Origin of the sequence: Phreatobacter oligotrophus (genome assembly GCF_003046185.1) — a bacterium.
Lineage (GTDB): Bacteria > Pseudomonadota > Alphaproteobacteria > Rhizobiales > Phreatobacteraceae > Phreatobacter > Phreatobacter oligotrophus.
Genome location: NZ_PZZL01000003.1, coordinates 1 through 112,430 on the forward strand (window position 1 = coordinate 1; position 112,430 = coordinate 112,430).

The window sequence follows — 112,430 nt, forward strand, 5'->3', positions numbered from 1 at the left end:
GCTCAAAAAGAACGGCGAAGCTCATGGGCCAAAGGGGTCAAAATTGAACGCCGATCCCCTCTCTCAGGGGGTCAATATTGCGTGCCGATTCACACACGGTCACGTTCTGCGCTATCTGCGGCGCGCGGACGCAGCATCTTACGTGCAGACGAGCTTCGGCTTTCCCTGTTCGCCGCAGTGGCTCGCCAAGCTCGCTGTCGTTGGCGGCGGCCCCCTGTTCCACAAGGCCGGCCGCACGCCGCTTTATGCACCGGCCGATCTTGATGCCTGGGCGCAGGCACGGATCGGGCGCCCTCGCCGCTCGACCTCTGATGCCGGCCGGGAGGGTTGAGCGATGGGCACCATGCGCATTCCCAATCCCAATCTCGCCCGCAACTACACGACCTACTCGATCGTCGAGCTCTCGGCGGCGCTTGGTGTGCACTACCACACCGTCCGCAAATGGGTGCGGATGGGACTGACACCGATCGACGACCGATTCAAAATGTACTTCCGCGGTGAGGACGTCCGCGCCTTTCTCATCGCTCAGCGCAAACGCACAAAGCGCCCCTGTCTGCCAGGGACGATCTACTGCATCCCGTGTCAGGCGCCGAAGGCCCCGGCCGGCGGCATGGTGGAGTACAGGCCCATCACGCCCCGAAGAGGGCAGCTGGTCGGTATCTGCCCCAGCTGCGAACGCATGGTGTACCGCATAACAGGCGCGGCACAGGTAGAGGCCCTGACCGCAACCTTTGCCGCAACACGCATCGAAGAGTGAGTTGGGATCATGTCGTACCAATCCACGCATCGTAGCCTGTCAAAGAAAAGGGGCGCGGGCCAGGTCGCCCCGTACAACGCCAAGAACGAGCGACTGAAGCGCCAGCATGCGACATTCCTGAAGGAGGCCGAGGGCTTCGGAGACGAGGCGGTGAGGCACGCCATGGCCACCATCGACGACTTCGAAGCGTTCCGTAACCGGAACTGCTTTGGCGAATTCAGGAGCGCCGACGCGATCGCCTACAAGGCGCATCTGGCGCAGCGGATTAGCCGAAAGACCGGTGAACCTCTGAGTAAGGTGAGCCAGCAACGGGCTGTGCATGGCCTTCAGCGGTTTTTCCGGTGGCTGGCGGAACAACCGGGCTACCGGACCCGCATACGCGCGTCTGACGCCGACTACTTCCGTCTCAGCCGAAGGGACCAGAGCATCGCGAAAGTGGTCAACCGGCGAACCCCACCGAGCATTCAGGACGTTGAACGGCTGCTCGCAGCGATGCCCTCAGAGAGCCTGGTCGACAAGCGCAACAGGGCGATTGTGGCGGTCCTGATCCTGACCGGTGCAAGAGTCGGCGCAGTCGCCTCCCTCCGCATCAAGCACCTTGATCTGACCCGTCGGCTGCTCGTCCAGGATCCGAGAGAGGTCAAGACCAAGTTCGCAAAGACTATCGAGACCTATCTGATCCCCATCGATGGTGACGCGTTCCCGGCACTGGAAGAGTGGGTCCGCGTGCTCACGGTCGACATGGGATGGGGCCCCGACGACCCGCTGTTCCCCAAAACCGCGACGGCTATGGGGCCCGATCTCGTGTTTGTTCAAGCTGGTGTCGACCGGGACCCTTGGCGAAGCGGCATCCCTATTCGCCGGATCCTTGAGGAGGCCTGCAAGGCGGCTGGATTGCCGTACTTCAATCCTCACGCATTCCGTCATGCTGTTGCGCGACTAGGGCTCGAGCGAGCGCGGACACCTGAACAGATGAAGGCCTGGAGCCAGAACATGGGCCACACAGGTCTGCTCACGACCCTGCATCATTATGGATCAGTGGATCCCGAACGGCAGCGTCAGATTGTTGAGGGAATGAAGGCTGCCGCCAGCAACGACCTTCGTGATGAGTTGGAAAAGCTACTGCGGAGCCATAGCCGATAGCTCTGCGGTCTCCGATCAGCTTTTTGAAGACGCTCTACGAAGACCCGGCGTCGCATGTGCGGCAATCTGATCACGTGCGACGCCGTTGCGCGCAAAACCATTAGGACGGAATGCAGAATGGCTGAGCCCAGGACTCCGGTAACCCGCCTGGCTGTAAACGACGCTACAACTCGTGAAGCTTGACCCCAGGCACCTGCGCGTAGGCGATGTCGCAAAGGTGCCGATGGTGGGTCAAATAGATCACCTGCCCCCGCCGGGACGCCTCTCCCAAGAGGCGCATTACCGCCTCCGAGCGTGGCTCGTCGAACGTTTCCATGATGTCATCGGCAATGAAGGGGACAGGGGGCCGTACCGCGGCTGCCTCGTGGTAGGCGGCCAGCCTCAGCGCCAAATAGAGCTGGAACCGGGTGCCCTTCGACATTTCCGCCGCGCGTAGTGAGGCGCCTCTTCTGTGTGTCCCAATCAGAACCTCCCGGTCCTTTTCTGGCCGGGTCGACAGGGAAGGATATGCCCCACGAGTGATGGCCGCGAACGCTTCTGCGGCCCGAGACATCATTCCGCTGCGATGGGCATCCCGGTAGGACCTGATGGCGTGCGAGGCGACCAGGGACCCGGCCCTGAGCCGGGCATAGCGGAGTACCGCTTCTTCAAGCTCCAGGAGGACGGTACGCCTCTTCAGATCGAGTTTGGCGACGGCATCGTCGCCGCCAACGCCCTCGATTTCACGATCGGCCTGGCGAAGGCTGGAAAAGGCTTCCTCTACGCGCTCGTCCAGAAGCTTGAGCTTGGAGTCGAGCTCATCGAGATCCGACTGGATGGTGACGGGTTGTTCGCCAATGACCAGCTGGCGAGCCTCGTCGATGGTCGTAACCTGCACGTCGCTCTGACAGGCCTCGGTCACCTGCTTTAAGTCGTCCTCCAGCCGGTCGCGCACAGCGCTGCGACCCACGAGCTCCGCGGCCTCAAGCAGGGAAGACGCACCGAGGCCAACTAGCACCGCGTCCACGTCCCTCCGCAGCGCATCGCGCTTGCCCTCGGCCGTCACGAGATCGCGCTGAAGCGTCTTTAGCGCTTGCCGGTGTGCGTTGCTGGTAGCTTGGCCTTTAAGGGCCTCCTCGAGCGACTGGACAAGGTGCTTCGCAGCGGCAACGGGGTCTAGGCGCGGATCCTCTCGCTCAAGGGCCAGCAGGATTGCCCCGAGTGACGTAACCACCTCGCTCCTGTCTTGCTCCATGGCTTCAATCCGGTGGACGAGCCCATTGACCTGCTCCAAGAGGCGATCGATGGCCTCGACGTGGTCCAACATCTCCACGACTTCGTCCGGAGGGGTCTGTGAGGGTGCGATCCAGGTCTGTCCGATCGCATCGGACCACAGGGTTTGCCACGCCAAGAACTTAGCCTCGGCTACGCTCAAAGCCTCCTCACGCTTGGCCCGGGCAAGTGCCAGCGAACCAGCTCTCTCGGCAGCCTCTTCGGCATTGCGGGCGGCCTCTGCCGATCGCTGCAGAGCATGCTCCGCAAGAGCCGCCAGGGCGTCGAGGTCATGGTCGACAACGGCAATGCTCGCTCGCTCGAGTCGCGTCTGCAGCATACCGCGAAGGGCTTCAATCTCATCCGCTAGCTGCCTCCGCTCTGCCGTAAGGCTGGCGATGGTCTCGTCGAGCTCGAGAACAGCCTTCCGGAGCTCCACCCATGCCCGCAAGCGAGCGACGGCGTCGGCCGCTGACAGATCCCCCTCACCAATCATGAGGTTCGGCGGCGCCTTACTTCGGACCTCGTTGGCGACGTTCTTTTCCTCGCGATTGAGACGGTCCAGAGCCGCCTCTTCGCTGAGAGAGAGTGCCTCGGCAGCTGCAAGGTCTTCTCGATGCCGGCGCAGCAGGGCTATATCGGTTGCCCGCGACAGGCGGAGTTCCGCCATGGCGTCGTCCTCTCGCAGCCGAGCGACAAAAGCATCGGCGCTGGCGCGATCGAGGCGTTCGAGATGGATTGCGAGGGCGTGGTCCCGCTCATTCCGCAAAGACGCTGCCTTGTCGTCATCTGCAGCCCCTAGGCGCTCCTTGACCGCCTCGATCCTCGCCTGTTTGTCGGCGCGCTCGCGGGCGCGATCGAGTTCAATGGCAGCCAGCGACGCACGCCGAGCCCCGAAATCCTTTAGAGCTGCCGACCATCGTTCGAACTCGGTCTGCGTCGGGACCTGAAACCGCCGCAAGGCGTCAATGTCCGACCCCAGCGGACCCAAGGACAGGGCTTGGCGCTTCAACTTCGACTCTTCGCGGGTCAGGCTTTCAGAAAGGACCTTGATCCGGGTTGCTGCCTCATTCGTTTTGACGGTGGCCAGCGTTTGTTTCAGTCCAACGACCGCACCATCGTCCAGCTGGACGACGTCGCCGACCTTGCCCTGCGTTTCTCGATCGAACTCTCTTTCGGCTTCGGCAGCAGCAGCCAACTCCCGACTGGCTGTTGCGATGTCGGCCTGAACCAGCCCGTGTTGGCTGGAGAGATCTTTCAGGCGCTTCAGCACGGGACGAGGGATGATCACTGACCTGGGCGGAACCGTTTCTCCCTGACCGAGCTGCCGCATATGCGATGCGATGTCGCCCTTCAGCTCCGTCAAGGTGTCGCGGCGCTTCGGAAGGTCGCTACTTGCCGACTCATACCGACCGATCGCCGTGGCGAGGTTCCGAATGGCACCGGCCTGTCCGATAATCTGCTCGTCCACCGTCAAATCGGTGAGCTGCGCTTCGGCTGCCTCCACCTGGGTCGAAAGGGTCACGATGCGCGACCACAGAGCCGCCTCATCGGTCTTGAGTGTGTCGATCCTTTTGGCCAGATCCGGGGGAATTCGGACCAGTCCGCTGAAGTCCGCGAGCTGTTTTTCGATCTGATCGGCCCGTTGAACGAGTGGGATTGCACGCAGCTTCCGCCGAAGCTCGGACTCGCGCGCTCTAAGGGATGAGCGTTCCCGTGAGAGTTCGGAATAGGCGCGATGGGCCTCCTCGCGGCGGGTCTTCAACGCGGCAAAGGTGGACGCGCGCGTGTCGAGCTGGTCGCGCTCAGCCTTTAGCTCCGCAAGCTGCCGCTTCAGCTCAGCGATCGTCGTGCTGCTCGCCCGCTTCTTGAACAAGCCATCGGCTGCGGCATCGACTGCAGCCAGACCACGTGTCAGGTCGGCAAGGCCGGAGCTTGCTGCGAACAGTAACTGACCCACGTCGCCTTTGCTCTCGAGGATCGCCTCACCGCCTGCCTGAAGCGTGTCATCGTCCAAGCAGAACATCATCCGGTACTGCTCGCGGGAAAGGCCAGCGAGAGACGCGCCGAAGATCGCTTCGCTCACGACCTCGCCACTTGCTCGCCGAAGGGAACTGGCCCGCTGCTTCGCCCGCCTCAGTTCAGCCCTTCCCTCCGCAAGGTCAAAGATGCCTCCAACCTCCATCGTCTGATAGGAGTGAAGGAAGCCATAGCTGGACCGCTCCTCGATGCCGAACAGCAGATCGAGATAGGCAGCAAGAGAGGTCGATTTGCCGGCCTCGTTCAGCCCGTAAATGACGTGAAAATCGGGCTCGCCGGCAGCCGTTTCTCCGAAGTCGATCGAGCGATCAGTGAAATGCCCATAGCGCGTGAGATCAAGCCGGCGAAGGCGCATCAAGCCGCCTCCCCGCGACTACCGGCGAGCTTTGCCAGAACCTCACTCGACCCTTCCACGAGAAGCTTATCGATAAACCGAGACCGCTCATCGTCGCTATGGCCTGCCAGGTCACGAAGCTCTGGAGGTAGGTCAGTTACAAGGGCCGCAACCAGTTCTTCCACTTCCTGACGGATCTCCAGGTCCCCGCGCGCTCGGCCCATAAGGTCCTGGAGCTCAATCAAGGGACCTGCCGCGTCAGAAACGCTCGTCTGGACTGGACCGGCCTCCACGATCAGCCGATCGATCCAGGTGCGGCCCGTCTGCTCTGCAGCTTTCTCAGCCTCCGCGAGAAGCAGGTCCCGGTCACGCAGCATTCGGAAGTGCAGAGGCGTTGCGCCATGAAGCTGGAGCCGAACGATCGCATGCTCTGCATCGACGCCGTCCCGCGCCTGCTCGAGGGCCGTGTTCACGTTGGTCACCAACTTGGTCCATTCCGTAAGCCCCTCGACATCAACCGTCACCCTCTGGAACTCGGCCGTACCCACAGCCCGCTCCTCCACGGTGATGGCGCCGTCGTCACCAACGGTCACCAACGACACGGTCTTCCGGCCAGCCTCATTGATGTCACGGCCCTGCGGAATCCCGGGCATCACCACATGGGCATTCCCGATGTACTCACTGCGCACATGGATGTGGCCAAGCGCCCAGTAGCGGAAACCCGACCTCTCGAGATCGGCGAGGCTACAGGGGGCGTAGGTGTCATGGCCGGCAGCGCCGGCGAGGCTCGTATGAAGGATGCCTATGTTTGTGAGGCCCTCCCGCGGCGCCTTGAACTTCGGCAATAGGCTGTCAGGGGCCTGGGGTTTGGCGAAACTGACGCCGTGGATCGCGACTGGACACACCGCCGAGCCAAGCTCCACATAATCTCCGCGCCCGCCGAAGACCGTGACGCAAGGCGGAAGCACCAACTCGGCAGTGATGCGAGAGGCGGCATCATGGTTGCCTCGCACCTTGAAGACCTTGACGCCAGCATCGTCCAGACGCGCCATCTGCGTCGCGAGAAAGCGAGCCGTTTTCATGGATGTCTGGTCGCCGTCGTAGAGGTCTCCGGCGATAATCAGCGCGTCGACGCGCTCCTCGAGACACAGGTCCACGATCCGCTGCAGCGCGATGCGGCTCGCACTCCCGACGAGATCAGCCAGCTCGACATTGCGGAACGCGAGCGACTTTAGGGGCGAGTCGAGATGGAGGTCGGCGGTATGGACGAAACGGAACGGCATGGGTCGAAGCTGCACCAGAACTCACTATAGGCATCGGCGCGCACTGGCGGCGACTTTGCGGCCACGGGATTTGATCGAGCCAGCGGAGATCATTGATTAACGAAGGCGTTGAAACTTCGATAGTACACAGCTAATGGCTGCACAACATCACCGCGGCGCAAACGTACAGCTGACACGCCGGGCTCCCGGCACAACGACGGCCGCCGCTTCACGGATCGCCTTCCGAAGCACACCGGTATAGGCATCGAGCCTGGAAAAGCGTCGCTCCAAATTCTTGTCCACCAGCTGGAAGCCCAAGCCTACGAGACGCAGGTAAACGTCCTCGTCGAGTGCGACGTAGGTCGGCCCCATGATCTCGAGGAGGATGCCATCAGGTTCGTGCAGCGCCTGAATGTAGAACCCGTCATACTCGTCGAAGGCGAAGATGAAGAATGCGCCGGCGCCCCACTTCATGATGAGGTCGAGCGACCTGGCGATGACCTCGTCGTCGAAATCGCACCGAAGCTCCGCCTCCTCCCCGTCTTCAAGCCGGTGGGGATGAGGGCCAGGATCGGCCGATTTTCCGGGATCATCCCGCTGCGCCTGCCCTCCGGCGCCGCTCTGTCGCCCGTATACGCGCTCGTCGCCCGGCGTCGACCCATCGGGACTGACGAACCCCTGGGCTGGATCGAGGAAAGGTCGGCGTCCGGCTCCATCCCACTGCGCCTTGTCATGGCGCCACTTCAGCACGAGGATCCATCCTCCGACCGCCCCGAAGACCGCCGCGCAAAAGAGAATGAAACACTCCCATCCCAGCCTGTTCATGAGCTGGCTGATGAAAACCTGTGTGACCGAACGCCCTTCGAAGAAGAACGAGCTGCTCTGGTACCACTCCATCATGTGGCGGCGGACCAGGGGATAAGCCACCCAGGCGGCATAAATGACGTAAATCAGGGCGACGAGAGAGACCACCGCATCCATCGTGCTGCCTCAACCGCCGTGCACGATGCCGGCCTGGAAGCGGCTGGCACGAGAGCCCCGCGTGAACAGCCGGGCGGCAAGCCCCGTGATCTCCTCGGCCTGCACCACCTGCCGGCGCCATTTCTCGGGGATTCCCGAAGCCCCATAGAGGGCTCCTGCCAGCTGGCCTGTAATGGCCGCAGTGGTATCTGCATCCTCGCGCAGGTTGGCTGCCCGCAGCACTGCATCAGCGAATGTTGTGGTCGTTCCGACACACCAGAGGGCCGCCTCGAGCGCCTTCACCACATACCCTATACCCCGGATGTCGGCGCGCCTCTTCGAACGCCATGCGCCCTTCGCGATCGCTGCGATCGCCGGGGACATGGCGACATCCCTCTGCCGAAGGACCTCGCTGCGCCTTGCGCCACGAATGGCGTCAGCCAGCAGGTCGGCGAACAGCATACAGGCGTCGACGGCCTCATCCGCGGCGTGGGTTGTCCGGCTCTGAGCCGCCGCAACGGCCGACCGCGCATCATCGTCTTCCGCAAAACGGATCGCCACGGGGGCCAGTCGCATAAGGGAGCCGTTGCCGGCGGACATCGGATCATCGGAACCGGCGAAGGCCGAACCCGTCGCGCGATAGGTGCTGAGTGCGTCGAAGGTGGTGTTTCCGATATCGAAACACCGGCCGTTGGACGAATAATGGCCGCGCTCGTGCCAGGCGACGAAACGCTCCATGAGGTCGACGGGGTCGAACTCGGAGGTGCTGGCAAGGCTGGTGGCAAAGGCAAGCGCCATGGACGTGTCATCCGTCCATTCCCCCGGCTTCAGCCCGAACGGACCGCCGCCCACCATGTCCGTCAGGAGGGGCGCGGCGTCGTCCCTGAGGGCGAACTCCAGAGTTGTGCCGATCGCATCGCCCACCGCCAGGCCAAGAAGGGCGCCGACCGCGCGGTCCTCCATACTTGAATAGTCCAACGAGGGTCGCCGCTCCGGCACCGCGCCGAACTGTTCAAGGTAGAGTTCCTGCCCCCGCGTCTCGATCGCGCCAGGGCGTACCTGCCGCACCGCCGCGATGGCATCTTGGGCCGCCATACCGAACTCGATGAGGAGGCGCGCGGCGATGGTGCCAGCCCGACCGAGCCCGCCCTTGCAGTGGACCACGACGTCGAAACCGTCGCGGAGCAGCGTCCGGACGCCTTCCCCCTCAACCGCCCACTGCGTTTCAAAGTCCTCCGTTGGCGTCGACACATCGACGATGGGCAGGTGGCGCCACATCATGTGGCGGCGCTCGACCTCCTCGCCCATGGCCACGACCTGAAGGTCCTCCAGTTCCTCCTGCTCGACGAGGGTCACCACAAGCTTGGCGCCCCAGGCCTGGATGGCGTCCAGATCGATGCCAAGGTCGCGATCCCAGGGGCCGGTCGAACTATGGGGCTGCTTCTTGCCGGGACAGAACGTGATGCCGATGCGCCCCAGCCCGGGCCCCGGAGTGATCGCCGCGATGCGGAGGGGGTGGGTATGGCTGGTGCGGGGCGCATCGTTGGTCATCGTTGGCAGAAACTCCGATTTGGTGTTAACGTGACACTATCTATATGAAGGGAGTTCGTGTTGTCAATACACAAACATGGATACACATATGATTACCCCCGCCCGGCGGTCACAACCGATATCGTCGTGCTTGCGATCACAGAGGGGAAGCTCGGCACACTCCTGATCCGGCGGGGGGAAGATCCGTACCGCGAAGCCTGGGCGTTGCCGGGAGGCTTTCTGAAGGAGGGTGAAACGATCGAGGCCTGTGCCGCGCGTGAACTGGTGGAGGAAACGGGAGTTTCCCACACGCCGCTGCATCAGTTTGGCATCTACTCAGCCGCAGGCCGTGATCCGCGTGGCTGGGTCGTGTCGGTGGGCTATCTGGCCTGCGTCCATCGGCACGCCATCCATCCGAAAGCGGGCTCCGACGCAGCCGCGATTGGTTGGCACTCGGTGGACGCAATTCCGGACCTGGCGTTCGATCACGCAACGATCCTTGCGGACTCCCTCGCCGCTTTACGGTCGCGCATCCATACCGAGCCCCTGCTTCCGCGCATGATCTCCGAGCCCTTCACGCTGGCGGCACTTCAGGATGCGATGGAGGTTGTGGTGGGTGCGCCGGTCGACAAACGAAACTTCCGGCGCGAAATGTTGGAGAGCGGCTGGATCGTGGAAACCGATCAGTTCACTGCCGGGCGCCATCGGCCGGCGCGGCTTTACGCTCGAGTCCAAGCTTAGCGGCAGGAAGTTCTTCCATCGCAAGCACCCAGCAAGACACCCGCCCGCAAGCCTCAGGCCGCCCAGCTCGCGGAAAGCGCCTCTGCCTGCCTCAGGACGGTCTGCACGGCCGCATCCTGCAGGTCAGGCGGATAGCCGTAAGTCTTCAGGATGCGCTTCACCAGAACGCGCATCTTTGCGCGAGCTCTCTCGCGGTGCGACCAGTCGACGGTGACATTGCCCTTCAGCTTCTGAAGGAGCTCGTGGGCAATTACCTTCAGCTTGTCGTCGCCCATCGCCTCAACGGCACTCTCGTTCTCAGCGAGGGCGTCGTAGAAGGCGATCTCGTCCGGTGACAATCCCTCCTCTTCGCCGCGCCTCAGGGCCGCGCGCACGTCCCTGGCGAGTTCGATCAGGCGCTGAATGACCTCGACAGTCGTTATGGCATTGGAGTGATAGCGAGCGATCGCCTCTTCGAGCCGTTCGGTGAAGCGCTTGGTCTCAACCACGTTGGTCCGGGTCCGTGACCGGATCTCTCCGTTCAGCAACTTTTCAAGGGCTTCGAGGGCGAGGTTCTTCTTATCCAGTTGCTGGATCTCTGCGAGGAACTCGTCGGAGAGGATCGAAATGTCCGGCGTCTTGATTCCTGCCGCTGCAAGGATGTCGACGATCTCCGTTGAGATGACGGCCCGGTCGAGGATTTGCTGGATGGCGAATTCACGATCGGCACCGGATCGCCCGCTTGTGTCGGCAGACTTGACCAGCGCCGCTCGCACTGCCTGGAAGAAGCCGACCTCGTCTCTCAGAGCGCGCGCCTCGTCGGTAGCGGCCGCCAGGGCGAAGGCCTTGGACAAGGCCAGCACCGCGTCCTGATAGCGCCTGTTCTCGCGCCGCTTCCCGTCTTCGCTCGTCTCTCGCGCCGCAGCTTCGTGCTGGCGGGAGAGGATCCATTCAATCGCCTCGGCCAGCACTGACAATCGCACCTGCGGGGTGCCGGCAAGCCCACGCTCATAGTCGAAGCCGTGGAACATCGCCTTGACGACTTCATAGGTTTCCAGGAGCGCCGCGATGGCCCTCCCTTCGTCGATGCCGGTCTGGTCACGATCGGCCCCGGAATACTGCTGCAGCGCCTTCTTCAGGTTGTCGCCAATGCCGATATAGTCGACGACCAAGCCGGCCGGTTTGTCGCGGAACACGCGATTAACGCGGGCAATGGCCTGCATCAAGCCGTGCCCCCTCATCGGCTTGTCGATATACATGGTGTGCATGGACGGAGCGTCGAAGCCCGTCAGCCACATGTCTCTGACGATGACCAGCTTCAGAGGATCGTTCGGATCCTTGACCCGCTTCGCAAGCAGGTCTCGGCGCCCCTTCGTCCCGATGTGTGGCTGCCAGGCCTGCGGATCCGAGGCGGACCCGGTCATGACGATCTTGACCGCGCCGGAGGCGTCATCGTCGCTGTGCCAGGCAGGCCGCAACGCGACGATCGCATCATAGAGCGCGACACAGATGCGGCGGCTCATGCAGACGACCATGGCCTTGCCATCGAGCGCCGCGATGCGTCGCTCGAAATGATCGACCAGATCGGCCGCGATCATGTCGATGCGTGTCTTTGAACCAACAAGCCGCTCGATCGCGGCCCACTTCCGCTTGATCAATTCCCGCTCCGAGACGGCTTCGTCCTCGGTCAGCTCGTCGATCTCGGCGTCGATCTGCGGCTTCTCGTCCTCGGGCAACTCGATGCGGGCGAGCCTGCTTTCGTAATAGATCGGCACGGTCGCGCCATCCTCGACGGCGCGGCTGATGTCGTAGATGTCGATATAGTCCCCAAACACGGCCGGCGTGCTGACATCGTCCGACTCGATGGGCGTCCCGGTGAAGCCGATGAACGAGGCGTTCGGCAGGGCATCGCGCAGGTGCTTGGCGAAGCCGTAGACCATGGTGCCGGTTTCGCGCTCGAGCCTTGCGCGAAAGCCATATTGGCTCCGGTGCGCTTCATCCGCGATGACGACGACATTGCGCCGCTCGGTGAGGACCGGAAAGGTCGCTTCCCCAGCCGCCGGTGCAAACTTCTGCATCGTCGTGAAGATTACGCCGGCAACTCGGCGCCTCAGCTCCTTGCGAAGATCGTCCCGGCTTTCGGCCTGGACGGGCGTCTGTCGGATCAAGTCGCGGCACATGGCGAAGGTGCCGAAGAGCTGATCGTCGAGATCATTGCGATCCGTGACCACGACGATGGTCGGGTTTTCCATCTTCGGATGACGCACGAGCTGGCCGGCATAGAATGCCATCAGGAGGCTCTTCCCCGAGCCCTGCGTATGCCAGATCACGCCGATCCGGCGGTCGCCCGCCTTGTAGCTCACAACGCCCGGCAGGCCGAAATCTCCCGGATCCTCACTCATGCCAGGGCCGTTGGCTGGCGCTGCGCCGCTGTTCACAGCCAGTGCGCGCAAGGTCGACTGCACAGCGCGACCCACCGCGTGGAACTGGTGATATCCGGCGATGATCTTGGAGAGACCCGAACCCGTCTCGCCAAACACGGTGAAATCCCGCATGAGGGCGAGCAGTCGTCGCTTCTCAAAGATGCCCTCGATCAGTACCCAGAGTTCGGGCTGGCCACGCGGTGCGATGGTAGCCCCATCGGTCGTCCGCCACGGCATGAAGCGTTCGAAATCGGCTGTGAGGGACCCGACCCGCGCGGCGAGACCGTCCGAGGTCACCAGCACCACATTCGTGCGGAAGAGCGAGGAGATCTGGCTCTTGTAAGTTTCGAGCTGACTGTGCGCGCCGGCAAGCGTCGCGGCTTCGCTTCCCGGGGCCTTCAGCTCGATGACCCCCAGCGGCAGACCATTGACGAAGATGACGATGTCGGGACGCCGGCTGACGCGGCCGTCCACCACCGGGAACTGGCCAGTCGCCAGCCAATCATTGGCGTCGGGATTGTCGAAGTCGATGAGGCGCACCTTGTCGCCGCGGATCGTGCCATCAGCGCTATGGAACTCGACATCCACGCCCTCGACCATCAGCCTGTGCAGCCGGCGGTTCTCCTCAAACAGAGACGGCATCTCGGTCGCCAGCACCTTGCGAAGTGCGTCGGCGCGTGCCTCGGCGGGGATGGCCGGGTTAAGGCGATCGACGGCCTGGGTCAGCCGCCGCGACAGGATGACGTCCGAAGAAGCTTCCCGCTCCGGCGTCGTGCCGTCCGGCCCGATCTCGGCATCCGTCGCCAGCGCATAGCCCAGCGTGTCAAGGTGATTCAGGACCAGCTGTTCGATCGCGGCTTCGGAGAGGTAGGCCATTAGGGGACCTTCTCATCGAACAGGCTTGTTGCAGAAGCTTGCGTTACACGTCGCTGCTCGCGAGCTTTGTTGATGCCAGTGGCCAAAGCTCCGAGGGCATCAATTGGACCCTCCGCCTCCTCCGTCGGCAGCTTGTGGGTTCGCCGCAAATCATCGGCAAGCTTTCGTGCTTCCAAACCCAATTCCGCGTACCGGATTTGTCTCTCCTCGAAGCCCTCATCGTAGTCCGGGGGGGCGGCGACTTCGCTGAACATGAACTGGATCGAACGTTCACATTCGGCAATCCGCACCGGAAACCGTAGGACGCGATATGTGAGGTCCACATCAAGCGCCTTCCAATCGATGTCTTGAGGGAGCGTACCTAGCAGCGGCCGGTCAACCGCTGGCACGCGTTCGTCCCATCCATTTTCTGTCAGCACCGTCTCGCCATCATCGCGCGCCACTTCAAGGCATGCCTCAGCGTAAAGCTCGAAGATCGCGACCAGTCGAAGCGCCGCGTAGCGGCCATCGCGGGATTGCTTCCTGTGATCCAGATAGACGTCCTTCAACGTGGTCAACGCCGAACCGACAATCACACCGACCAAAGCCCAGAATGGCGAGCCGGCTAGAAAGTCCCAGCTCATATGGCCTCTCCGAGGAGTTTTTCGGATTCCCTGACGCGAACCTCGCCCGACATGAGCTTTGGAAGCAGGAAGTCGCGAGTGGCGGCGAGGGTTTCATTCTCAGATATTGATGACTTTTTTCTTTCCCAAACCAGCGTTCCGATCGCCTCAAAAGCATTGTGGACTTCAGCGGTCGCTCGCACGACCGATACGAACGCTAAATCGGATTGCCGAAATCCTGCTTGCACGGCTCTGGATGATCCACCAGAAACAGCACGTCTAAAGTCGCCGCTTCCAATGTAGGTCGCCAACCATTCTCTGCAATTAAATAGCGGCTCGACGGCTACAAGGGCAACGTTTATTGCGCCGGTCAGGCCGCGACACATCCGGCCTAGGCTGTCTTTTTCGTCTCCAGTTCCTGAACCATATCGTCCAATGCATATATCATCAACGTGGACCTTTCGAAGCCGATCTGTATCCCTTATGAAAGTGATGTGGGAAGAGGTATAGAAGTCTCTAATCTGCAATAGCCGGACATAACCTTCCGATTGCTTATCAATGAACTCGCTTGCTGGCGGCTGGGTGCCGCCCTGAAAATGCATGAAGTCGGATAGTTTGGCCATCTCCCACCCCTCCGGCTTGCCTTCTTCATCGAAGCGGTCGGGAAAGAGGGACCAAATGTCCGGCGCGAGGTAGGGCGCGCGGCCCTCCATCTTCGCGCGAGTGGGGCCGAAATCGATAAACCAATCCTTAAAGATCGCCCGCGCCATCGCCTCCAGGGTCTCATTCATCCGCCGGTTCAACTCGATCTTGTCGTCGAGCGCGCCGAGGACAGAGGCGATGGCCTTTTGAGTGCTTGGATCAGGCAAGTCGATGAACAGTGACCGAGCATCTCCCTGCGAAATGAACGGTTGGGCCGATCCACGGCGAGGCCAAAAGTCCGGATTGCGGGTATACCAATAGAGAAATTCAGTATCCGCATCGGGTGATTTGCTCCAGAAGCGGATTGTGTTCTTAATGCATGACCACTTTCCACGAGCCAGCCAAGTCTGCCCGCAATTGGCGCCAATCGCGCTTAGGACAACACCAATCCGATCAAAGTCATGATACGGTAGAAAGCCGTCCGGGCCTGTGGCGCTAAAGGCAAGGAACCCAGTCGGCGTGTATGACGCTTTCGTCGTATTTGTGTCACCCCAGTTGAGATCTGCTATTTCACCTAAACGACGACGAACTCGATCAGCCATCGGAGGCCACCTTTTCAAGAAGCGCGGTGATCTTTTGTGATAGCTCTTGGCTCTGGGAGAATTGGGTCGATATCGCCGCCTTCAATGCGCCGAAGCGCTCCGCAAAAGGAGCTTCCTCATCGTCTGCGTCCGCCGCGCCTACGTACCGTCCCGGCGTCAGCACGTAGCCGTGATCCTTGATCTCTTCCAAGGTCGCGGACTTGCAGAAGCCCGGCACATCCTCATAGACGCCTGCTTCACCTTCACCGCGCCAGGCGTGATAGGCGCGGGTGATCGTCTCAATGTCGGCTTCGGAGAATTCCTTGCGCGTGCGGTCCACCATTTGACCGAGCTTGCGTGCATCGATGAACAAGACCTCGCCGCGCCGGTCCCGCAGCTTGGCACTTCGGGCGATGCCGTTGGATTTGTCGCGCGCAAGGAACCAGAGGCAGACAGGGATCTGGGTCGAGTAGAAGAGCTGGCCCGGCAGCGCCACCATGCAGTCGACGACGCCCGGCGCGCCATTCGCGCCCTCGATCAGCGCCTGCCGGATTGCGCCCTCGCCATTCTGTGTCGATGACATCGAGCCGTTGGCCAGCACCACGCCAGCGACGCCCGCCGGCGAGAGGTGGTGGACGATATGCTGCACCCAGGCGAAATTGGCATTGCCGGCTGGCGGCGTCCCGTATTTCCAGCGCACATCATCGCGCAGCCGCTCGCCGCCCCAGTCCGAGATGTTGAACGGCGGGTTGGCAAGAACGAAATCGGCCTTCAGGTCGCGCAGTTCGTCCTTGTGGAAGCTGCCTTCGTTGTTCCACCGGATGTCGGCGTCGATGCCCCGCACCGCGAGGTTCATCTTGCACAGCCGCCAGGTCGTGTAATTCGACTCCTGTCCGTAGATCGCGATGTCGCCGATCCGGCCGCCATGCTCCTCGACGAACTTCTCCGACTGCACGAACATGCCGCCGGAACCGCAGCAGGGGTCGTAGACGCGGCCCTTGAAGGGTTCGATCATGCCGACCATCAGCTGCACCACTGAGCGCGGCGTGTAAAACTCGCCGCCGCGCTTGCCCTCCGAGCCCGCGAACTGGCCGAGGAAATATTCATAGACGCGGCCGAGCACGTCGCGTGCCTCGCCCTTCTTTGCGCCGAGGCCGATGCCGGAGATGAGATCAATCAACTCGCCGAGCATCACGGCATTGAGGGCGGGACGGGCATAGTCCTTCGGCAGCACGCCCTTAAGGCTCTCATTGTCCTTCTCGATGGCGAGCATCGCTTCATCGATCAGCTTGCCGATGCCCGGCTGCTTGGCATTGGCCTGCAGGTGCGACCAGCGCGCGGGCTGCGGCACCCAGAAGACGTTCTCCGCGAGGTACTCGTCCCGGTCCTCGACGCTGTCAGGATATTCGGCGAGCAGCTCGGCTCGGCGCGCCTCGAAACTGTCGGAGATGTGCTTCAGGAAGATTAGGCCGAGCACTACGTGTTTGTAGTCGGAGGGCTCCATGTTGCCGCGCAGCTTGTCGGCAGCCTTGAAAAGTTCCGCCTCGATGCCAAGGTCGCCGCCCTTCTCGACAGCTTTGCGGGAGGGCTTGGGCGACTTAGGCGCCGGCGTGGGCACATCCTCAGTCCTGCTGTCCTCGGAGGACGGCGCTGATCTACCGGCGAGTGCGACGCTGCCGCCGCGGCCTCGTCCGGGCACGATCATGCCCTCCTCAACGAGGCCCGCCTTGACGTTATCATAAGTCTGTTCGTCCCACTGCAGCGCGTCTCTAAGGCGCATATTGCCTGCGGAGCCACCGAGTTCCGTCAGCACGTCAAGGAAGCGATCGCGTTGCCCGCCGGACATGAAACCCACCTGCACATTGTCTGAGGCCCGAATGCGTAGCAGCTCACCCGCTGCTTCGCATCCAGGGTTGCCGCGCTATTCCGCCACCGGGATAGTGAGCTCGGCCTCCATGCTGTCATCATCGCGCTCCGCATCCGTCCCTTCCTCGGCCACATCGCCGCGGTAGGAGGATTTGCCGGTCGCCTTCTCGATGAGCGCCAGCAGGCGCGCCTGGCGATCGGCCATGAACGCCTCGAACTCGTCTGATCTCAGCAGGGCCGGCGCGATGAGATGGGAGCTCAGGCTCGCATCCAGATTGTCACGATGGATAGCCGGGCGATCGGCAGAACCGTTCTCAAGCCGGTTCAGATAGATCGAAGGGGCATCGCCGCCGATCACGCGATTGGTGCGATAGGCGAGCGGTGTCTTGTTGATAATGGAATCGTAGACGTCCGCCTTGATCTTGCGCGCTTCGCACCAGGCCCGGGGGAAGATGTGGTGGATGTCCACGTTCTCGCCAAAGAAGACGGTGTGGTCGAATTTCTGACCGGAGCGGAAGTCGCGTGCCCCCTCCTGCATTAGCAGCGCGTTCACGCCCTTGTAGGCTGCCGACAGGCGCATGCGCATAGTGCGCAGCCGGTCCGCACGGAAGATCGTATCGCGAATGGTCGTGGGCTCCGCGGAGGAGCGGCCCAAGGCCCAGTCCGGCACCTCAATAAAGTCCTTGGCGATGCGGGTATCGACGGCGGACCCGTAGAGTTCGCCGAATACGCCGTTCCAGTACCACTGCGTGAGGCGTGCACGCACGGTCTCGTGCTCCCAGGCATCACCAATCTCAGCAAGTATCGCTGCGAGCGGGATCAGCTGGGACTGATAGGGCAGGTCGAACACCCGATAGATGTGCAGAGTGTGGAGGAATTTCGCGGCGGTCAGGAAGCCACGTTCGGCGTTTCCCTGGAACTTCTTGTAGGCGTCGAGCGGGAGGTTCAGAAGCGCCTGCCGATTGCCGGTCACTTGGGGCAGCTCCTTGCCCTGCCGTCCCTCGGCCTCCGCCTGGCGCCGGCGCTCGCGGGTGTGAAAAAGGGAAATGACCTGGAGAAAGTCGGTGTTGCCGACTTCGGACAGGATACCCTTCTCTGCGTCAGCAAGCTTCAGGTGCGTGGCGAACTTCGTATGGCGTCCGGGCAGGTCCTTGCCATCGCCGTACCAGTCCTTCCGAAGCTCATACCCGTCGGCCGCATACATCGCGGTGACGAGCTCGAAAGCGTCGAGGGGCTTACCGCCGGTGTTCACCTTCTCGAACACGAGACAGACCGCCTCCTTGGACGTCGATTTGTCCAGGGCGATCACAGGCACCTGATACTTGGCGAAGTTCTCGATGACCTCCGCATGAAAGCGGCTGATGATGGGCCAGGTCTCGCTGAACGTGCCCGCCTTGTTGGCGTGGCCGACGAACTCCATCTGCCAGGTGTTCCAATCGAAGACCATGGACAGCGGATACATCAGCGCATCGAACTCCTTCTCCCGACTGGAGAGATCGAGGACAATGTCCTTGCCGAAGTTGTCTCGGATGATGCGATCTTCGGGAACGCCGATGATGGCCTCCTCGCGGTCAGCATCCGGATCGAGCGCCTTCTGGATGTCGAAGTAGAACCATCGGTTCACCCGCTTCTTCTTCGGTGTGACCGTCCGCACGACCTGGTTGCGGATGGTGACCTGATAGAGGGAGGTCATGCGCTGCTGACCGTCCAGCAGAAGCTGATCTGGCACGACCGTCAGGGCCGCTATCGGCGCGCCCTCGACCGGGCGTGGCTTGAAATTGACCGTGCCGGATGTCTCAAGCGTCATAAGGGCGCCAACCGGGAAGGCGCGGGAGATAGAGGCAATGAGGCTCTTGATCCGGTCTTCGTCCCAGACCCAGCTGCGCTGAAAGTCGGGAAGCTGGATCTTACCCTCGTGGCAGGCCCGCAGAAGGTCGCTCAACGCGATCTTGTTGGTCTGAAACGCACTGCTCATCGGTCCGCAACGTCCTGTTCACGGTTCTGCTGATATCCGAACGCGCGCGCCGAACCGACGCGCGCGAAAAGAAACGAGATATTCAGAAGAACCATCGGTGATTGCAAGACGTCAAGGCATCGCCATTTTGGCGATCCGTCCTGATCATCCGCGAGGCCGCGAAATCGAATTTCGCCGCACAGGCCAGTGAGTTGTCACGGCAGGGGCACAGACCCGTCCTGATCGAAAAAAGGTGGTGGAAAATGATCGCGTTCGAACATCGCTGTTATCGCGGATTGCAACGGGTCACCTCCTGTCTGCCGTTCGTCTGCCATGAGAACCCTTTGCAGTTCGCCGGCGTCTTCAGAGGTATCGCCCATCGGCCATAGCGCTGCCTGCGCCAGATTCAGTTTTCTCTGCATCAAACTTTGAAGCAGGCAGTCGAACGATTGCTCGCGATAGCCGCTGTGGATCGCCATGGGAACGTGGACGGTCACCGGCTTGGTTTGCCCGATTCGGTGCGTGCGATCGTTGCACTGCTCCTCCACCGCGGGATTCCACCAGCGCGAGAGATGGATGACGTGTGTGGCAGCTGTCAGGGTGAGACCGGTGCCCGCAGCCTTCGGGCCGAGAACCAGGACATCGAACCCACCATCGTTCTCGAGGTGGCGCTGAAACCGGTTTACGATCGCCTGACGCTGTGAAATGGGCGTGTCGCCATTGATGAGATCGACGCGGTCAAGGCCAAACTCTGACCGCACCAACTCGATAAAGCGGTATTGCATCTGGCGATGCTCGATGAAGACGAGGGCCTTCTCTCGTCTGCGGGCAATCTCGCGCAAGATATCGAACGTCGCCCGCAGTCTCGCGGACGCCTCGATGAAGCCGTCGTCCTCACCGATGGCAGGATGAACGGACACCGTGCGAATGTGATGAAGCGCCTTGAGAGCGGCACCCAGACCACCCGTAGCCAGTTTAAGCTTGGCGTCTTCGTAGTGGGCCTCCTGCTTCGGGGGCATGAGCCGGGGGTGAAGGCGACGGCGCTTCGGCTCCAAGTCTTTTGCCACGTCCTGCTTGAGGCGCCGTAGGCCTAGTGGCGGGAACGTGCCGGCCGGCTTAAAGACTCGGCCGTGCAGTTCGGCCATAGTCTCCTTGTCGAACGCGGCATATCGCTGCCGGAATTGCGACAACGAGCCCAAAGCGTCAACGCTGAGAGCATCCATCACCGCCCAAAGATCGGTGACGCTGTTTTCGATTGGGGTTCCTGTCAGGCCGATACGGAAATCAGCGTTGACCGATCGCCCCGCGTTTGCACGGAGGCTTACCGGGTTCTTCAACGTCTGTATCTCGTCGAAGACGACCGCGGAGAAGGGAATGCGATGCAAAGAGTGCTGGTAATTACACAGGGTCGTATAGGTCGTGAGGATCCAGAACCTATGGGCTCGGCCCTCGGCCACTGCCTCTCGCAGGAATTCCAGATCGAGCTTGGCCTCCCCAGCATCGGTGTCGAGGCCTGACGCCCCGGAGAATTTCCGACCCTTGGTGCTGCTGCCATAGAGCCGGATAAGGTGTCCGAGACCGGGCTTGCGCAAATGCCGCTCCACCTCCTGTTCCCAGTTCTGTAGTAGCGAAGTTGGAGCAACCACCAACACTGGGCCACGCACGCCCTGGGTCGCCTTAGCCATATGCTCCTTGAGCCAGGCTAAAAAAGCGATCGTCTGGAGGGTCTTGCCAAGGCCCTGCTCGTCGGCATTCAGGATGCCGGGGAATCCTGAACGCCATGCTGCAACCTGCCAATTAAAGCTTTCGACCTGATGTTCTTTCAACGACGTCAGAATGGTAGATGGCAGGTCAACCGAAATAGACGCCTTGCGCGGACGAAGTTCCGCCTGCCAACGCAGCTCCTCGAAATTGTCCAGAGTCGTAAGGACGACCGGACCTTTCTCTGGCTCGGGTGAAGAAGTGGCCTCGGTGGCGGAATGCGCGCGGGCTGCGATAGCTCCGTCGATCAGATTGACCGCCTCCTGACGGGCCGGCAGTTCTAGGTCGCCCGTCTGCAATGTCGGCTGCTGGTCGTCGATCGCTACCTGAAGTCGCTCCCGCAGATCGGTGAGCTCTTGGTCCGACAGGCGCGAGACGTGCTCGGCAAGCCTCCGGGCAAAGTCCTCTGGCAGCCATGTGGTACCGCTGGAGCTGAACTCGCGGTCCGCCTTCTCGAAGACGGCGACGCCTACAACGCGCTCGGAGAATTCCCTAGTCTCCACAAACACCGGGCCGACCGCAGTCTCAATCGCCTCTTCCTGCGCCTCGGGCGACAAACCTTCTAGCTGTCCGCTTTCGTGAAGGGCCTGTTCGTAAGCCTCTGTGATCCTGGTACGTGGGTTTTTGATGAACGCCGCACGTTCTGCAGCCGGCTCCCTTTGAACGCGTGCAAATGTCTCCAGTGCCAGAGCCGCAGAACGGTCTACGACGAGATAACTTCCTGGCGCCAGACGATATGCGGGGAGGCTCCCTCTCTCTCGCACGCGCCTTTGAAACACCCGCAAGGGTTCCCCAGTGAGCTCGCTTTCAGCCTCCGAGATGCCCTCATCTCGGCCTGGATCGGAGCCGTCTCCGACACTACGCTTGGAGAACGGGAGCACCTCGAAGTCATCGGCAGAAGCGCTGGGACTGATGGAGAATCGATCAGCGAGACGGACCTCAAGGTTGGAGAGGAAATCCGTCATCGAGACTCGTGCGGTGGGCGTCGAGGCCGTCACGGTAATGCCGGGATCGAGGGCCTGCCGAAATCTTGCTAGCGCCTCCCAGTGCTCCGTATCGGAGCCCCTGCCAAACGAATCTGCCATCTCGACCGCCTCCAGGATCCAGAGGGGAAGCCTTCGATCGCCGTTGGCTGTTTTGAGAATAGCGCCTTGCCGCTGGACAGGTTGGCGCTGGCCATGCCTCTGCCACTCGTAGTGCAGACGAAAGCTAGGGCTTCCAACTAGGCCCTCGACATCGGTCTTGAGCGTTAGATCGACAAGTGGCGGGAGCCCCAGCACTTCAGCAGTTTTGGCGTTGAGAGAGGCTGCGAGGCGGTGAGACATTACGACCTCGCGCGCGCCGATTTGAAGCGATCCCGGGGTTCCGTCGCCTAGCGCCCTAAGGTCGCCAATGGCCAATAGCAGGTCGCGCTCCTGAGGCGGTAGGTGTTCGAGATCTACCCGAGGCACTTTTCCTAAGAGGCGCGGCAGGAAACCCGCACTGTCACTCCTGGGGGTAAGCGTGATGCATTCGGGCGTTACAGAATAGTCGAATTTCACCAGAACCCCGCTAGATCCGCTCTCGTACCCAACCCTGCCAGTCACCGATATGGCTTCTAGCATCTACACCAGCAGAAAGCCGGATTTGCTCACAATCATAACGGGCTTGATACAAACTAGGCGCGTGGTGGGAATTGGCACGGAAAATATGGATCTTATAGCTATGAGATCCCTCAACTACTATTCTGTTTCCTATTTTGAGCACCAGCAGCGACGTGTTCACGCGGGATCCGCCTGCCGTCTGTAGTCCATAGCGAAGCGTTGATTGCCCGCTCCTCGCCCTTGCTTGATGACGAGCATAATTCGCAGCTTCCGCGCTGAAGGCCACCCAGGCACCGTCAATGCGGCCTTCCTCATGGAGCGAAAGCCAGAACTTTCGTCGTGGCTCCCACATGTGGCTCTCCTCGACTGCCGATACGACGTCGAGGAAGAAACGAATGTTCTCCCCTGTCAGCCAGCGAAGGATTACGGCTCGATGCTGCTCGGGGACTCCTGCCCAGGCGCCGCTGGCAGACACGCGCGGGTCGCCGTAGCAACCAACGAGGTTTTCGATGATGTATCGCTGGTCTTCCGACGATGGGTCGCGGGCGAGCCAGTGGCCGAGAATGGCGCTGATAGCCTCGGCAGCGCCTGAGGCTCTCGCTTCCTGTCCCTCGGGCCTCAGCCAGCCAAACAGCCGCTCCTGCCCGGAGCGGTGGCTAAGAACCGGGCGAGTTAGTCGCACGAACTCAAGATGAGCATGGTCCATCAGACCGGGAGCATGGGGAGCGCTGAACCCCATTGCCTTCAGCTCGCCCCAGGGGTGCGCCATTTTGGTCATTCGCGCCGCGATGATCTCTGGCGCATATACCGGATCGAGCCACTCCGGCAGTTCCTCCTCCAACGTTACCCAGCGGCCGCCGAGCCGAGAGCGCGCAGCTTGAAGAGCTGACGCCAATGCTCGCGTATGGGGAGCGCCGGGCTCATAGCTCCCGACATAAACCGAAGCCATCCCTCCGAGGAAACTCCTGCGCGTCGAAACGCTCAGTTCTTCAACGTAGAATTGTCTCAACCTCGCCAAATCAGAACGGCTTCGCCGGAGAGGATCAAAAAGGGCGCGGGCGGCCTTGGTAACGAACGCTGTTGGCAGGTCCGACCAATCGTCCTCATCAAGCCGCCTAAGCATCTCTTGGACGAGCTTCTCTCGATCATTCTCGGGCGGGTCGGCGACGATGTCGGGCCATCGCGCAAGCACACGACCTATGGCGGCGCGCAGCTGCGCAGGCTCAGCCAAGGCTGGCGGATTGAACCCAGGGGGTTGCTTAAGGAGCGCCGCAAGCTTCATCGCGGCACCTCCCCAACACTTTCTCGCAGCCGCCGCCTGATGCTCTCTATCTCATCGGAGGATTGAGGTGTGTACATGATGATGCGGAGATCGATGCGACGATTGGTGGCCCTGCCTTCGGGGGTCGCATTGTCAACAATCGGACGCATCGCTCCATAACCTGCGACCGACATGACAGGCTGGCCCCGCATGTTCTGGTGCAATGTGAGGCCTGGCTCGCGCTCCTTCATGACAAAAAAGGTTTCGTTCGCCCTCTCGGTCGACAGCGTGACGTTCGCGTTCTCAGAACCGGTGACGTCGGTGTGGCCTTCGATCTGAACGGCCTCAATGATCGCACCTACGCTGTTGCATGTGGAGTTCCAGCGTGCAGAGCGGCCCAGCGTGTAGCAGGGCAGGATTTCGTTTAGGCGCGTGGCCAACCGTCGAACGATATCCGATCGACCTGCGGCAAGCTTGGAGCGGCCGCTGTCGAACAAGCCATCGCCCTTGAAGCGCAGCGCGTCCATTTGCTCGCTCACGACCACCTGTAGCTCTGGAAAATCGAGCTTCAGTTGAGCCCGCAGACCCTCCAGCACCTTCCGGCGCAAGTCAGCCACTTGCGCCATGTAGGTTTCGAGCGGGTTCTTCTCGGCTAGCCGCGCTTCCAGCTCGGCAATCTTTTGCTCCAACTGGTCTATTCTGATGCGCCGCCCCTCGGCGAGAAGCCGCAACTCCTTGAGCTCAGCATCGAGGCGGGCCTTCTCCTCGGCGATCACGTCACGTTCGCGGACGACCGTGTCGTAGAGCGCCTTCGGTACCGTCTGGCTCGTAGCCATTTTGGAGGCCGAGTAAGCCAAGAGGATCATGACGATGAAAAGGAAGCTGACCGTCAGGTCCGTCATAGAGACGAACGACGACTCCTCCTCATCTTCTTGAAGGCGGCGCCTAGAGATGCCGCGCATCACCGTCTCCGCGACTCGGGAGCAAACTGCTCGGCCTGCACGACGATAGAATGCAGGGTATCGAGCGCCGGGCTGAGCTGGGCTTGCATTTCTCTAACGTGACCGAACATTCCTTCAACAGCAGAGGCGACCTGAGTTCGATAGGCCTCAAAGGCCTTGCCGAGCTTCTCATCCATGTCGTCAAGGCGGTCGCCTTGTCCGCGCAGCCTCTCAAGCATGGCCTCGATGCCTGACAGTGAGGCTTCGATAGCCTTCGCTTCGCCACCGAGGATCTCCTGCGCACTGGCGAGAGCGGAAGCAGCGCTGGAGGCCGTAGCCGCCGCAGACTTACCGACCGTGTCAGATATGTTCGCGGTTGCATCGGCAAGATGCTTGATGGCCACCTCAATGCTGGACGTGCTGGCACGGAGCGGAGTGGCCGCCTCCACGAAGGCACTGGAGGCCCCGCGAAAATGACCGGCGGCCTGCTCAGTTGCCTCAGCTCCGGCTCGGATACCATCCGAGAAGCGCCCAAGGGAGGACATGCCGCCTGTCAGTTCGGTAACGACACTCTTGAGGCGCTCGGATATTTGGCCCAGCGGGTCCAACAGGTCTTCAGCCGCTTTTGAGGAGAACGCCTCGGTCGCCTTAGCGATGTCACCGGCTCGCTTGTCGAATGCATCGAGGATGCTTCTGCCGGCACCGTCTATTGCGCTGCTCGCTGCCTGCGAGGCCGCCTGCATTTGTTCGCGGGCCGCGCCGGAACCAGTCTTGGTCGCCTCCTCCAGTTCGGCTCGGAAGGCCTCAGCAGCCTGGCGCATCTCAAGGGCTGCGGCGCTTATTGCCCGAGCGCCTTCGCCGGTATTGTCGCGAATTCCCTGGAGCGTCTCATTCATGGCGGAGAGCAGCTGCTCTGTGCCTTGCGTGAGGGCGCTGCTGGCGGTTTTGGCGGTCGCTCCCATAGCTGTACGCAGATCTTCAACGGTCTGGGTCAGCCTACCAACTGCATTTTCCATCTCGCTTCCCATTCGACCCGAGCTTTGGTCCATGCGAGCCGAGAGTTCTGAGATCCGCTCTCCCGCGATCGTAAGCTTGTCGCTTGCTTGGGAAAGCGCACGACCCACATCTTCGGAAAAGCGCGAGGACAGGTCCCTGACCATGCCTTCCATCCCCGTAGCGCCGATCTGACCCACCTGCTGCAGCAGTGGTGACATGGCTTCGCCGATGGACCTGGAGATATGGGCGGGAAGCTCCTCGCGAAGAGGACGCCCAAGTTCTGCGACCAGTTCGAGCCCAATCGTCCGGAAGTGCTCGCGCTGCTCGCGCGTTGTCGCCAACTGCTCGACCGCCAGTTCCTCCAGACTGATGAACGTCAGGTGGCTCTCAATGGCGGTGCAAAGGTGATGGATGGCCTGATCGATGCGGCCAGTACCCACCCTCAGCACGACCGTGAACGCGATGGAACAGAGCAGGCCGGTCAAGGACATGATGAACTTGGCCGACGCGATCGTGAGCAGGCCGTTGATATCGATATTGACGTCCGCCGAGCCTACTCCCGCCGGAGTCGCCATCGAGTTTAGTGCTGAGATGAGGCCCAGAAAGGTGAGAAAGAGACCCGTGGTAACAAAAAGCCCGGGAACGATGCGCCAGAATCCGGGCGAAAAATGCAGATCATCGAGATTGAAGAATGCCGACGGGCGAACCGCATTGCGCAGGACGACCTGACCGTCTTGGGTATGCTTTACGAGCGTATCGCTATACTCCTTCCAGGCAGCGACCACGGGTCGGAGTGCGGCGTTGTCTTCACCCTTGCGGAGCGCCGCCCCGAGTTCCACTACCGCCGCCTCGGAAGGAGCCTCGCTGAAAGCCGCGCGAAACTCTTGCTTTAGCCAGATCAATGCCGAGCGCCGCCGGTACGTTGTCCACCCAAAGAGGACAATGCAGGCTAGGAGCAGAAACAGCAGGCCGAGAGAGACCACCCCGGGTGCCGACTCGTCTCTCAGCAACGATGCACAATTCAGAACAGCGTTCTTGACCCAGAGGCCGACTTCGCGAACCAGTTCCACCGCAAAAATTCTCCCATTCCCGGACCCTATCTAACATAGCAGGAATTGCGGTCTACAAGCCCAAGGTGTTATTCATAGGCGCCTTGGCGGCCGTTTCGGGGGCCGGTGGAGTGCACCCGATACGAATAGGGTACCCGGGGTGGGCCCCCCTAGTTTCGGTCAATTGCGTTAGTCGTGACCTGGGGCGAGGCCCAAAATGTCCCGCGCACGGGCGCTGCCTGCCCCGCGCTTTGCCGATCAATAGCGCACTCTTAACCCCGCGCCTTTGTTTCCGGCGCCGCTCGGCGCGAGCACCCTTAGCCTGATATGGCGTGGAGCTACGAATGGCGCCCGCGTTGAGCGAGCAACTCTGCTACAAGACGGCGGCGTGTTACCCGGGTGTTACCCGGGACTAGGACCGAAGCGCGACAACCCGCGTAAGCTATTGAAAAGACTGGCGCACCCGACACGATTCGAACGTGTGACCTTTGCCTTCGGAGGGCAACGCTCTATCCAGCTGAGCTACGGGTGCAAGCCGTGCGACGTGTGTAGCGGATCGTGCGGCGCGCCGCAATCGGGGAGGGCCGCGCCGTGCGTCGCAACGCCCCGGTCCTCGCCGCAATCCCCCACGGCCATTGCCAGCCGGCGCGCACCGCCGCTAGAACGCGAGGGATGGCCCTCACACGTGAGGGACCAGCGCCGGCAAGAGCGCAGAGGGGCAGAGATGGGACGTTTCGGAAGGCTGGCGGCTTTGGCCGCCCTGGTCGCGCTGGGCCTCGGCGGCGCGGCCGAGCCCGCTTTTGCGGCGGCGGCGCTCGACGGGCGCGGCATGAGCCTCCTGTGGTGCCTGCCCTTTGCCGGCCTCTTGCTCTGCATCGCCACCGGCCCGGTCTTCTACCCCCATGTCTGGGAGCACCATTACGGCAAGATCGCCGCCTTCTGGGCCGCGCTGGTCGTCGTACCGCTGCTCTCGCTGGTGCCGATGGACCAGGCGCTCGGCGCCCTCGTCTTCACCATGCTCGCCGAGTATCTGCCCTTCATCATCCTGATCTTCGCGCTCTACACCATTGCCGGCGGCATCCTCGTCACCGGCAACATCCACGGCGCGCCGGGCACCAACACGGCGATCCTGGCCATCGGCGCGGTGCTGGCGAGCTTCGTCGGCACGACAGGCGCCTCGATGATCATGATCCGCCCGATCATCCGCGCCAATGACGACCGGGTGCACAATGTCCATGTCGTCGTCTTCTTCATCTTCATCGTCTCGAACTGCGGCGGCGCGCTCACCCCGCTCGGTGATCCACCGCTCTTCGTCGGCTTCCTCAAAGGCGTCGACTTCTTCTGGACGACGCGGGCCCTGTTCACCGAGACGGTGATCGTCCTCGGCGCGCTGCTGGCCATTTTCTATGGGCTCGACACCTGGCTCTATCGGAAGGAGGGCCGCGTGAAGCCGGACCCGACGCCGGATTCGCGCGTCGGCGTGAAGGGCCTCGAGATGCTGGCGCTGATCGGCGTCGTCGTCGCAGCCATCCTGCTGCGCGGCTACTGGAAGCCGGGCATCGCGTTCAAGCTCGCCGGTGTCGCCTTTCCGCTGCAGGACATCGTCTCCAACGCCATCATGCTGGCCGGCGGCCTCGCCTCGCTGAAGCTCGCCAATCCCATCTTCCGCGAGCAGAACGGCTTCTCCTGGGGGCCGGTGAAGGAGGTCGCCAAGCTCTTCGCCGGCATCTTCATCTGCATCGTGCCGGTCATCGCCATCCTCGCGGCGGGACGCAACGGCGCCCTCGCGCCCCTCGTCGCCCTCGTCACCAACCCCGACGGGACGCCCGACAATGTCATGTATTTCTGGCTGACCGGCGCGCTGTCCTCCTTTCTCGACAACGCGCCCACCTATCTCGTCTTCTTCGAGCTCGCCGGCGGCGATCCGAAGACGCTGATGGGGCCGCTCGGCATCACGCTCGCCGCGGTTTCCACGGGCGCGGTCTACATGGGCGCCAACAGCTATATCGGCAACGCGCCCAACTTCATGGTCTATGCCATCGCCAAGGACATGGGCGTGAAGATGCCCTCCTTCTTCGGCTACATGGTCTGGTCGGTGGCGATCCTCATTCCCATCTTCGTGCTGGTGACGCTGCTCTTCTTCATCCGTGGCGCGCCGCTCGCGGGCTGGTAATCTGCCGCCCGCCTGCGCCCCGAGGGAGACGATTCGGACCGGCCATGCTCCGCTTTCCCCTCCGCTTCCTCGGCTTCCTGCTGATGGCTGCCGGCTTCGTGCTGGTGGTCATCGACGGCACCCGCTCCATCGCCGGCCAACGGCTCATCGTCACCTCGCTCTCCGAGGTCTGGCGCTCGATCCATGCCGAGAGCCTGGCGCGGGTCGAAACGGTGCTGCGCGCGCAAGGACCCGACTGGCTATGGGATCCCGCCGCCCTGACCGTCATCGCATGGCCGGCGGCGGCCGCGGGCCTCATCCTCGGGGCCCTGCTGATGTGGGTCGGCCGGAGCCGCAGGCCGCAGATCGGCGTCGTCGGCCGGCGCTGATCCCTCAGGCGAGCACGATCTCGAAACGGTAGCGCGGCAGGTCGGCCGGCTCCTCGCGGGCGGTGAGGGCATCGCGCGCCGCCTCGCCCGGCAGCGCGCGGAACAGCGCGTCGCGGGCATTCATCGCCTCGCCGGGAAAATACATCTGCGAGACGAGTTCGGGACGCCCCTCCGCCACGACCCGGAAATGCACATGCGGCGTCCGCATAAAGCTGCCCGAGCCATAGTAGCGCGGCCGGATGGTGCGGAAGAGATAGTCGCCTGTCGCGGTCGTGCGCACCGCGCCGAAGCCCTGGAAGTTCGGATCGGCCGAGCCGGCGCTCTCGCGGGGATGGTGATAGCGGCCCTGGTGGTCCGCCTGCCAGATCTCCACCGTCGCGCCGCCGATGGGCCCGCCGCGCGCCGACAGGACGCGGCCGACGATCTCGATGACCTCGCCCGCCGCGCGGCCGGGCCGGCCCTTCACCTCGGTGAGGTCCATGTCGGAATCGGTCGGCTTCACCGTGGGGTAATAGGGGCCCCGCATCTGGGCGGGCGTCGGCAGCACCACGGCGGCCAGCGGCCGGGCGAGCAGGATCACCGCCGGAGCGGCGATGAGGCCACGCCGGCTGAGGTCGAGCGGACGGATGGGCGAAAGGGACATGCGCGCCTCCTGTTCCTGGACCAACACCCCCTTGGCCTTCACGAGCAAGGCACGAAGCGGTGAGGGCCTCCCGGCTCACGCAGCCGTGTTGCTTTTTCGCGCAGGGCTCCCATGTTCCCGCCACGTCGCGGCTGGAGTAACATCGAGGCCCGGCCGCGCGAATGAGGGGCATCGAGGAGGTATCCATGTTCGGATTTCGCAAGAAGCTCTCCCTGCCCACCCCTGCCGAGGCCCTGCCCGGCCGCGCGCAGGCCATCCCCACCGCCGAGCGGCATTTCATCAACGGCCGCCCGCTGAAGGGGCCCTTCCCGGAGGGGCTCGAGACCATCGTCGTCGGTCTCGGCTGCTTCTGGGGCGCCGAGCGCAAGTTCTGGCAGCTGCCCGGCGTCTTCGTCACCGCCGTCGGCTATGCGGCGGGCATCACCCCCAACCCCACCTATGAGGAGGTCTGCTCCGGCATGACCGGCCACAACGAGGTGGTGCTGGTGGTCTACGACCCCGCGCAGGTCTCCACCGAGCAGGTGCTCGCCACCTTCTGGGAGAGCCATGACCCGACCCAGGGCATGCGCCAGGGCAACGATGTCGGCACGCAGTACCGCTCCGGCATCTATGTCACGACCGAGGCGCAGCGCGCCGCGGCCGAGGCCTCGAAGGCGGCCTATGGCAAGGCGCTGGCAGCCCGCGGCTATGGCGCGGTCACGACGGAGATCCTGACCGCCGGGCCGTTCTTCTACGCCGAGGACTATCACCAGCAGTACCTCGCCAAGAACCCGCACGGCTATTGCGGGCTCGGCGGCACCGGCGTCTCCTGCCCGATCGGCACCGGGGTCGCTGCGTGAAGCCGGTGGCCGAGGCGCGGGATCTTGCCCGCGCGGCGGGGGCTCATGCCCGCGCCGCCGGGCGTCTTCTCGCCACCGAGGCCGACCATGTCCGGGCGGTGCATCTCGCCCGCCGCCACATCAAGCGGGCGCGCAGCCTCCTGCGCGCCCTGAGGCCCCTCGCCAAGCCCGCCGTCGAGCGCGAGAACGGGTTCCTGCGCGCCTTCGCCCATACGCTCGCGCCGCTGCGCGACGCCCATGCACTGGAGGAGGCGGCCCGCACCGTCGGCGCCCGCGGCAATGGTCCGGCGGGCGGCGAGCGCATCGACCTCGCAGCTCTCGGCGGTGCGCTGGAGCGCCAGGCGCGCGTCATCGCCCGCCTCGCCCCCGAAGACGCCCCGAAGCACTACCTCGCGAAGGCGGTCGCCCGCGCCTATCGCAAGGCGCGCGAGGCCTACCGCGCCTATGAGGCCACGCCCCACGAGGAAGAGCCGCTGCACGAGGCGCGCAAGCGCATCAAGGACTGCCTGCATCTGGTGGAGGCCCTCGAGGAGGTCCGTCCGCGCGGCAGCGCGCCGAAACCCGGCAAGCTCGACCGCCTCGGCGAGCTCATGGGCGCGATCCGCGACCTCGACCTGCTCTCCCGCCGCATCGAGCGCAACGAGGTGGGCCGCGCCAAGCTCGCCCGCATCGCCGCCCGCCATGGGCGCCTCGCCCGCGAGGTGACCCGGGTCGGCGCCGCCGTTTTCGACGAGAAGCCGTCGCGCGTGGAGGCTGCCTGGCGCCGGGCAGGCACATGAACTCGTCCTTGATCCCCGGCTGGCGGACCATGACGCCCGGCGACCTGCCGTCGGTGCTCGCCATCGCCGATGCCGTCCATCCCGACTTTCCCGAAGACCCCGCCATCTTCGCCGAGCGCCTCGCCCTCCATCCCGAGGGCTGCCGGGTGCTGGACCACGGGGACGCCATCCTCGCCTATGTGCTGAGCCACCCCTGGGCAGCCGAGAGCTGCCCGCCGCTGAACCGGCTGATCGGCGCCCTGCCCGCTCCGGCCGCCAGCTACTACATCCACGATCTCGCGCTCCTGCCCACCGCCCGCGGCAGCGGTGCCGCCCCTGCCATCGTCGCGGCGCTGGCGGAGCATGCGGCCCGTCTCGGGCTCCCCGCCATGAGCCTCGTCGCCGTCAACGGCTCGGCCGGGTTCTGGCGGCGCCAGGGCTTCGCCGAGGCCAGGGTCCCCGCCCTTGCCGAGAAGCTCGCAAGCTATGGCGCGGACGCGCGTTTCATGGTGCGGGACCTCGTGCCCGGCCTTCGCCCATCTGCCACCGTGACATCGGCCTCATAATCTGCATCATGCCGCCACTTCCGGAGGCCGCCCGCGGCCGCCGCCCCGCGACAGGGACCTTCCGTTCCATGAGTGCCTTTTCGCTTGCCGACCTCGAGGCGATCATCGCCGACCGTGCCGCGGCGCCGGCGTCCGAGAGCTATACGGCCGCCTCCCTCGCCAAGGGACCCGTGCACTGCGCCCGCAAGTTCGGCGAGGAGGCGATCGAGGCCATCATCGCCGCCACGGAGGGCCACCATCAGGGCCTCGTCGCCGAAAGCGCCGATGTCCTCTACCACCTGCTCGTCGTCTGGCGTGCCCGCGGCATCGGCCTCGACGAGGTCATGGCCGAGCTTGCCCGCCGCACCGCCCAGTCGGGTCATGCCGAAAAGGCGTCCCGCCCCAAGGCCTCCTGAAGCCGGGAACAGTCCATGCCCGCGAGCCTCGCAGCCGCCGCCCTCGTCGAGCCGGAAAACGGCAACCCGTCGCCCTATCGGCTGTTCTCCCGCGCCGAATGGGCGGAGAAGCGCGCCGACACGCCGATGACCCTGACGCCGGAGGAGGTGGTGAAGCTGCGCTCCTTCACCGACAGGCTCTCCATCGAGGAGGTCGAGGCGATCTACCTGCCGATCTCCCGCCTCCTGTCCTTCTATGTCGCCGCCCAGCAGAAGCTGTCGCGCGCCTCGCAGTCCTTCCTCGGCGCCAAGGACGTGAAGATCCCCTTCGTCATCGGCGTCGCCGGCTCGGTGGCGGTGGGCAAGTCGACCACCTCGCGCGTGTTGCAGGCGCTGCTGTCGCGCTGGTCGAACACGCCGAAGGTCGATCTCGTCACCACCGACGGCTTCCTCTTCCCCAACGCCCATCTGGAGCGCGAGGGGCTGATGAAGAAGAAGGGTTTCCCCGAGAGCTACGACACCAAGGCTCTCCTGCGCTTCCTGGCCGCGGTCAAGGCGGGCGAGCGACATGTGCGCGCGCCTGTCTATTCCCACCTCGTCTATGACGTGGTGCCCGGCGCGTCCGTCGAGGTCGACCGCCCGGACATCCTCATCGTCGAGGGCCTGAACGTGCTGCAGACCGGCCGGCCGCCGCGCGAGGGCAAGGCCATCCCCTTCGTCTCCGACTATTTCGACTTCTCGATCTTCATCGATGCCGAGGAAGAGGTGCTGGAGCGCTGGTATCTCGACCGCTTCATGCGCCTGCGCGAGACCGCCTTCCGCGATCCGCAGAGCTATTTCCGCCGCTATGCCGAGAAGTCGGATTTCGAGGCGATGAAGACGGCGCTGGCGCTGTGGTACGGCATCAACCTCGTCAACCTGCGCGACAACATCCTGCCGACCCGCCACCGCGCCAAGCTCATCCTGAAGAAGGAGAGCGACCACCGCATCGAGAGCGTCAGCCTGCGGCGGGTGTGAGGGGCATCTCCGAGGCCGGCCCTCTCTCTGGTTTCACTCGCGAACCGTCACGCGTCATGCCCGGCCTTGTGCCGGGCATCCACGAATTCCCTTCAGATGCGGTGTTCAAGTCGTGGATGGCCGGGACAAGCCCGGCCATGACGGAAGGGGCGGTGCCAGACTGAATGCCCCACCCTCACCCTCCCCTTTGCGCTTCGCTCCAAGGGGAGGGCGACCATGGCGCCGCGGGCCATCGGCACCGGCTGGGCCAGGCCCAGCCCATAAGAACGAGCGGGACGCCTTGGTCCCCCTCCCTGCGCGGAGCGCGGGGAGGGTGCGGGTGGGGCATTTGAGCCCGCCATTCCCCCACCGGCGGAGATGACAGGCCCGCGCGCCTCCGCTAGCTCTCCTCGCCTGCTCATCTCCCAACGAGGACCGTCCATGGCCAGCTACGAGACCCTCATCGTCGAGACCCGCGGCAAGGTGGGCCTCGTCACGCTCAACCGGCCGAAGGCCCTGAACGCCCTGAACAGCCAGCTCATCGCCGAGCTCAACACCGTCCTCGACGGTTTCGAGCGCGATCCCGGCATCGGCTGCATCGTCATCACCGGCTCGGAGAAGGCCTTCGCCGCCGGCGCCGACATCATGGAGATGAAGGACAAGACCTACCCCGAGAGCTATCTCGAGGACTTCATCACCTCCTGGGACCGCGTCGCCCAGCGCCGCAAGCCGATGATCGCGGCGGTGGCCGGTTTCGCCCTCGGCGGCGGCTGCGAGCTCGCCATGATGTGCGATTTCATCCTCGCCGCCGACACCGCGAAGTTCGGCCAGCCCGAGATCAAGCTCGGCGTCATGCCGGGCGCTGGCGGCACCCAGCGCCTCACCCGCTTCGTCGGCAAGTCCAAGGCGATGGAAATGTGCCTCACCGGCCGCATGATGGATGCGGCGGAGGCCGAGCGCGTCGGCCTCGTCTCGCGCGTCATCCCGGCCGCCGAGCTGGTGGATGAGGCCGTGAAGGTCGCCTCCCAGATCGCCGACATGTCGCTGCCGACCGTCATGATGACCAAGGAATCGGTGAACCGGTCCTACGAAACCACCCTTGCGGAGGGCATCCGTTTCGAGCGCCGCGTGTTCCACGCGATGTTCGCTCTCGCGGACCAGAAGGAAGGCATGGGCGCCTTCGCCGAGAAGCGGAAGCCGGCCTTCAAGAACCGCTGAAACGCATGGCTGCCGGGCATTCCGGCCGCGCGCAGGAGCCCTGCGAGCGGACGGGATGGCGCGGCCGGCGGTTTGGTCTCACATCGAAGCTTCGCGAGGAGTTCCTCGGAGGTTTCGTCATGACCGTATCTCTGGCCGATGTCGTCACGGCCCATGCGAGCCGCTATCTCCAGCAGCTCTGCAAGCACTGGAGCCACAAGTTCTCCGTCTCCTTCGACGAGAGGCAGGGCAAGGTACCGTTCAGCGAGGATGCCGCCCTGGTGCTGAGCGCCAATGGCGACGTCCTGAGCCTGCGCCTCGAGGCGCCGGTGGACCGCATCCCCACCCTCGAGGAGGTCGTCGCCGACCACCTCAAGCGCTTCGCCTTCCGCGAGGACGATTTGCGGATCGACTGGCAGCCCATCGGCTGATCGGCGCGGCGAGAAGGCCTCTCGCCGCGGCGCAGCATTCTGTGGCAGCATGATCCCCGCCGGGCGCCTCGCCCGGATGAGGGAGGCCCGCCAATGACCTTCGTCTCCGACCTCCTGGCTTCGGTGTCGCGCCGCAGCCGCGAGCTCATCGGCCTGAAAGCGGTGGAAGCTCCGCCGCGCCATGCCGCCGACGTCACCGCCCTCGCCCGCACCCTGCTCTCCCGCCGCGGCGAAGCCTCCGGCACCGCCGTCGCCCGCGCCATCCTCGACGCCTATCGCCTTCTCGACGCCCCCGGACGCCTTGCGGTCCTGCGCGACCTCTCCGGCGGCTTCGGCGCCGATCGCGCCAGGCTCGACGCCGCCATCGCCGCCTATCAGGCCGACCCGTCGCCGGCCTGCGCGGCGACCCTCCACGCCGCCGCCGAGCCGCGCCGCCAGGAGCTCATCCGCCGCCTCAACCTCGCCCCGCGCGGCACGCTCGACCTCGTCCGCCTGCGCGACGACCTGCTGGCGCATCTGCCGGACAATCCCGATCTGAAGGTGCTGGACGACGACCTCGTCCATCTCTTCTCGTCCTGGTTCAACAGGGGGTTCCTGGTCGTGAGGCGCATCGACTGGTCGACGCCGGCCAACATCCTCGAAAAGATCATCCGCTACGAGGCGGTCCACGAGATCCGCGACTGGGACGACCTGCGCCGCCGCCTCCAGCCCGAGGACCGGCGCTGTTACGCCTTCTTCCATCCCCGTCTGGAAGATGAGCCGCTCATCTTCGTCGAGGTGGCGCTGACCGCCGAGATCCCCGGCGCCATCGGTCCGCTCATCGCCGAGGAGGGCACGCCGCTCGCGGCGGACGACGCCCGCGTCGCGGTCTTCTATTCCATCTCCAACTGCCAGACCGGCCTTGCCGGCATCTCCTTCGGCTCGCTGCTTATCAAGCAGGTGGTGGAGGAGCTGAAGCGCGAGTTACCGAAGCTCACCACCTTCGTCACGCTATCCCCCGTGCCGGGCTTTGCGAAATGGCTCGCCAAGGAGCGCAAGACCGAGACGGGCTTCCTCCTCGACGAGGAGCGCACGCTTCTCGACGCGCTCGATGCGCTGGACTGGCGGGCGGACAGCCTGCGCGCCCAGAAGATCGACAAGCTGCTCGCGCGCTGCGCCGCCCGCTATTTCCTCACCGCCAAGACCAGCGGCAACCGGCCGCTCGACCCTGTCGCGCGCTTCCATCTCGGCAATGGCGCGCGGCTGGAGCGCATCAACACCGGCGCGGACCTGTCGGAAGCGGGCCTGCGCCAGTCCCATGGCGTGATGGTCAACTACCTCTACGACCTCGGCCGCATCGAGGAGAACCACGAGGCCTATGCCGAGCGCCGCGAGATCGTCGCGGCCGGGCCGGTGAAGAAGCTGGCCGAGCAGAAGGGTTAGGCGCTGGTGCGGTACTGCCCGGCCTGCCGGGTGCCGTTGCCCCTCACCCTTCCCTCTCCCCGCAAGCGGGGAGAGGGGGACCACGACGTCGCGGTCCTTCTCAGGCGAAGTGCCAAGCGCAACGGCTCATGAATCTGACGCCACGCTGTTGCCCCCTCTCCCCGCTTGCGGAGAGAGGGAAGGGTGAGGGGCCAATCCAACCCCTCCGACCCCTCGTAACGTCCGGGTGATCGCTGCAACCGAACGGCCCCGTCCGCCGTTCCCGCATCAACCGATGCCGCAGGAGCCCTGATTGACCACGTCCCATCCCAACCGCCGCGGCCTCGTCGCCGGCGCGCTCGCCACCCTCACCCTCCCCGCCGCCCCGGCCCTCGCACAGGGCCTGCCGACCCGCGACATCGCCTTCGGCCCCCATCCCCGCCAGATGCTCGACATCTACCTGCCGTCCGGGCCGGTCGCCCGCGCGCCGGTAGCCTTCTTCATCTATGGCGGCTCCTGGTCGAGCGGCGACAAGGGCACCTATGGCTTCGTCGGCGACGCCTTCGCCTCGCGTGGCTATGTCACCGTCATTGCCGACTACCGCCTCGTGCCGGAGGTGCGCTTCCCCGCCTTCATCGAGGATGGCGCGGCGGCCCTCGCCACCGTCCGCCGCATCATCGGCCGCTATGGCGGCGATGCCGACCGCCTGCATCTCCTCGGCCATTCGGCCGGCGCCTACAACGCCATGATGCTGGCGCTGGACCCGCGCTACCTCGCTCGTGCCGGCGCGCCGCGCTCCGCCATCCGCGCCGCGGCCGGTCTCTCCGGCCCCTACGACTTCCTCCCCCTCGACGTCGCCGCGACGCGCGCCGCCTTCGGCAATGCCCGCAATCCCGCCGAGACCCAGCCGATCAGCTTCGCCCGGCGTGGCGCGCCCCGCATCTTCCTCGGCACCGGCACGGCGGACACCACCGTCCTGCCCCGCAACACCGACGCGCTGGCCGCGCGCCTGCAAGGCGCCGGAGTGCCTGTCACCGTCCGGAAGTATGACGGCGTCGGCCATGCCGGCACCGTCCTGGCGCTGGCGCCGCTCCTGCGCTTCACGCCGGTCCTCGACGACGTCACGCGGTTCTTCGGCGCCTGAGGAACGCCGGGCGGCGTAACAGGGTTACCTGTCTCACCCAACCGTGTCTTGGTGACGCCCGCGGCTCATCCCTAGGCTTTCCCCGAGATGCCGCCGTGGAACAAGGCATCACGTCCGGGGAGGACACCATGACCAAGATCCTGAAACTTGCGCTCGCGGGCGCCTGCGCCTCCGTGCTCACCGCCGGAGCGGCGATGGCGCAGCAGGGGCCGCTCGGCTTCTTCATCACCTCGGCGCCGCTCGATGGCGGCAATCTCGGCGGCCTCGCCGGCGCCGACCGCCATTGCCAGGCGCTGGCCGCCGCCGTGGGCGCCGGCAACCGGACCTGGCGGGCCTATCTGTCGACGCAAGGGGCCGGCGCGGTGAATGCCCGCGACCGCATCGGCCGCGGCCCCTGGGCCAATGCCCGCGGCGTCGTGATCGCGGCGAATGTCGCCGAGCTGCATGGCACCAACAACCTGACCAAGCAGACCGCCCTCACCGAGAGCGGCGCCATGGTCAATGGCCGCGGCGACACGCCGAACGAACACGACATCCTCACCGGCACCCAGACCGACGGCACGGCCTTCTCGGGCGATGCCGACCGCACCTGCGGCAACTGGACGAAGAACGGCGAGGGCTCGGCCATGGTCGGCCACCACGACCGCATGGGCCTCAACACCGAGCCGCCGGCGCTGTCCTGGAACGCCTCGCACCCCTCGCGCGGCTGCGACATGCCCTCGCTGCGCGCCACCGGCGGCGGCGGCCGCTTCTACTGCTTCGCCGCGGACTGAGGTCGCTATTCCCCGAACGCAAGAAGGGCGGCCCGAGGGCCGCCCTTCTGATGTCTGGAGCCTTGCGGGAAGGCCGCCGGCGGATCACTCCGCGGCGTCGCCCTCTTCGGCGGCGGCTTCCTTCTGCTTCTTCTCGAGGTCCTCGCCGGTCGCCTGGTCGACGACCTTCATGGACAGGCGGGTCTTGCCGCGATCGTCGAAGCCGAGCAGCTTCACCTTCACCTTGTCGCCCTCCTTGACCACATCGGTCACCTTGCCGACGCGCTGGTTGGCGAGCTGGGAGATGTGGACGAGGCCGTCGCGCGAACCGAAGAAGTTCACGAAGGCGCCGAAGTCCACGACCTTCACGACGGTGCCGTCGTAGATCATGCCGAGCTCCGGCTCCTGGGTGATCGACTTGATCCAGTTGACGGCGGCGCGGATGGACTCGCCGTTGGCCGAGGCCACCTTCACGGTGCCGTCGTCCTCGATGTTCACCTTGGCGCCGGTCTTCTCGACGATCTCGCGGATCACCTTGCCGCCGGTGCCGATGACTTCGCGGATCTTGTCGGTCGGGATCTTGAAGCTCTCGATGCGCGGCGCGTGCTCGCCGAGCTCGGCGCGGGCCGCGGTGAGGGCCTTGGCCATCTCGCCGAGGATGTGCTCGCGACCGCCCTTGGCCTGGCCGAGGGCGACCTTCATGATCTCCTCGGTGATGCCGGCGATCTTGATGTCCATCTGCAGCGAGGTGATGCCCTCGGCGGTGCCGGCCACCTTGAAGTCCATGTCGCCGAGATGGTCCTCGTCGCCGAGGATGTCGGACAGGACCGCATAGCGCTCACCCTCGAGGATGAGGCCCATGGCGATGCCCGCCACCGGACGCTTCAGCGGCACGCCGGCGTCCATCAGCGCCAGCGAGGCGCCGCAGACGGTGGCCATGGACGAGGAACCGTTGGACTCGGTGATCTCCGACACGACGCGGATCGTGTAGGGGAACTCGTGGTTGGCGGGCAGCATCGGGTGGATGGCGCGCCAGGCGAGCTTGCCGTGGCCGATCTCGCGGCGTCCGGGACGGCCCATGCGGCCGGCCTCGCCCACCGAGAAGGGCGGGAAGTTGTAGTGAAGGAGGAAGTTCTCCTTGTAGGTGCCGGTCAGCGAGTCGATGAACTGCTCGTCCTCAGCGGTGCCGAGCGTGGTGACGACCAGCGCCTGGGTCTCGCCGCGCGTAAACAGCGCCGAACCGTGGGTGCGCGGCAGGACGCCGGCCTCCGAGACGATCGGGCGGACCGTGACGAGGTCACGGCCGTCGATGCGGCTGCCGGTGTCGAGGATGTTCCAGCGGACGACCTTGGCCTCCAGCTCCTTGAAGACGCCGGCCACGACCTGCTTGTCGAACTTGCCCTCGCCCTCGCCGGCGAAAGCCTCGATGGCCTTCTTCTTCACCTCGCCGACGGCGGCGTAGCGGGCGGTCTTCTCGCGGATCGAATAGGCGGCGCGCAGGTCCTTCTCGACCAGGGCCAGCATCTGCGTCTCCAGCGCCGAATGGTCCGGCGGGGTGAAGTCGCGGGGCTCCTTGGCGGCCTTCTCGGCGAGCGAGATGATCGCGTTGATGACCGGCTGGAAGTACTTGTGGCCGAACATGACGGCGCCGAGCATGACCTCCTCGGACAGCTCCTGCGCCTCGGACTCCACCATCAGCACGGCGTCGGCGGTGCCGGCAACGACGAGGTCGAGCTTCGACTCTTTCATGTCGTCGACATAGGGGTTCAGGACGTACTCGCCGTCGATGTAGCCGACGCGGGCGGCGCCCACCGGGCCCATGAAGGGAACGCCGGAGAGGGTCAGGGCAGCCGAGGCGGCGACCATGGCCACCACGTCCGGATCGTTCTCGAGGTCATGCGAGAGCGTGGTGACGATGACCTGCGTCTCGTTCTTGTAGCCCTCGACGAAGAGCGGGCGGATCGGGCGGTCGATGAGGCGGGAGATCAGCGTCTCGCGCTCGGTCGGCTGGCCCTCGCGCTTGAAGTAGCCACCGGGGATGCGGCCCGCGGCGAAGAACTTCTCCTGGTAGTTCACGGTCAGGGGGAAGAAGTCGATGCCGGCCTTCGGCTCGTAGTTGGAGACGACGGTGGCGATGACGGTGGTCTCGCCATAGGTGGCGATGACGGCGCCATGGGCCTGGCGGGCAACCTTGCCCGTCTCGAGGACCAGCTTGCGGCCACCCCAGGTCAGTTCCTCGCGATGAATGTCGAACATTGTCTTTTCCTTTCTCGGACGGATCGGACGACGGACAGCCATGCGCAAGACGGCGAGAGGCTCGGTCCGGGCCTTATCGGCCCCGAGCCCCTTGCGATCCTGCCATGGCGGTCGGGTTGTCCAGTGTCGTGCCTTTGTGGCGTGGCCGGCGCGCGGACCGCGCCCGGCCTTTTGCGGATGCCGTGATCGGCACCCGGAATGCGGCTCGGCCCCGCGCGATCACTCGCCGGGGCCGGTCCGAAGGGTCAGCGGCGGATGCCGAGACGCTCGATCAGCGTCTTGTAGCGGGCCTCGTCCTTGCGCTTGACGTAGTCGAGCAGCGAGCGGCGGGCGGAAACCATCTTCAGGAGGCCGCGGCGGGAATGGTTGTCCTTGGCGTGGCTCTTGAAGTGCTCGGTCAGGTTGGTGATGCGCTCGGTGAGGATGGCCACCTGGACCTCGGGCGAACCGGTGTCGCCGGCCTTGGTGGCATATTCCTTGATGAGCTCGGCCTTGCGGGCGTCGGAGATCGACATCGGCAGATCCTTTTGAATGAGGGGACTGAAGACGGCCGGGCCGGGATGTCGTCCAGCGCGGTCGGATGACCGGGGCGAGGTGCCGCCGGATCGGCGCCCGTGAAAGGCTCCGAAGGCGCGGCTTATACACGAAAATGGCAGCAAGGGAAGCGCGGGCCCGCCGTTCCCGTTTCATTCCGGCCGAAGCAGCGGCATGATGCGCCGATGACTGCCCCGCTTCTCCGCCCCGTCCTGCCGCCCGTCGATGGCCGCCAGTCCGAGCGCGCCCTCGCCATTGCCCGCGGCACGACGCGCCTCCTCGCCGCCCTGGACTTCGCCGTGGTGCCGGAACTGCCGCTGCCCTCGGGCCGCCGCGCCGACCTTACCGCGCTCGGCCGCAACGGCCTCCTCTGGATCGTCGAGGTGAAGTCCTCAGTCGAGGATTTCCGCGCCGACCGGAAGTGGGAGGACTACCGGCTGCACGCCGACCGGGTGCTCTTTGCCGTGGCGCCGGACTTTCCGGTGGAGCTCCTGCCGGAGGATGCGGGCCTCATCCTCGCCGACGGCCACGGGGCCGAGCTTCAGCGCGAAGGCGTCGCCGGGGCGCTGGCCGCCCCGACCCGCAAGGTCATGACGCTGCGCTTCGCCCGCGCTGCCGCCGCGCGGATGACGCTGCTCTGCGATCCGCAGGCGCGTGGCCTGACGGATCTCTAGAGGGAACACAGGGCGGGACCGGGCGACGCCGCTTGCGCGCCATTCTTCGCCTGGCAACACCCTGTCCGCGTCATGCCCGGCCTTGTGCCGGGCATCCACGACTTCTCAGGAGGCGGTGGTCAAGTCGTGGATGCCCGGGATGAACCCGGGCATGACGGGTGAGGAGCCGAGCGGCCGCCGGACATCCGGCGACAGCCGTTTGGCTGAGGATCGCCGGTACCGCTGGACCTCTGCCCCTCAGCGCGGGGCGCGCTTGGCCAGGATGCGCTGCAGCGTGCGGCGGTGCATGCCGAGACGGCGCGCCGTCTCCGAGACGTTGCGGTTGCAGAGCTCGTAGATCCGCTGGATGTGCTCCCAGCGCACCCGGTCGGCCGACATCGGGTTCTCCGGCAGGTCGACCGTCTTGCCCGCCAGCGCCATCAGCGCGGCGAAGACCTCGTCGGCATCGGCAGGCTTGGCGAGGTAATCCACCGCGCCGAGCTTCACCGCCGTCACGGCCGTGGCGATGTTGCCATAGCCGGTGAGGATGACGCCGCGGGCATCGGGACGAGCGGCGTTGAGCGCCGAGATGACATCGAGGCCGTTGCCGTCGCCGAGCCGCATGTCGACGACCGCGAAGGCCGGCGCGTTGCGCGCCACGGCCGCCAGACCCTCGGCGACGCTGTCGGCCGAGGTCACCTCGAAGCCGCGGGCCTCCATGGCGCGGGTGAGGCGCTGCAGGAAGGGCTTGTCGTCATCGACGAGGAGCAGGGTGCGATCGGCGGGAAGGTTCACCGCGGGGGCTGGCGTGGTGGAATCGGTCGGCAGCATCGCAGTCAATCCTCGGTCGGTGGCGGTATCATGCACGGTATCGTGATCGGGATGTGGGGGATCCCGCAACTTTCCTCAAGACGTCGCGGGCTCGGGAAGCCGCGACGTTCCGCCGCTTGTCGGAGCGGAGAAGGCACCGATGGGCCAGATGACCTCGACCATGGCCCCGGTCTCGAAGCCCGGACGATTGCTATAGTGGATCCTTGCGCCCGTCCGCTGCAAGAGCGTCTTGGCGATGAAGACGCCGAGGCCGAGCCCCGTCTTCTCCTCCGCCCCTTCGCCCTTCTTGCCCTCGCGCCCCCGCCCCTTGCGGCGGCGGCTTGTGAGATAGGGCTCGCCGATCCGTTCGAGGATGTCGGGCGCAAGGCCCGGGCCATCGTCGATGACGGTGACCGCGACGCTCTCGGCGTCCCAGCGCGCCGCCACCACCACGGAGGAGCGGGCGAAGTCCACGGCGTTCTCGACGATGTTGCCGAGGCCGTAGAGGATCGCCGGGTTGCGGGCGAGCACCGGCTCCCCGTCGCGCTTGTCCGGCAGGTCGACGGTGATGGTCACGCCGAAATCGCGATGCGGCTGCACCACCTCTTCGAGGATCTGGGCGAGGCTCATCGTGTCGAAGGGCGCGTCCTCGCTCGACAGGCTCTTGAGCTTGGCCAGGATGTCGCGGCAGCGCTGAACCTGCTCGCGCAGCAGCGTCATGTCCTCGCCGATCGGCCCGTCCTTCGGCAGCACGCCGGCGAGCTCCTTGGTGACGAGGGCGATGGTGGCCAGCGGCGTGCCTAGCTCATGGGCGGCGGCGGCGGCGAGCCCGTCGAGCTGGTTGAGGTGCTGCTCGCGGGCGAGCACCAGCTCGGTGGCGGTCAGCGCGTCGGTGAACTGCCGCTGCTCCTCGGCCACCTGCCAGACATACATGCCGATGAACAGGAGGCAGATGAGCAGGGCGATATAGACGCCGACCAGATAGAGCGGCGGCAGGCGCAGGTCGTCCATCCACTCCCAGGGCAGCGGCTGGTGGAACAGGCCGATGAAGGTGGCGCAGGCCACCGTGAACAGGCCGAGCAGCAGCGTCGCCCGCGGCGGCTGCGACGTGGCCGAGATCAGGACGGGCCCGAGGAAGAGGAACGAGAACGGATTTTCCAGGCCGCCGGTGAGGTGCAGCAGGATCGCGAGCTGCACCACGTCCCAGGCCAGCGACAGGCCGGCGGCGAGCGAGGAGAGCCGGTGGTTCGGGGGGTAGCGCAGCCTCAGCGCGATGTTGAGCCAGGCCGAGGCCGCCACCGCGAGCAGGCAGAGGTCCAGCGGCAGTTCCGCCGAAAGCCCCCAGTAAACGCCGAGGATGGCGCCGGTCTGGCCGATCACCGCGAACCAGCGCAGGCGGATCAGCGTCTCGAGCTTGAGGCTGCGGTCGAAGGTGACGGGCGGAGCGGCACGGAGTTCAGTCGGCATGGCGCGGAGCCTAGGCCGTCCCGCGACGGAAGGCCATGGCAACCTGTCCTTGGGCGGAGCGGCGGCGTGTCGCTAGATCGTTGGCGCGACAGCGCCTTCCAGATCCCGCACCATCAGCTCCCGCATCGCCCGATGACGGGAGCGGTCCAGAAGCGAAAGCCGTTCGGCGATGTTCAGGTCGAGCGAGTCCAGCAGGGCAGGCACGAGCCGCAGCCGCCCCGGGCCTTCGAGGACGACATGGCCATCGGCCGCCGCAGCTTGCAGCAGCGTGCGGACATGGGTGCGCGACACGCCGAAGCGCCGGCCGAGATCTGTCTGATCGATCGTGAAAGCGGCACCGCCTGCCAGGGACTGCAGCCGCGCGAGCTTCATCAGCATCAGCATCCCTCCCGAGGCCGCGTAGAAGCGGAGCACGGGGCGGTTCGGGCGGATGACCTCCTCCGCCATGGCCCCGAGCGTGGCAAGCCAGGCCGCACGCGCCGCCATCAGGAACGCGAGATCGCCGACGAGTGGCAGCGCATAGGGCTCCTCGCCAAACATGGCGGCGAGCGGGGTGTAATGGGCGCGGATGAAGGCCCGGTCATGCTCGATGAGACCCGGCGTCGGCAGGACGAGCCGCCAGCGCGCGTCCCCCGGGGCCGCGCGGACATGGACATAGCCGGCCTGCACGAAACGGGCGAGAACGAGGTCAATCTGGCGCGGGCTCGCCAACGCGAACCGGGCAACCTCCGACTTCAGCCGACGGACGCTCGGCCAGGTCTCCGGCACCGCCTCGCGATAGCCGCCCCACAGCGCCATGATGACGCCGTAGACGACGATGCGGCCGCCATCGCGCATCAGTTCGAGCGGCGTCGGCCGGAGTTCGTGGAGGCTCATCAGGGTGTCGATGTAGCCGTCGCGTGCGGCGACGAAGCGCGGGTGCCTGAGGATCATGTCCGTCGTGGCGAAATCGCCCCGTCCCTCGACCATGCGCCAGGTCCCCGTCGGTATCTCAGCACCCCAAGCGATGAACGCAATTTTCTCCGTGGACCGCAAGTCGTAGCGGACCCTACGGTCGTGTCGCCCGGAGATGGTCTGCATCTTCAGGGACTTGCCGGACGCGCCGGGCGGGCCAACCTCGCCCGCTGCTCCTGAGCGGGCAGGAAGGCGCGATGCGGAGAGCGTGGCGGCCGGACAGTGACCGGCCGGCGCGCCAAGACGCGCGGCAAGGGTCTGACATGCCCCTGCCCAGCCCTATCCGGAGATGTCCATGCTGAAGCGCCTTCTTCTCGTCACGCTCGCCGTCTCAGGCCTCCTCATGTCGGGGGCGCCGTCCGAGGCGCAGACAAAGCCGCGCCTGCTTGTCCTCGTCACCTCGCCCAATCCGATGGTCCACGCCATGGCCATGCTGCTGACGCGTGAGGCCCTGACGCGCCAGACACCCGTCCGCATGGTCCTGTGCGGGGCCGGCGGCGACCTGGCGTTCTCCGGCTACGCGGGACCGGTCTTCCAGCCCGCCGGTGTCACGGCCCAGCAGATGCTGCGCGGCGTCATCCAGGCGGGTGCCCAGGTGCAGATCTGCCCGCTCTATCTCGCCAATACGCCGGGTGCCAATGCGGCCGGCCTGATCGAGGGCGTGACGCCAACGACGCCGGCCGATGTCGGCGCCTACATGGACGGGCCCGACGTACGCTACCTGAACTTCTGACGCGGCGACATCAGCTGGCTTGCGCGAGATCCGCCACCACGGCGTTGAGCACGGGGAAGCCGGCCGGGGTCACCTTGAGCCGGCCGCCGGTCAGGCGCTCGACGAAGCCCTCGCCTTCCAGGAAGGCGATCCGCTCGGGGTCCAGCGGCTGGCCGGACAGGGCCTCGTAGCGGGCAAGGTCGATGCCCTCGGCGAGGCGGAGGCCCATGACGAGGAACTCGTCGGCCGTCTCCATCTGGATGAGGTGCTCTTCCGAGACGATGCCGGAGCCCTGCTCCTCGACCCGGGCGAGCCAGGTCTCCGGATGCTTCTCGGTGGCCGTGGCGATGCGGCCATTGCCGAGGGTCAGCCGCCCATGGGCGCCGGGGCCGGCGCCGACGAAATCGCCGGAGCGCCAGTAGATGAGATTGTGCCGGCACTCCGCGCCCGGCCGGGCATGGTTGGAGATCTCGTAGGCCGGCAGGCCGGCCTCGGCGCAGATCGCCTGGGTCAGGTCGTAGAGCACCCGGCCCATCTCGTCGTCGGGCATGGCGAGCTTGCCGGCGCGGTGCAGCGCCTCGAACATCGTGCCGGGCTCGATGGTCAGCTGATAGAGCGACAGGTGCTCGGCCGCCTCGGCAATGGCGCGGCGCAGTTCCGCTTCCCAGCCCGCCTCGGTCTGGCCGGGACGGGCATAGATGAGATCGAACGAATAGCGGTCGAAATGCCGGCGGGCGACATCGACCGCGCGCAGGGCCTCATCGGCCGAATGGGTGCGGCCGAGGCTCTTCAGGTCGGCATCGTCGAGCGCCTGCACGCCAAGCGAGACGCGGTTGACGCCGGCGGCGCGGAAGCCGCGGAAGCGCTCCGCCTCGACGCTGGTCGGATTGGCCTCGAGCGTCACCTCGCAATCGCTCGTGACTGGCCAGAGCCCGGAAATGGCCTCCAGCACGGCCCCGACCGTCGACGGCTCCATCAGCGAGGGGGTGCCGCCACCGAGGAAGATCGAGGAGACGGTGCGGCCCGGCGTGCGCCGCGCCGCGGTCGCGAGCTCCCGCCGGAACGCCGCGACAAAACGGGCCTCGTCCGGCGCGACGTGCCGGACATGGCTGTTGAAGTCGCAATAGGGGCACTTGGAGGCGCAGAAGGGCCAGTGGACATAGATCCCGAAGCCGGGATCGTCCGGGCCCCCCATGCCTGGCGCGGTGGCGGTCATGGGACGGGTCTCGGCGGCGGACGAGAGGCCCGCCGGCTCGTTGCGTCAGGTAACGCTCCGCAGCGGCCGTGGCTAGGGGGAGGCGGGCATTGGGCGCGCCAAAGCGCCGCCAAGACTCTGGCGGATGGCGCTCTAGGCTCTTCCCGTCATCCCCGGCCGAGCGCAGCGAGGGGAAGGGGATCCAAGGGCCATGGGGCATCGGACCGTTGGGAAGAGACCCATGAGGTCCTCTGCCCTGCATCGTGGTGCACCGGCTCCTGGACCCCCTTCCCTCGGCCTGTCGGCCTTCGCCGGGGGTGACGGGCGGTGGTTCGCGTTCAAGCCAAGGTCGAGGCGCGAGGAAACGGCCCTCTCACTCCCCGGCCGGCTCCAGCGCCAGCCATTCCCGCGCCCGCGCCACGGGATCGGCGGCGCCGGCCACATCGGTGACCACTGCGATGGAATCCGCACCCGCCGCATAGACGTCCGGGGCGCGCTCCAGCGTGATCCCGCCGATGGCAACCAGCGGGATCGCGCCGATCCGCTGCTTCCAGACGCGGATGCGCTCCAGCCCCTGCGGCGGAAAGCGCATGGTCTTCACCGTCGTCGGATAGATGGGCCCGAGGGCGATATAGTCGGGGCGATGGGCCAGCGCGGTGTCGAGCTCGGCCTCGTCATGGGTGGAGAGGCCGAGCGTCAGCCCCGCCGCGCGGATCGCCGCGACATCCGCCGTGGCGAGATCCTCCTGGCCGAGATGCAGGTGCTTCGCCCCGCCGGCAATGGCGGCGCGCCAGTAGTCGTTGACGACGAGCCGCACGGGAAGGCCCGCGACCGCCTCCACGGCCTCGCGGACGAGAGCGGTCGCCTGCCCCTCGGGGAGACCCTTCACCCGCAGCTGGATCGTGCCGACACCGGTCCGGGCGAGGTCGACCAGCAGGACGAGGCTGTCGACCACGGGATAGAAGCGGTCGGGATAGGCGAGGGTCATGGTGGATGCTCCTGAAGGGTGGTGCGGCCTCGCGGGCCCCCGGGGGCGTCAGGACTGTGCCGGCCGGCCCTGCCAAGTCAAGGCGCGACGGTGCGTCAGCCGATCCGCCGCCGCTCGGCCTCCATCGCCTGCTCGGCCCGCTCCATCATCTCGCCGGACTTGAGACCGGGCGGCAGCGGCGGCAGGCAGGAGACGGTGATGGTGCCGGCGCGCTTGGCCGGCCTTCCGATGCCCCAGAAGCGACCGGAATTAACCACGACCGGCAGGACGGACACGTCGAGCCGGCCATAGAGCAGTTCGACGCCCCTCTTGAAGTCGATGGGCGTGTCCGGGTCCTTGCGGGTGCCCTCGGGAAACACGAGAACCGGGCGCCCCTCGGCGAGGGCCGCCTTGGCGCCCTCCACCATGCGGCGCAGCGCCTGGGTCCCGGACTCCCGGTCGATGGTGATCATCGGCGAGTGGCGGAGGTACCAGCCGAAGACCGGTATCTTCAGCAGCTCCTCCTTGGCGACGATGGCGACATCGGGGAACAGGCGGATGAACGCGATCGTCTCCCAGGTCGACTGGTGATTGCAGACGATGAGGCAGGGCCCGGCCGGGCGGTTGGCGCTGCCGATCTCCACATGGTCGAGCCCGACCACGCGGCGCAGCAGGCCCATGACGCCGGCGACCCAGAGCCGCGAGACATGGCGCAGCCGGGCACCGTCGGCCCAGAACAGGGCGGGGATGATGGCGCCGAACAGGGCGGTCCAGCCGCCCAGCAGAAGGTCGAAGGTCCGGGAACGGAGTGCTGTCATGGTCTCCGTTCGCAGCTGGTGTGAGCCGGGGCGCAAAGCCTCCGGCCTCACGGGTGAGCCATAGGCCGTGCGGTGGCCTGTGTCATGCCCCATCATCATGGAAGCCGATCGTGTCGGCCTCGTGGCGCACGGGCGTGATGCGGTTTGCCGCTTTCGCGCCCACCGCCAAATCGGCTAAGACCCCCGCCATGTCGCGCGCGAGAACGCGATCACGTCAAGCGCGATCCCGCAGGGGACGCGACCGCCGGAGCCGCCCATGTCGCATACGCCCCTTGATGCCCAGGATATCGGCCGCGTCCTCAACGAGGCGCTGCCCTACATGCAGAAATACGACGACGAGATCGTCGTGGTGAAATATGGCGGCCACGCCATGGGTGACGAGGGTGGCGCCCGCTCCTTCGCCCGCGACATCGTCATGCTCGAGCAGTCCGGCATCAATCCGGTCGTCGTCCATGGCGGTGGGCCGCAGATCGGCCAGATGCTCGCCAAGCTCGGCATCAAGAGCGAGTTTGTCGACGGCCTGCGCGTCACCGACAAGCAGACGGTCGAGATCGTCGAAATGATCCTCGCCGGCTCCATCAACAAGCAGATCGTCGGCTTCATCAATGCCGCCGGCGGCAAGGCCATCGGCCTGTGCGGCAAGGACGGGGACATGGTGAAGGCCGCCAAGGTCAGCCGCGTCACCCGCGACCCCGATTCCAACATCGAGAAGGTGGTGGACCTCGGCTTCGTCGGCGAGCCCGACAAGGTCGACACCAAGGTGCTGGACACCGTGCTCGGCAAGGAGCTGATCCCGGTCCTCGCGCCGGTGGCGACCTCGGCCGACGGCGAGACCTACAACGTCAATGCCGACACCTTCGCCGGCGCCATCGCCGGTGCGCTGGGGGCAAAGCGCCTCCTCCTGCTCACCGACGTGCCGGGCGTGCTCGACAAGAACAAGAACCTCATCAAGTCGCTCTCGGTCGAGGATTGCCGCCGGCTCATCGCCGACGGCACCGTGACCGGCGGCATGATCCCGAAGATCGAGACCTGCATCTATGCGGTCGAGCGCGGCGTCGAAGGCGTCGTCATCCTCGACGGCAAGACCCCGCATGCCGTCCTCGTGGAGCTCCTGACCGATGGCGGCGCCGGCACGCTCATCCATGCGTGAGGCGCTCGCGAGCCTCGCCGCGGCGCTGGTCGTCGCGGCGGCGCTCGCCGCCCCCGCCGCCGCGGAGACGCGCCTGTGCAACCGCACCAGCGTCGTCACCGAGGCGGCCATCGGCGTTGCGGTCGAGGCGACCGCGGCGACCCGTGGCTGGTTCCGGCTCGATCCCGGCCAGTGCCGCGCCATCCTGCAGACGGCCGAGGCTCCCGGCCGGCTCTTCCTTCACACCCGCCCGGTGGGCGAGGCGCCGGGCGCGAGCCTTGGCCAACCGAACCAGCGCCAGCTCTGCATCGGCGAGGGTGACTTCCTTGTGCCCGCGGCCCAGTCCTGCCGGCAGGCGGGCCATGTGATGGCCCCCTTCGCCGAGGTGAGGCCGACGGTGGCGGAAGGCATCGCCATTCTCTTCCTCTCGGAGGAGGCCGACTACGACCTGCCCCAGGCGCGCCGCGCCGGCATCCAGCGCCTCCTCACCCGGCTCGGCTATGATTCCGGCCCCATCGACGGTCTCGAAGGTCCGAAGACCGACGGCGCCATGCGCGCCTTCGTCACCGACCTCAACCTGCCCGCCGATGCCGCGGCGCTGCCCGACATCTTCGACCGCCTGCTCGCCGCGCTGCGCGCTGGCGAGGGACCGGGCTTCGCCTGGTGCAACGACACGGCCTACCGCATCATGGCGGCGCTCGGCACCGAGGATGGCGGCCGCATGGTCACCCGCGGCTGGTTCCGGATCGAGGCGGGCGCCTGCCTGAAGCCGCCGCTCGAGGGCGCCCCGCCGCGCGTCTTCTCCTTCGCCGAGGCGGTGGATGGCGACGGCCGCCCGGTCCTTCGCCAGGGGCGCCCGCTCACCTTCGGCGGCGAGACGGCAGGCTGCATCCGCGCCAGCGAGTTCGAGATCACCGGCACCGATTGCGCGGCCCACGGTGGTTTGCCGGCGCAATTTCTCGCCGTCCCTTTCGATGGGCGCCGTCGCGCCTCCCTGCGCTTCCGGGAACCCCGATGACAGACCCTGCCGCCACGCGTGCCGCCTTCGCCCATGTCGAGGCCTGGATCTTCGACCTCGACAACACGCTCTACCCCGCGCACCTGTCGCTGTGGGAGCAGATCGACGGGCGCATCAAGGCCTATGTGGCCAAGCTCCTGAAGGTGTCGGAGGAGGAGGCCTTCCGCGTCCAGAAGGACTACTACAAGCGCTACGGCACCTCGCTGCGCGGGCTGATGATCGAGCACGGCATGAGCCCGGACGACTTCCTGTCCTATGTCCACGACATCGACCATTCGCCGCTGCAGGCGAACCCCGAGCTCGGCGCCGCCATCGCCGCGCTGCCCGGCCGCAAGTTCGTCTTCACCTCCGGCACCCATGCGCATGTGGCGGCGGTGACGCGCCGCCTCGGCATCGACAACCATTTCGACGGCGTCTTCGACATCGTCGATGCCGGCCTGCTGCCGAAGCCGCACCGCGTGACCTACGAGAAGTTCCTCGCCGACCACGGCGTCGACCCCACCCGCGCCGCCATGTTCGAGGACCTCGCCCGCAATCTCGAGGCGCCCCATGCGCTGGGGATGCGGACCGTGCTGGTCGTGCCGGAGAAGACCCGCGAGGTCTTCCGCGAGGCCTGGGAGTTCGAGGGCCGGACCGACGACCACATCGACCACGTCACCGACGACCTCACGGCCTTCCTGGTGAACCTCAGGCTCTAGGCCGTCAGGCCCCGCCGCGGAAGCAGGCGAACTGCAGGCGGAACACCTCCGCCCCGCGCCGGGCGAGGTCGAAGCGGCGGCCGAATTTCAGCCAGTCCGCGATGACGCCGTGGAGCAGCCAGTCGAAGCAGTCGGCGGCTGTCGCGGCGGTCCACGGCGCGGCGATCTGGCCGCGCTCGGCGGCCTTCACGAAGGCGCTCGCGAGCTGCAGCCGCACGTCCTCCATCATGCTGGTCTTGCGTTCCATGACGGGGGTCATCAGCTCGGGCTGGTCGCAGAAGGTCACGAGCGAATAGATCCGCTGGCGCCGCTCGTCGGTGGCGAGCCGCTGCAGCGCCGCGACGACCATGGCCTCCAGCGCCCCAAGCGGACCGGCCGGATCGTCCTCGGACAGCAGCGCCAGCAGGTCCTCGTGGAACAGCGGCGCATCCTCGAACAGGGCGATGACGAGATCGGCCTTGTTGGTGAAGTGCCAGTAGACCGCGCCGCGGGTGACGCCGGCCTCGGCGGCAATCTCCTCGAGCGAGGTCTTGGCCAGGCCCTTCGCATGGAAGAGGCGTTCGGCGGCGGAGAGAAGCCCCCGCCGCGTTTCCTCCGCCTCGGCCTTGGTGCGCCGCAAGTCAGTGACCGGCGGCGGGAGGGGGAGCCTCGGCGGGCGTCTTGTCCGGCGCCTTGTCGCCGCCGCCCATGATCCGCGTCACGACGACGAAGAAGATCGGGACGAAGACGACGGCGAGGATCGTTGCCGAGATCATGCCGCCGAGCACGCCGGTGCCGAGCGCCTGCTGGCTCGCGGCGCTGGCGCCCGAGGCAATGGCGAGCGGCAGCACGCCGAGCGCGAAGGCGAGGGAGGTCATGAGGATCGGCCGGAAGCGCAGATGCGCCGCCTCGATCGTCGCCTCCATCAGGCCCTTGCCCTCGGCCCTCAGGTCCTTGGCGAACTCGATGATGAGGATGGCGTTCTTCGAGGACAGGCCGATGATCGCGACGAGGCCGACCATGAAGTAGACGTCGTTCGGCATGCCGCGCAGCGTCACCGCCGCCACCGAGCCGATGACGCCGAGCGGCACCACCAGCAGCACCGAGATCGGGATCGACCAGCTCTCGTAGAGCGCGGCAAGGCAGAGGAAGACGAGGATGCAGGACAGCGCGATCAGCAGCGGGGCCTGCGAGCCGGCCTGGATCTCCTGCAGCGACTGGCCCGTCCACTCATAGCCGAAGCCCGGCGGCAGGTCGGCGGCGAGCCGCTGCATCTCAGCGATGGCATCGCCGGACGAGAAGCCCGGGGCCGCCGCGCCCGACATGCGGACGGACGGATAGCCGTTATAGCCGACGATCTGCGAAGGACCGCGCTGCCACTCGGCCCGGGCGAAGGCCGAGAGCGGCACCATGCCGCCATTGGCGTTGCGGACGTTGAGGTTCAAGAGGTCGTCGATCTGCATGCGCGAGGCCGTGTCGCCCTGCACCAGCACGCGCTGGAGACGACCGGCATTGGGGAAGTCGTTGACGTAGGACGAGCCCAGCGTCGTCGAGATGGTGGCGTTGATGTCGGCGAAGGTGACGCCGAACGTGTTGGCCTTCTCGCGGTCGATGATGAGCGCGATCTGGGCTGCGTCCGGCAGGCCCTCGACGAAGACCTGCGCCAGCTTCGGACTGCGCATGGCGGCGCCGACGAGCTGGTCGCGGGCTGCGGCCAGCTGCTGCTGGGTCTGGCCGCCGCGCGCCTGCAGGCGGAAGGCGAAGCCGTTGGAATTGCCGAGGCCCTGGATGGGCGGCGGCGAGAGCGAGAAGACGATGGCATCGCGCAGCTGCGACAGCGCGATCGTGCCGCGCAGCGCGATGGCGGAAGCCGCATCGCGCGGACCACGCTCGCCCCAGTCCTTCAGCGTCACGAAGGCGAGCGCCGCGTTCTGGCCCTGGCCGAAGAAGGAGAAGCCGCGCACGGTGACGATGCGGGACACGCCCGGCTCGGCCATGAAGTGCTTCTCCGCCGCCTCGATGGCCGCCATGGTGCGGTTCACCGTGGCGTCCGACGGCGCCTGGAAGTTGACGATGATGTAGCCCTGGTCCTCGTTCGGCAGGAACGAGGTGGGCAGGCGCACATAGAGCCAGCCGAGGCCGATCAGCAGCGCCAGATAGATGATCATGTAGCGCCCGCCGCGGCGGATCAGGTGGCCGACCATGGCGGAATAGCCGTGCGAGGTCTTGTCGAAGCCGCGGTTGAACCAGCCGAAGAATCCACGCTTGGCGTGATGGTGGCCGGCCTGGACGGGCTTCAGGAAGCTCGCGGCCAGCGCCGGCGTCAGCGACAGCGCCAGGAAGGCCGAAAACAGGATCGACACGACCATGGTCAGGCTGAACTGCTTGTAGATCACGCCGACCGCGCCGGGGAAGAAGGCGAGCGGAATGAACACCGAGACCAGCACGGCGGTGATGCCGATGACCGCACCGGTGATCTGCCCCATGGCCTTGCGCGTCGCCTCCTTCGGCGACAGGCCCTCCTCCGACATGATGCGCTCGACGTTCTCCACCACGACGATGGCGTCGTCGACGAGGATGCCGATGGCGAGCACCATGGCGAACATGGTGAGCACGTTGATGGAGAAGCCGGTGGCATACATCACCGCGCAGGTGCCGAGCAGTGCCACCGGCACGACGATGGCCGGGATCAGCGTGTAGCGCAGGTTCTGCAGGAACAGGAACATCACGAGGAAGACGAGCACCATCGCCTCGCCGAGCGTGTGCAGCACCTTCTCGATCGACACCTTCACGAAGGGCGAGGTGTCGTAGGGGATCGCGAATTCGACGCCGGGCGGGAAATTGGTGGCGAGCTCGGTCATGCGCTTCTTCACCGCCTCGGCGGTGGCGAGCGCATTGCCGGTCGGCGAGAGCTGCACGGCGATGGCCGCGGCCGGCTTGCCGTTGAGGCGCGCCGAGGTCGCATAGGCCTGGGCGCCCACTTCGATGCGGGCGACATCGCGCAGCCGCACCAGCGAGCCGTCGCGGTTGGCGCGCAGCACGATGGAGCCGAACTCGTCGGGCGAGACGAGCTGGCCCTTCACCAGAACGGTGGCGGTCACCTGCTGGTTGATCGGGTTCGGCAGGGCGCCGATGGAGCCGGCGGCGACCTGCGCGTTCTGCGCGGTCACCGCATTGGTGACGTCGGCGGCGGTGAGGTTGAGGCCGACCATCTTGTCCGGGTCGAGCCAGATGCGCATGGCGCGCTCGGAGGCGAAGAGCTGGGCGCGGCCGACACCCGGCACGCGGCGGATCTCGCCCAGGATGTTGCGGCTCATGTAGTCGCCGAGGCCGATGTCATCCAGCGTGCCGTCGGTCGAGGTCAGCGTCACGACGAGCAGGAAGTTCGAGCGGGCCTGGTCGACCTGCACGCCCTGCTGGCTGACGGAGCGCGGCAGGCGCGGCTCGACGCGGCGCACGCGGTTCTGCACCTCCACCGCCGCGGCGGCGCCATTGGTGCCGGGGCGGAAGGTGACGGTGATCTGGATGGAGCCCGTCGTATCGGCGACCGACTCGAAATAGAGCAGGCCCTCGATGCCGTTCAGCTCCTCCTCGATCGGCCGCGTCACCGCCTGGTAGGCATCCTCGGGCGCAGCGCCCGGATAGGCCGTGTTGATGGTGATCTGCGGCGGAGCGACGTCCGGATACTGGGCGACCGGCAGCTGCGGGATGGCCAGCACGCCGCCGAGCATGATCAGGATGGAGACGACCCACGCGAAGATGGGCCGGTCGATGAAGAATTGCGGCATCGCGCGGTCCTCAGCGGGAGGCCGGGGCGGCAGCGGCAGCCCCCTGGCCCGGCGGGGCCCAGGGCCGCGGCGTCACCTTGGCGCCGGGGCGCAGGCGCTGGAAGCCGTCCACCACCACGCGGTCGCCATTGGCGAGGCCGTCATCGATCACCGCATCGGTGCCGACGACCCGGGACGTGCGGACGATGCGCACCTCCACCGTGTCGTCCGGCTTGACGACGAAGAGCTGGGCGCGCCCGGCCGTGTCGCGCTGGATCGCCTGCTGCGGCACCGTCACGGCATTGGGCTGGACGCCCTGCTCGATCAGCACGCGCACATACATGCCCGGCAGCAGATCGCCGTTGGGATTGGGGAACTCGCCGCGCAGCGTCACCTGGCCGGTGCCGGCATCCACCGTCGCCTCGGAGAAGAGCAGGCGGCCGGGATGGGGATAGGGGCTGCCATCGTCCATGAGCAGCCGCACCGCGGCCACGTCGGCCTTGTCCTCGGTGAGCGCCCCGGCATTCACCGCACGGCGCAGGCGGATGAGGTCGGTGGCCGACTGGGTGAAGTCGGCATAGATCGGGTCGAGCTGCTGGATGGTCGCCAGCGCGTCGGCGCCGTTCGCCGCGACGAGGGCGCCCTCGGTGATGAGGGCGCGGCCGATCCGGCCGCTGATCGGCGCGGTGATATCGGCATATCGCAGGTTCAGCTCGGCCGAGGCGAGGCCGGCCTTGGCGCTCGCCACATCGGCGTCGGCCTGGGCGAGGGTCGCCACCGCGCTGTCGAGCTGCTGGGGGCTCGCGACATTGCGCTCGCGCAGCTGCTCGACGCGGTCGCTCTGCTGCTGGGCGAGGAGGCGCGTGGCCTGGGCGCGCTGCAGCGTTGCCCGCGAGCGCTCGACCTCGACCCGGAACGGCTCGGGATCGATGCGGTAGAGCACGTCGCCTTCCTTCACCAGGCTGCCCTGCTGGAAGACGCGGGCAATGACGATGCCCGAGACGCGCGGACGCACCTGGGCGATCCGCGTCGGGGCGATGCGGCCCGGCAGCTCGCTGATGATCGGAACGGGCCGCGCCTTCACCTCGACGATGCCGACGGGCGGGGGCGGCGGGGTCTGGCCGGGGGCCTGCGCCCGGGCGGGCGTGCCGGCGAGGCCGGAAAGCAGGACGAGGGCCGCGGCGGCCGGAAAACGAAGGAGCGTCATGGGGGAAATCCCGGGGAAGGAGACGGGTCGGCGCGGGCTGCGGATCACGTCGCCTGGAAATACATACACTGATGTATGTAACTTTTGTGGAAACAGGTTGCAAGACAGAAGGGGCGCGCTCACCGGATGGTGAAGAGCCGGACTTGACCCCCTACGGGGCACGAGGGACCCTCCGGGGCCATGACCGCCAATTTCGACGATCCCGTCGTCAAGGCCAGGGTGGTGCGCGCCCTGCTGATCCTGACACCGTTCCTCGTGATCGGCTCATACCTCTTCGCGCTGCTGCAGAACGCGTCACAGCCTATCGCGTTCCTGCTCGCAGGTTTGTCAGCAGCGATGAGCCTCGGCACCGCGGCCTGCATCCACTGGCTCGGCTCGGCGTCCCGCCACGTGGCCACGGCCGTTATCGTCATCGTCGCGATCCTCTCCTTCCTCACCCGCCGCTGAACGGCCATCAGCCGCACGGCCGATTGACCATCGGATCCCCGCTGACAAAGGTGCGGGCCGACAGGAATGCGCCCGCCTGCTGTGCGGGCCGAGGAGCGACAGCCATGGATGCACGGGGTACGGCGGCAATCATCACCGGAGGCGCCTCCGGGCTCGGTGGGGCAACCGCCATGCGGCTGGCCAAGGCCGGCGCCAAGGTCACCATATTCGACCTCAATGCCGACCTCGGCCAGGCCCTGGCGAAGGAGATCGGCGGCCATTTCGTCAAGGTGAACGTCGTCGACGAGGCGGCGGTGGACGCTGCCCTCGCCGAGGCCGAGGGCCTGCATGGCAAGGCCCGCATCTGCGTCAACTGCGCCGGCATCGGCCCGCCCGCCAAGGTCATCGCCCGCGACGGCTCGCCCCTGCCGCTGGCCGACTTCAACAAGATCATCCAGGTGAACCTGCTCGGCACCTTCAACGTGCTGTCGAAGTTCGCCGCCCGCCTGCACACCGCCGAGCCGATCGGCGAGGAGCGCGGCGTCATCGTCAACACCGCCTCCGTCGCCGCCTTCGACGGCCAGATCGGCCAGCCCGCCTATGCGGCATCCAAGGGCGGCATCGTCGGCATGACCCTGCCGATCGCCCGCGAGCTCGCCCGCTTCGGCATCCGCATCGTCACCATCGCGCCGGGCCTCTTCCTCACCCCGCTCATGGGCTCGCTGCCGAAGGAGGCGCAGGACTCGCTCGGCGCCCAGGTGCCCTTCCCCTCCCGCCTCGGCCACCCCGACGAATATGCCATGATGGTCGAGGCCATCGTCGCCAACCCGATGCTCAACGGCGAGACCATCCGCCTCGACGGCGCCATCCGGATGTCGCCGAAATGAGCGGCCACGCCGAAGTCGAGCCGGCGGGCGCGACACCCCGCGCCAAGGCCATCGGCGCGAAGGTCGAGGCCTTCGTCCGCAAGGTCATCGTGCCCTACGAGACCGATGCCCGGCTGGGGCCCCATGGCCCCTCCGAGGACATGGTCGTCGAGATGCGCGAGAAGGCACGGGCCGCCGGCGTGCTCACCCCACACATCCTCGACGACGGCGACCATCTCAGCCAGGCAGAGACGGCCTATGTGCTGATCCGCTCCGGCCTGTCGCCCCTCGGCCCGACGGCGGTGAACACCGCCGCCCCCGACGAGGGCAACATGTATCTCCTCGGCAAAGTCGGCTCCGACGCGCAGAAGGAGCGCTTCCTGAAGCCCCTCGTCGAGGGGCGCGCCCGCTCGGCCTTCTTCATGACCGAACCGGCCATGGAGGGCGGCGCCGGTTCCGACCCGTCGATGATGAAGACCACCTGCAGCCTCGACGGCAACCACTGGGTCATCAACGGCCGCAAGGCCTTCATCACCGGCGCCGAGGGCGCCAAGGTCGGCATCGTCATGGCGAAGTCCGACGACGGCGCCTGCATGTTCCTCGTCGACCTGCCCGACCCGGCCATCCGCATCGAGCGGGTGCTCGACACCATCGACAGCACCATGCCCGGCGGCCACGCCATCATCGCCATCGACAACCTGCGCGTCCCCGCCGACCAGATGCTCGGCGCGAGCGGCGAGGGCTTCAAATATGCCCAGGTCCGCCTGTCGCCGGCCCGCCTGTCCCATTGCATGCGCTGGCTCGGCGCCTGCGTCCGCGCCCATGAGATCGCCACCGACTATGCCTGCCGCCGCGAGGCCTTCGGCAAGACGCTGATCGACCACGAGGGCGTCGGCTTCATGCTGGCGGAGAACCTCATCGACCTGAAGCAGGCCGAGCTAATGATCGACTGGTGCGCCGGCGTCCTCGACGGCGGCTCGCTCGGCACGGCCGAGAGCTCCATGGCCAAGGTCGCCGTCTCCGAGGCGCTGATGCGCATCGCCGACCGCTGCGTCCAGGTCATGGGCGGCATGGGCGTCTCCGGCGACACCATCGTCGAGCGGGTGTTCCGCGAGATCCGCGCCTTCCGCATCTATGACGGCCCGACCGAGGTCCACAAATGGTCGCTGGCCAAGAAGATCAAGCGGGACTGGAAGCAGGCGCGCCACTGACCGCGACCACGCAAGGAGACGGTCGCCCTGGAACGACCGCCGCAACGGAGGATGACCATGGCCGAGGCCTATATCGTTGAAGCAGTGCGCACGGCCGGCGGCCGGCGCGGCGGCAGGCTCGCCGGCTGGCATCCGGCCGATCTTGGCGGCGAGGTGCTGAACGCCCTGGTCGACCGCACCGGCGTCGATCCGACGGCCATCGAGGACGTCATCGTCGGCTGCGTCTCCCAGGGCGGCGAACAGGCCTTCCATGTCGGCCGCAACATGGTGCTGGCCTCGAAGCTCCCCGAGAGCGTTCCGGCGGTGACCATCGACCGCCAGTGCGGCTCGTCCCAGCAGGCCATGCAGTTCGCCGCGCAGGCGGTGATGTCCGGCACCCAGGACCTCGTCATCGCCGCCGGCGTCGAGAGCATGACGCGCGTGCCCATGGGCACGGTCACCGGCCTCTACGCCAAGGCCGGCATCGGCGAGGGTCCCTTCTCCAAGCGCATCCAGCAGCGCTTCGGCGTCGAGGGCTTCAGCCAGTTCACCGGCGCCGAGATGATCGCGAAGAAGTACGGCTTCACCCGCGACGAGCTCGACCGCTACGCGCTGGAGAGCCACCGCCGCGCCGTGGCCGCGACGGAGGCCGGCGCCTTCGACCGCGAGATCGTCGCCGTCGATGTCGATGGCGAGCCGCATCGCCGCGATGAGGGCATCCGCTTCGACGCCAGCCTCGAGGGCATCGGCGCGGTGAAGACCCTGGTCGAGGGCGGCGTCATCACCGCCGCCAATGCCAGCCAGATCTGCGACGGCGCCTCCGGCGTGCTCATCGCCAACGAACCCGCCATCAAGGCCCATGGCCTGAAACCGATCGCCCGCATCCACAACCTCACGGTCACCGCCGGCGACCCGGTCATCATGCTGGAGGAGCCGCTGCCCGCCACGGACCGGGCGCTGAAGCGCGCGGGGATGCGGATCGAGGACATCGACCTCTACGAGGTCAACGAGGCCTTCGCGCCCGTGCCGCTCGCCTGGCTGCGCCATACCGGCGCCGACCCGGCGAAGCTCAACGTCAATGGCGGCGCCATTGCGCTGGGCCATCCGCTCGGCGCGTCGGGCACCAAGCTCATGGCGACGCTGATCCACGCGCTGAAGGCGCGCGGCAAGCGCTATGGCCTGCAGACCATGTGCGAGGGTGGCGGCATCGCCAACGTCACCATCGTCGAGGCGCTCTGACGCCTCCCCGCGGCGGGGCGCGTCCCCGCCGCCCACGGTGAGAAGAGCAGCGTCCGGCTGCCGCCTGAGGAACAGCCCGAAGAGAGTCCCGCGTCCATGCACGCCACCCATCCGCGCGCCCATGCGGCAGCCCATCCGAACAAGATCGCCTACCGCATGGCCGGCTCCGGCGAGGCCATCACCTATGGCGAGCTGGAACGCCGCGCCAACCAGGGCGCCCACCTGCTGCGCTCGCTCGGGCTGAAGGCCGGCGACCACATCGCCTTCATCATGGAGAACTCCATCGCCTTCATGGAGCTGTGCTGGGCGGCGCAGCGCACCGGCATCTACCACACCGCCATCAGCCGCTACCTGACCCCCGACGAGATCGCCTACATCGTCCGCGATTGCGGCGCGAAGGCCCTCATCGTCACGCCGCAGACGGCCGAGCAGGCGGCGCCGCTCGCCGGGCAGCCCGGCCTCTCCCTGTTCATGGCGCGCGGGGTGCGTCCCGGCTTCCGCGACTTCGACGCCGAACGCGCCGCCATGCCGGACACGCCCATCGCCGACGAGGTGACGGGCTACGACATGCTCTACTCGTCGGGGACGACCGGGCGGCCGAAGGGCGTCAAGAAGCCCTTCATGACGGAGCCCATCGAGAAGCTTCCGCCGCTGATGAAGGTCCTGTGCCAGGACATGTGCGGGATGGGCGAGGACACCGTCTATCTCTCGCCGGCGCCGCTCTATCACGCGGCTCCCTTGCGCTTCAACATGATCGTCGCTGCCCTCGGCGGCACCTCCGTCATCATGGAGAAGTTCGACGCAGAGGAGTTCCTGCGCCTGGTCGACGCCCACCGCGTCACCCATGCCCAGCTCGTGCCGACCATGTTCGTGCGGATGCTGAAGCTGCCCGACGAGGTCCGCGCCCGATACGACGTCTCGTCGATCCGCGCCGCCGTCCATGCCGCGGCGCCCTGCCCCGCCGACGTCAAGCAGGCGATGATCGACTGGTGGAGGCCGATCCTGCTCGAATACTACGCCGGCACCGAGGGCAACGGCGTCACCGTCATCAACTCCACCGAATGGCTCAGCCATCGCGGCAGCGTAGGCAGGTCCTTCGTGGGATCGATCAAAGTCCTCGGCGAGGACGGGGCGGAGCTGCCGGCAGGCGAGATCGGCGCGGTCTATTTCGCCGGCGGCCCGGCCTTCGCCTATCACAACGATGCCGCCAAGACCGCCGGCGCCCACAATGCCCAGGGCTGGTCGACGCTCGGCGACATCGGCTACCTCGACGCCGAGGGCTATCTCTACCTCACCGATCGCAAGGCCTACATGATCATCTCCGGCGGGGTGAACATCTACCCGCAGGAGACGGAGGACGTGCTGATCCTCCATCCGGCCGTCGCCGACGTCGCCGTCTTCGGAATCCCCAATGCCGAGATGGGAGAGGAGGTGAAGGCCGTCGTCCAGCCGCGCGACATGGCCGAGGCCGGCCCTGAGCTGGCGGAGAAACTCATTGCCTTCTGCCGGTCGCGCCTGTCGGCGCTGAAATGCCCGCGCAGCATCGATTTCCTTGCCGAATTGCCACGCACCCCCACCGGCAAGCTGGTGAAGCGCCACCTGCGCGACCAGTACCTCGCCGCAAGCCGCTGATGATCGACTGACCACCCCTGGAGACTGACGATGTTGACGACCCTCGGCCGGCTTTTGGCCGGCGCCACCTTGCTGACGGCTGCAGCCCTTCCCGCCCACGCCCAGATTTCCAACGACACGGTCCGGCTCGTCGTGCTCAACGACCAGTCCTCGGCCTATAGCGACACCTCGGGCCGCGGCTCGGTGGTGGCGGCGGAACTGGCGGTCGAGGATTTCGGCCCGACGGTGGCCGGCAAGCCGATCCAGGTGCTCAGCGCCGACCACCAGAACAAGGTCGACATCGCCGCGACCCTGGTGAAGCGCATGATCGACGGCGACAATGCCGATGCCTTCTTCGACATCGCCAATTCCGGCGTGTCGCTGGCCATCCAGGACACGATCCGCCAGGCCAACCGCGTCGTCGTCCATGTCGGCTCGGGCAATGTCGATCTCGTCGGCAAGGCCTGCACCCCGAACAGCGCTCTCTGGCTCTACGACACCTATGCGCTCGCCAAGGGCCTCGCCACGGCCCTCCTCAGCGACCGCCACAAGCGCTGGTTCCTGCTGACCGCCGACTATGCCTTCGGCCATGCCATGCAGCGCGACATGACCGAGACGCTGCGCGCCCGCGGCGGCGAGGTGACCGGCGCCGTCCGCCATCCGCTCAACACCATGGACTTCTCGTCCTTCCTGCTGCAGGGCGGCGCCAACATGCAGGTGCTGGCGCTGCTGAACGCCGGCGCCGACACCACCAACGCCATCAAGCAGGCCTATGAGTTCGGCCTCATCCGCCAGGGCGTGAAGCTGGCCGTGCCGATCTTCACCCTCGTCAACGTCAAGGGCATCGGCCCGGAGATCGCCCAGGGCACGACCTTCCTCGCCGGCTATTACTGGGACCGCGATGACGCGAGCCGCGCCTTCGCCCGCCGCTTCGAGGCCAAGATGGGCCGCCCGCCGACCCATGCCCAGGCTGCCGTCTACAGCGCCGTGCTGCACTACCTGAAGGCCGTGCAGGCCAGCGGCACCGATGCCGGTGACCGCGTCATGGCCAAGATGAAGGAACTGCCGGTGCAGGACTTCATGACCACCAATGCCCAGCTGCGCGCCGATGGCCGCCTGATGCGCGACATGCTGCTGGTCGAGGTGAAGAAGCCGTCCGAGAGCCGAGGCCCCTGGGACCTGCTGCATGTCCGCGCGACCATCGCCGCCGCCGACATGATCCAGCCGCTGGCGGAGAGCCAGTGCCCGCTCGCCCGCAGCCAGTGACCGGGCGGCGCCGGCGGCAGCCCCGCCGGCGCTTGTCCTGAATCATTTTGTGGATCGCCTGCCGCTGTTACCCCACACTGGGCAACGGCGGAGAACCATGATGGCGGCGGGGTGGATGAAGACGGCCCTGCTCGTCGTCCCCGCCACCGGCCTCGCGGTGGGCCTCGCCGCGCCGCTCCTCGGCTTCCCCAATATCGCCCGGCCCGCCTTCACCGCCGCCACGCTGGTGGTGATCGCGGCGCTCCTGGCCGAGATCATCGCGAGCCTCAGGCGCGGCGAGGTCGGGCTCGACATCGTCGCCCTCCTCTCCATGAGCGCCGCGCTGGCCATTGGCGAGACGCTGGCCGCCAGCGTCGTCGCGCTCATGTATGCCGGTGGCCAGAGCCTTGAGGCCTTCGCCGAACGCCGCGCCCGCCGCGACATGGTCGCCCTCCTCGCCCGGGCTCCCCGCAGCACCCGCCGCTACGGGGCCCATGGGCTGGAGGAAATCGCCCTCGACGCCGTGGCGATCGGCGACCGCCTGCTCATCCGCCAGGGCGAGACGATCCCCGTCGACGGCACGGTGACGACCGATCTCGCCGTGATCGACGAAGCGGCGATCACCGGCGAATCCGTGCCGGCCCAGCGCCGCCACGGCGAGCAGGTCATCTCCGGCTCGATCAATGTCGGCGCGCCCTTCGACATGCGGGCGGACCGGCTCGCCAGCGACAGCACCCTGGCCGGCATCGTCCGCCTCGTCGCCGCGGCGGAGGCCTCGAAGGCGCCGATGTCGCGCCTCGCCGACCGCTACGCCATGGTCTTTCTCGCGGTGACCGTGGTGCTGGCGCTGGCCGCCTACATCCTCAGTGGCGATCCCGTGCGCGCCGTCGCCGTGCTCGTCGTGGCAACCCCCTGCCCGCTCATCCTCGCCGTGCCGGTGGCCCTCGTTGCCGGCCTGTCGCGGGCGGCAGCGCGCGGCATCCTCGTCAAGGGCGGCAAGGCGCTGGAGGCGCTGGCGCGCATCGACGTGCTCGTCCTCGACAAGACCGGCACCCTGACCCATGGCCGGCCGCGCATCACCTCGGAGCTCGTCTTCGACGGGATCACGCCGCGCGAGCTCCTCCGCCTCGCGGCCTCCGCCGACCAGGCGTCGCAGCACGTGCTGGCGCGTCGTCTCGTGTCGGAGGCCGAAGCGCGCGGCCTCGACCTCGCCGTTCCGGAAGCGGCGGAGGAGGTGCCCGGAGAGGGCGTCAGCGCGACCGTGGAGGGACGGCGGGTCAGTGTCGGCGGCATCGCATACGCCGCGGCGCGCGCCGATCTCGGCACGGGCGATGACGAGGCCGCCGACAATCTCCGCCGCCTGCGTGACGGCACGGGCGTCGTCGTCGCTGTCAGCGTCGACGGCCGTCTCGCCGGCGGCTTCCTCATGGTCGACGAACTCCGCGCCGGCTCCCACGCCCTGCTCGACGCCCTGCGCGCCGAGGGGCTGAAGCGCATCGTGCTGGCGACGGGCGACCGCGCCGGCGTCGCCGAGGCGCTGGCGGCGGACCTTCCCGTCGACGAGATCCGCTCCGAGCAGACTCCCGCCGACAAGGTGGCCGTCGTGGTCGCCGAGCGCCGCCATGGCGCGGTGATGATGGTCGGCGACGGCGTCAACGACGCCCCGGCGCTGGCGGCCGCCGATATCGGCCTTGCCATGGGGGCGACGGGCTCGGCCGCCGCTGCCGAAACGGCCGACGTCGTCCTGCTGGTGGACCAGCTCTCGCGGCTGAGGGAAGCCCTCGTCATCGCCCGCCGCGCCCGGACCATCGCGCTGCAGAGCGTGGTCGCCGGCATCGGCCTGTCCCTGGTCGCGATGGTGGCGGCGGCCTTCGGCCTGATCGCTCCGGTGCAGGGCGCGCTGCTGCAGGAGGCCATCGATGTGGCGGTGATCCTCAATGCGCTGCGGGCCCTCGGCGGCCCGGTTCCGGCGGAGATCCGCTGACGCTAGGGAACAGGTGAGGCGCTCCCCGCATTGTCAGGGGATGAGCAAGACACCACCCGATACGACACCCGCCGAACCGAAGCCGGTGAGCCCGAAGGCCCAGCCCGAGGGGCCGCATGCGCGGCCGGACCTCATCGATCCCGACAAGACACCGGGGTCGGGGATGTTCCCCCAGCCCGGCACCAAGGATTCCGAACCCCCCGCCGGCTAGCGCGGCGCGGACGCGTTGGTGCGGCGATCCTGGATGAGCGTCAGCACCACCGTGCAGAGCATGAAGCCGGCCGCCACCGCGAAGACGGCCGTCGGCAGGCCGCGGTCGAGCAGCGCCGCATAGAGCAGCGGGCCGACGAGCCCGCCGAGGTTGAACCCCGTCGAGACGATGCCGAAGACCACGCCCTCCGAGCCCTTGGGCGCGGCCGCGCGCACCAGCATGTCGCGCGACGGGGTGATGATCCCCGACAGGAAGCCGGCACAGCCGAGCATGACCGTCACCACCAGCACCGGCGGCTGGGTGAGCGCGAGCGTCGCTGCAATGATCGCGGTGCAGAGATAGGCGCCCGCCGCGACGAGCCCGTGCCGGGCCGTGCGGTCGGCGACGAAGCCACCCGCCAGAACGCCCATGGCGCTCATGAACAGGAACAGCGTTAGCGCCGTGTTGGCGCCGGCGAGGTCGATGCCGTAGCCCATGACCAGGGCCGAGGCCGAGAAGGACGAGATACCGCCGGTCGACAGGCTGAGCAGCATGAACATCGCCATGAGCGACACCACCGCGCCGGTGATGAGCCGGCGCCGGGGCGCGCCCGCCTTGGTGTCGCCGGTAGCCTTCGACGGCGCGGGCGAGACAGCCGCCTCGCGGCTGAGACCCACCGGGAGCGCGGCGAGAAGGCCGGCAAGGCCGGCGAGGGTGAAGGCCGCCGGAACGCCGAGGAGCGCCGCCGTGCCGAGCAGCAGAACCGGCGCCATGGCCGTGCCGAGATAGCCCGCGAAGGTGTGGAGGGAGAAGGCCCGGCCCATGCGCGCGCCGTCGACCCCGCGGGCGAGCAGCGCATAATCGGCCGGGTGGTAGACGCCGTTGGCGAGCCCCGCCGTCGCCATCGCCACGATGAGCATCGGATAGCTCGGCATCACCGCCAGCATGAGGAAGCTCGACCCGCCGAGAACGAGCCCGGCGGTCAGCACCCGGCGATGGCCGAAACGGTCGCAGACCAGGCCCATCGGGCCCTGCACGATCAGCGAGACCAGGTTGAACACGGTCAGCGCCGCGCCGATCTCGAGGAAGCTGCGGCCGAAATGCCCGGGCAGCAGCGGCAGCAGCGCCGGCACGACCATGATGTGGACGTGGCTGACCCAATGGGCGAGCGAGATCTGCGCCAGCAGCCGGCGCTCGGCGCTGATCGTCGATATCGTCTCGGCCGGGGGTGAAAGGGTGGTCATCGCAGCCTCGCCATGGCGCGGGAATAGCATCTTTCGCGACCCGCATCAGCGCGCGGTGGCGCAAGGCAAGGGTGCTGCGATGGCGGCGGTATCAGATGGAGGGGGTTGGTGGAGCCAGGCGGGATCGAACCGCCGACCTCTTGCATGCCATGCAAGCGCTCTCCCAGCTGAGCTATGGCCCCAATCCGGCTCTTGCGAGCCATGCGGACGGTGGGCCGTCCGCAGGGTCTCCAGCGGGTGGTCCCGCGTGAGGAGCGCGTCTTTCGCACATTTCTTTTCCGCCTTCAAGCGACCCTGTGAGTTTTTTCAACGCCGTTCGACGGAGGTGGCATGGCCCCTCCGGCAGCCCCTTCCGCCTGGCCGAAATCATCGCTTGCCCCATGATCCTCAGGTCGCCCGCAACAGCTTCTTAAGGCGCCGCGGCTAGGCTGACGTCACGTTCATCCGCTGCATTCTGGGACCTGTGATCCGCAATGCCACCGGCCTCCATCATCGCCGAACTGGAAGATGCGCTCTCAAGCGGCGCCAGCCATCGCCGGGTCGAGACGCTGCGCCGCGTGACGGACCTGTTCCTCAATGATGCCGACCGCTTCACCGAGGAGCAGGTGGCGCTGTTCGACGACGTCATCACGCGCCTGTCGGACTCCATGGAAGTGGCCGTGCGCCAGGAGCTGGCCGAGCGTCTCGCGCCGGTGATGAGCGCGCCGAAGACGGTGCTGCGCTCCCTCGCTCAGGCGGACGAGATCGATGTCGCCCGCCCGATCCTGCTGCTCTCGGCCCAGCTCGACGATACGATCCTCGCCGACATCGCCCGCACCAAGAGCCAGGAGCACATGCTGGCCATTGCCGGCCGCGCCTCGGTGGGCGAGACCGTCACCGACGTGCTGGTGGAACGGGGCGATGCCCGCGTCACCCGCTCGGTCGCCGCCAACGAGGGCGCCCGCTTCTCCCCGAAGACCTATGACGCGCTGGTGGAGAAGTCGAAGGGCGACGACGTGCTCGCCGAGGCCGTCGGCCTGCGCAAGGACATCCCGCCCTATCTGTTCCGCGTCATCCTCGCCACCGCCCGCGAGGAGGTGAGGAAGCGCCTCGTCGCCTCGTCCTCGCCGCGCGAGAAGGTGCACCTGCCCGGCGCCATCGCCGGCGTCGCCGACCGCATCGCGGTGGGCACCGCTGGCCCCGGGCGCGACTACACCGCCACCCATCGTGCCATTGTCGTCCAGCACGGCCGCGGCGCGCTCGGCGAGGCCGAACTGCGCGCCTATGCCGAAGACGGCAAGACGGACGAGACGCTCTGCGCCCTGTCGGTGCTGAGCGGCGTGCCCATCGAACTGGTGGAGCGGCTGTTCCTCGGCGACCGGCCCGACCCGATCCTGATCATCGCCCGCTGCGCCGGCCTGTCCTGGCCGACGGTGAAGGCGGTGCTGGCGGCGCGCCATGGCAGCGCCGGCTCCTCGACTGCGGGCCTCGAGGAGGCGCGCGACAGCTATCAGAAGCTGACCTCCGGCACGGCCATGCGTGTCTTGCGCTTCTGGCAGGTGCGCGAGGCCTCCGCCGCGGCCGGCTGAGCCGCGGCGTCTCGCCGACTGTCAGTGCAGGCTGACCGTCTCCAGCTCGTTTTCCCAGGCATTCGCCACCGCGTCCTCGCGGCGGTCGGTCACCATGATCGGCGTGCCGTCGGCGGAGACGAGGGCGAAGAGGTCGATCCCCGGCGGCAGGGCCGGCGCCTGCGGGAAGGCGCGGGAGAAATCGTCGGACCGCATCGATTTGACATAGGCCACCTTGGCCACGCCCAGCTGGGCGAGGATCTCGGGGGCGATGGGGGAACGGTCGTTCATGCTCTAACCTCCTTCAAAGGCAGGTTGCGGTGCAGGATCAGTCCTGCGTCGCGATGTCGATCCGCCGTATGATCCGCTCGGGCTCCGGGCGGGCCAGATCGATCGACAGGAGACCATTCTTCAGGTCGGCCCCCATGACCTCCATCCCGTCGGCGAGCACGAAGACCCGCTGGAACTGGCGGGCGGCGATGCCGCGATGGATGAAGTCGCGCCCTTCCGTGTCCTCCTGCTGGCGGCCACGGATGAGCAACTGGTTCTCTTCGACGGTGACCTCGAGCTGCTGGCGCGTGAAGCCGGCAACCGCGAGGGTGATGCGCAGGCGTTCGGCTTGCGTCGGCGTCGCGGCGATCCGCTCGATATTGTAGGGCGGATAACCCTCGGCACCCTTGGCGACCCGGTCCAGGACCCGTTCCAGCTGGTCGAAGCCCAGGAGGAACGGCGAGGAGAGAGACGGCACGCGTGACATGGACGAGGTCCTCGGAAGAGCGACATCGACCGGGCCCCGAAGGCACCCGGCACGCCGGACGGCACCGGCGCTGTCCGAATATGGCAATGCTCCCCCGCCCCTTCAAGGACCGCGGGACGGCGAGCGCCGGCCGTCCTCAGCCGATACGCTTGCCGGTGTCCTTGTCGAACAGGTGCAGGTTCTCGCGGGCAGCGAAGACCGACATGGCCGTGCCCGCATCGAGCAGGGCCTTGCCCGGCAGGCGGGCGATCATGTCCTGGCCGGTGCCGCCGATGGGCCCGTAGACGAAGGTCTCCGACCCCACGGCCTCCACCGCCGAGACGGGGAAGGTGATGCCCACGCCACCCTCGGGCAGCGGGCCGGTGGCGGGATGGAGATGCTCCGGGCGGATGCCGAGGATGGCGCCGCCCGCCGGCACAGGCAGGCCCGCACCGCCGGTGAGCCCGTCCGTGGCGATGCCGCCGGGACCGCCGGCGACGGGAATGAGGTTCATCGGCGGGGCGCCGATGAAGCTCGCCACGAAGGTGGAGGCCGGCTTCTCGTAGAGGTCGAGCGGCGCGCCCGCCTGTTCGACCTCGCCCTTGTTCATCACCACCAGCACGTCGGCGAGCGTCATCGCCTCCAGCTGGTCATGGGTGACATAGACCGAGGTGACGCCAAGCGCGCGCTGCAGCTTCTTGATCTCGACGCGCATCTGGATGCGCAGCTTGGCGTCGAGGTTGGACAGCGGCTCGTCGAAGAGGAAGACCTGCGGCTTGCGCACGATGGCGCGACCCATGGCGACGCGCTGGCGCTGGCCGCCGGAAAGCTGGCGCGGCTTGCGGTCGAGGAAGGGCGTGATCTCGAGGATGCGGGCGGCTTCCTTCACGCGCGCGTCGATCTCGTCCTTCGGCGTGCCACGGTTGCGCAGGCCATAGGCCATGTTGTCGTAGACGCTCATGTGCGGATAGAGCGCATAGTTCTGGAAGACCATGGCGATGTCGCGCTCGGCCGGCTCCAGTTCGTTGACGCGCCGCGCGCCGATGCGGCACTCGCCGGAGGTGATGGTCTCCAGCCCTGCGATCATGCGCAGCAGCGTGGACTTGCCGCAGCCCGACGGGCCGACGAGCACGCAGAAGGCGCCGTCCGGCACATGGATGTCGACGCCGCGCACGGCCTCGACATTGCCGGCATAGACCTTGCGGATCTGGTCGAGAACGACCTCGCTCATGAGTGGGTCCCTTATTTCTCAGTCTCGACCAGGCCCTTCACAAAGAGCCGTTGCATCAGGATGACAACCAGCACCGGCGGCAGCATGGCGAGCACGGCGGTGGCCATGGCGATCTGCCATTCGGTGAGGGCGTCCTGGGTGACGATCATCTTCTTGATGCCGATGACGATGGTCTGCATCCCCTCTCGCGTCGTGATCAGCAGCGGCCAGAGATACTGGTTCCAGCCATAGATGAACTGGATGACGAAGAGCGCGGCGATGGAGGTGATGGAGAGCGGCAGCAGCGTGTCGCGGAAGAACTGCATCGGCCCGGCGCCATCGATCTTCGAGGCCTCGACCAGCTCGTCCGGCACCGTCATGAAGAACTGGCGGAACAGCAGCGTCGCCGTCGCCGAGGCGATGAGCGGCACGGTGAGGCCCATATAGCTGTCGAGCAAGCCGAGATCGGCGACGATCTTGTAGGTCGGGTAGATGCGCACCTCGACGGGGAGCATCAGCGTCACGAAGATGACCCAGAAGGCCGTCATCCGGAAGGGGAAGCGGAAATAGACGATGGCGAAGGCCGAGATGATGGAGATGGCGATCTTGCCGATGGCGATCGTCAGCGCCATCACGAGGCTGTTCAGCATCATCAGGCCGACCGGCGAGCGCGAGGAGCGCGCCGTGCCCTCGAACAGGGTCTGCCGGTAGTTCTCCAGGAAGTAGGGTCCGGGCCTCAGCGGCATGGTGCCGTTGGAAATGGTCGCGGGGTCCCAGGTCGAGGCGACGAAGGCGACATAGACGGGGAAGGCCACGACGAGGATCCCGAGGGCCAGGATCACGTGGGGCAGGAACGAGAAGAAGCTCTTGCGCTCGACCATCAGTACTGGACCTTGCGCTCGATGTAGCGGAACTGGATGGCGGTCAGCCCGATCACCAGCACCATCAGGACCACCGACTGGGCGGCCGAGCCGCCGAGGTCGCCGCCGAGGCGGCCGTCGGAGAAGACCTTGTAGACCAACGTCGTGGTGCCCTGGGCGGGGCCGCCGCCGGTGACGGAATCGATGATGCCGAACGTGTCGAAGAAGACGTAGACGATGTTGACGACCAGCAGGAAGAAGGTGGTCGGCGACAGCAGCGGGAAGATCACCGTCCAGAAGCGCCGGACGGGCCGGGCGCCGTCGATGGCGGCGGCCTCGATCACGCTCTTGGGGATCGACTGCAGGCCGGCGAGGAAGAAGAGGAAGTTGTAGCTGATCTGCTTCCAGGTCGCCGCCATGACCACCAGCGCCATGGCGTGGTTGGCATTGAGCTGCGGGTTCCAGTCGAAGCCGAGCGCCCGGATGGACTGCGCCACGAGGCCGAGGGACGGCTGGAACATGAACAGCCAGAGCACGCCGGCAATGGCCGGGGCCACCGCATAGGGCCACATCAGGAAGGTCTTGTAGGCGCCGATGCCCTTGATCTGCTTGTCGGCCTGGACCGCGAGCAGCAGCGACAGCGATAGCGAGAAGACGGTGACGAGGGTCGAGAAGACCAGGGTCGTCAGCATCGACCGGTAGTAGTCGGGATTGGCGAAGAGGACGGCGTAGTTCTCGAACCAGACGAACTCGGTCGACAGGCCGAAGGCGTCCTGGATCAGGAAGGACTGCCAGACGGCCTGAGCCGCCGGCCAGTAGAAGAAGATGATGGTGATGAGGAGCTGCGGCATCAGCAGCGCGTAAGGCAGGATCTTGCCGTCGAAAACGACGCGCTTTTCCATGACGATCCCCTCAGACGGCACCGGGGCGGGCTGAGGCCCGCCCCGATCCGATAGACACAATGATGGTCAGCGCGAAACGGTGCGCTCGAACTGCCGGAGCATGGTGTTGCCGCGCGACACGGCGGCGTCGAGAGCCGCCTGGGCGCTCTTCTGGCCGGCCAGCGCCGCCTCGATCTCCTCGGCCCAGACGTCACGCATCTGCACCATGTTGCCGAGACGCAGGCCGCGGGAGTTCTCGGTCGGCGGCTTGTTGTTCAGCTGCAGGATCGGCGTCTCGAGATAGGGGTTCTCGCGGTAGAAACCGGAGGCCTTCACTTGCTCGTAGGCGGCCTGCGTGATCGGCAGGTAGCCGGAGTCGGTGTGGAGACGAGCCTGACGATCCGTCTGCGACAGGAAGGCGAGGAACTTCGCCACGCCACGATATTCGGCCGCCGGCTTGCCGCCCATGACCCACAGCGAGGCGCCGCCCAGCGTCGCATTCTGCGGCGCGCCGGCAACGTCCGGATAGTAGGGCATCGGGGCATTGGCCCAGTCGAACTTCGCGTTGGCCTTGACGTTGCCGTAGAAGCCCGAGGAGGTCAGGAAGATCGGGCATTCGCCGGAGGTGAAGCGGCCCTCGCCGGTATTGGTGCGGCCCGAATAGGAGAAGGTGTTGTCGCGCTGCAGGTCGATGAGGTTCTGCAGGTGGCGGACATGCAGCGGCGAGTTGAAGCGCAGCTCGGTGTCGAAGCCGTCGATGCCGTTGGCGCGGGTGGCGAGCGGCACGTTGTGCCAGAGCGAGAACTGCTCGACGTTCAGCCAGGTGATCCAGGCCGAGGAGAAGCCGCACTTGTCGAAGCCGGCGGCGCGCAGCTTCTTGGCCGCTTCGAACACTTCCGGCCAGGTCTTCGGCGGGGCGTCCGGATTGAGGCCGGCGCGGCGGAAGGCGTCCTTGTTGTACCACATCACCGAGGACGAGGAGTTGAACGGGAAGGACAGCATCTCGCCGCGGGAGGTCGAATAGTAGCCGGCGACGGCGGGCAGGTAGGCCTTCGGATCGAAGGGCTCGTTGGCCTCGGCCATCAGCTGGAACACCGGCTTGATGGCGCCGCGGGCGGCCATCATCGTGGCGGTGCCGACCTCGAAGACCTGGAGGATGTGCGGGGCGTTGCCGGCGCGGAACGCCGCGATACCGGCATTCATCGTGTCGGGGTAGGAGCCCTTGTAGACCGGCACGACGCGGAACTCGGTCTGGGTGGCGTTGAAGTCCTGCGCAAGCTTGTTGACGACGTCATTGTTGACGCCGGTCATGGCATGCCACCACTGGATCTCGACCTGGGCTGCCGCCGGAGTAGCGGCCATCATGGCTGCGGCCGTGGCCGCGAGCATGAAACGACGGTTGAACATGAAATAAACCTCCCAACGGACGCCTTGCGGCGGCGGTGCGGCTTGCGGCAAGGGCCGCGCCGTTCTGGGTCCGCCAGACGACGGACGGGTGACAGTTTAGTGAAGGTTCGATGACAACGTAAGGGGCGCTATGTCCAGCCTGCGCGGCCCGGATCGCCGCGATTTATCCACACGAACCATGCCGGAACGCCTCAAACCCGGTGATAGGGATGGCCGGAGAGGATCGTGACGGCGCGGTAGAGCTGCTCCATCGCCATGACGCGCACGAGCTGGTGCGGCCAGGTCATGGCGCCGAAGGAGAGCACGAGGTCAGCCTCGGCGCGCAGCGGCGCATCGAGCCCGTCAGGTCCACCGATGACGATGGTCGCGGCCTCCTCCGAGGCATCCTTCCAGCGTCCAATCTGTGCGGCGAAGTCGGCGCTGCCGAGGCTCTTGCCGCGCTCGTCGAGCAGCACGAGCCGTCCGGCCTTCGCGCGGCGGATGGCGGTGGCTTCCTCCGCCTTGCGGGCGGCCACGTCGGCCGCGCGGCTTTCGTCGAGCGTGATCGCCTCCACACCGCGGAAGCCAAGCGCCTTGCCGGCCTTGGCGGCGCGGTCCTGGTAGCGGGCGGCGAGCTCGGTTTCCGGGCCCGCCTTGGTGCGGCCGACGGCAAGAAGGATCAGGCGCATGGCATGAGCCGCATCGATGCTCCGCGGCGCCGGCGCCGATCAGCCGATGATGTCAGCCGGCGAGCCGGTCGCCCGGACGGGCGGCGGACCACATCTTCTCGAGATTGTAGAAGGCGCGGACCTCGGGCCGGAAGACATGGACGATGACGTCGCCCGCATCGACGAGGACCCAGTCGCAGGCCGGCAGGCCCTCGACACGGACCTGGCCGACGCCGGCTTCCTTCAGCGCCTTCATCAGATAGTCGGCGAGCGCGCCGACATGGCGGTGTGAACGGCCCGAGGACACCACCATCGCATCGGCGATGGAGGTCTTGCCCTTGAGGTCGATCGCCTGGATCTCCTCGGCCTTGTTCTCTTCCAAGGTGTCGAGGACGAGTTTGAGGACGTCCGCGGGCGCGGTGCTGGCCGTCGGAGTCCCGGTGGGCGGCGCGCTGGCGGCCGAACCCGGCAGGGTTGTGGTGGACAGGGTCCAATCCTCTCTGCTTCGCGCCGCAAGGGCGCAACGAACCACATCATAGCCGAAAACGTGACGTTTGAAAAACCGTTCCTCATCCGGAGCGGTTGACCCGGCGGCCGAATGCCCCGATCTGAGGGCGATGAGGTGCGCGATCCGCAGCATGAGCCCGGCCGGGGCTTCCGACCTCACCGCCTGGGTCCAAGCGGTGAGCGGACGGCTCATGCCGCTCCTGCTGCCCCTTCTCCTCGCCCTCGGCCTCGGCATCGCGACGGCTCCCGACGCCCGCCATGCAGGGCCGGACCTGGCCGGCGGCTGGGAGCGGCAGGCCGATCTCACTGCCGTCCTGCGGCCCGCCGCTGCGATGCGCGCCGCGATGCGGCCTGCGGTGGCGAAGCCCGGAGCCGGCGCCGATGCCGGCGACGATCGTATCGCGCCACCCCGTCCCGACGTTGCCGCTCTCGCCGAGAGGGGCCATCGGGCCGCGCCTCAGCCCCCGGCAGCCCCTGCCGCCGGTGAGGGCGTCCGGCGCCTTCGCCCCGAGCCGCGCGCGCCGCCGGCCTGAGCCCGCGCCAGCACACCCCATCCCTTCATCCGCCACGCATCCGGCCGCCCGCTCGGGCGGCGATGCCACGCCCTGCCGTGGCCGTGGCCCGTATCGAGCACATTCCATGTCCCTGCAGCATCAGGCCAACCCGCGCCCCGCCGCGCCCATCGTCATCGACCATGAGCCCCTCGCCGCTCCGGCCCGCGAGACCGCACGAGAACCCGCTGCGCCGCCCACCGGGCCACGGCGGCGCGAGGACGATTTCGACGTCCTCGCCCTGGCACCCTCGCGCTACGACCACATCGACAGGCTCTATCGCAACGTCGTGCTGGTCCTCTTCGCCATCGGGCTCGCCGTCGGCTTCTGGTTCAAGAGCTGATGCGGCACGGGGCGGCGGCCCGCCGCCGCCCCGGCTTGACAGGGGAGGCCTTCACCTCAATACTTAACTAATACGTTAAGTGAATACCGCCGGCGTCCGCGCCGCGCTCCCCCACTCACCCCTTTCGAAAGGCGCCCGCCATGACCGACCGCCAGGTCCCCGCCAAGGCCGTGATCCCCCATCTCAACGTCGAGGGCGCCGCAGCGGCCATTGCCTTCTATGCCGAAGCGCTCGGTGCGGAGGAGCTTTCGCGGATGCCGTCCCAGGATGGCAAGCGCCTCCTGCATGCCGACCTGCTGATCAACGGCTCGCACGTCTTCCTTCACGACGATTTCCCGGAACATAGCTTCCCCGGCACCAATTTCGGCGCTCCGCCGCGCATCGGCGGCAGCTCCGTCACGATTCACCTGCGGGTGGAGAGCTGCGACGCCTGGTACGAGCGGGCGATGAAGGCCGGCGCCACCACGGTCATGGCGCCGCACGATGCCTTCTGGGGCGACCGCTATGGTCAGGTGGTCGATCCCTTCGGCCATTCCTGGAGCTTTGCCCATCCGCTGGCGAAGGCATGACGACCAGCGCCATGAAAGGACCTCGCCGCATGCTCTATGCCCTCGTCGCCATCGCCGTGCTCATCAGCGGCGCCCTCGCCTACGCCGCCACGCGGCCCGACCATTTCCGCCTCGAGCGATCGACAATGATCGCGGCGCCGCCGGAGCGCATCCAGCCGCTCATCGCCGACTTCCGGCAATGGCCGCGCTGGTCGCCGTGGGAGGAAAAGGACCCGTCCATGACCAGGACCCTGTCCGGCGCCGAGAGCGGCGTCGGCGCGGTCTATGACTGGAGCGGCAACGGCAAGGTCGGCACGGGCCGCATGGAGATCCTGTCGGCGGAGCCGCGGGCCGTCGCCATCCAGCTCGACTTCCTCAAGCCCTTCGAGGCGCACAACCGCGCGGAGTTCACGCTCGTCCCGGGTCCTGAGGGCACCCGCGTCACCTGGGCCATGTCCGGCCCCCAGCCCTTCATGGCGAAGCTGATGAGCCTCGTCTTCGACATGGAGCGCGTGGTCGGGCCGGACTTCGAGGCGGGCCTGGCGAAACTCAAGCGCCAGGCGGAGGGCTGACTCCGCTCTCAGCCGTCCCCCGACAACCATCCCCCCAAGACCAACAGGAGGAACGACCATGTTCGGAGAACCGCAAGGCGAGCATCGCTGGCTCGACCGCTTTCTCGGCACCTGGACCTATGAGCACGAATGCCAGCCGGACCCGGACCAGCCGGTCCAGAAGCTCAAGGGCCGCCAGACCTTCACCTCGCTCGGCGGCTTCTGGATCCTCGGCGACGGCACCGGCGAGATGCCGGGAGGGGGCGAGGCGAAGATGCTGCTCACCATCGGCTATGACCCGGCACGCAAGCGCTATGTCGGCTCATGGATCGGTTCGATGATGCCGAACCTCTGGGTCTACGAGGGCGCTGTCGACGCCTCGGGCCGCATCCTCACCCTGCAGGCCGACGGCCCGTCCTTCTCGGGCGATGGCACCATCGCCACCTATCAGGACATCGTCGAGGTGATCACCGACGACCACTATCGCTTCCGCTCGCAGGTGCGGCAGCCCGACGGCTCCTGGCACGTCTTCATGGAGGCCGACTACCGCCGCGCCGCCTGACCTCAGACGCGCTTGCGCAGCAGCAGGATCACCGCGACGGGCACGACGAAGCCGATGACCGTCGCGGTGATGAGGAGATCACCCAACTCGCCGTAATGGCCGCGGTTCACCGTGAAGATGTGGTTCAGATACTTGGTCTGAAGCTGGCCTGCGACGAGCGCGAGGTTCATCAGCGAGGCCATCAGCGCGAACCACGTGGCCCGCTGCCCGTCGGGCGCATAATAGGCGATGAGCGTCAGCATCGGGATCATCGCGAGATCGGCGAAGGGCGAGGTCGTCGCCGCGTCCACCACGGCGATGGTGCGGGCCCCGAAGCCGAAGGTCGCCTCGGTCCAGTTGGCGAGGCCGTAGAACAGGCCGATATTCGGCAGCGACAGGATCGTGCCGGCCACGGCGATCCAGAACAGCACCGTCGTGACGGAATATTCGGTGAGCTGGCGGGAGAACAGCCACATGGCGCCGATGGCGATGATGGCCGAGGTCTGGCGCAGGATGCCGTAGAAGGCCTCGTCGAACTTGAGGACGTCGAGGGTCCACCAGAAATAGCCGTCGCCGACGCCGGGTGTCGCACGGAAGGCGAAGATGATGATCGAGGCGAAGATGATCGCCTGACGGGTCTTCGGCTCCACGTCGCGGGTGACCATGTGCAGCATGGTCAGCACCACCGCCATCGAGACGACGAAGACCAGCTCCTGCGCGAAGGGCACGCGCAGAAGCGCCGTGCCGACGACGAAGGTGCCGAAGGCCAGGCCTCCGCCGAGGATGCGCCAGTCGAGCGGCTGGCCCTCCCCGGTCTCGCCGCGGGCGAACATCACCCCGGTGATGGAGATGAGCGGAATGGCGAGGCCGAAGAGGAAGACATGCTCGCGGCTGAAATGATGCGCCAGCCAGCCCGAGAGCCCGGCCACGGACAGGATGCCGATGCCGAGCGCGAGACGGCCGAGCACCTGCACCATCGCGAGGTCGGTGCGGATGTCGGCATCGGGCCGCGGCTGGCCGCTCTCGTCGACACGATCGACGACCTCGGAGGACATGGCATCGGCGACGACATCCTGGATGACCGCCCCCAGCACGATCGCAACGGCGCCGAGCACATAGGCGTCATCGGCGGGCAGGAGCCTGAACCAGCCGCCGGCAGCCCCTGCCAGGATGATGAGGCCCGTTCCGGTGAATCCCGCGCCGATCAGCACATAGGCGCGTCGCCGCGAGCCGAAGATGGCGACGCCGTCGACCAGCTGGCCGAAAACCATCTTGATGGTCCAGGGCAGGCTCAGCCAGACCGCGACGCCCGCAAGCTCGGCCGGCGAGAGCGACAGGCTCTCCTTCACCCACATGTCCCGCGACACGTCGATGATGCCGAGCGCCCCATAGGCGAAATAGACCATGAGCAGCGGCACGTACGCCGCCCGCACCGCGCGGACGGGCCGCATGATCCCGTCCTGCCACAGGGCGGCAAGGCGCGACCGCAGGCCAGTCTCGGCCGGGGCTGGGCCCGGCGCGGTGGTCGATTCTGTCACGATGAGAACCCCGGGCGGTGGAGACGCCTGTCTTCCACCCGCCCGTGCATCACGTCAATGCCGCCGGCTCAGCCGGCGTGGCAGGCCGTGCCCTTCGGCGCCTTGGCGCAGGCGACGGCGCCCAGCGTCTCGGCGATGCGCTCCTCGCCGGCCTTGCGCGAGGCGACCGGCCATTCGGCGACCACCTCGTCATGGCGGCGGAACACGACCTTGAAGGGGCGCGCCTTGAATGCGGTGGGGCGAATGTCTGCCGTCAACGTCATTGCGACCTCCCTCTGCGACTGCTTTGCGATACGTCCGCAGGGAACAAAATGGTCACGGCGACAGTGTGGCGCATCCCCGAACTTTTCCGTGGCGCGATCACACAATTGCGAGCAGCCGGCTAAGCGCCGGCGAGCGCCCAGACCGCGGTCTTCTTGATCTCGAGATCCTCGAGCTCGCGCGTCACCGGCACCATGTACTCGGCGCGCTTCTCGAGATGGTCCCGCGGCAGGTAGGTGCGGCCGGGATCGCCGATGAGCACCGTGCGGCCGGCTTTCGCCAGCGGCTGGAGCCAGGCCATCATCGTTGCGGTCATCGACCGCTCGTAGCAGACGTCACCGGCGAGGATGACGTCGAAGCCCTCATCGCGCCCGATCGCATCGCCGGTCATGGCGGTGATAGCGACGCCGTTCGCCGCGGCATTGAGCCCGACCGCCACCTCGCAGAAGGCGTCGATGTCGATGGCGGTGACCGCGGCCGCGCCCGCCTTCGCCGCGGCGATGGCGACGAGGCCGGACCCGGTGGCGACATCCAGCACGCGCCGGCCCGCCACCGTCTCGGGATGGTCGAGCACATAGCGGGCGAGCGCCTGACCGCCGGCCCAGGCGAAGGCCCAGAAGGGTGGCGGCAGCCCGATCTCGCCGAGCTCGTCCTCGGTCTTCTGCCACAGCGCCGTCGCCTCGTCGGCGAGGTGCAGCACGATCTCCGGCGCATGGGGCACGGCCATGAGCCGGGTATGCGTGCGGATGAAGGCGGCGCGGTCGAGGATGACGGTCATCGCGGCGGGCTCAATGAAAAAGCCGGGCGCGAAGCCCGGCTTGTTCGAAGGACAGGACTGACCCGCTCACTGGGTGAGGGGCTGGGCGCCCGGCATGCCGCCCTGCTCGGCGAGACGCTGGCGGTAGAGCGCCGCGAAATCCACCGGGTCGAGATAGAGCGGCGGGAAGCCGCCGTCGCGCGTGGCGTTGGCGATGATCTGGCGGGCGAAGGGGAACAGCAGGCGCGGGCACTCGATGAGGACGATCGGGTGGATCGCCTCTTCCGGCACGTTGGCGATGCGGAAGATGCCGCCGAAGATGAGCTCGAACTTGAAGAGCGTCAGCTCCTTGGTCTTGGCGTCGCCCTCGATGGTGAGCTCCACCTGGAACTCCTGCTCGCTCATCGGATTGGCGTTGACGTTGATCTGGATGTTGATCGCCGGCTGCTCGCTCTGCGGCATCAGGGAGCGCGGGGCGTTGCGGTTCTCGAACGACAGGTCGCGGACATACTGCGCCAGCACGTTGAGCTGCGGGGCCGCCTCGAGGGCGGGTTCACCGTTGGTGGTCATGGAGTTCTCCGCTGGCGCCGCTGGTCGTGCGGCATCGGGTTTGCGTCGGTGCGTGGCGGGCTCGCTACCACGCGCGGGCCCCGGCGGGCAAGGCGGAGCTTAGCCGGGCCCGGGCGGATTGAGGCGCGGATCGGTGGGCGGTGGGCGACGTTCCTCGCGCCAGTCGGCCGGTTCGAGATCGACGACGCCGGGCGGCGTCGGTCGCTGGGCCGGCGTCAGCGCACGGCCCGACAGGAGCCCGCCGATCGCCGGGATGAGCAGCACCAGCGCGATGATGTCGGTGACGAAGCCGGGAATGGCGAGGAGCAGCCCGGCAAAGGCCGTCAGCATCCCCGAGCGCGCCGCATCGCCAGAGACGAGCACGATGCCGCCGGAGCGCATGACCTGCGAGAACAGCAGCTTCGCCCCGCCCTTCAGCAGCATGATGCCGAGAAAGGAGGTGAGCAGGACGCCGAAGAAGGCGCCGAAGAAGCCGATCTGGCCCGCCACCCAGAAGAAGGTGGCAAACTCCAGGAAAGGCAGCGCGATGAGGCCGAGAACGAGCCAGCGCAGTTGAACCATCGGAGACCTCCGCGCCTGTGAGGTGGGAGCGGCGCGTTCCGGCCGCAAGACGACAACCCGTCGCGCCCCCTTTTTCAGGCGGCCTGCGGCGTCCGGCCCGCCATGACCTCGGCCATGATGGCGAGGTCGACATTCTGGCCCGACAGGATGACGCCGGCCTTGCGGCCCTTCAAGGCCTGAGCCTCGCGTCCGAGCGCCGCGAGGGCGGCCGCTCCCGCCCCCTCCGCCGCGTTGTGGGTGTCGGTCCAGTAGATCCGCATGGCGCTAGCGATCGCATCCTCGTCCACGGTGACGCATCGCGCCGCGCCCGCGGCGATCATGGCGAGCGCCTCGGCATTGGGGATGCGCACCGCCATCCCGTCGGCGAAGCTGGCGGCGGTGTTGGTCTCGACGACATGGCCGGCCGCGAGGGAGCGCGCATAGGCCGGCGCGTTCTCGGCCACCACCGCCACGACCTCCGTCTTCAGGCCGAGGAGATCGCGCGCGGTGATGACGCCGCAGATGCCGGAGCCGAGGCCGATCGGCACATAGACGACGTCGAGATCGGGATGGTCGGTGAAGAGCTCCAGCGCATAGGTCGCAACCCCCAGCACGAGGTCCCGCTGGAACGAGGCGGCGAACTCGTAGCCCCGCTCCCTGGCCAGCGCCACGGCATGGTCGCGGGCCTCGTCGAAGTCCCGCCCGTGCTCGACCAACGTCGCGCCAAAGGCCCGCATGGCGGCGTTCTTCTCGACCGAATTGCCATGGGGCACGACGATGACCGCCTCGAGCCCCGCCTTGCGGGCGGCGAAGGCAAGGCTCTGACCGTGATTGCCGCGGGTCGCCGAGACGATGCCGCGCACCTCCGGCCGTTCCCGCACCAGCCTGTCCATGTAGACGAGGCCGCCGCGCACCTTGAAGGCGCCGGTGGGCGTGTGGTTCTCGTGCTTGACCACCACGTCGAGACCGAAGCGCTCGGCGAGCAGCGGCCAGGCGAAGGCCGGGGTCGGCGGCATGGCGCGCCGCACCAGCTGCTCCGCGGCCCTGAGGTCGTCGAGGCTGATCGGGTCCATGGGTCAGGCCGCCCTGGCCGGGAACAGGCCGGCGCGGAGCAGCGCCGAGGGAACGGGCTTGCCGAGGACGCCGGAGAGCCAGCGCGCGGTGTCGATCACCGTGGCGATATCGAGCCCCGTGGCGATGCCCATCCGGTCGAAGGTGTAGAGCAGGTCCTCGGTTGCGACATTGCCGGTGGCGGCGGGCGCGAAGGGGCAGCCGCCGACGCCGCCGGTGGAGGCGTCGAGGAAATCGACGCCGGCCATGACCGCGGCGATGGCATTGGCGACGCCGGTGTTGCGGGTGTCGTGGAAATGGCAGCGCCACTTCACCGTCCGCGACAGGGCCTGCGCGCGGGCCAGCATCTCGGTGACCTGCGGCGGCACCGCACAGCCGATCGTGTCCGCAAAGCCGATGTCGAAGGGATCGCTGGCGAGCAGCGTCTCGACGATGGCCATGACCCGCTCCACCGGCACCTCGCCGTCGAAGGGGCAGCCGAAGGCGGTGGCGATGGAGACGGACATGGGCAGGCCCGCCGCCCGGGCGATGGCCGCGACCTCCTTCGTCCCCGCGACGAGGTCGGCGACGGAGGCATTCTGGTTGCGGTTGGCGAAGGTCTCCGAGGCCACGACGACGTAGTTGATCTGGGTGCAGCGCGCCGCGACCGCCCGCTCGGCGCCGCGGGCATTGAGCGCGAGACCGATGAGGTTGAGGCCGGGATGGCGGCCGACCAGGCCTTCCATCACCGCTTCCGCGTCGGCCATCTGCGGCACCCGCTTCGGATTGGCGAAGGACACGGCCTCGACATGGCGGAAGCCGGCGGCGACCGAGCGCTCCACCAGCGCGATCTTGTCGGCGGCGGAGACCATCACCTTCTCGTTCTGCAGGCCGTCGCGCGGAGCGACCTCGATGATCTCGACGGAACGGTTCTGGCTCATGGGCATCCTCCGGCGCCTTTGTCCGCGCTCGGGGTCATGATGGCAAGACCGCCCTCCCGCCGATTGGCGGCGCGACGGGTCCATGGCATGACGGTGCGCCGCCCGACAGAGGCGGGATTGGTTGAGGGAGAGACAGGCCATGGCACAGGCGCGCGCGGTTCGGCTGCACGGTTTCGGCGAGCCGGAGGTCATGGGCATCGAGACGCTGGAGCTCGCAGCGCCCGGCGCCGGCGAGGTGCAGATCCGCCAGACCGCCATCGGCTTCAACTTCATCGACGTCTACCAGCGCCGCGGCATCTATCCGCTGCCCACCCCGACCGGCCTTGGCCACGAGGCGGCCGGCGTCGTCGAGGCGGTCGGGCCCGGCGTCACCACCCTGAAGCCGGGTGACCGGGTCGCCTATATCAATGCGGGCATCGGTGCCTATGCCGACCGCCGCGTCGTGCCGGCCGAGCGGCTGGTGAAGCTTCCCGACAGCGTGTCGGACGAGGTGGCGGCGAGCCTCATCTTCAAGGGCCTGACCGCGCAGTACCTCCTGCGCAAGACGCATCGCGTCGGGCCGGGCGACCTGATCCTCGTCCATTCCGCGGCGGGCGGCGTCGGCCAGATCCTCGTGCGCTGGGGCAAGGCGCTCGGCGCCGAGGTCATCGCCACGGCCGGCGGCCCGGAGAAATGCGCCCTGGCCAAGCGCATCGGCGCCGACCATGCCATCGACTACCGCGACCCCGCCTGGCCCGAGGCCGTCCTCGCCGCGACCGGCGGCCGCAAGGCCCGCGTCGTCTATGACGCGGTGGGCAAGGACACGTTCCTGAAGTCGCTCGACTGCATCCAGCCCTTCGGCCTGATGGTCTCCTATGGCGCGGCGTCCGGCCCGGCGCCGGAAATCAGCCCGGAGGTGCTCAACAAGAAGGGCTGCCTCTTCCTCACCCGCCCCTCGGTCTTCCCGCACAATGCCGACCCCGCCGTGTTCCGCGAGAATGCCGCGGAGCTCTTCGCGGCCATCGCGGCGGGCCTTGTGACGGTGGATATCGGCGCGCGGTTCGCCTTGTCGGATGTGGCCGCGGCGCATCGGGCGGCGGAGGCCCGCGCGACGACGGGAGCGATCCTCATCACGCCGTGAGGCCCTACCGGTCAGCGAGGCGGGTCCAGCGGCGCAGCAGAATCTCGAGCGGGCCCTCCTTGAAAATCCTGAGCCACCCGGACGCGATCACATGCGTCATGGCGGCAATTCCCAGCGCGATGGCGAGGCATCCAGCGGCACCGACGGCCCCATAGAGCTTGAAACCGTAGCCGTTGAAGACAATGCCTGCGAGGATGCCTTCGAGGACATAGCATGTCAGCGACATGCGACCGGCGCGCGCCAGGAACTCCGGCGTTCCCCAGAACCGTGCTGCGCGCAGGATGAGGAGAAGGTAGGCGGCGGACAGGATCGGTGCCGCGACGGCGAGGAGCGAGAAGCCTGCGAGAGCCGCTAAACCCTCGCCCAACAGGCCGGACATCGACATGGCATAGATCGCATTGAGGGCAAGTCCGCCGGCAAGGAGCAGCGGCAGCGCCCGGTCGAGCCGCGCGTGAAGCGGCGAACCCCGCTCAAGAATGCCCAGCCTCGCAGCCGCGAGACCGGCTGCGAACGCGGCGAAGGCGACCGGACCGTTGAACAGGAGGACGAAGGCGAAGGCAGACGGCCATTCAGAGGTGCGCTGGGCGATGCTGTCGACCAGGCCTCCACGATAGCCTCCGCTCGCGGGCGGCGGCGGGAGTGAGGCGAGAAGCTCCGGTAGCACGGCCCCCAGAACCGCAAGGCCCGCGATGCCGAGGACGATGCCTGCCGCCATCACGCGATACAGGACGCGGAGCGGCGCGTTGCGGAGCAAGAGCAGGCCAGTCCCCAGCAGCGCATAGAGCAGAAGGATGTCACCGGCGAAGACCAGCAGTCCGTGGGCGATGCCGAGAACCGCAAGGCCGGTCAGCCGAAGACCGAGACGCCGCATCGCGGACTGCCCGGCGCGTTCGGCCGAGGCAATCTGCACCGCAAAGCCCCAGCCAAAGACGAACGAGAACAGGATGAAGAACTTGCCCTGAAACAGCCACTCGACGAGGAACTGGGCCACGGCATCCACGCCCACCTGGCGGGCGAGGGTGGGAGGGCCGGCAAGGAAGGGAATGTTCACCACCGCAATTCCGATCAGAGCGATCGAACGGAGCAGGTCGATATCGGCGGTTCTTGCCATGGTGAGGGCTCCATGCCAGAGTTGAGCAATCGCTCAATTGAGCAGACGCTCAACAAAGTCAAGAGACCCCATGCCCCGCCTGAAAGGTGCAGATCGTCGCACGTCTATTCTGGAAGCGGCGGAGAGGGTCATCCTCCAGAAGGGACTGGCAGCCGCAACCACCCGGGATGTCACGTCTGAGGCAGGTGTCGCCGCCGGGCTGATGGCCCATTACTTCAGCTGGTCGACACTGCGGGCGGCCGCGTTCGCTCGCCTCATTCTGGCGGACCTCGAACGGTCCGTTACCGACCGCGTGGCGGATGCGCCGGACGCCGTTGTTACCGATCTGGTCGACGGAGCCTTCGCCGAGGACGCGGACGCCCTGTGGCGTCTCTGGCTCGAGGCGACGGAACTGGGGACGAGCGATCCGGCCCTGGCGGAGGCAGCGGCCGAAGCGACAGACCGGTGGCATGCGGCGCTGTCAGGTCTGCTCGAGCGCGGCACGGCGGCAGGCTGCTGGCACTGCCCCTCCCCAGACGACGCCGCCTGGAGGATCATCGCGATCCTTTTGGGTCTCGCAGGGCTTTGCCTGATCCCGGGGGGGCCGCTGTCACGCGATGCTGCCACCCATCATCTGAGGATCGCCGTCCGCAACGAATCTGGATGAGCGCCGAATGGGCTCACGTTCCCCGCGGCTTCGCCCGGTGCGTGGCGGCGGCAGAGGCCGGATCATCCGGCCAGGGATGGCGGGGATAGCGCCCCTTCATCTCCGATTTCACCGCCTGCCATGAGCCCTTCCAGAAGCCCGGCAGGTCGCGGGTGATCTGCACCGGCCGGTGCGCCGGCGAGAGCAGCTCGACCACCAGCGGGATCTTGCCGCGCGCCACGGTCGGATGGACCGCGAGGCCGAAGAGCTCCTGCACGCGGATGGACAGGACCGGCTCCTCGCCCTCGTAGTCGATGGGATGGCGCTGGCCGGACGGCGCATCGAAATGGCTCGGCAGCTCCGCCTCGATCCGCCGTTTCACGTCCCAGGGGATGAGCTGGTCGAGCGCCGCCGACAGCTCCTCCGGGCCGATCTGCGACAGCGCCGTCTTGCCGAGGATCTGCGGGGCCAGCCACTCGGCCGCACTCGCGGCGAGAGCCGTGTCGGACAGGTCGGGAAAGCTCTCGTCCACCCGCCGGAGGAACGAGACGCGGTGGCGGAGCACCAGCTGCGACTTGGACCAGGGCAGGCGATGGATCCCGAGCGCCGCGATGCCCTCGGCGAGCGCCCTTGCGCTCTCCTCCGTCGGCGGCACGGCCAGCGTCTGCTCGCCAAGGCTGACCGCGCCGAGCCTGCGGGCGCGCTTCGCCCTGAGCGCCGCCGCCGCACGGTCGAAGGTCACCTCCTCGCGCGTCTCGATCCGGTCGGCGAAATCCGCCTCGATCTCGGCAAGGCTGATGGGCGCCGCCGAGAGGATCCGCGCCCGCGCCGCGACACCGCCGATCTCGGCAACGGCGAGAAAGGTCTCGCGCGTCAGCGGCGAGGCCGGGTCGACGGATCCGCCACGACCATTGGCGAGGACGAAATCGCCATCCTTGCCGCGCGCCCGGGCGATGCGGTCGGGAAAGGCGAGGGCCAGCACCGCGCCGGCGCGCTCGGGCCCCGAGCCGATGTCCGGCGCCGCCGTCACCTCGCGTAGCCAGCCGGCCGCCATGCGCCGCGCATCTTCGGCCCGGCGGGAGCGGTCGGAGCGGAAACGGTCGAGGCGATGGCCGAGATGCACGTCCTCGCCACCCAGCCCGCGCTCGGAGACGAGCAGCGCGAGGTCGGCGGCGAGCCGCCCCTCGCCGCGGGCGGCCGCATCCACCACCATGCGGCCGAGCCGCGGGGTGAGCGGCAGGGCGCGCAGGCGCTTGCCCTCCTCGGTGATGCGACCGTCGGCATCGAGCCCGCCGAGGCTCGTAAGCAGCGCCCGCGCCTCCGCCACGGCCGGCTTCGGCGGCGGGTCGAGGAAGGCGAGCGACGCGGGATCGGTGACGCCCCAGGCGGCGCAGTCGAGCAGCAGCGAGGACAGATCGGCGGCGAGGATCTCCGGCGTCTGGTAGGCGGGGAAGGCGCCCTCCTGCGCCTCTTCCCAGAGCCGGTAGCAGACGCCAGGCTCGGTGCGGCCGGCGCGGCCGCGGCGCTGGTCGGCGGCCGCGCGGGAGACGCGCACCGTCTCCAGCCGCGTCAGCCCGAGGTCCGGCTCGAAGCGCGGCACGCGGGCAAGGCCGGAATCGACGACGATCCTGACGCCCTCGATGGTCAGCGACGTCTCGGCGATGGAGGTGGCCAGCACCACCTTGCGGCGGCCGGGGGCGGCCGGCTCGATGGCGCGGTCCTGTTCGGCACGGTCGAGGGCGCCGAACAGCGGCACGATATCGACCGCCGGGTCCTTGACGGTGGCCGCCAGCAGTTCGGCGGTGCGGCGGATCTCCGCGGCGCCGGGGAGGAAGACCAGCGCCGAGCCGCCCTCCTCCGCGAGAGCGCGGCGCACCGTGCGGGCGACCTCGTCCTCCAGCCGCGCTGCGGGATCGCGGCCGACATGGCGCGTCACGACGGGAAAGGCGCGGCCCGCGCTCTCCACCACGGGCGCACCGCCGAGCAGGGCCGCGACGCGCGCGCCGTCGAGGGTCGCCGACATGACGAGGATGCGCAGGTCGTCACGCAAGGCGCTCTGCGTGTCGAGCGCCAGCGCGAGGCCGAGATCGGCATCGAGGCTGCGCTCGTGGAACTCGTCGAAGAGGACGGCTGCGACACCCTCGAGCGTCGGATCGTCGAGGATCATGCGGGTGAAGATGCCCTCGGTGACGACCTCGACCCGCGTGCGCGCCGACACCTTCGAGCCGAACCGCACCCTCAGGCCCACCCGTCCGCCGACCTCCTCGCCGAGTGTCTTGGCCATGCGGTCGGCGACCGCGCGTGCCGCGATGCGCCGCGGCTCGAGCACAAGGATCTTGCCCGTCCCAGACCAGGATTCCTCCATCAGCACCAGCGGCACACGCGTCGATTTACCGGCGCCGGGCGGCGCAACCAGGACGGCGCGCGTCGCCCCAGCAAGGGCCTCGCGGAGGGCGGGCAATGCCGCATCGATGGGCAGGTCGGACCGGGACACGCCGGGCGTTTACGGTTCCTTCACCGCATCCGCAAGCGCCGGGGCGGCAAAGGGCCCAAACGGACCGAACGGGCCTCCGGATTGCGACGTGTTCGCCAAGGTCATCGGCTGTTCCATCGCGGGACGCACGATGTCCACCGCCGGGATGTGGACGCGTCCCGGCACGACACGTCCGGCACGGCAGCCGCCATCAGAGCGGCGCCGCCGGGCGGCGGGGCGGCCGGTCCCCAATGCTCCTCAGGCCGCCAGGGAGCGGCGGTCCGCATCATGCGGGCCGCCGCGTCCCGTCCGGGGACCGCGCCAGAACGCCATGCCACCGAGCCGCTTGCGAACAGACCCCCGCCTTGGCTATGGTCCGCCTCACGGTGCGGGCGTAGTTCAATGGTAGAACGGCAGCTTCCCAAGCTGCATACGAGGGTTCGATTCCCTTCGCCCGCTCCAGCCCCTCCCTGACATTCCGGCTGATCACAAGGCCAAAGGTGCCGCCGCAGGCGCTTCCCTTGGCCCAGGCAATCCCGCTATGAACACGGCGGCGCCGGATACCGGCTCCAGACTTCAAGCGCCCTGAAGAGCGCGGGATCGGGAACGTCACATGAAGCGCGTGCAGGTCGCCATTATCGGCGCAGGTCCGTCCGGGCTGATGCTCGGCCACATTCTCCACCGGGCCGGCATCGACACCATCATCCTGGAAAACCGCAGCCGCGACTATGTGCTGGCGCGGGTCAGGGCGGGCCTGCTCGAACAGGGCACCGTCGATCTCCTGCGCGAGAATGGCCTGGCCGGCCGCCTCGACAAGGAGGCGCTGATCCACCACGGCATGGCGCTGGCCTTCGACGGCGAACGGCACCGCATCGATCTCTCCGGCCTCGCCGGCGGCAAGGTGGTCACCATCTACGGCCAGACCGAGGTGACCAAGGACCTCATGGACGCCCGCGACGCCTCCGGCGCGGCGATCGTCTACGAGGCGCAGGGCGTCACGCTGCACGACTTCGACGGGACGAGCCCGCGCGTCACCTACACCAAGGACGGCGTCACCCACGAGGTCGCCTGCGACATCATCGCCGGCTGCGACGGCTATCACGGCGTCTCGCGGGCGAGCGTGCCGAAGGGCGCCATCACCACCTACGAGCGGGTCTATCCTTTCGGCTGGCTCGGCATCCTCGCGGAGGTGCCGCCGGTCGACCATGAGCTCATCTACGCCAATTCACCGCGCGGCTTCGCGCTCTGCACCATGCGGTCCAACACCCGCAGCCGCTACTACGTGCAGTGCCCGCTGGACGACAAGGTCGAGGCCTGGTCCGACGACCGGTTCTGGGACGAGCTGCGCCGCCGCGTCGATGCGCCGACCGCCGAGGCCATCGTCACCGGCCCCTCCTTCGAGAAGTCCATCGCGCCGCTGCGCTCCTTCGTCGCCGAGCCGCTGCGCTTCGGCCGGCTGTTCCTCGTCGGCGATTCCGCCCACATCGTGCCGCCGACCGGCGCCAAGGGCCTCAACCTCGCCATGAGCGACGTGCGCTACCTCTCCGAGGCGCTGCTCGCCTTCTTCCAGGACGGCTCGACCGCGAGCCTCGACACCTATTCGGCGCGGGCGCTCGCCCGCATCTGGAAGGCCGTGCGCTTCTCCTGGTCCATGACCACCATGCTGCACCGCTTCCCCGAGCAGACCGCCTTCGACCAGCGCATGCAGGAGGCGGACCTCGCCTATCTGGTCTCGTCGAAAGCGGCCATGACCTCGCTCGCGGAGAACTATGTCGGCCTGCCGGTGTGACGCCGCGCGCGCCGCGGACATTGACCCGGCGGGGCGGGGCGCTTAACTCAGCCCTTTCCGGCTCAACCCAGCGAAACTGTCGACCATGGCCCTGCGCGAGATCATCGTCATTCCCGATCCGCGGCTGAAGCTCGTCTCGGAGCCCATCGCCACCGTCGACAGCGAGGTGCGCAAGCTCGCCGACGACATGCTGGAGACCATGTACGCGGCGCCCGGCATCGGCCTCGCCGCCATCCAGATCGCCGTGCCGCGCCGCGTCGTCACCATCGACCTCGCCCGCAAGGACGAGCCGAAGCAGCCCGTCGTGCTCATCAACCCCGAGATCATCTGGCGCTCGGACGAGCTCTCCATCTACGAGGAGGGCTGCCTCTCCATCCCCGAATATTACGAGGAGGTGGAGCGCCCGGCGAAGTGCCGCATCCGCTACCAGGACCTCGACGGCAAGGCGCAGGAGCTCGACTGCGAGGGCCTGATGGCGACCTGCGTGCAGCATGAGATCGACCATCTCAACGGCGTGCTCTTCATCGACTACCTGTCGCGGCTGAAGCGCGAGCGGGTCATGAAGAAATTCGCCAAGGCCGCCCGCCGCGAGGCCCACGCGTGAGCCTGCGCGTCGTCTTCATGGGCACGCCGGATTTCGCCGTGCCCACCCTCTCCGAGATCCTTGGCCAGGGCCACGAGGTCGTCGCGGTCTATACCCGCGCGCCGAAGCCCGCCGGCCGCGGCATGGACGAGCAGAAGACGCCGGTGCACCGCCTCGCCGATCGCTTCGCCATTCCCGTCTTCACGCCGCGCACCTTGCGCGATGAGGCGGCGCAGGCCGACTTCGCCTCGCTCGGCGCCGATGTCGCGGTGGTCGTCGCCTATGGCCTCATCCTGCCGAAGCCGGTGCTGGACGCCCCCGCCCTCGGCTGCCTCAACCTCCACGGCTCGCTGCTGCCGCGCTGGCGCGGCGCTGCCCCCATCCAGCGCGCCATCATGGCCGGCGATGCCGAGACCGGCGTCATGGTGATGCAGATGGACGAGGGCCTCGACACCGGCCCGGTCGCCATGGTCGAGCGTATCGCCATCGCCCCCGACATGACCACGCAGGAGCTGCACGACCGCATGGCCGTGCTCGGCGCCGACCTGATGGTCCGCGCGCTCGGGGCGCTGGAGCGCGGCACGCTCGGCTTCTCGCCGCAAGGCGAGGCAGGCGTCACCTATGCCGCCAAGATCGACAAGGCCGAGGCCCGCATCGACTGGTCCAGGCCCGCGGCAGAGGTCCACAACACCGTGCGCGGCCTCTCGCCCTTCCCCGGCGCCTGGTTCGAGGCCGATCTCGGCAAGGGCCGCGAACGCGTGAAGGTGCTGCGCACCTCGCTGGCGACCGGCTCCGGCGCGCCGGGAACCGTGCTCGGCCCCGATCTCACCGTGGCCTGCGGCACGGGGGCGGTGCGCCTCGTCGAGGTGCAGCGCGCCGGCTCCAAGGCGATGAAGGCCGCCGACTTCCTCAACGGTGCCAAGGTGGGGCCCGGCACGGTCCTGGGGTAAGGACGCGCCCATGCCGCGCTACAAGCTCACCATCGAATACGACGGCGCGCCCTATCTCGGCTGGCAGATGCAGGCCTCGAGCTATGGCAAGTCGGTGCAGGGCGAGCTCGTCCGCGCCATCGGCGAGTTCTGCGGCGAGGCGGTGACGGTGGGCGGCGCAGGCCGTACCGATGCCGGCGTCCATGCGACCGGCCAGGTCGCCCATGTCGACCTTACCCGCGACTGGCCGAACCGCGTCGTGCGCGACGCCACCAACCGCTACCTCAAGGACGAGGCCATCGCGGTCCTCGCCGCCGAGAAGATGCCCGACGCCTTCGACGCGCGTTTCTCGGCCGTGCGCCGCCACTACCTCTACCGCATCATCGACCGCCGCCCGCCGCTGACCCTCGAGCGCGAGCGCGCCTGGTGGTCGCCGAAGGCGCTCGATGTCGAGCGGATGCAGGAGGCGGCGCAGATCCTCATCGGCCGGCACGACTTCACGACGTTCCGCTCCACCGAGTGCCAGGCGAAATCGCCCATCCGCAACCTCGACCGCTTCGACGTGGTCCGCACGGGTGATGGCATCGAATGCCGCCTCGATGCGCGCTCCTTCCTGCACAACCAGGTGCGGTCGATGGTCGGCAGCCTGAAGCTCGTCGGCGAGGGCCTTTGGACCGCCGATGACCTCGCCGCTGCGCTCGCCGCCCGCGACCGGAAGGCCTGCGGCATGGTGGGCCCTGCCCATGCGCTCTACCTGACGCAGGTCGACTATCCCGCGGAGTGGGTTCCCCTGCCCGATACGCCGGAGTGAGCGGCGGAGCGATCTCCCGACGGAACAGTGCCTGCCGTCCATGCCCCACCCTCACCCTCCCCTCTGGCGAGGGGAGGGGGACTTAGGCGGACCTCCCATTTTTGAAGAGTTGGGCCTGGCCCAGCCGTTCAAGCCGAGGCGCGACGTCGAAGTCCCCTCCCCTCGCCAGAGGGGAGGGTGCGGGTGGGGCATTTGCGAGCGGCGCAAGCCCCCGCATCCCGCCGTCGTCCGATCATGCTAAACCCTCGACCATGACCGAGACCCTCACGCCAGAAGCCGCCGTCGACCGCCTTGCCGCCCTCTTCGACGAGGCCACCGCCGCGCTCCGCACGGCTCTTGCCCGCTTCCTCGCCGGCGGCCCGCCGCCGAGCGCGGAGGAGCGCGCCGCCTTCGTCTATCCCGAGCTCGCCGTCACCTACCTGCCCGGCCGCGATGCGCCGCGCACCCGCCGCGCCTATGCCAAGTTCGCGCAGCCCGGCCTCTACACGACGACGGTGACCCAGCCGCTGCACTTCCGCCGCTACCTGCTCGACCAGTTGCGCCCGCTCGTCGAGGAATATGGCGCCACCATCGCGGTGCGGCCGAGTGCGCAGGAGATCCCCTACCCTTACGTCGCCGACGGCGTGGAGGAGCTCGCCTCAGGTGCCCGCACCTCGGCCGAACTGGCGCGCCACTTCCCCGTGCCGCTGCTGTCGCTGGTGGGAGACGAGATCGCTGACGGCGCCTTCGACATGGGGGCCGGCGGGCCGCGCCCGCTCGCCCTCTTCGACGCCGTGCGCGTCGATTATTCGCTGCGCCGGCTCATCCACTATACCGGCACGGACTGGCGGGCGGTGCAGCCCTGGATCCTGCTGACCAACTACCACCGCTATGTCGACCAGTTCGTCGCCCATGCGATCGAGGAGATCGCTGCCGGCCGGGCGACGCGCCTCGTCGCGCCGGGGGGCGTCACGGTCACGCGCGAGACGCTGGAGGGCGGCGCGGCGCGCATCGCCGGCTCCTCGTGGCACCGCTACCAGATGCCGGCCTATCACCTCGAGCGTGAGGGCGCGGCCGGCGTCACGCTCGTCAATATCGGCGTCGGCCCCTCCAACGCCAAGAACATCACCGACCACCTCGCGGTGCTCAGGCCGCATTGCTGGCTGATGATCGGCCATTGCGGCGGCCTCAGGCAGGCGCAGGAGATCGGCGACTACGTGCTCGCCCATGCCTATCTGCGCCGCGACCGCATCCTCGATGCGCTGGTGCCGCCCGAAATCCCCATCCCCGCCCTTGCGGAGGTGCAGACGGCGCTGCAAGACGCCTGCGCCAAGGTCACCGGCATGAGCGGCGAGGCGCTGAAGCAGCGGCTGCGCACCGGCACGGTCGTCACCAACGACGACCGGAACTGGGAGCTGCGCTACACCCAGGAAGCTCGGCTCTTCAACCTGTCGCGGGCGGTGGCCGTGGACATGGAGAGCGGCACCATCGCCGCCCAGGGCTATCGCCTGCGCGTGCCCTACGGCACCTTGCTCTGCGTCTCCGACAAGCCGCTGCACGGCGAGATCAAGCTGCCCGGCGCGGCCAATGCCTTCTATGCCAGCGCCGTCGCCCAGCACCTGCTGGTCGGCCTCGACGCCGTCGAGCGCCTCAAGCGCATGGGCGGCACGATCCATTCCCGCAAGCTGCGGAGCTTCGACGAGCCGCCCTTCCGCTGATCCCCCCACCGCATGGCTCCTTTTCGCGTCTCGCGCGTTGAGGAGCCGAACGAGACAGGCGGGATGATGCGGCGGTTCAACGATATCGGCTTCGGCGCGCTGCTCCTCGCCATCAGCCTGCTCTTCGGCTGGATCCTCTGGCCCTTCTTCGGCGCCATCCTCTGGGCCGTGGTGGTCGCCATCGTCTTCATGCCGCTGAACGACCGCATCGCCGCGGCGATGCCCGGCCGTCCCACGCTCGCCGCGCTGCTGACCCTGCTGGCCATCCTGCTCATCGTCATCCTGCCGGCGCTCGCCATCGGCACGAGCCTCGTGCGCCAGGGCGCCGACCTCTACACCGCCGTGCAGAACGGCCGGATCGACCTGCCTGATCTCATCCGCCGCCTCTTCGGCAGCCTGCCCGGCTGGGTGACCGACTTTGCCGGCCGCTATGGTATCTACGAGCCGTCGGACCTGCAGGAGCGCCTGGTCGCCTGGGCCACCGCCAGCACCCAGTTCATCGCCAGCCAGGCCGTCAGCATCGGCCAGGGCACCTTCGGCTTCGTCGTCGATCTCGCCGTGATGCTCTACCTCCTGTTCTTCCTGCTGCGCGACGGCCACGGCCTCGCCGCCGCCATCGAGACCCGCCTGCCGCTGGAGCCGACCCGCCGCCGCGCCCTGCTCGACAAGGTCTCCGTCGTCGTCCGCGCAACGGTGAAAGGCGGCCTGCTCATCGCCCTGCTGCAGGGCGCGCTGGGCGGCTTCATCTTCTGGGCCCTTGGCCTGCCCTCGCCCCTGCTGTGGGCCGCCCTGATGGCCTTCCTGTCGCTGGTGCCGGCCCTTGGCGCCGGCCTCGTCTGGGCCCCCGTTGCCATCTACCTGATCGGCACCGGCGACCTGGCCCGCGGCCTTGGCCTCGTCGCCTGGGGCGTCGTGGTCATCGGCCTTGCCGACAACCTCCTGCGCCCGATGATGGTCGGCAAGGACGTGAAGCTGCCGGACTATCTCATCCTCGTCTCGACGCTTGGCGGGCTGCAGATGTTCGGGCTCAACGGCTTCGTCATCGGCCCGCTGGTCGCAGCCCTCTTCGTCGCCTGCTGGCGCTTCCTGGGCGACGCGCCGGAGTCGCCGCGCAACGGACAGACCGCGGATCAGACCTCCCCGGTGGCGTCCTTGGCAAAGCGCGACGGCCGCTGGTAGCCTGCTCCGCAACAGCCCGACCGACGGTCAAGTTGGCGGGATAGGGAGGTTACAGCATGATGAGCCGGATCCTCGGCGTTGCCGCGGCGTTCGTCGTCGCGATCGTTGCTCTTGTTCCCAGCGCAGCGAGCGCCCGCATCGTCAGGGTCGATATCACCCGGACCGAGCCGGCCTTCGACGGCCGCAACTTCGGAGCCGTCGGCCCCTATGAGCGGTTGATCGGCAAGGCCCATGGGGCCGTCGATCCGCGCACCGCCGCCAATCGCATGATCCAGGACATCCAGCTGGCCCCGCGCAACGCCGCCGGATTGGTCGAATATGTCGCCGACATCGAGATCCTGAGGCCACGCGATGCGGCCAAGGGCAATGGCGTGCTGTTGGTCGAGGTGGTGAACCGCGGCAACAAGCTGGTTCTCCGCAATCTGAATGACGGCATCCCCGCCAATGGCGCCGACATGAACGCGGTGAAGTCGGCCGGCGACGGCTTCCTGATGGAGCAGGGCTACACGATCATCTGGTTCGGCTGGCAGGCTGACCTGGTGGCCGGCAACAACCGCGTCCGGCTTCAGGCCCCGGTCGCCCGCAACCCGGATGGCAGCGCCATCACCGGAATCGTCCGATCGGAAATGGTGGTGAATGCACCGACGCGCACCTTGCCGCTGTCGGCAGGCTTTTTCACCGCGCTGACCCACACGCCCTACGCCACGGCCTCGACCAGCAACACCACGCCTTTCGCCGACGGCTTCCTGCCGACGCTCACGGTGCGGGCCAAGGAGAATGCGCCGAGGGTCGCAGTCCCGCCGGCCGACTGGAGCTTCGGCGCCTGCCCGGACAACCAGCCGGCCACGACCAGCGACACGCAGATCTGTCTGCCCGCCGGCTTCCAGCCCGGGCGGCTCTACGAACTGATCTACCGCGCCAAGGACCCGATCGTTCTCGGCCTCGGCTTCGCCGCCCTGCGGGACGTTGGATCCTTCTTCAAGTTCGAGCGACGCGACGATGCCGGCAACGCCAATCCGGTGTTCCGGCGCGGCCAGCGCGCCGTGACCATCGGCACCTCGCAGAGCGGCCGGTTCATCCGCTCCTACCTGCACCTGGGCTTCAACCGGGACGAACGCGGCCGCGTCGCGTTTGACGGCGCCATGCCGCATATCGGCGGCGGCCTGATGCCGCTCAACGTGCGCTTCGGCCATCCCGGCCGGGCCTGGGGAGATCAGATCGACCATCTCTACCAGGCCTATGACTTCCCCTTCCACTACGCGGCCATGCGCGATCCCATCACGGGCCGGACCCAGGGCATTCTCGACCGCTGCGCCGCGAACGGCACCTGCCCGAAGATCTTCCATGTGGCGACATCGCTGGAGATCTGGGAGGGGCGCCAGTCGTTGGGCCTGACCGATCCGCTCGGCCGCCGGGACGTCCCCGATCCGGCCAATGTGCGCAGCTTCATCCTCGCCTCGACGCAGCACAGCCCGGCCAACCCGCCGCTGCCCACCGCCGCTCCGTTCGGCAGCTGCGTCCAGCAGTCGAACCCCAATCCCCATACCTGGGCCATGCGGGCCCTGCTGACCGAACTCGTCGCCTGGGTGAAGGACGGCCGCGCGCCGCCGGCCAGCGTCGTTCCGCGCATCGCCGACGGCACCCTGGTCGCCCCCAACCAGGTGCGGATCCCCGCCATTCCCGCCAACGCCTACGGCAACGTCCAGAGGCCGGCGTTGCGCTACCTTGCCAACCACAATCCCCTGCAGGTGCTCGACTTCGGTCCCGATTACCGGGCTGGCGATTCCAGCGGCGTCATCTCGGTCGAGCCGCCGCGCCAGGGCGTGCAGAGCTACGGCATCCTCGTGCCGCAGGCCGACGCGGACGGCATGGACATCGGTGGCGTGCGGTCGGTCTACCAGCAGGCGCCGATTGGCAGCTACATGGCCTGGAATGTCGGCCGCAGGGATCGCTTCGAGGACGGCTTCTGCCTGTTCCAGGGGGCCTTCATTCCCTTCGCGGCGACCCGTGCCGAGCGCGAGGCAACGGGCGATCCCCGCCCGTCGATCGAGGAGCGCTACCCGAACCGCGAGGCCTATGTGGCGGCGGTGCGCAAGGCGACGGAGGCGCTCGTGGCCCAGCGAACGATGCTGCCGGCAGATGCCGCGCATCTGATCCGCCAGGCGCAGACGGAGGGCATCCGCCTCGCCCCTTGAGCCATGGCCGGGGGAGGTGCCACGCCCTCCCCTTTGCCCCGCACCGCACAAGAGGCTAGGGTCACGCCCCCGACCCGAGGCTCAAGGCGCAGCATGCTGCAGGGCAAACGCATTCTTCTTGTCATTGGCGGCGGTATCGCCGCCTACAAGTCGCTCGATCTCATCCGCCGGCTGCAGGACCGCGGCGCCAAGGTGCGCGCCATCCTGACCCGCGCCGGCTCCGAGTTCGTCACGCCGCTCTCGGTCGGCTCGCTCACCGGCGACAAGGTGTTCCAGGAGCTCTTCTCGCTGACCGACGAGGCGGAGATGGGCCATATCGAACTCTCCCGCGATGCCGACCTGCTGGTCGTTGCCCCCGCCACCGCCGACCTCATGGCGAAGATGGCGAACGGCCATGCCAACGACCTCGCCTCGACCGCCCTGCTGGCCACCGACAAGCGAGTGCTGATCGCCCCGGCCATGAACGTGCGGATGTGGCTGCACCCCGCCACTCAGCGGAACCTGGCGACGCTTCGCGGCGACGGCATCGCCGTGGTCGGCCCCAATGACGGCGCCATGGCCTGCGGCGAATTCGGCCCGGGCCGCATGGCCGAGGTGCCGGAGATCATCGCCGCCGTCGAGGCGCTGCTGGCCCCGGCCGCGCCCGGCCCGCTCGCCGGCCACCACGTGCTCGTCACCTCCGGGCCGACGCGCGAGGCCATCGATCCGGTGCGCTACATCTCCAACCATTCCTCCGGCAAGCAGGGCCACGCCATCGCCCGCGCTGCGGCAGAAGCCGGCGCCCGCGTGACCCTCGTCACCGGTCCGGTGTCGCTCCCCGATCCGGCTGGCGTCGCGACCGTCCATGTCGAGAGCGCGCGCGAGATGCTGGCGGCGGTGGAGGCGGCCCTTCCCGCGACCGTGGCCATCTTCGCCGCGGCCGTCGCCGACTGGCGTGTCGCGGATGTCGCCGGCGGCAAGATCAAGAAGGGCCCCGGCGGACCGCCTGCGCTGAGCTTCGTCGAGAACCCGGACATTCTCGCCACCATCGCCCATCGCAAGCAGGGGCGGCCGGACCTTGTCGTCGGCTTCGCCGCGGAGACCGAGAACGTCCTCGACAATGCCCGCGCCAAGCTCGCGCGCAAGGGCTGCGACCTCATCGTCGCCAATGACGTGGCCGTCGGCACCGACACGTTCGGCGGCGACTCGAACACCGTGCATCTGGTGGGCGCGAGCGGCGTCGAGACCTGGGCGCGCCAGTCGAAGGACGCCGTTGCCCGCGCCCTCGTGGCCGAACTCGGCCGCCGCCTCGCCAAGGCCTGACGGAACCTCGTGATGACCAGACCCATCGTCCAGATGCGCCACCTGCCCCACGGAGAGGGGCTCCCCGTGCCCCAGCCGCAGACCGAGGGCGCGGCGGGCATGGACCTGACGGCCGCCCTCCCGGCGGACGGCCCGCTGACCCTCGCCCCCGGCGAGCGCACGGCCATTCCGACCGGCCTCGAAATGGCCATCCCCCAGGGCTATGAGGGCCAGGTGAGACCGCGATCGGGCCTTGCCCTGAAGCAGGGCCTGACCGTGCTGAACGCGCCCGGGACCATCGACAGCGATTATCGCGGCGAGGTAAAGGTGATCCTCGTCAACCTCGGCCAAGAGCCCGTGATCATCCGCCGCGGTGATCGCATTGCCCAACTGGTCGTGGCGCCCACCACAATACCACATGTCGAGATCGTGGAAGAATTAAACGAGACCAAGCGTGGAATAGGCGGTTTCGGTTCCACCGGAGTTTAGAAATATTCTTGTTTGCGCTGTGGGCAATGCCCATATGCGTGAAAAGAAGTTCTATTTGAAGCGTCAAGGTTGTTTGTTTAACCCGGGGGCGAAACGACGTCGCCCTCCATCATTTGAGGGACCTATGTCTATTCTGTCACGTCGTGGCCGGCTGGCGATTGCCGCCGTCGTCGATATTGCCGTCCACGCGGTTGACGGACCCGTGTCGGCCAAGGCGCTGGCGGCCCGCCACAACCTGCCGCCCCGCCACCTTGAGCCGCTTCTTCAGGCGCTCGTCCGCTCCGGGATCCTGCGCGGCCTTCGTGGTCCGCGCGGTGGCTACGACGTCGCGCGCGATCGCGCCAAGATCTCCTGCGGCGACATCGTCCGCACGGCGGTGGGCAGCGGCATCGACGAGGTCGACACGCTCTCGCCGCTGATGGAGGCGATCATCGTCCCTGCCATGGCCGAGGCCGAGCGCGACTATTTCGCGCGTCTTGATCGCATCTCCGTGGCCGAGCTTTGCGCCAAGACCCAGGAAGCCCTCGAGGCGATCCCGGGCCTGCTCGAGCCGGCCTGAGCGGCTGAGAGATGATCCGGCGGCGGCCTCGTGCCGCCGCCCCGTTTACGCCGCCTTGGCGAAGACCTGCGACAGCCGGTCCAGCGCGCCGGTCAGCGTTTCGTCCTTCTTGGCGAAGCAGAACCGCACCACCGAGGTCACCGGCGTCTCCGCGTAGAAGGCCGAGACCGGAATGGCGGCGACGCCATGGTCGCGCACCAGCGCCTTGCAGAAGGCGACGTCGTCGGTGATGCCGGCCGAGGCGAGATCCACATTGATGAAATAGGTCGCCGCGCTCGGCAGCACCTGGAAACCGGCAGCGTCGAGCCCGGCGTGGAACAGGTCGCGCGCCCGCTGCAGTTCGGCCCGCATGTCAGCGAAATAGGCATCGTCCTTGGCAAGGCCATAGGCCACCGCCGCCTGCAGGTTCGGCGGGGTGGTGAAGGTCAGGAACTGATGGGCCTTCGAGAGAACCTTCATGATCGCCGGTGCGGCGACGACAAAGCCCACCTTCCAGCCGGTGAGCGAGAAGATCTTGCCAGCCGAGCCGATCTTCACCGAGCGCTCGCGCAGCGACGGGACGGCGAGGACCGAGAGGTGCTTCTGCCCGTCGAACATGACGTGCTCCCACACCTCGTCCGAGACGACCGTGGCGCCGAACTTGGCGCAGAAGCGCCCCAGCAGGTCCAGGTCCTCGCGCGGGAAGACCGAGGCCGCCGGGTTCAGCGGATTGTTGAGGAGGACCACGCGCGTGCGGTCGCTGAAGACCGCCGCCAGATCCTCCTCGGTGAAACGCCAGTGCGGCGGGCGCAGGGTCACGAAACGCGGCACGCCGCCGGCCCGCCGTACCAGCGGCAGGTAGGCGTCATACATCGGCTGGAACAGCACGACCTCGTCGCCGGGCTTGATCAGCGAGAACAGCGCGCCGGCGAGGGCCTCGGTCGCGCCGGAGGTGATCATCACCTCCTGCTGCGGATCGATGGTGAGGCCCTGATGGTGGCGATAATGGTCGGCGACAGCCTGCCTGAGCTCCGGCAGGCCCATCATCGGCGGATACTGGTTCCACCCCGAGACCACCGCCTCGGCCGCCTTCTGGCGCACGTCGAGCGGCCCGGGATCGTCGGGGAAGCCCTGGCCGAGATTGATGGCGCCGGTCTCGCGCGCCATCTGCGACATGACCTCGAAGACGGTGGTCGGCAGGTCGGCGAAAATCGGGTTCATCGGACACACCCCGGCGCGGCGTTCGGTTCAAAGAACGAAGTGATCGCTATGCCGAAATCGCGCCGGAGAGTCAAACCCGCGGCGTCAGGCCGGGCGGGCAACGAAGGTCATGCGATGTGGCGTCAGGCCGAGATTGGGCTCATGGCGCGCCGCCTGGAACCCCGCGCCAGCGAAGAGCGCCAGCATGTCCGCCTCGGCATAGGTCGAGAGCCCCAGTTCGCTGCGCAGCTTGCGATAGGGCGACACCGCGGTGGCCACGAGACCGGCGACGGCCGCGGGCAGATAGCCATGGCGCAGCGCGTTGCGCAGGAGCGACAGCACATCCGGCACCATGCCCGCATCCGGCGGGATGACGTCGGCGATGACGAGGCGACCGGAGGGCTTCAGCTTGGCGCGGAACCGCCCGATCAGCGCCACGAGGTCCTCGCGCGACAGGTACTGGATCAGCGAGGAGACGACGATGAGATCGGCGGTGCCATCGGGCAGCGCCGCGTCGAGATCCTCCGGCAGTGCGAAGGCGACATGGCCGAGGCTGCCGAACCGCTCGCGCAGCTTCGCCACCACCGACGGCGCGCCATCGCAGAGCACGAGCCTGCCGACCGCAGCGGCCACACGCGGCGTCTCCAGCGCCTCGCCGCAGGCATAGTCGAGCACGGTCGCCTCCGGCCCGAGGCCCGCCAGCCGGACATGGTCGAGGATGCCATCGGCGATGGCGGCGTAATGCACCGCCTTGTGCCGGTCGGAGACGTAGATGGCGTGTTCGCCGTCCCAGAAGGAGCGCCAGTCGGCCATCATGCGGCTCCGGACATCACTTGGCGGAACTCGCGAACTTGTCGGTCAGCGCCATCAGCACGCCGGAGACGACGAAGGTGACGTGGATGACCACCAGCCACATCATCTCGCGGTCGGACATGGCCGAGACGTTCATGAAGGCCTTGAGCAGATGGATCGCCGAGATCGCCACGATCGAGGCGAGCAGCTTCATCTTCAGGGCCGAGAAATCGATCGAGCCCATCCATTCCGGCCGGTCCTTGGTGGGCACGTGCTCCATCTTGGAGACGAAGTTCTCGTAGCCCGAGAACACCACCATGATCACGAGGTTTCCCGCCAGCGACAGGTCGATGAGGGTGAGGATGCCGAGGATGACGTCGGATTCCTTCGCCGTCGGAATCTTCGTCACGAAGACCGCGAGGTCGCGCAGGAACACGATCATCAGCGCGAACAGGCCGATCATCAGCCCGACATAGAAGGGCGCCATCAGCCAGCGGCTGGCGAACAGGGCGCGCTCGACACCGCGCTCCACCTTCTCGGCGGAGGTCTGCGCGGGAACCACGCTCTGGTCGCTCATGGATCGGGTCTCGTCGGCGAGGGGAACAGGGACGGATGCAGTTATTCGCCCTCGCCGAACCGGTCGGCGACGAGGGCGGCGAGAGCCTCGACCGCCTCCTCGGCATCGGGGCCGGTGGCGGTGAGGGTGACGGAGGTGCCGATGCCGGCGGCCAGCATCATCAACCCCATGATCGAACGGGCGTCCACCGTCTCACCGGCGCGCGACACCTTGATGGTGGCGTCGAACCGGTCGGCGCAGGACACGAACTTGGCCGAGGCCCGCGCATGCAGGCCCCGCTTGTTGATGATCGGCAGCTCGCGCACCACCGCACCCGCGGTGGAAGCCGTCGCGGCGGAGCCGCCGATGTCGCCCTGGCCCATGAGACGTCCTAACCCCTCGCCGCGGTCCGCCGGAGACGGCCACAGCCGTGCCACTCACCTGGGCACCTGGAGGTCATACTAGCCACCGCGCCGCTCCGATCTCAATGACCTGCGAGCACGCGGCTGGCGATGTTGATGTATTTGCGCCCCGCCTCCTGGGCGTGGAGAACCGCTTCCTGCAGCGGCTTCTCCGCCCGGACGGTTGCCAGCTTCACCAGCATCGGCAGGTTGATGCCGGCGATGACCTCGACCGGCCGCCCGCTCATCACCGAAATGGCGAGGTTGGAGGGCGTGCCGCCAAACATGTCGGTCAGCACCGCGACGCCGTCGCCGGAATCGACCTGGTCGACCGCCGCGATGATGTCGCGCCGGCGCTGGTCCATGTCGTCGCTCGGACCGATGGCGATGGTCTCCACCTGGCGCTGGGGACCCACGACATGTTCCATGGCATGGCGGAATTCGACGGCCAGTTGGCCGTGCGTCACGATCACGAGACCGATCATCAGGCACTCCGCGCGCGGCAGGCCGCGCGCTCGCTCACGAGGGAGGGTGATAATTTGATCATCTGGCCGGCGGGCGCAAGGGCAAGGGCGTTAACGATACGCCCCCGGGTGCGGCGCAGCAAGGACCGCGGCTGGGATGCGACACCATGAGATGGCTGATGCCACGACCGGCAGGGGGTCGACGCCCGCGGCCACCGGCAGGCGCGCCACGCTGACGCCGGCGATGACGGTGGAGAGGGCGGTCTCCTCCGGCATCCGCGCCGCATCCTCTGCGCCGAGATCGACGACCAGGCCGACGACGGCGCTGCTCTCGAAGAGAACCGGCTGCACCCCCACCCCGCGCCGCTCGGCAAGGCCGGCGATCGCGGCGGGCGCGGACACGACCAGCCGCCCGCCCGAGGCTGCAAGGTGGACGCGGTCATCGGCGACGAGCCGGGCGAAGAAGGACGGATCAGCCTCGGCCAGCGCGACCAGCCGCAGCGCGAGGCTGGTCTTGCCGGACCCCGGGGCGCCACGGACCAGCACGGCCTTCGCGCCGACAAGCACAGCGCTGGCGTGGATGCTCGGCTCCATGGCCCGTCAGGCGGCCGGCAGGCGAACGACGAAGCGCGCGCCCGCCGGGATCGGCTCGCCCTCCTCGTCGAGGCGGCCGGGCCGGTTCTCGGCCCAGATCTTGCCGCCATGGGCCTCGATGATCTGCTTGGAGATGGACAGGCCGAGGCCCGAATTCTGGCCGTAATCCTGATGCGGCCGATCGGTGTAGAAGCGCTCGAAGATCCGCTGCAGCGCGTCCTCGCGGATGCCAGGGCCGTCATCCTCGACGACGATCTCGACGATGCCCTTGAGCTTCTTGGCGGTGACCCGCACCTCGCCATCCCGCGGCGAGAAGGAGCGGGCATTGTCGATGAGGTTGGTCACCACCTGGCTGATGCGGCTGTCATGGCCCGGCACGATGAACTCGCCAGCCTTGCCGCCCTCGAAGGCGAGCCGCACCGATGCCTCGCCGTCCTTGCGCACCTCGTTGGCGATGGTGACGAGGGTGCCGAGCAGCTTCGTCAGGTCGACCCGCGTCGATTCCTGGCGCTGGAGCTCGGCATCGAGCCGGCTCGCGTCGGAAATGTCGGTGATGAGGCGGTCGAGCCGCTTCACGTCGTGCTGGATGACCTCCAGCAGCCGCGCCCGCGACGTGTCGGTCTTGGCGAGCGGCAGGGTCTCCACCGCCGAGCGCAGCGAGGTCAGCGGGTTCTTCAGCTCGTGGGCGACATCGGCGGCGAAGCGCTCGATCGCCTCGATCCGGGCATAGAGCGCATCGGTCATGTCGCGCAGCGAACGGGACAGGTGGCCGATCTCGTCGCGGCGCTGGCTGAAATCCGGGATCTCCTCGCGGGAGCGGTGGCGGCGGCGCACCTGGTCGGCACCCTCGGCGAGCTTGCGCACGGGGCCGGCAATGGTGCGGGCCATCAGCACCGAGAGCAGCATCATCACCAGCGCGGCGACGAGGAAGACGCGCAGCACCTGGAAGCGCTCGGCATCCAGCACCTCGTCGATCTCGCCGCCCTGGGTGTTGAGCAGCAGCACGCCCAGCACGCCGCGGAAGCGCTGCACGGGGATCGCCACCGAGACGATCAGCTCGCCCTGGTCGTTCACCCGGACCATGCTGACCTTCTGGCCGTTCAGCGCCTGCGCCACTTCCGGATAGGAGCGGCCGTTGCGCATGCCGAGGTCGCGGTAGATCGGGAAATTGCCGCCGCCACGCAGGAAGCGGCGGACCTCGTTCCACCACTTCTCATAGAAGGGCGGCTTGCTGCCGATGGGCGGCAGGTCGAGCGTCTGGATGTCGCCGCGGCCATAGAGGTTGCGGCTGTCGAGGATGAGATTGCCCTCGCGGTCATAGATGCGCGCCTGGGTCTCGGTCGGGCCGGTGAGCCGGCGCAGCACGGGCGCCACGCGCTCGGGGTTGATCGGGAACTCCAGCAGCGCCGAGGGATCATCCACCGCCGAGGCCGCGCCGCCGAGCTGCAGCTCGAACAGCTTGTCGGGGTCGATGGGGATGACAGGCCCCTCCACCGAGGTGGAGGCGGCGATCGCACCCGCGATGATCTCGCCCTGGACGAGCAGGCTCTGCGCCCGCGACTCGATGAGTCCTTGCCGGAACTGCGACAGCCAGAGGATGCCGGAGACGAGCGCGACGAGGCCCACGAGGTTCAAAAGGACGATGCGGCGCGTCAGGCTGGAGAACGAGCGGTTGACCACCGCCCGTGCCGCCCGCGCCATCACCCGGCCGAAGCGCGACCATGGGCGGATCGGCCGCGCGGGATGCGCGGAGGCCGCGCCCGCCTCGGCAATGTCGTCCTGGGTCCGGTCCAGCATGGTCTGCGCCAGAGGCCGCCTTGCGGGACCTCACTCCTTGAAGCGGTAGCCGACGCCGTAGAGGGTCTCGATCATCTCGAAGTCGTCATCGACAACCTTGAACTTCTTGCGCAGCCGCTTGATGTGGCTGTCGATGGTGCGGTCGTCGACATAGACCTGATCGTCATAGGCCGCGTCCATCAGCGCGTTGCGGCTCTTCACCACGCCCGGGCGCTGGGCGAGCGCCTGCAGGATGAGGAACTCGGTGACGGTGAGCGTCACCGGATGGCCGTCCCAGGTGCAGGTGTGGCGCTCGGGGTCCATGCGCAGCTTGCCGCGCTCCAGCACCTTGGCGTCGGACTTGGCCTCGGCGGCCGGGTCCTTGGCGGCGGCGCGGCGCAGCACGGCCTTGACGCGCTCGACCAGCAGGCGCTGCGAGAACGGCTTCCGGATGAAATCGTCGGCGCCCATCTTCAGGCCGAAGAGTTCGTCGATCTCCTCGTCCTTGGAGGTGAGGAAGATCACCGGCATGTCGGTCTTCTGGCGCAGGCGGCGCAGCAGCTCCATGCCGTCCATGCGCGGCATCTTGATGTCGAGGATCGCCAGGTCCGGCGGCGACTGCTTGAAGCCGTCGAGGGCCGAGGCGCCGTCATTGTAGGTGACGATGCGATAGCCTTCGGCTTCGAGCGCGATGGCGACCGAGGTCAGGATGTTCCGGTCGTCGTCGACGAGAGCGATGGTCGGCATGATGGTCCTTGAAGGGAGGAAACGAGCGGCCTCGCCCGTTCCAAAAGCGCCAAGCGTGGCAAAAATGCGACTCGCGCGAGAATAATGCGTCCGCGGCCCGCTGTCATGGCGCAAATCAGGCGCGGCGGAACGCCTCAAGGGTGAGCGCCGCGACGGCGTCATGCACCGCCCGCCGGTCGATACCGGGCGGATCGACGAACAACTCCGGTAACATGCGACGACCGAGCTTCGTTCCTTCGCAGAGGAAGGGATAATGCGCCACCGCCGCCCCGAGGCTGTGCAGCCGGCAATCCGGGATGAGCCGCGACAGCCAGAGCGCGCAGGCCTCCCACGGCGCCTCGTCATCCGCCTCGCCGGAGATGATGGTGACCGCGACATCGCCCATGGCGGTGAGGCTCGCCTCGCGGAAGCCGCGCACCGGGGGCGCCGGAGCAAGGGCCGCCACCGCCCTGACGCGATGATCGCGGAGATCGGCGGATTGCCGCTCCCAGGCTGCCCGGAAGGGCGCACTGGTGGTCAACAGAGGCTCGATCTGCGCGGCAATGTCCGGGAACTCGCGCGGGCCCTTCACGAAGGGCTGCTCGGCCGCCCAATCGCGGAACAGCGCCATCTCGGTCACGGCCCCGGCGAGTGCCAGCACCGTGTAGCCGCCGATCGAGAAGCCGGCGGCGGTGACGTCGGCAAGGTCGAGGTGGCCGGCGAAGGGACCCTCGGCCGCGAGCCGGTCGAGCAGCACCGTGAGGTCCCGCGGCCTGTCCCACCAGGCGAGGAAAGCCTCGGGCCGGTAAGGCTCGGCGGCGGTGTTGCCGTGATGGTCGACACCAATGACGACATGGCCCGCAGCCGCGAGCCGGCAAGCCAGCCAGCCAAGGCTCGCCGCCGTCCCGCCCGTGCCGTGTGAGAGCAGGACGACCGGCCAGGCGCCGCGCGCCGCGCTGAGCGGCGCATCGGCCGCCACCGCGCCCATGACGAAGAGCGCCGCCGCCGGGGGCACGCCGAAGGGCATGGCCTCCGCCCCCCCGGCCGCCGGGTACCAGGCCGACCAGGCGAGCGGCCGCGGTCCCTCGCCCGACCAGGCCGGGCGCTCGGCGTCATGCAGAAGACCGGTCTGGAAACCGACGGCAAACATCACGGGGTCCGGATGAACGAAGGGCCGGACGTTGCGGTCCGGCCCTTGGCGTGATCTGCGGTGCGAAGCGTCTTACTTCGGGATATCGACCGGGCTGTCCGACTGCTCGCGCAGATAGGCGAGGAGGTCGGCGCGCTGCTGCTCGGAGCGGATGCCGGCGAAGGCCATCGACGTGCCGGGGACGGCGCCGCGCGGATTGGTGATGAAGGCGTAGATGGCCTCGAGCGACCACGGCTCGGCGGCCTTGGCCTTCATGCCGGCGGAGTAGTTGAAGCCGGGATGGACGCCATGGTTGCGGCCGACGACGCCATAGAGGTTCGGACCCGCGCCGTTGGCGCCGCCCTTGTTGATCGTGTGGCAAGTGGCGCACTGGCGGAACACGGCGGCGCCGTTCGCGGCATTGGCGGATGCGAAGACCTCGGCCATCGACTTGGTCGGCGCGGCAGCGGCGGGCGCGGCCTGCTGGCCGGCCGGCGGGGCGACCGCGACCTCATAGCCGGGTTTCGCCGGGGCTTTGACTTTGAACAGTTCGTTCGCGAGCAGGCTACCACCGAGAGTGCCCGTGCCAACCAGCAGCAGGGCCATCATGACCTTGTTGACTTCCAATCCGTCCATCGGGACCAGCTCCAGCGATCGGCGGCGCGTCTGACAATGGGCGTTGGGGGACGCTCCGGGTAGGCCTGCCGATTTGGCGCGGACACTATCCAATTTGCGCCCCGCGAGGCAACCCGTATATGCACGGCTCTCTCATGCTACTTTTTGCCGCCTCCAAAGCGGCATTTCCGCTCGCTTTCGGCCCGCCATGACCGCCTCGCTCGTTCTCATTCCCGCCCGCATGAGCGCCTCGCGCCTGCCCGGCAAGCCGCTCGCCGACATCGCGGGCACGCCGATGATCGTCCATGTGCTGCGCCGGGCGGAAGCCGCGAATCTCGGCCCCGTGGTGGTCGCGACCGATTCCCCGGAGATCGAGGCGGCGGTCAAAGCCGCCGGTGGCCGCGCCGTCATGACCCGCGCCGACCACCCGACCGGCTCCGACCGCATCCAGGAGGCGGCGGACCTGGTCGACCCCGGCCGCGCCTATGACCGCATCGTCAACGTCCAGGGCGACCTGCCGACCATCGAGCCCGGCGTGGTGCGCGCCGCCGCCGACCTGCTCGACGATCCGGCGGTCGATATCGGCACGCTCACGGCGGTGATCACCCGCCACGAGGAGATCACCAATCCCAACGTGGTGAAGGTGGTCGGCACGCCGCTCTCGCCGACGCGCCTGCGCGCCCTCTATTTCACCCGCGCCACGGCCCCGACCGGCGACGGGCCGCTCTACCATCACATCGGCCTCTATGCGTATCGCCGCGCCGCCCTCGAACGCTTCGTGCGACTGCCGCCCGCGCCACTGGAGACGCGCGAGCGGCTGGAGCAGCTTCGCGCGCTCGAGAACGGCATGCGCATCGACGTTGCGGTGGTCGAGGCCGTGCCGCTGGGCGTCGACACCCCGGCCGATCTCGAACGCGCCCGCGCCCTCATCGCCAAAGCCTGATCCATTCGCTAAACAGTGCGCCCCACCGGAGTGACGCGTCCATGATCCTCGCGCCCAAGCGCATCGCCTTCCAGGGCGAACTCAGCGCCTTCTCGCATCAGGCGGCCAATGCGGTCTTTCCGCAGGCCGAGGTCATGCCCTGCCCGAGCTTCGAGGATGCCTTCGCCGCCATCCAGAACGGCGATGCCGATCTCGGCATGATCCCGATCGAGAACTCGATCGCCGGCCGCGTCGGTGACGTGCATCACCTGCTGCCCACCGCCGGCCTCAACATCATCGGCGAGTTCTTCCTGCCCATCCGCTTCCAGCTGATGGCGGTGAAGGGGGCTTCCCTCGGCACGATCAAGACGGCGCGCAGCCACATCATGGGCCTCGGCCAGTGCCGGCAGATCATCCGCAAGCTCGGCCTCAAACCCATCGTCGCGGCCGACACCGCGGGCTCGGCCCGCGAGGTCGCCGAGGCCAATGACCCGAGCCAGGCCGCCATCGCCCCGCGCCTCGCCGCGGAGGTCTATGGCCTCGACATCCTCGCCGAGGACATTGAGGACGCCGCCAACAACACCACCCGCTTCGTCATCCTGTCGCGCCAGAAGATCTGGGCGGCGCCGGGCCAGAACTGCCTGACGAGCTTCGTCTTCCAGGTGCGCAACGTGCCGGCGGCGCTCTACAAGGCCATGGGCGGCTTTGCCACCAACGGCGTCAACATGACGAAGCTGGAGAGCCACATGATCGGCGGCCGCTTCGTCGCCACCCGCTTCTATGCGGAGATCGAGGGCCATCCCGACGACCGCAACGTCAAGCTGGCGCTGGAGGAACTCGCCTTCTTCGCCAAGGAACTGACCATCCTCGGCGTCTACCCCCAGCATCCCTGGCGGAACGAGGTCGAGAAGACCGTGGCGGAGTGAGCCATGGCCATCCGGCGCGCGACGGCGGCGGATGCGGAGGCCATCGCGGCGATCCATGTCGCGGCCTATGACGAAACCTATCGCGGCCTCGCGCCGCCGGAGGTCTTCGAGGGCCTGAACCTCGAGCGCCGCACGGCCCAGTGGCGGCGCTTCTTCGCCGAACCGCCGCCTGATGCCACGGCCTTCCTCATCGAGCAGGACGGCGAGCCGGCTGGCTTCGGCTCCAACGGCATCGACCGGAGTGGCCCCTCCCCCATCGGCTGGATCAAGGCGGTCTACCTCCTGAAACGCGCCCAGGGCCGCGGCCTCGGCCTCGCCATGATGGCGACCCTCGCCGAGGACCTCGCCGCGAAGGGCGTGAGCGAGGTCCGGCTCGACGTGGCGGTCGGCAACGACCATGCGGAGGCCTTCTACCAGCAGCTCGGTGGCGCGCTCCTCTCCAGCCAGGTCGATCCCGGCCCGATCTGGAAATCGCCGACACGCACCTATGGCTGGACCGATGCGGCGGCGCTCGCCGGCGCGGCGAGCCGGGCGGCGCGCCATGGCTGACAATCCGAAGGCCGGCACGCCGCTCCCCGCCGAGTCCCTGGCGCTCGCCATCGCGCTGGCCGACACCGGCGACCTCGGCGATGCCGGCGCCACGCTCGGCATCGGCAAGCGCACGGCCGCAGCGCGCATCGCCCAGCTCGAACGCGAGATCGGCGTCGTCCTCTTCGACCATGGCGGCAAGGCTGTGAGCCTCACCCGGGCCGGCGAGGTCTTCATCGCCGAGGCACGGCTGTCCCTCGCCGCGGCGGCCCGCGCCGCCCGTCTCGCCCGCGACGTGGCGGAGCGCGCCGAGGCCATCGGCATCGGCGTCACCGACGATGCCATGCTCGGGCCCTTGGCGGAGCTCTTTGCCGATCCCGCCTGGATCGAGGCCGGCTTCCAGCCGCGGCTCCTTCACGCGCCGCTCGATGCCCAGATGGCGGCCCTGGCCGAGGGCGAGGTCGTGCTGGTCTTCGCAGCGCCACCCCTGCCGGCCCATCCGCGCATCCAGCACCGCCAGGTTGCGACCTCCCGGTGGTCCGCCGTGGTGCCGGATGCCGAGGCGCGGCTGAGGAAGACGGCGAGCCTCTCCAACCTCGCCCGCAAGCCCCTCGTGACGCTGGAAAGCGAGCGCGCGGCCCTCGCCCATGACGGCGTTCTGGCGGCCCTCCAGGCGACCGGCACCCTGCCCCATGTCGCGCAGGTGGCGGAGAACTGGGCCGGCGTCATCGCCATGGTGGCGCTCGGCCTCGGCTCGGCGCTGGTGCCGTCCATCGTGGCAAAGCGCGTCGCTGTCGCGGGGGCCACGGTGCTGCCGCTGGTCGAGGCCGAGGACCTGCCGCCCTGGACGATCAGTTGCCTCTGGCTGCCCCAGCCCACCGGCACCGCCGCGGCCGAGGCCATCACGCTGGTGAAGACGCGGCTCAAGTAAACAGGCAGACGTCTGTCAAGGCTTGGACCGAAGGGACCGCGCGTGACATCAGTGCGTCCTTCGAGGCTCGCCATAGCATCGAGCGAACGCGAGATGCGTTCGCTTCTCGCTATGGGCTCGCACCTCAGGATGAGGACGGTTGGAGCCTGTCAAAAGTAAAGCGGGCGCGGACCGTCGATAGCCCTGCAGGTCACCAGCCTCCTCATCCTGAGGTGCGAGCGGCCGCGAGCCTCGAAGGACGCACTTGTCCGATGCAGGGCATGGTCCAGGAGTCCGCCAGAAACGGACTCAGCCCGTCTTGCCGTCCACGAAGGCCCGGATGAGGTGATGGGCGATGGCGAGCGGCGGCGGGCAGGAGAGCCGCGCCGGATGCTGCTTGGCGAGCATCAGCCAGCAATCCTCGCGGCTGAACCAGCGTGCGTCCTCGAGCTCTTCCGTGTCGATCTCGATGTCGCGGCTCGTCGCCTCGGCGAGGCAGCCGATCATCAGCGAGGCCGGGAAGGGCCAGGGCTGGTCGCAGAGATAGGTGACCTTGCCGATATGGACGCCGGCCTCCTCCATGATTTCCCGGCGCACCGCATCGGCCACCGTCTCGCCCGGCTCGAGGAAGCCGGCGAGCGCCGAATACATGCCCGGCGGGAAGCGACGCTGGCGGCCCATGAGGCAGCGGTCGCCGTCGGTGGCGAGCATGATCACGACGGGATCGGTGCGCGGGAAATGCTGCGCCCCGCAGGAGGGGCAGTCGCGCCGCCAGCCTGCCTGGGACAGCCGGCTCTCGGCGCCGCACTTGCCGCAATAGCGATGGGTGGAATGCCAGTGCAACGCGGACTTGCCCTGCGCCATGGGGCCGAGATGGTGCGGGGCCACGACGCCGTTCATGGCGATGGTGCGCATGTCCGTGACGAGCAGGTTCGGATCGTCGACCTTGATCTCGGCGATGCGGTAGGCATTGGGATCGGGCTTGGCGAGGGCCGGCACCAGGCGCGCGAAGCGCGGCGCGCCGCTGGCAAGGCCCAGGAACACCGTCTCCAGCGGCTCGCCGAAGGCCTTGGCCTCCTCGGCCGTGAACAGCGGGTCTCCGCCATCCTCGGTGCGCCTCAGGATCGGCGTCTCACCGGCGAAGACATAGAGGCGGCTGCGCGGGTCGGCGAAGGTCGCGGCGAGCCACGTCTCGTCGCCGCGCTTGGCGCTCATCCGGTCCAACTCATTCTCGGTATAGCCGAGCGTGATCGGGGGGAGCGGCGGCAGGGTATCGGACATGGGTCACTTCCGGCGATGAGGGCGCAGACGCTCGCACGGCGGGCCGCGCCGAGCAACGCGCCCATCAGGCCGACAGCCTTGCCCTCAGCGCCGAAACGAAGCCCTCGCGCGGCGCCTCGCCATAGGGCCGGGGCGGCAGCTTGCCCCAGACCGGGCCAGGCCAGGCCGGGTCGCCGTTGAACCGGCCGATCACATGGACATGGAGCTGGGGCACCATGTTGCCGAGCGCGCCGACATTGAGCTTGTCGCAGCGGGTCATGTCGCGCAGCAGGCTGGAGACCGTGGCGATCTCCTCGATGAGCTGCTGCCGGTCTGCCGGGTCGAGGTCGACGATCTCGGTGATGCCCTCGCGGCGGGGAACGAGGATCAGCCAGGGATAGGTGGCGTCGTTCATCAGCCGCAGCGCCGAGAGCGGCAGGTCGGCGACCGCCACGGTGTCGGCGGCAAGGCGGCTGTCGAGGGTGAAGGCGG

The 112,430-nt window shown here is 67.5% G+C and carries 105 protein-coding genes and 3 tRNA genes (1 of these 108 running past the window's edge); 51 read left to right on the forward strand and 57 right to left on the reverse strand.

What is annotated here, in order from left to right; genetic code table 11:
- The 3 genes from C8P69_RS07190 to C8P69_RS07200 all read left to right on the forward strand — a co-directional run.
- A partial coding sequence (locus C8P69_RS07190) for a hypothetical protein (protein ID WP_245901916.1) occupies positions 1-331 on the forward strand: 331 nt, incomplete at its 5' end.
- Positions 332-334: 3 nt separating this feature from the next.
- The gene (locus tag C8P69_RS07195) at positions 335-757 is read left to right on the forward strand and encodes a helix-turn-helix domain-containing protein (RefSeq protein ID WP_108175597.1); all 423 of its coding nucleotides are present in this window, start codon (positions 335-337) and stop codon (positions 755-757) included.
- A 9-nt stretch (positions 758-766) separates the two neighbouring features.
- A complete protein-coding gene (locus C8P69_RS07200; RefSeq protein ID WP_108175599.1) occupies positions 767-1,900 on the forward strand; it encodes a tyrosine-type recombinase/integrase in 1,134 nt (377 codons plus the stop codon).
- A gap of 163 nt (positions 1,901-2,063) precedes the next feature.
- Here the strand turns inward: C8P69_RS07200 and C8P69_RS07205 are convergent, their stop codons facing one another.
- From C8P69_RS07205 to C8P69_RS07220, 4 genes are all read right to left on the reverse strand, one after another.
- Positions 2,064-5,546: an ATP-binding protein gene (locus C8P69_RS07205; protein WP_108175601.1), complete on the reverse strand. Its 3,483-nt coding sequence runs from the start codon at positions 5,544-5,546 to the stop codon at positions 2,064-2,066.
- The gene (locus C8P69_RS07210) at positions 5,546-6,808 is read right to left on the reverse strand and encodes a metallophosphoesterase family protein (protein WP_108175604.1); all 1,263 of its coding nucleotides are present in this window, start codon (positions 6,806-6,808) and stop codon (positions 5,546-5,548) included. The genes C8P69_RS07205 and C8P69_RS07210 overlap by 1 nt, the downstream gene beginning before the upstream one ends.
- A 147-nt stretch (positions 6,809-6,955) precedes the next feature.
- On the reverse strand, positions 6,956-7,768 hold the full coding sequence (locus C8P69_RS07215; protein WP_108175606.1) for a hypothetical protein: 813 nt from the start codon (positions 7,766-7,768) through the stop codon (positions 6,956-6,958).
- Positions 7,769-7,777: 9 nt separating this feature from the next.
- Positions 7,778-9,298 carry an ADP-ribosylglycohydrolase family protein gene (locus C8P69_RS07220; protein WP_108175608.1) on the reverse strand — a complete coding sequence of 507 codons (1,521 nt, stop codon included), beginning with the start codon at positions 9,296-9,298 and terminating at the stop codon, positions 7,778-7,780.
- A gap of 126 nt (positions 9,299-9,424) precedes the next feature.
- On the opposite strand from C8P69_RS07220, the gene C8P69_RS07225 reads away from it, so the two are divergent.
- The gene (locus tag C8P69_RS07225) at positions 9,425-10,018 is read left to right on the forward strand and encodes an NUDIX hydrolase (RefSeq protein ID WP_170118161.1); all 594 of its coding nucleotides are present in this window, start codon (positions 9,425-9,427) and stop codon (positions 10,016-10,018) included.
- A gap of 53 nt (positions 10,019-10,071) precedes the next feature.
- On the opposite strand, the gene C8P69_RS07230 is transcribed toward C8P69_RS07225, so the two are convergent.
- The 10 genes from C8P69_RS07230 to C8P69_RS07275 form a co-directional block, all read right to left on the reverse strand.
- Positions 10,072-13,296 carry a type I restriction endonuclease subunit R gene (locus tag C8P69_RS07230; protein WP_108175612.1) on the reverse strand — a complete coding sequence of 1,075 codons (3,225 nt, stop codon included), beginning with the start codon at positions 13,294-13,296 and terminating at the stop codon, positions 10,072-10,074.
- Positions 13,296-13,919, reverse strand: coding sequence for a hypothetical protein (locus tag C8P69_RS07235; RefSeq protein ID WP_108175614.1), 624 nt, complete (start codon positions 13,917-13,919; stop codon positions 13,296-13,298). The genes C8P69_RS07230 and C8P69_RS07235 overlap by 1 nt, the downstream gene beginning before the upstream one ends.
- Positions 13,916-15,142 carry a restriction endonuclease subunit S gene (locus tag C8P69_RS07240; protein ID WP_108175616.1) on the reverse strand — a complete coding sequence of 409 codons (1,227 nt, stop codon included), beginning with the start codon at positions 15,140-15,142 and terminating at the stop codon, positions 13,916-13,918. Before C8P69_RS07240 ends, C8P69_RS07235 begins: the two co-directional genes overlap by 4 nt.
- On the reverse strand, positions 15,135-16,967 hold the full coding sequence (locus C8P69_RS07245; protein WP_245901959.1) for a class I SAM-dependent DNA methyltransferase: 1,833 nt from the start codon (positions 16,965-16,967) through the stop codon (positions 15,135-15,137). Before C8P69_RS07245 ends, C8P69_RS07240 begins: the two co-directional genes overlap by 8 nt.
- Before the next feature lie 75 nt (positions 16,968-17,042).
- On the reverse strand, positions 17,043-18,962 hold the full coding sequence (locus C8P69_RS07250; RefSeq protein WP_108175618.1) for a DUF262 domain-containing protein: 1,920 nt from the start codon (positions 18,960-18,962) through the stop codon (positions 17,043-17,045).
- Between the two features lie 194 nt (positions 18,963-19,156).
- Positions 19,157-22,027, reverse strand: coding sequence for a DEAD/DEAH box helicase (locus tag C8P69_RS07255; protein WP_245901917.1), 2,871 nt, complete (start codon positions 22,025-22,027; stop codon positions 19,157-19,159).
- A 226-nt stretch (positions 22,028-22,253) separates the two neighbouring features.
- Positions 22,254-23,567, reverse strand: coding sequence for an EH signature domain-containing protein (locus C8P69_RS07260; protein WP_108175622.1), 1,314 nt, complete (start codon positions 23,565-23,567; stop codon positions 22,254-22,256).
- Positions 23,564-24,508, reverse strand: coding sequence for an OmpA family protein (locus tag C8P69_RS07265; RefSeq protein WP_108175624.1), 945 nt, complete (start codon positions 24,506-24,508; stop codon positions 23,564-23,566). Before C8P69_RS07265 ends, C8P69_RS07260 begins: the two co-directional genes overlap by 4 nt.
- Positions 24,508-26,553, reverse strand: coding sequence for a hypothetical protein (locus C8P69_RS07270; protein ID WP_108175626.1), 2,046 nt, complete (start codon positions 26,551-26,553; stop codon positions 24,508-24,510). Before C8P69_RS07270 ends, C8P69_RS07265 begins: the two co-directional genes overlap by 1 nt.
- 434 nt (positions 26,554-26,987) lie before the next feature.
- Positions 26,988-27,064 (reverse strand) — tRNA-Arg (locus C8P69_RS07275).
- A 192-nt stretch (positions 27,065-27,256) separates the two neighbouring features.
- Between C8P69_RS07275 and C8P69_RS07280 the strand changes: the two genes are divergently transcribed.
- Positions 27,257-28,705: a sodium:proton antiporter gene (locus C8P69_RS07280; RefSeq protein WP_108175629.1), complete on the forward strand. Its 1,449-nt coding sequence runs from the start codon at positions 27,257-27,259 to the stop codon at positions 28,703-28,705.
- 44 nt (positions 28,706-28,749) lie between these two features.
- Positions 28,750-29,073, forward strand: a complete 324-nt coding sequence (locus C8P69_RS23800) for a PetM family of cytochrome b6f complex subunit 7 (protein WP_170118162.1) — start codon at positions 28,750-28,752, stop codon at positions 29,071-29,073.
- Positions 29,074-29,077: 4 nt separating this feature from the next.
- Here the strand turns inward: C8P69_RS23800 and C8P69_RS07285 are convergent, their stop codons facing one another.
- Positions 29,078-29,716 (reverse strand): dioxygenase family protein, encoded by a 639-nt coding sequence (locus C8P69_RS07285; protein WP_146167304.1) that lies wholly within the window; start codon positions 29,714-29,716, stop codon positions 29,078-29,080.
- Positions 29,717-29,901: 185 nt separating this feature from the next.
- Between C8P69_RS07285 and msrA the strand changes: the two genes are divergently transcribed.
- From msrA to C8P69_RS07335, 10 genes are all read left to right on the forward strand, one after another.
- Entirely contained in the window at positions 29,902-30,555 is a 654-nt protein-coding gene (msrA, locus tag C8P69_RS07290) for a peptide-methionine (S)-S-oxide reductase MsrA (RefSeq protein ID WP_108175633.1), read from the forward strand.
- Positions 30,552-31,334 (forward strand): CHAD domain-containing protein, encoded by a 783-nt coding sequence (locus C8P69_RS07295; RefSeq protein ID WP_170118163.1) that lies wholly within the window; start codon positions 30,552-30,554, stop codon positions 31,332-31,334. Before msrA ends, C8P69_RS07295 begins: the two co-directional genes overlap by 4 nt.
- Complete coding sequence (locus C8P69_RS07300) at positions 31,331-31,879, forward strand: GNAT family N-acetyltransferase (RefSeq protein ID WP_108175637.1); 549 nt, start codon at positions 31,331-31,333, stop codon at positions 31,877-31,879. The genes C8P69_RS07295 and C8P69_RS07300 overlap by 4 nt, the downstream gene beginning before the upstream one ends.
- Before the next feature lie 68 nt (positions 31,880-31,947).
- Positions 31,948-32,274, forward strand: a complete 327-nt coding sequence (locus C8P69_RS07305) for a phosphoribosyl-ATP diphosphatase (protein ID WP_108175639.1) — start codon at positions 31,948-31,950, stop codon at positions 32,272-32,274.
- A 15-nt stretch (positions 32,275-32,289) separates the two neighbouring features.
- Positions 32,290-33,270 carry a type I pantothenate kinase gene (gene coaA / locus C8P69_RS07310; RefSeq protein ID WP_108175641.1) on the forward strand — a complete coding sequence of 327 codons (981 nt, stop codon included), beginning with the start codon at positions 32,290-32,292 and terminating at the stop codon, positions 33,268-33,270.
- 420 nt (positions 33,271-33,690) lie between these two features.
- Entirely contained in the window at positions 33,691-34,467 is a 777-nt protein-coding gene (locus C8P69_RS07315; RefSeq protein WP_108175643.1) for an enoyl-CoA hydratase, read from the forward strand.
- A 119-nt stretch (positions 34,468-34,586) separates the two neighbouring features.
- A complete protein-coding gene (locus tag C8P69_RS07320; RefSeq protein WP_108176507.1) occupies positions 34,587-34,877 on the forward strand; it encodes a DUF2218 domain-containing protein in 291 nt (96 codons plus the stop codon).
- A 93-nt stretch (positions 34,878-34,970) separates the two neighbouring features.
- Positions 34,971-36,299: a malonyl-CoA decarboxylase gene (locus C8P69_RS07325; protein WP_108175645.1), complete on the forward strand. Its 1,329-nt coding sequence runs from the start codon at positions 34,971-34,973 to the stop codon at positions 36,297-36,299.
- A 292-nt stretch (positions 36,300-36,591) separates the two neighbouring features.
- Positions 36,592-37,422, forward strand: a complete 831-nt coding sequence (locus C8P69_RS07330) for an alpha/beta hydrolase (RefSeq protein WP_108175647.1) — start codon at positions 36,592-36,594, stop codon at positions 37,420-37,422.
- A 128-nt stretch (positions 37,423-37,550) separates the two neighbouring features.
- A complete protein-coding gene (locus tag C8P69_RS07335; protein WP_108175649.1) occupies positions 37,551-38,195 on the forward strand; it encodes a hypothetical protein in 645 nt (214 codons plus the stop codon).
- Positions 38,196-38,279: 84 nt separating this feature from the next.
- Here C8P69_RS07335 and pnp read toward each other — a convergent pair whose 3' ends face one another.
- A complete protein-coding gene (gene pnp / locus C8P69_RS07340) occupies positions 38,280-40,430 on the reverse strand; it encodes a polyribonucleotide nucleotidyltransferase (protein WP_108175651.1) in 2,151 nt (716 codons plus the stop codon).
- Positions 40,431-40,675: 245 nt separating this feature from the next.
- Complete coding sequence (rpsO, locus tag C8P69_RS07345) at positions 40,676-40,945, reverse strand: 30S ribosomal protein S15 (RefSeq protein ID WP_108175653.1); 270 nt, start codon at positions 40,943-40,945, stop codon at positions 40,676-40,678.
- A gap of 204 nt (positions 40,946-41,149) precedes the next feature.
- Here rpsO and C8P69_RS07350 point away from each other — a divergent pair, with 204 nt between their 5' ends.
- Positions 41,150-41,638 carry an MmcB family DNA repair protein gene (locus C8P69_RS07350; RefSeq protein ID WP_108175655.1) on the forward strand — a complete coding sequence of 163 codons (489 nt, stop codon included), beginning with the start codon at positions 41,150-41,152 and terminating at the stop codon, positions 41,636-41,638.
- Between the two features lie 237 nt (positions 41,639-41,875).
- Here C8P69_RS07350 and C8P69_RS07355 read toward each other — a convergent pair whose 3' ends face one another.
- The 3 genes from C8P69_RS07355 to C8P69_RS07365 all read right to left on the reverse strand — a co-directional run bounded on the left by C8P69_RS07355 (position 41,876) and on the right by C8P69_RS07365 (position 44,863).
- Positions 41,876-42,448 carry an ActR/PrrA/RegA family redox response regulator transcription factor gene (locus tag C8P69_RS07355; RefSeq protein ID WP_108175657.1) on the reverse strand — a complete coding sequence of 191 codons (573 nt, stop codon included), beginning with the start codon at positions 42,446-42,448 and terminating at the stop codon, positions 41,876-41,878.
- 75 nt (positions 42,449-42,523) lie between these two features.
- Entirely contained in the window at positions 42,524-43,894 is a 1,371-nt protein-coding gene (locus C8P69_RS07360; RefSeq protein WP_108175660.1) for an ActS/PrrB/RegB family redox-sensitive histidine kinase, read from the reverse strand.
- A 72-nt stretch (positions 43,895-43,966) separates the two neighbouring features.
- Positions 43,967-44,863 (reverse strand): hypothetical protein, encoded by an 897-nt coding sequence (locus C8P69_RS07365; RefSeq protein ID WP_108175662.1) that lies wholly within the window; start codon positions 44,861-44,863, stop codon positions 43,967-43,969.
- A gap of 280 nt (positions 44,864-45,143) precedes the next feature.
- On the opposite strand from C8P69_RS07365, the gene C8P69_RS07370 reads away from it, so the two are divergent.
- Positions 45,144-45,581: a DsrE family protein gene (locus C8P69_RS07370; protein ID WP_245901918.1), complete on the forward strand. Its 438-nt coding sequence runs from the start codon at positions 45,144-45,146 to the stop codon at positions 45,579-45,581.
- A 10-nt stretch (positions 45,582-45,591) separates the two neighbouring features.
- On the opposite strand, the gene hemW is transcribed toward C8P69_RS07370, so the two are convergent.
- The 3 genes from hemW to C8P69_RS07385 all read right to left on the reverse strand — a co-directional run bounded on the left by hemW (position 45,592) and on the right by C8P69_RS07385 (position 48,540).
- Positions 45,592-46,755 carry a radical SAM family heme chaperone HemW gene (gene hemW / locus C8P69_RS07375; RefSeq protein ID WP_108176509.1) on the reverse strand — a complete coding sequence of 388 codons (1,164 nt, stop codon included), beginning with the start codon at positions 46,753-46,755 and terminating at the stop codon, positions 45,592-45,594.
- 373 nt (positions 46,756-47,128) lie between these two features.
- A complete protein-coding gene (gene thiE / locus C8P69_RS07380; RefSeq protein WP_108175666.1) occupies positions 47,129-47,743 on the reverse strand; it encodes a thiamine phosphate synthase in 615 nt (204 codons plus the stop codon).
- 95 nt (positions 47,744-47,838) lie between these two features.
- Positions 47,839-48,540, reverse strand: coding sequence for a lysophospholipid acyltransferase family protein (locus C8P69_RS07385; RefSeq protein WP_108175668.1), 702 nt, complete (start codon positions 48,538-48,540; stop codon positions 47,839-47,841).
- A gap of 256 nt (positions 48,541-48,796) precedes the next feature.
- Between C8P69_RS07385 and argB the strand changes: the two genes are divergently transcribed.
- The 3 genes from argB to C8P69_RS07400 are packed head-to-tail and all read left to right on the forward strand — an operon-like array spanning position 48,797 to position 51,385.
- Positions 48,797-49,690 carry an acetylglutamate kinase gene (gene argB / locus C8P69_RS07390; protein WP_108175670.1) on the forward strand — a complete coding sequence of 298 codons (894 nt, stop codon included), beginning with the start codon at positions 48,797-48,799 and terminating at the stop codon, positions 49,688-49,690.
- Positions 49,683-50,687, forward strand: coding sequence for a DUF1036 domain-containing protein (locus C8P69_RS07395; protein ID WP_170118164.1), 1,005 nt, complete (start codon positions 49,683-49,685; stop codon positions 50,685-50,687). Before argB ends, C8P69_RS07395 begins: the two co-directional genes overlap by 8 nt.
- The gene (locus C8P69_RS07400; protein WP_108175673.1) at positions 50,684-51,385 is read left to right on the forward strand and encodes a pyrimidine 5'-nucleotidase; all 702 of its coding nucleotides are present in this window, start codon (positions 50,684-50,686) and stop codon (positions 51,383-51,385) included. The genes C8P69_RS07395 and C8P69_RS07400 overlap by 4 nt, the downstream gene beginning before the upstream one ends.
- Before the next feature lie 4 nt (positions 51,386-51,389).
- Here C8P69_RS07400 and C8P69_RS24425 read toward each other — a convergent pair whose 3' ends face one another.
- From C8P69_RS24425 to C8P69_RS07415, 3 genes are read right to left on the reverse strand one after another with little or no spacing between them, the layout of a single operon-like run.
- Entirely contained in the window at positions 51,390-52,004 is a 615-nt protein-coding gene (locus tag C8P69_RS24425; RefSeq protein ID WP_108175674.1) for a TetR family transcriptional regulator, read from the reverse strand.
- 1 nt (position 52,005) lies between these two features.
- Complete coding sequence (locus C8P69_RS07410; protein WP_108175676.1) at positions 52,006-55,152, reverse strand: efflux RND transporter permease subunit; 3,147 nt, start codon at positions 55,150-55,152, stop codon at positions 52,006-52,008.
- A gap of 10 nt (positions 55,153-55,162) precedes the next feature.
- Positions 55,163-56,338: an efflux RND transporter periplasmic adaptor subunit gene (locus C8P69_RS07415; protein WP_108175678.1), complete on the reverse strand. Its 1,176-nt coding sequence runs from the start codon at positions 56,336-56,338 to the stop codon at positions 55,163-55,165.
- 180 nt (positions 56,339-56,518) lie between these two features.
- On the opposite strand from C8P69_RS07415, the gene C8P69_RS07420 reads away from it, so the two are divergent.
- The 7 genes from C8P69_RS07420 (at position 56,519) to C8P69_RS07450 (ending at position 64,899) form a co-directional block, all read left to right on the forward strand.
- A complete protein-coding gene (locus tag C8P69_RS07420; RefSeq protein ID WP_108175680.1) occupies positions 56,519-56,785 on the forward strand; it encodes a hypothetical protein in 267 nt (88 codons plus the stop codon).
- Positions 56,786-56,889: 104 nt separating this feature from the next.
- Positions 56,890-57,651, forward strand: a complete 762-nt coding sequence (locus C8P69_RS07425) for an SDR family NAD(P)-dependent oxidoreductase (RefSeq protein ID WP_108175682.1) — start codon at positions 56,890-56,892, stop codon at positions 57,649-57,651.
- A complete protein-coding gene (locus tag C8P69_RS07430) occupies positions 57,648-58,841 on the forward strand; it encodes an acyl-CoA dehydrogenase family protein (RefSeq protein WP_108175684.1) in 1,194 nt (397 codons plus the stop codon). The genes C8P69_RS07425 and C8P69_RS07430 overlap by 4 nt, the downstream gene beginning before the upstream one ends.
- 57 nt (positions 58,842-58,898) lie before the next feature.
- A complete protein-coding gene (locus tag C8P69_RS07435; protein WP_108176511.1) occupies positions 58,899-60,059 on the forward strand; it encodes an acetyl-CoA C-acetyltransferase in 1,161 nt (386 codons plus the stop codon).
- 96 nt (positions 60,060-60,155) lie between these two features.
- Positions 60,156-61,691, forward strand: coding sequence for an acyl-CoA synthetase (locus C8P69_RS07440; RefSeq protein ID WP_108175686.1), 1,536 nt, complete (start codon positions 60,156-60,158; stop codon positions 61,689-61,691).
- Between the two features lie 30 nt (positions 61,692-61,721).
- The gene (locus C8P69_RS07445; protein WP_108175688.1) at positions 61,722-62,936 is read left to right on the forward strand and encodes an ABC transporter substrate-binding protein; all 1,215 of its coding nucleotides are present in this window, start codon (positions 61,722-61,724) and stop codon (positions 62,934-62,936) included.
- 115 nt (positions 62,937-63,051) lie between these two features.
- The gene (locus tag C8P69_RS07450; protein WP_245901920.1) at positions 63,052-64,899 is read left to right on the forward strand and encodes a heavy metal translocating P-type ATPase; all 1,848 of its coding nucleotides are present in this window, start codon (positions 63,052-63,054) and stop codon (positions 64,897-64,899) included.
- 207 nt (positions 64,900-65,106) lie between these two features.
- Here the strand turns inward: C8P69_RS07450 and C8P69_RS07455 are convergent, their stop codons facing one another.
- Together C8P69_RS07455 and C8P69_RS07460 are read right to left on the reverse strand one after the other, a co-directional pair.
- On the reverse strand, positions 65,107-66,333 hold the full coding sequence (locus C8P69_RS07455; RefSeq protein ID WP_108175692.1) for an MFS transporter: 1,227 nt from the start codon (positions 66,331-66,333) through the stop codon (positions 65,107-65,109).
- A 106-nt stretch (positions 66,334-66,439) separates the two neighbouring features.
- Positions 66,440-66,515, reverse strand: a tRNA-Ala gene (locus C8P69_RS07460).
- 291 nt (positions 66,516-66,806) lie between these two features.
- On the opposite strand from C8P69_RS07460, the gene C8P69_RS07465 reads away from it, so the two are divergent.
- The gene (locus C8P69_RS07465; protein ID WP_108175694.1) at positions 66,807-67,901 is read left to right on the forward strand and encodes a DUF2336 domain-containing protein; all 1,095 of its coding nucleotides are present in this window, start codon (positions 66,807-66,809) and stop codon (positions 67,899-67,901) included.
- Between the two features lie 21 nt (positions 67,902-67,922).
- Here C8P69_RS07465 and C8P69_RS07470 read toward each other — a convergent pair whose 3' ends face one another.
- The 8 genes from C8P69_RS07470 to rsfS all read right to left on the reverse strand — a co-directional run bounded on the left by C8P69_RS07470 (position 67,923) and on the right by rsfS (position 74,108).
- The gene (locus tag C8P69_RS07470) at positions 67,923-68,171 is read right to left on the reverse strand and encodes a BQ00720 family protein (protein WP_108175695.1); all 249 of its coding nucleotides are present in this window, start codon (positions 68,169-68,171) and stop codon (positions 67,923-67,925) included.
- Between the two features lie 37 nt (positions 68,172-68,208).
- Entirely contained in the window at positions 68,209-68,637 is a 429-nt protein-coding gene (locus C8P69_RS07475) for an Hsp20 family protein (RefSeq protein WP_108175697.1), read from the reverse strand.
- A gap of 136 nt (positions 68,638-68,773) precedes the next feature.
- Positions 68,774-69,847, reverse strand: a complete 1,074-nt coding sequence (locus tag C8P69_RS07480) for a sn-glycerol-3-phosphate import ATP-binding protein UgpC (protein WP_108175699.1) — start codon at positions 69,845-69,847, stop codon at positions 68,774-68,776.
- Positions 69,848-69,858: 11 nt separating this feature from the next.
- Positions 69,859-70,707 carry a sn-glycerol-3-phosphate ABC transporter permease UgpE gene (gene ugpE / locus C8P69_RS07485; RefSeq protein WP_108175701.1) on the reverse strand — a complete coding sequence of 283 codons (849 nt, stop codon included), beginning with the start codon at positions 70,705-70,707 and terminating at the stop codon, positions 69,859-69,861.
- Positions 70,707-71,588 carry a sn-glycerol-3-phosphate ABC transporter permease UgpA gene (ugpA, locus tag C8P69_RS07490; protein WP_108175703.1) on the reverse strand — a complete coding sequence of 294 codons (882 nt, stop codon included), beginning with the start codon at positions 71,586-71,588 and terminating at the stop codon, positions 70,707-70,709. The genes ugpE and ugpA overlap by 1 nt, the downstream gene beginning before the upstream one ends.
- 66 nt (positions 71,589-71,654) lie before the next feature.
- Positions 71,655-72,974: a sn-glycerol-3-phosphate ABC transporter substrate-binding protein UgpB gene (gene ugpB, locus C8P69_RS07495; protein ID WP_108175705.1), complete on the reverse strand. Its 1,320-nt coding sequence runs from the start codon at positions 72,972-72,974 to the stop codon at positions 71,655-71,657.
- A gap of 191 nt (positions 72,975-73,165) precedes the next feature.
- Entirely contained in the window at positions 73,166-73,642 is a 477-nt protein-coding gene (rlmH, locus tag C8P69_RS07500) for a 23S rRNA (pseudouridine(1915)-N(3))-methyltransferase RlmH (RefSeq protein WP_108175707.1), read from the reverse strand.
- A 52-nt stretch (positions 73,643-73,694) separates the two neighbouring features.
- Positions 73,695-74,108, reverse strand: coding sequence for a ribosome silencing factor (gene rsfS / locus C8P69_RS24180; RefSeq protein ID WP_420541432.1), 414 nt, complete (start codon positions 74,106-74,108; stop codon positions 73,695-73,697).
- Between the two features lie 151 nt (positions 74,109-74,259).
- On the opposite strand from rsfS, the gene C8P69_RS07510 reads away from it, so the two are divergent.
- The 5 genes from C8P69_RS07510 to C8P69_RS07530 all read left to right on the forward strand — a co-directional run bounded on the left by C8P69_RS07510 (position 74,260) and on the right by C8P69_RS07530 (position 76,683).
- Positions 74,260-74,661, forward strand: a complete 402-nt coding sequence (locus tag C8P69_RS07510) for a hypothetical protein (RefSeq protein WP_170118157.1) — start codon at positions 74,260-74,262, stop codon at positions 74,659-74,661.
- A gap of 106 nt (positions 74,662-74,767) precedes the next feature.
- On the forward strand, positions 74,768-75,022 hold the full coding sequence (locus tag C8P69_RS07515; RefSeq protein WP_108175711.1) for a hypothetical protein: 255 nt from the start codon (positions 74,768-74,770) through the stop codon (positions 75,020-75,022).
- Positions 75,023-75,162: 140 nt separating this feature from the next.
- Entirely contained in the window at positions 75,163-75,591 is a 429-nt protein-coding gene (locus tag C8P69_RS07520; RefSeq protein ID WP_108175713.1) for a VOC family protein, read from the forward strand.
- Between the two features lie 11 nt (positions 75,592-75,602).
- Positions 75,603-76,142, forward strand: coding sequence for an SRPBCC family protein (locus tag C8P69_RS07525; RefSeq protein WP_245901922.1), 540 nt, complete (start codon positions 75,603-75,605; stop codon positions 76,140-76,142).
- Between the two features lie 58 nt (positions 76,143-76,200).
- Positions 76,201-76,683 (forward strand): DUF1579 domain-containing protein, encoded by a 483-nt coding sequence (locus C8P69_RS07530; RefSeq protein WP_108175717.1) that lies wholly within the window; start codon positions 76,201-76,203, stop codon positions 76,681-76,683.
- Between the two features lie 2 nt (positions 76,684-76,685).
- On the opposite strand, the gene C8P69_RS07535 is transcribed toward C8P69_RS07530, so the two are convergent.
- The 7 genes from C8P69_RS07535 to C8P69_RS07565 all read right to left on the reverse strand — a co-directional run bounded on the left by C8P69_RS07535 (position 76,686) and on the right by C8P69_RS07565 (position 82,319).
- Positions 76,686-78,200: an MFS transporter gene (locus C8P69_RS07535; RefSeq protein ID WP_245901923.1), complete on the reverse strand. Its 1,515-nt coding sequence runs from the start codon at positions 78,198-78,200 to the stop codon at positions 76,686-76,688.
- Between the two features lie 68 nt (positions 78,201-78,268).
- Positions 78,269-78,463: a hypothetical protein gene (locus C8P69_RS07540; RefSeq protein ID WP_108175721.1), complete on the reverse strand. Its 195-nt coding sequence runs from the start codon at positions 78,461-78,463 to the stop codon at positions 78,269-78,271.
- A gap of 119 nt (positions 78,464-78,582) precedes the next feature.
- Positions 78,583-79,239, reverse strand: coding sequence for a class I SAM-dependent methyltransferase (locus C8P69_RS07545; RefSeq protein ID WP_108175723.1), 657 nt, complete (start codon positions 79,237-79,239; stop codon positions 78,583-78,585).
- Positions 79,240-79,305: 66 nt separating this feature from the next.
- Positions 79,306-79,788, reverse strand: a complete 483-nt coding sequence (secB, locus tag C8P69_RS07550) for a protein-export chaperone SecB (protein ID WP_108175724.1) — start codon at positions 79,786-79,788, stop codon at positions 79,306-79,308.
- A gap of 99 nt (positions 79,789-79,887) precedes the next feature.
- Positions 79,888-80,349 (reverse strand): FxsA family protein, encoded by a 462-nt coding sequence (locus C8P69_RS07555; RefSeq protein WP_108175726.1) that lies wholly within the window; start codon positions 80,347-80,349, stop codon positions 79,888-79,890.
- 74 nt (positions 80,350-80,423) lie between these two features.
- The gene (locus C8P69_RS07560) at positions 80,424-81,401 is read right to left on the reverse strand and encodes a threonine dehydratase (protein ID WP_108175728.1); all 978 of its coding nucleotides are present in this window, start codon (positions 81,399-81,401) and stop codon (positions 80,424-80,426) included.
- Positions 81,402-81,404: 3 nt separating this feature from the next.
- The gene (locus C8P69_RS07565) at positions 81,405-82,319 is read right to left on the reverse strand and encodes a hydroxymethylglutaryl-CoA lyase (RefSeq protein WP_245901924.1); all 915 of its coding nucleotides are present in this window, start codon (positions 82,317-82,319) and stop codon (positions 81,405-81,407) included.
- Positions 82,320-82,458: 139 nt separating this feature from the next.
- Between C8P69_RS07565 and C8P69_RS07570 the strand changes: the two genes are divergently transcribed.
- Positions 82,459-83,439: a quinone oxidoreductase family protein gene (locus tag C8P69_RS07570; RefSeq protein ID WP_108175731.1), complete on the forward strand. Its 981-nt coding sequence runs from the start codon at positions 82,459-82,461 to the stop codon at positions 83,437-83,439.
- Between the two features lie 4 nt (positions 83,440-83,443).
- Here C8P69_RS07570 and C8P69_RS07575 read toward each other — a convergent pair whose 3' ends face one another.
- The gene (locus C8P69_RS07575) at positions 83,444-84,430 is read right to left on the reverse strand and encodes a DUF418 domain-containing protein (protein ID WP_170118165.1); all 987 of its coding nucleotides are present in this window, start codon (positions 84,428-84,430) and stop codon (positions 83,444-83,446) included.
- Positions 84,431-84,620: 190 nt separating this feature from the next.
- Here C8P69_RS07575 and C8P69_RS07580 point away from each other — a divergent pair, with 190 nt between their 5' ends.
- Positions 84,621-85,196 (forward strand): TetR family transcriptional regulator C-terminal domain-containing protein, encoded by a 576-nt coding sequence (locus tag C8P69_RS07580; protein ID WP_108175735.1) that lies wholly within the window; start codon positions 84,621-84,623, stop codon positions 85,194-85,196.
- 13 nt (positions 85,197-85,209) lie between these two features.
- Here the strand turns inward: C8P69_RS07580 and hrpB are convergent, their stop codons facing one another.
- Complete coding sequence (gene hrpB / locus C8P69_RS07585) at positions 85,210-87,669, reverse strand: ATP-dependent helicase HrpB (protein WP_108175737.1); 2,460 nt, start codon at positions 87,667-87,669, stop codon at positions 85,210-85,212.
- Between the two features lie 367 nt (positions 87,670-88,036).
- Between hrpB and C8P69_RS07590 the strand changes: the two genes are divergently transcribed.
- The 11 genes from C8P69_RS07590 (at position 88,037) to C8P69_RS07640 (ending at position 99,160) form a co-directional block, all read left to right on the forward strand.
- A tRNA-Gly gene (locus tag C8P69_RS07590) sits at positions 88,037-88,110 on the forward strand.
- A gap of 151 nt (positions 88,111-88,261) precedes the next feature.
- Positions 88,262-89,437 carry a 4-hydroxybenzoate 3-monooxygenase gene (gene pobA, locus C8P69_RS07595; RefSeq protein WP_108175739.1) on the forward strand — a complete coding sequence of 392 codons (1,176 nt, stop codon included), beginning with the start codon at positions 88,262-88,264 and terminating at the stop codon, positions 89,435-89,437.
- A gap of 85 nt (positions 89,438-89,522) precedes the next feature.
- Positions 89,523-90,041: a peptide deformylase gene (locus C8P69_RS07600; protein WP_108175741.1), complete on the forward strand. Its 519-nt coding sequence runs from the start codon at positions 89,523-89,525 to the stop codon at positions 90,039-90,041.
- Between the two features lie 2 nt (positions 90,042-90,043).
- The gene (gene fmt / locus C8P69_RS07605) at positions 90,044-90,970 is read left to right on the forward strand and encodes a methionyl-tRNA formyltransferase (RefSeq protein ID WP_108176515.1); all 927 of its coding nucleotides are present in this window, start codon (positions 90,044-90,046) and stop codon (positions 90,968-90,970) included.
- Between the two features lie 10 nt (positions 90,971-90,980).
- Positions 90,981-91,760: a tRNA pseudouridine(38-40) synthase TruA gene (truA, locus tag C8P69_RS07610; RefSeq protein ID WP_108175742.1), complete on the forward strand. Its 780-nt coding sequence runs from the start codon at positions 90,981-90,983 to the stop codon at positions 91,758-91,760.
- 251 nt (positions 91,761-92,011) lie between these two features.
- Complete coding sequence (locus tag C8P69_RS07615; protein WP_108175744.1) at positions 92,012-93,457, forward strand: AMP nucleosidase; 1,446 nt, start codon at positions 92,012-92,014, stop codon at positions 93,455-93,457.
- A gap of 12 nt (positions 93,458-93,469) precedes the next feature.
- Entirely contained in the window at positions 93,470-94,636 is a 1,167-nt protein-coding gene (locus C8P69_RS07620) for an AI-2E family transporter (RefSeq protein WP_245901925.1), read from the forward strand.
- Between the two features lie 56 nt (positions 94,637-94,692).
- On the forward strand, positions 94,693-96,831 hold the full coding sequence (locus C8P69_RS07625) for an alpha/beta hydrolase domain-containing protein (RefSeq protein ID WP_245901926.1): 2,139 nt from the start codon (positions 94,693-94,695) through the stop codon (positions 96,829-96,831).
- Between the two features lie 93 nt (positions 96,832-96,924).
- A complete protein-coding gene (gene coaBC, locus C8P69_RS07630; RefSeq protein ID WP_108175746.1) occupies positions 96,925-98,133 on the forward strand; it encodes a bifunctional phosphopantothenoylcysteine decarboxylase/phosphopantothenate--cysteine ligase CoaBC in 1,209 nt (402 codons plus the stop codon).
- A 12-nt stretch (positions 98,134-98,145) separates the two neighbouring features.
- Positions 98,146-98,601: a dUTP diphosphatase gene (gene dut / locus C8P69_RS07635; RefSeq protein ID WP_108175748.1), complete on the forward strand. Its 456-nt coding sequence runs from the start codon at positions 98,146-98,148 to the stop codon at positions 98,599-98,601.
- 124 nt (positions 98,602-98,725) lie between these two features.
- Positions 98,726-99,160: an RrF2 family transcriptional regulator gene (locus tag C8P69_RS07640; protein ID WP_108175750.1), complete on the forward strand. Its 435-nt coding sequence runs from the start codon at positions 98,726-98,728 to the stop codon at positions 99,158-99,160.
- A 45-nt stretch (positions 99,161-99,205) separates the two neighbouring features.
- On the opposite strand, the gene C8P69_RS07645 is transcribed toward C8P69_RS07640, so the two are convergent.
- The 10 genes from C8P69_RS07645 to C8P69_RS07690 form a co-directional block, all read right to left on the reverse strand.
- On the reverse strand, positions 99,206-100,360 hold the full coding sequence (locus C8P69_RS07645) for an aminotransferase (protein ID WP_108175751.1): 1,155 nt from the start codon (positions 100,358-100,360) through the stop codon (positions 99,206-99,208).
- An 84-nt stretch (positions 100,361-100,444) separates the two neighbouring features.
- Complete coding sequence (locus tag C8P69_RS07650; RefSeq protein ID WP_245901927.1) at positions 100,445-101,152, reverse strand: class I SAM-dependent methyltransferase; 708 nt, start codon at positions 101,150-101,152, stop codon at positions 100,445-100,447.
- Positions 101,153-101,168: 16 nt separating this feature from the next.
- Positions 101,169-101,708, reverse strand: a complete 540-nt coding sequence (locus C8P69_RS07655; protein WP_108175755.1) for a TIGR00645 family protein — start codon at positions 101,706-101,708, stop codon at positions 101,169-101,171.
- Positions 101,709-101,749: 41 nt separating this feature from the next.
- Positions 101,750-102,070, reverse strand: coding sequence for an HPr family phosphocarrier protein (locus C8P69_RS07660; protein ID WP_108175757.1), 321 nt, complete (start codon positions 102,068-102,070; stop codon positions 101,750-101,752).
- Between the two features lie 101 nt (positions 102,071-102,171).
- The gene (locus C8P69_RS07665; protein WP_108175759.1) at positions 102,172-102,573 is read right to left on the reverse strand and encodes a PTS sugar transporter subunit IIA; all 402 of its coding nucleotides are present in this window, start codon (positions 102,571-102,573) and stop codon (positions 102,172-102,174) included.
- 90 nt (positions 102,574-102,663) lie between these two features.
- Positions 102,664-103,146 carry an HPr kinase/phosphorylase gene (locus C8P69_RS07670; protein WP_108175761.1) on the reverse strand — a complete coding sequence of 161 codons (483 nt, stop codon included), beginning with the start codon at positions 103,144-103,146 and terminating at the stop codon, positions 102,664-102,666.
- Positions 103,147-103,152: 6 nt separating this feature from the next.
- Entirely contained in the window at positions 103,153-104,943 is a 1,791-nt protein-coding gene (locus C8P69_RS07675) for a sensor histidine kinase (protein WP_425440749.1), read from the reverse strand.
- A gap of 30 nt (positions 104,944-104,973) precedes the next feature.
- Entirely contained in the window at positions 104,974-105,669 is a 696-nt protein-coding gene (locus tag C8P69_RS07680; RefSeq protein ID WP_108175763.1) for a response regulator transcription factor, read from the reverse strand.
- A gap of 115 nt (positions 105,670-105,784) precedes the next feature.
- The gene (locus tag C8P69_RS07685; protein WP_108175765.1) at positions 105,785-106,798 is read right to left on the reverse strand and encodes an alpha/beta hydrolase family protein; all 1,014 of its coding nucleotides are present in this window, start codon (positions 106,796-106,798) and stop codon (positions 105,785-105,787) included.
- A gap of 72 nt (positions 106,799-106,870) precedes the next feature.
- Positions 106,871-107,413, reverse strand: coding sequence for a c-type cytochrome (locus C8P69_RS07690; RefSeq protein ID WP_108175767.1), 543 nt, complete (start codon positions 107,411-107,413; stop codon positions 106,871-106,873).
- A gap of 187 nt (positions 107,414-107,600) precedes the next feature.
- Between C8P69_RS07690 and C8P69_RS07695 the strand changes: the two genes are divergently transcribed.
- From C8P69_RS07695 to C8P69_RS07710, 4 genes are read left to right on the forward strand one after another with little or no spacing between them, the layout of a single operon-like run.
- Positions 107,601-108,335, forward strand: coding sequence for a 3-deoxy-manno-octulosonate cytidylyltransferase (locus C8P69_RS07695; protein WP_108175769.1), 735 nt, complete (start codon positions 107,601-107,603; stop codon positions 108,333-108,335).
- A gap of 41 nt (positions 108,336-108,376) precedes the next feature.
- The gene (locus C8P69_RS07700) at positions 108,377-109,240 is read left to right on the forward strand and encodes a prephenate dehydratase (RefSeq protein ID WP_211353808.1); all 864 of its coding nucleotides are present in this window, start codon (positions 108,377-108,379) and stop codon (positions 109,238-109,240) included.
- 3 nt (positions 109,241-109,243) lie between these two features.
- Entirely contained in the window at positions 109,244-109,789 is a 546-nt protein-coding gene (locus C8P69_RS07705; RefSeq protein WP_108175771.1) for a GNAT family N-acetyltransferase, read from the forward strand.
- Positions 109,782-110,699, forward strand: a complete 918-nt coding sequence (locus C8P69_RS07710) for a LysR family transcriptional regulator (protein ID WP_170118166.1) — start codon at positions 109,782-109,784, stop codon at positions 110,697-110,699. The genes C8P69_RS07705 and C8P69_RS07710 overlap by 8 nt, the downstream gene beginning before the upstream one ends.
- 288 nt (positions 110,700-110,987) lie before the next feature.
- On the opposite strand, the gene nudC is transcribed toward C8P69_RS07710, so the two are convergent.
- A complete protein-coding gene (gene nudC / locus C8P69_RS07715; protein WP_108175775.1) occupies positions 110,988-111,959 on the reverse strand; it encodes an NAD(+) diphosphatase in 972 nt (323 codons plus the stop codon).
- 64 nt (positions 111,960-112,023) lie between these two features.
- Positions 112,024-112,430 carry the 3' portion of an HIT domain-containing protein gene (locus tag C8P69_RS07720; RefSeq protein WP_108175777.1) on the reverse strand. 22 nt of this gene lie beyond the right edge of the window, so 407 of the gene's 429 nt are visible here — the last part of the coding sequence; its start codon lies beyond the right edge, outside the window; it ends in the stop codon at positions 112,024-112,026.

What these genes read in the sequence shown, in the direction of transcription:
- C8P69_RS07315 (WP_108175643.1), top strand. Translation starts at nt 33,691, where the DNA reads ATGGCCAGCTACGAGACCCTCATCGTCGAGACCCGCGGCAAGGTGGGC.
- C8P69_RS07465 (WP_108175694.1), top strand. Translation starts at nt 66,807, where the DNA reads ATGCCACCGGCCTCCATCATCGCCGAACTGGAAGATGCGCTCTCAAGC.
- C8P69_RS07540 (WP_108175721.1), bottom strand. Translation starts at nt 78,463, where the DNA reads ATGACGTTGACGGCAGACATTCGCCCCACCGCATTCAAGGCGCGCCCC.
- C8P69_RS07435 (WP_108176511.1), top strand. Translation starts at nt 58,899, where the DNA reads ATGGCCGAGGCCTATATCGTTGAAGCAGTGCGCACGGCCGGCGGCCGG.
- C8P69_RS07360 (WP_108175660.1), bottom strand. Translation starts at nt 43,894, where the DNA reads ATGCCGACTGAACTCCGTGCCGCTCCGCCCGTCACCTTCGACCGCAGC.
- C8P69_RS07640 (WP_108175750.1), top strand. Translation starts at nt 98,726, where the DNA reads ATGTCTATTCTGTCACGTCGTGGCCGGCTGGCGATTGCCGCCGTCGTC.
- C8P69_RS07475 (WP_108175697.1), bottom strand. Translation starts at nt 68,637, where the DNA reads ATGTCACGCGTGCCGTCTCTCTCCTCGCCGTTCCTCCTGGGCTTCGAC.
- msrA (WP_108175633.1), top strand. Translation starts at nt 29,902, where the DNA reads ATGTTCGGATTTCGCAAGAAGCTCTCCCTGCCCACCCCTGCCGAGGCC.
- C8P69_RS07280 (WP_108175629.1), top strand. Translation starts at nt 27,257, where the DNA reads ATGGGACGTTTCGGAAGGCTGGCGGCTTTGGCCGCCCTGGTCGCGCTG.
- C8P69_RS07425 (WP_108175682.1), top strand. Translation starts at nt 56,890, where the DNA reads ATGGATGCACGGGGTACGGCGGCAATCATCACCGGAGGCGCCTCCGGG.
- C8P69_RS07205 (WP_108175601.1), bottom strand. Translation starts at nt 5,546, where the DNA reads ATGCGCCTTCGCCGGCTTGATCTCACGCGCTATGGGCATTTCACTGAT.
- nudC (WP_108175775.1), bottom strand. Translation starts at nt 111,959, where the DNA reads ATGTCCGATACCCTGCCGCCGCTCCCCCCGATCACGCTCGGCTATACC.
- C8P69_RS07545 (WP_108175723.1), bottom strand. Translation starts at nt 79,239, where the DNA reads ATGACCGTCATCCTCGACCGCGCCGCCTTCATCCGCACGCATACCCGG.
- C8P69_RS07650 (WP_245901927.1), bottom strand. Translation starts at nt 101,152, where the DNA reads ATGGCCGACTGGCGCTCCTTCTGGGACGGCGAACACGCCATCTACGTC.
- hemW (WP_108176509.1), bottom strand. Translation starts at nt 46,755, where the DNA reads ATGGGGGGCCCGGACGATCCCGGCTTCGGGATCTATGTCCACTGGCCC.
- C8P69_RS07625 (WP_245901926.1), top strand. Translation starts at nt 94,693, where the DNA reads ATGATGAGCCGGATCCTCGGCGTTGCCGCGGCGTTCGTCGTCGCGATC.
- C8P69_RS07655 (WP_108175755.1), bottom strand. Translation starts at nt 101,708, where the DNA reads ATGAGCGACCAGAGCGTGGTTCCCGCGCAGACCTCCGCCGAGAAGGTG.
- C8P69_RS07530 (WP_108175717.1), top strand. Translation starts at nt 76,201, where the DNA reads ATGTTCGGAGAACCGCAAGGCGAGCATCGCTGGCTCGACCGCTTTCTC.
- C8P69_RS07200 (WP_108175599.1), top strand. Translation starts at nt 767, where the DNA reads ATGTCGTACCAATCCACGCATCGTAGCCTGTCAAAGAAAAGGGGCGCG.
- C8P69_RS07305 (WP_108175639.1), top strand. Translation starts at nt 31,948, where the DNA reads ATGAGTGCCTTTTCGCTTGCCGACCTCGAGGCGATCATCGCCGACCGT.
- C8P69_RS07660 (WP_108175757.1), bottom strand. Translation starts at nt 102,070, where the DNA reads ATGGGCCAGGGCGACATCGGCGGCTCCGCCGCGACGGCTTCCACCGCG.
- C8P69_RS07600 (WP_108175741.1), top strand. Translation starts at nt 89,523, where the DNA reads ATGGCCCTGCGCGAGATCATCGTCATTCCCGATCCGCGGCTGAAGCTC.
- C8P69_RS07450 (WP_245901920.1), top strand. Translation starts at nt 63,052, where the DNA reads ATGAAGACGGCCCTGCTCGTCGTCCCCGCCACCGGCCTCGCGGTGGGC.
- C8P69_RS07690 (WP_108175767.1), bottom strand. Translation starts at nt 107,413, where the DNA reads ATGGACGGATTGGAAGTCAACAAGGTCATGATGGCCCTGCTGCTGGTT.
- C8P69_RS07705 (WP_108175771.1), top strand. Translation starts at nt 109,244, where the DNA reads ATGGCCATCCGGCGCGCGACGGCGGCGGATGCGGAGGCCATCGCGGCG.
- C8P69_RS07325 (WP_108175645.1), top strand. Translation starts at nt 34,971, where the DNA reads ATGACCTTCGTCTCCGACCTCCTGGCTTCGGTGTCGCGCCGCAGCCGC.
- C8P69_RS07285 (WP_146167304.1), bottom strand. Translation starts at nt 29,716, where the DNA reads ATGTCCCTTTCGCCCATCCGTCCGCTCGACCTCAGCCGGCGTGGCCTC.
- C8P69_RS07675 (WP_425440749.1), bottom strand. Translation starts at nt 104,943, where the DNA reads ATGCTGGACCGGACCCAGGACGACATTGCCGAGGCGGGCGCGGCCTCC.
- C8P69_RS07335 (WP_108175649.1), top strand. Translation starts at nt 37,551, where the DNA reads ATGACCAAGATCCTGAAACTTGCGCTCGCGGGCGCCTGCGCCTCCGTG.
- pnp (WP_108175651.1), bottom strand. Translation starts at nt 40,430, where the DNA reads ATGTTCGACATTCATCGCGAGGAACTGACCTGGGGTGGCCGCAAGCTG.
- coaA (WP_108175641.1), top strand. Translation starts at nt 32,290, where the DNA reads ATGCCCGCGAGCCTCGCAGCCGCCGCCCTCGTCGAGCCGGAAAACGGC.
- ugpE (WP_108175701.1), bottom strand. Translation starts at nt 70,707, where the DNA reads ATGGTCGAGCGCAAGAGCTTCTTCTCGTTCCTGCCCCACGTGATCCTG.
- C8P69_RS07320 (WP_108176507.1), top strand. Translation starts at nt 34,587, where the DNA reads ATGACCGTATCTCTGGCCGATGTCGTCACGGCCCATGCGAGCCGCTAT.
- C8P69_RS07355 (WP_108175657.1), bottom strand. Translation starts at nt 42,448, where the DNA reads ATGCTGCCGACCGATTCCACCACGCCAGCCCCCGCGGTGAACCTTCCC.
- dut (WP_108175748.1), top strand. Translation starts at nt 98,146, where the DNA reads ATGACCAGACCCATCGTCCAGATGCGCCACCTGCCCCACGGAGAGGGG.
- C8P69_RS07240 (WP_108175616.1), bottom strand. Translation starts at nt 15,142, where the DNA reads ATGGCTGATCGAGTTCGTCGTCGTTTAGGTGAAATAGCAGATCTCAAC.
- C8P69_RS07710 (WP_170118166.1), top strand. Translation starts at nt 109,782, where the DNA reads ATGGCTGACAATCCGAAGGCCGGCACGCCGCTCCCCGCCGAGTCCCTG.
- C8P69_RS07420 (WP_108175680.1), top strand. Translation starts at nt 56,519, where the DNA reads ATGACCGCCAATTTCGACGATCCCGTCGTCAAGGCCAGGGTGGTGCGC.
- C8P69_RS07265 (WP_108175624.1), bottom strand. Translation starts at nt 24,508, where the DNA reads ATGCGCGGCATCTCTAGGCGCCGCCTTCAAGAAGATGAGGAGGAGTCG.
- C8P69_RS07250 (WP_108175618.1), bottom strand. Translation starts at nt 18,962, where the DNA reads ATGAGCAGTGCGTTTCAGACCAACAAGATCGCGTTGAGCGACCTTCTG.
- C8P69_RS07700 (WP_211353808.1), top strand. Translation starts at nt 108,377, where the DNA reads ATGATCCTCGCGCCCAAGCGCATCGCCTTCCAGGGCGAACTCAGCGCC.
- C8P69_RS07220 (WP_108175608.1), bottom strand. Translation starts at nt 9,298, where the DNA reads ATGACCAACGATGCGCCCCGCACCAGCCATACCCACCCCCTCCGCATC.
- C8P69_RS07245 (WP_245901959.1), bottom strand. Translation starts at nt 16,967, where the DNA reads ATGTCCGGCGGGCAACGCGATCGCTTCCTTGACGTGCTGACGGAACTC.
- pobA (WP_108175739.1), top strand. Translation starts at nt 88,262, where the DNA reads ATGAAGCGCGTGCAGGTCGCCATTATCGGCGCAGGTCCGTCCGGGCTG.
- C8P69_RS07515 (WP_108175711.1), top strand. Translation starts at nt 74,768, where the DNA reads ATGTCCCTGCAGCATCAGGCCAACCCGCGCCCCGCCGCGCCCATCGTC.
- C8P69_RS07400 (WP_108175673.1), top strand. Translation starts at nt 50,684, where the DNA reads ATGACAGACCCTGCCGCCACGCGTGCCGCCTTCGCCCATGTCGAGGCC.
- thiE (WP_108175666.1), bottom strand. Translation starts at nt 47,743, where the DNA reads ATGACCCTCGCCTATCCCGACCGCTTCTATCCCGTGGTCGACAGCCTC.
- argB (WP_108175670.1), top strand. Translation starts at nt 48,797, where the DNA reads ATGTCGCATACGCCCCTTGATGCCCAGGATATCGGCCGCGTCCTCAAC.
- C8P69_RS07665 (WP_108175759.1), bottom strand. Translation starts at nt 102,573, where the DNA reads ATGATCGGTCTCGTGATCGTGACGCACGGCCAACTGGCCGTCGAATTC.
- C8P69_RS07430 (WP_108175684.1), top strand. Translation starts at nt 57,648, where the DNA reads ATGAGCGGCCACGCCGAAGTCGAGCCGGCGGGCGCGACACCCCGCGCC.
- C8P69_RS07670 (WP_108175761.1), bottom strand. Translation starts at nt 103,146, where the DNA reads ATGGAGCCGAGCATCCACGCCAGCGCTGTGCTTGTCGGCGCGAAGGCC.
- C8P69_RS07470 (WP_108175695.1), bottom strand. Translation starts at nt 68,171, where the DNA reads ATGAACGACCGTTCCCCCATCGCCCCCGAGATCCTCGCCCAGCTGGGC.
- secB (WP_108175724.1), bottom strand. Translation starts at nt 79,788, where the DNA reads ATGACCACCAACGGTGAACCCGCCCTCGAGGCGGCCCCGCAGCTCAAC.
- C8P69_RS07300 (WP_108175637.1), top strand. Translation starts at nt 31,331, where the DNA reads ATGAACTCGTCCTTGATCCCCGGCTGGCGGACCATGACGCCCGGCGAC.
- C8P69_RS07350 (WP_108175655.1), top strand. Translation starts at nt 41,150, where the DNA reads ATGACTGCCCCGCTTCTCCGCCCCGTCCTGCCGCCCGTCGATGGCCGC.
- C8P69_RS07255 (WP_245901917.1), bottom strand. Translation starts at nt 22,027, where the DNA reads ATGTCTCACCGCCTCGCAGCCTCTCTCAACGCCAAAACTGCTGAAGTG.
- C8P69_RS07520 (WP_108175713.1), top strand. Translation starts at nt 75,163, where the DNA reads ATGACCGACCGCCAGGTCCCCGCCAAGGCCGTGATCCCCCATCTCAAC.
- C8P69_RS07680 (WP_108175763.1), bottom strand. Translation starts at nt 105,669, where the DNA reads ATGCCGACCATCGCTCTCGTCGACGACGACCGGAACATCCTGACCTCG.
- C8P69_RS07695 (WP_108175769.1), top strand. Translation starts at nt 107,601, where the DNA reads ATGACCGCCTCGCTCGTTCTCATTCCCGCCCGCATGAGCGCCTCGCGC.
- C8P69_RS07570 (WP_108175731.1), top strand. Translation starts at nt 82,459, where the DNA reads ATGGCACAGGCGCGCGCGGTTCGGCTGCACGGTTTCGGCGAGCCGGAG.
- C8P69_RS07260 (WP_108175622.1), bottom strand. Translation starts at nt 23,567, where the DNA reads ATGAAGCTTGCGGCGCTCCTTAAGCAACCCCCTGGGTTCAATCCGCCA.
- C8P69_RS07195 (WP_108175597.1), top strand. Translation starts at nt 335, where the DNA reads ATGGGCACCATGCGCATTCCCAATCCCAATCTCGCCCGCAACTACACG.
- C8P69_RS07395 (WP_170118164.1), top strand. Translation starts at nt 49,683, where the DNA reads ATGCGTGAGGCGCTCGCGAGCCTCGCCGCGGCGCTGGTCGTCGCGGCG.
- C8P69_RS07455 (WP_108175692.1), bottom strand. Translation starts at nt 66,333, where the DNA reads ATGACCACCCTTTCACCCCCGGCCGAGACGATATCGACGATCAGCGCC.
- C8P69_RS07580 (WP_108175735.1), top strand. Translation starts at nt 84,621, where the DNA reads ATGCCCCGCCTGAAAGGTGCAGATCGTCGCACGTCTATTCTGGAAGCG.
- C8P69_RS07385 (WP_108175668.1), bottom strand. Translation starts at nt 48,540, where the DNA reads ATGACAGCACTCCGTTCCCGGACCTTCGACCTTCTGCTGGGCGGCTGG.
- C8P69_RS07415 (WP_108175678.1), bottom strand. Translation starts at nt 56,338, where the DNA reads ATGACGCTCCTTCGTTTTCCGGCCGCCGCGGCCCTCGTCCTGCTTTCC.
- coaBC (WP_108175746.1), top strand. Translation starts at nt 96,925, where the DNA reads ATGCTGCAGGGCAAACGCATTCTTCTTGTCATTGGCGGCGGTATCGCC.
- rpsO (WP_108175653.1), bottom strand. Translation starts at nt 40,945, where the DNA reads ATGTCGATCTCCGACGCCCGCAAGGCCGAGCTCATCAAGGAATATGCC.
- C8P69_RS07525 (WP_245901922.1), top strand. Translation starts at nt 75,603, where the DNA reads ATGAAAGGACCTCGCCGCATGCTCTATGCCCTCGTCGCCATCGCCGTG.
- C8P69_RS07365 (WP_108175662.1), bottom strand. Translation starts at nt 44,863, where the DNA reads ATGGTCGAGGGACGGGGCGATTTCGCCACGACGGACATGATCCTCAGG.
- C8P69_RS07230 (WP_108175612.1), bottom strand. Translation starts at nt 13,296, where the DNA reads ATGGCCTACCTCTCCGAAGCCGCGATCGAACAGCTGGTCCTGAATCAC.
- ugpB (WP_108175705.1), bottom strand. Translation starts at nt 72,974, where the DNA reads ATGTTCAACCGTCGTTTCATGCTCGCGGCCACGGCCGCAGCCATGATG.
- C8P69_RS07510 (WP_170118157.1), top strand. Translation starts at nt 74,260, where the DNA reads ATGAGCCCGGCCGGGGCTTCCGACCTCACCGCCTGGGTCCAAGCGGTG.
- C8P69_RS23800 (WP_170118162.1), top strand. Translation starts at nt 28,750, where the DNA reads ATGCTCCGCTTTCCCCTCCGCTTCCTCGGCTTCCTGCTGATGGCTGCC.
- C8P69_RS07445 (WP_108175688.1), top strand. Translation starts at nt 61,722, where the DNA reads ATGTTGACGACCCTCGGCCGGCTTTTGGCCGGCGCCACCTTGCTGACG.
- ugpA (WP_108175703.1), bottom strand. Translation starts at nt 71,588, where the DNA reads ATGGAAAAGCGCGTCGTTTTCGACGGCAAGATCCTGCCTTACGCGCTG.
- C8P69_RS07215 (WP_108175606.1), bottom strand. Translation starts at nt 7,768, where the DNA reads ATGGATGCGGTGGTCTCTCTCGTCGCCCTGATTTACGTCATTTATGCC.
- C8P69_RS07410 (WP_108175676.1), bottom strand. Translation starts at nt 55,152, where the DNA reads ATGCCGCAATTCTTCATCGACCGGCCCATCTTCGCGTGGGTCGTCTCC.
- rlmH (WP_108175707.1), bottom strand. Translation starts at nt 73,642, where the DNA reads ATGCGCCTGATCCTTCTTGCCGTCGGCCGCACCAAGGCGGGCCCGGAA.
- C8P69_RS07560 (WP_108175728.1), bottom strand. Translation starts at nt 81,401, where the DNA reads ATGGACCCGATCAGCCTCGACGACCTCAGGGCCGCGGAGCAGCTGGTG.
- C8P69_RS07615 (WP_108175744.1), top strand. Translation starts at nt 92,012, where the DNA reads ATGACCGAGACCCTCACGCCAGAAGCCGCCGTCGACCGCCTTGCCGCC.
- C8P69_RS07235 (WP_108175614.1), bottom strand. Translation starts at nt 13,919, where the DNA reads ATGAGCTGGGACTTTCTAGCCGGCTCGCCATTCTGGGCTTTGGTCGGT.
- C8P69_RS07565 (WP_245901924.1), bottom strand. Translation starts at nt 82,319, where the DNA reads ATGAGCCAGAACCGTTCCGTCGAGATCATCGAGGTCGCTCCGCGCGAC.
- C8P69_RS07480 (WP_108175699.1), bottom strand. Translation starts at nt 69,847, where the DNA reads ATGAGCGAGGTCGTTCTCGACCAGATCCGCAAGGTCTATGCCGGCAAT.
- C8P69_RS07440 (WP_108175686.1), top strand. Translation starts at nt 60,156, where the DNA reads ATGCACGCCACCCATCCGCGCGCCCATGCGGCAGCCCATCCGAACAAG.
- C8P69_RS07210 (WP_108175604.1), bottom strand. Translation starts at nt 6,808, where the DNA reads ATGCCGTTCCGTTTCGTCCATACCGCCGACCTCCATCTCGACTCGCCC.
- C8P69_RS07685 (WP_108175765.1), bottom strand. Translation starts at nt 106,798, where the DNA reads ATGTTTGCCGTCGGTTTCCAGACCGGTCTTCTGCATGACGCCGAGCGC.
- C8P69_RS07555 (WP_108175726.1), bottom strand. Translation starts at nt 80,349, where the DNA reads ATGGTTCAACTGCGCTGGCTCGTTCTCGGCCTCATCGCGCTGCCTTTC.
- C8P69_RS07620 (WP_245901925.1), top strand. Translation starts at nt 93,470, where the DNA reads ATGGCTCCTTTTCGCGTCTCGCGCGTTGAGGAGCCGAACGAGACAGGC.
- C8P69_RS07645 (WP_108175751.1), bottom strand. Translation starts at nt 100,360, where the DNA reads ATGAACCCGATTTTCGCCGACCTGCCGACCACCGTCTTCGAGGTCATG.
- truA (WP_108175742.1), top strand. Translation starts at nt 90,981, where the DNA reads ATGCCGCGCTACAAGCTCACCATCGAATACGACGGCGCGCCCTATCTC.
- C8P69_RS07370 (WP_245901918.1), top strand. Translation starts at nt 45,144, where the DNA reads ATGCTGAAGCGCCTTCTTCTCGTCACGCTCGCCGTCTCAGGCCTCCTC.